Source organism: Aeromonas sp. R4-3, from assembly GCF_040908275.1.
Classification (GTDB): Bacteria; Pseudomonadota; Gammaproteobacteria; order Enterobacterales; family Aeromonadaceae; genus Aeromonas; species Aeromonas rivipollensis.
The window spans coordinates 113,362-210,747 of record NZ_JBFODK010000035.1 but is presented as its reverse complement, the minus strand read 5'-3'; the positions used below and the strand labels follow the sequence as shown (position 1 = coordinate 210,747).

At 62.7% G+C, this 97,386-nt stretch carries 89 protein-coding genes and 9 tRNA genes (1 of these 98 only partly in view); 50 read left to right on the top strand and 48 right to left on the bottom strand.

What is annotated here, in order from left to right:
* Window positions 1–56: 56 nt before the first annotated feature.
* Complete coding sequence (locus AB5Y91_RS12845; protein WP_106887518.1) at window positions 57–605, bottom strand: hemerythrin domain-containing protein; 549 nt, start codon at window positions 603–605, stop codon at window positions 57–59.
* Window positions 606–766: 161 nt separating this feature from the next.
* Complete coding sequence (gene ung / locus AB5Y91_RS12840; RefSeq protein WP_368169950.1) at window positions 767–1,453, bottom strand: uracil-DNA glycosylase; 687 nt, start codon at window positions 1,451–1,453, stop codon at window positions 767–769.
* A 598-nt stretch (window positions 1,454–2,051) separates the two neighbouring features.
* Here ung and grcA point away from each other — a divergent pair.
* Window positions 2,052–2,432: an autonomous glycyl radical cofactor GrcA gene (grcA, locus tag AB5Y91_RS12835; RefSeq protein WP_025326187.1), complete on the top strand. Its 381-nt coding sequence runs from the start codon at window positions 2,052–2,054 to the stop codon at window positions 2,430–2,432.
* Window positions 2,433–2,538: 106 nt separating this feature from the next.
* Here grcA and AB5Y91_RS12830 read toward each other — a convergent pair whose 3' ends face one another.
* The 7 genes from AB5Y91_RS12830 to hemA form a co-directional block, all read right to left on the bottom strand.
* Window positions 2,539–3,822, bottom strand: a complete 1,284-nt coding sequence (locus AB5Y91_RS12830) for a dicarboxylate/amino acid:cation symporter (RefSeq protein WP_111910312.1) — start codon at window positions 3,820–3,822, stop codon at window positions 2,539–2,541.
* Window positions 3,823–4,126: 304 nt separating this feature from the next.
* On the bottom strand, window positions 4,127–4,981 hold the full coding sequence (gene kdsA / locus AB5Y91_RS12825) for a 3-deoxy-8-phosphooctulonate synthase (RefSeq protein WP_106887521.1): 855 nt from the start codon (window positions 4,979–4,981) through the stop codon (window positions 4,127–4,129).
* 38 nt (window positions 4,982–5,019) lie between these two features.
* Window positions 5,020–5,820 carry a SirB1 family protein gene (locus tag AB5Y91_RS12820; protein ID WP_234678165.1) on the bottom strand — a complete coding sequence of 267 codons (801 nt, stop codon included), beginning with the start codon at window positions 5,818–5,820 and terminating at the stop codon, window positions 5,020–5,022.
* Between the two features lie 11 nt (window positions 5,821–5,831).
* Window positions 5,832–6,215: a SirB2 family protein gene (locus AB5Y91_RS12815; RefSeq protein WP_139435631.1), complete on the bottom strand. Its 384-nt coding sequence runs from the start codon at window positions 6,213–6,215 to the stop codon at window positions 5,832–5,834.
* A 42-nt stretch (window positions 6,216–6,257) separates the two neighbouring features.
* Window positions 6,258–7,091, bottom strand: coding sequence for a peptide chain release factor N(5)-glutamine methyltransferase (gene prmC / locus AB5Y91_RS12810; protein ID WP_368169952.1), 834 nt, complete (start codon window positions 7,089–7,091; stop codon window positions 6,258–6,260).
* A gap of 5 nt (window positions 7,092–7,096) precedes the next feature.
* Window positions 7,097–8,185, bottom strand: coding sequence for a peptide chain release factor 1 (gene prfA / locus AB5Y91_RS12805; RefSeq protein WP_163147793.1), 1,089 nt, complete (start codon window positions 8,183–8,185; stop codon window positions 7,097–7,099).
* Between the two features lie 51 nt (window positions 8,186–8,236).
* Window positions 8,237–9,496: a glutamyl-tRNA reductase gene (hemA, locus tag AB5Y91_RS12800; protein WP_106887525.1), complete on the bottom strand. Its 1,260-nt coding sequence runs from the start codon at window positions 9,494–9,496 to the stop codon at window positions 8,237–8,239.
* A gap of 125 nt (window positions 9,497–9,621) precedes the next feature.
* Here hemA and lolB point away from each other — a divergent pair, with 125 nt between their 5' ends.
* The 15 genes from lolB (at window position 9,622) to AB5Y91_RS12725 (ending at window position 17,492) form a co-directional block, all read left to right on the top strand.
* Complete coding sequence (gene lolB / locus AB5Y91_RS12795; RefSeq protein WP_162520188.1) at window positions 9,622–10,200, top strand: lipoprotein insertase outer membrane protein LolB; 579 nt, start codon at window positions 9,622–9,624, stop codon at window positions 10,198–10,200.
* The gene (gene ispE / locus AB5Y91_RS12790; protein WP_289976052.1) at window positions 10,197–11,087 is read left to right on the top strand and encodes a 4-(cytidine 5'-diphospho)-2-C-methyl-D-erythritol kinase; all 891 of its coding nucleotides are present in this window, start codon (window positions 10,197–10,199) and stop codon (window positions 11,085–11,087) included. Before lolB ends, ispE begins: the two co-directional genes overlap by 4 nt.
* Window positions 11,067–11,141, top strand: a tRNA-Gln gene (locus AB5Y91_RS12785). The genes ispE and AB5Y91_RS12785 overlap by 21 nt, the downstream gene beginning before the upstream one ends.
* A 172-nt stretch (window positions 11,142–11,313) precedes the next feature.
* Entirely contained in the window at window positions 11,314–12,261 is a 948-nt protein-coding gene (locus AB5Y91_RS12780) for a ribose-phosphate pyrophosphokinase (protein WP_025326177.1), read from the top strand.
* Window positions 12,262–12,357: 96 nt separating this feature from the next.
* Window positions 12,358–14,376 (top strand): bifunctional UDP-sugar hydrolase/5'-nucleotidase, encoded by a 2,019-nt coding sequence (locus tag AB5Y91_RS12775; RefSeq protein WP_368169949.1) that lies wholly within the window; start codon window positions 12,358–12,360, stop codon window positions 14,374–14,376.
* Between the two features lie 193 nt (window positions 14,377–14,569).
* The gene (pth, locus tag AB5Y91_RS12770; RefSeq protein ID WP_025326175.1) at window positions 14,570–15,166 is read left to right on the top strand and encodes an aminoacyl-tRNA hydrolase; all 597 of its coding nucleotides are present in this window, start codon (window positions 14,570–14,572) and stop codon (window positions 15,164–15,166) included.
* 92 nt (window positions 15,167–15,258) lie between these two features.
* Window positions 15,259–16,350 (top strand): redox-regulated ATPase YchF, encoded by a 1,092-nt coding sequence (ychF, locus tag AB5Y91_RS12765; RefSeq protein WP_042867752.1) that lies wholly within the window; start codon window positions 15,259–15,261, stop codon window positions 16,348–16,350.
* Between the two features lie 235 nt (window positions 16,351–16,585).
* Window positions 16,586–16,662, top strand: a tRNA-Met gene (locus tag AB5Y91_RS12760).
* Between the two features lie 13 nt (window positions 16,663–16,675).
* Window positions 16,676–16,750: transfer RNA gene (locus AB5Y91_RS12755), tRNA-Gln, on the top strand.
* Window positions 16,751–16,790: 40 nt separating this feature from the next.
* A tRNA-Gln gene (locus AB5Y91_RS12750) sits at window positions 16,791–16,865 on the top strand.
* 35 nt (window positions 16,866–16,900) lie between these two features.
* Window positions 16,901–16,977 (top strand) — tRNA-Met (locus tag AB5Y91_RS12745).
* A 17-nt stretch (window positions 16,978–16,994) separates the two neighbouring features.
* A tRNA-Gln gene (locus tag AB5Y91_RS12740) sits at window positions 16,995–17,069 on the top strand.
* A 47-nt stretch (window positions 17,070–17,116) separates the two neighbouring features.
* A tRNA-Gln gene (locus AB5Y91_RS12735) sits at window positions 17,117–17,191 on the top strand.
* Between the two features lie 132 nt (window positions 17,192–17,323).
* Window positions 17,324–17,400 (top strand) — tRNA-Met (locus AB5Y91_RS12730).
* Between the two features lie 8 nt (window positions 17,401–17,408).
* Window positions 17,409–17,492, top strand: a tRNA-Leu gene (locus tag AB5Y91_RS12725).
* A 197-nt stretch (window positions 17,493–17,689) separates the two neighbouring features.
* On the opposite strand, the gene AB5Y91_RS12720 is transcribed toward AB5Y91_RS12725, so the two are convergent.
* A complete protein-coding gene (locus AB5Y91_RS12720) occupies window positions 17,690–19,522 on the bottom strand; it encodes an SLC13 family permease (protein ID WP_368169948.1) in 1,833 nt (610 codons plus the stop codon).
* Window positions 19,523–19,803: 281 nt separating this feature from the next.
* Between AB5Y91_RS12720 and yqfB the strand changes: the two genes are divergently transcribed.
* From yqfB to AB5Y91_RS12690, 6 genes are all read left to right on the top strand, one after another.
* Window positions 19,804–20,136, top strand: a complete 333-nt coding sequence (gene yqfB / locus AB5Y91_RS12715; RefSeq protein WP_368169947.1) for a N(4)-acetylcytidine aminohydrolase — start codon at window positions 19,804–19,806, stop codon at window positions 20,134–20,136.
* A gap of 87 nt (window positions 20,137–20,223) precedes the next feature.
* Window positions 20,224–21,144, top strand: coding sequence for an alpha/beta hydrolase (locus tag AB5Y91_RS12710; RefSeq protein ID WP_368169946.1), 921 nt, complete (start codon window positions 20,224–20,226; stop codon window positions 21,142–21,144).
* 61 nt (window positions 21,145–21,205) lie between these two features.
* Window positions 21,206–21,586, top strand: a complete 381-nt coding sequence (locus tag AB5Y91_RS12705) for a DUF1622 domain-containing protein (RefSeq protein ID WP_234569260.1) — start codon at window positions 21,206–21,208, stop codon at window positions 21,584–21,586.
* Window positions 21,587–21,777: 191 nt separating this feature from the next.
* Complete coding sequence (locus tag AB5Y91_RS12700; RefSeq protein WP_368169945.1) at window positions 21,778–23,469, top strand: alpha-glucosidase; 1,692 nt, start codon at window positions 21,778–21,780, stop codon at window positions 23,467–23,469.
* A gap of 339 nt (window positions 23,470–23,808) precedes the next feature.
* A complete protein-coding gene (locus tag AB5Y91_RS12695) occupies window positions 23,809–25,368 on the top strand; it encodes an ABC-F family ATP-binding cassette domain-containing protein (RefSeq protein ID WP_368169944.1) in 1,560 nt (519 codons plus the stop codon).
* Between the two features lie 10 nt (window positions 25,369–25,378).
* Window positions 25,379–26,518 (top strand): MFS transporter, encoded by a 1,140-nt coding sequence (locus AB5Y91_RS12690; protein WP_368169943.1) that lies wholly within the window; start codon window positions 25,379–25,381, stop codon window positions 26,516–26,518.
* A 70-nt stretch (window positions 26,519–26,588) separates the two neighbouring features.
* On the opposite strand, the gene AB5Y91_RS12685 is transcribed toward AB5Y91_RS12690, so the two are convergent.
* Complete coding sequence (locus AB5Y91_RS12685; protein WP_368169942.1) at window positions 26,589–27,953, bottom strand: MDR family MFS transporter; 1,365 nt, start codon at window positions 27,951–27,953, stop codon at window positions 26,589–26,591.
* Window positions 27,954–28,124: 171 nt separating this feature from the next.
* Between AB5Y91_RS12685 and AB5Y91_RS12680 the strand changes: the two genes are divergently transcribed.
* Window positions 28,125–28,721 (top strand): HAD family hydrolase, encoded by a 597-nt coding sequence (locus tag AB5Y91_RS12680; protein ID WP_368169941.1) that lies wholly within the window; start codon window positions 28,125–28,127, stop codon window positions 28,719–28,721.
* 92 nt (window positions 28,722–28,813) lie between these two features.
* Here the strand turns inward: AB5Y91_RS12680 and AB5Y91_RS12675 are convergent, their stop codons facing one another.
* From AB5Y91_RS12675 to tapM, 18 genes are all read right to left on the bottom strand, one after another.
* Window positions 28,814–29,611: a DUF1338 domain-containing protein gene (locus AB5Y91_RS12675; RefSeq protein WP_368169940.1), complete on the bottom strand. Its 798-nt coding sequence runs from the start codon at window positions 29,609–29,611 to the stop codon at window positions 28,814–28,816.
* Window positions 29,612–29,810: 199 nt separating this feature from the next.
* The gene (astD, locus tag AB5Y91_RS12670) at window positions 29,811–31,280 is read right to left on the bottom strand and encodes a succinylglutamate-semialdehyde dehydrogenase (protein WP_368169939.1); all 1,470 of its coding nucleotides are present in this window, start codon (window positions 31,278–31,280) and stop codon (window positions 29,811–29,813) included.
* 65 nt (window positions 31,281–31,345) lie between these two features.
* Window positions 31,346–32,365: an arginine N-succinyltransferase gene (astA, locus tag AB5Y91_RS12665; RefSeq protein ID WP_025326162.1), complete on the bottom strand. Its 1,020-nt coding sequence runs from the start codon at window positions 32,363–32,365 to the stop codon at window positions 31,346–31,348.
* Window positions 32,366–32,440: 75 nt separating this feature from the next.
* Window positions 32,441–33,658 carry an aspartate aminotransferase family protein gene (locus AB5Y91_RS12660; protein WP_368169938.1) on the bottom strand — a complete coding sequence of 406 codons (1,218 nt, stop codon included), beginning with the start codon at window positions 33,656–33,658 and terminating at the stop codon, window positions 32,441–32,443.
* A 278-nt stretch (window positions 33,659–33,936) separates the two neighbouring features.
* The gene (locus tag AB5Y91_RS12655; protein ID WP_290030106.1) at window positions 33,937–34,518 is read right to left on the bottom strand and encodes an aminodeoxychorismate synthase component II; all 582 of its coding nucleotides are present in this window, start codon (window positions 34,516–34,518) and stop codon (window positions 33,937–33,939) included.
* A 353-nt stretch (window positions 34,519–34,871) separates the two neighbouring features.
* Complete coding sequence (locus tag AB5Y91_RS12650) at window positions 34,872–35,087, bottom strand: hypothetical protein (RefSeq protein ID WP_106887541.1); 216 nt, start codon at window positions 35,085–35,087, stop codon at window positions 34,872–34,874.
* A gap of 123 nt (window positions 35,088–35,210) precedes the next feature.
* Window positions 35,211–36,215: a tryptophan--tRNA ligase gene (gene trpS, locus AB5Y91_RS12645; protein ID WP_025326158.1), complete on the bottom strand. Its 1,005-nt coding sequence runs from the start codon at window positions 36,213–36,215 to the stop codon at window positions 35,211–35,213.
* A gap of 17 nt (window positions 36,216–36,232) precedes the next feature.
* The gene (locus AB5Y91_RS12640; protein ID WP_163136293.1) at window positions 36,233–36,898 is read right to left on the bottom strand and encodes a phosphoglycolate phosphatase; all 666 of its coding nucleotides are present in this window, start codon (window positions 36,896–36,898) and stop codon (window positions 36,233–36,235) included.
* Complete coding sequence (rpe, locus tag AB5Y91_RS12635; RefSeq protein WP_368169937.1) at window positions 36,888–37,559, bottom strand: ribulose-phosphate 3-epimerase; 672 nt, start codon at window positions 37,557–37,559, stop codon at window positions 36,888–36,890. Before rpe ends, AB5Y91_RS12640 begins: the two co-directional genes overlap by 11 nt.
* 189 nt (window positions 37,560–37,748) lie before the next feature.
* On the bottom strand, window positions 37,749–38,621 hold the full coding sequence (locus AB5Y91_RS12630; RefSeq protein ID WP_163147807.1) for a Dam family site-specific DNA-(adenine-N6)-methyltransferase: 873 nt from the start codon (window positions 38,619–38,621) through the stop codon (window positions 37,749–37,751).
* Between the two features lie 70 nt (window positions 38,622–38,691).
* Entirely contained in the window at window positions 38,692–40,221 is a 1,530-nt protein-coding gene (locus tag AB5Y91_RS12625) for an SPOR domain-containing protein (RefSeq protein WP_368169936.1), read from the bottom strand.
* On the bottom strand, window positions 40,211–41,293 hold the full coding sequence (aroB, locus tag AB5Y91_RS12620) for a 3-dehydroquinate synthase (RefSeq protein ID WP_234677971.1): 1,083 nt from the start codon (window positions 41,291–41,293) through the stop codon (window positions 40,211–40,213). Before aroB ends, AB5Y91_RS12625 begins: the two co-directional genes overlap by 11 nt.
* Window positions 41,294–41,309: 16 nt before the next feature.
* Complete coding sequence (aroK, locus tag AB5Y91_RS12615) at window positions 41,310–41,828, bottom strand: shikimate kinase AroK (protein WP_005329951.1); 519 nt, start codon at window positions 41,826–41,828, stop codon at window positions 41,310–41,312.
* A 191-nt stretch (window positions 41,829–42,019) separates the two neighbouring features.
* Window positions 42,020–44,239 (bottom strand): type IV pilus secretin PilQ, encoded by a 2,220-nt coding sequence (locus AB5Y91_RS12610; RefSeq protein ID WP_368169935.1) that lies wholly within the window; start codon window positions 44,237–44,239, stop codon window positions 42,020–42,022.
* A gap of 16 nt (window positions 44,240–44,255) precedes the next feature.
* Window positions 44,256–44,783, bottom strand: coding sequence for a pilus assembly protein PilP (locus AB5Y91_RS12605; RefSeq protein ID WP_025326151.1), 528 nt, complete (start codon window positions 44,781–44,783; stop codon window positions 44,256–44,258).
* A gap of 2 nt (window positions 44,784–44,785) precedes the next feature.
* Window positions 44,786–45,385, bottom strand: a complete 600-nt coding sequence (gene tapO, locus AB5Y91_RS12600; protein ID WP_368169934.1) for a PilO family type IV pilus biogenesis protein TapO — start codon at window positions 45,383–45,385, stop codon at window positions 44,786–44,788.
* Entirely contained in the window at window positions 45,382–45,951 is a 570-nt protein-coding gene (tapN, locus tag AB5Y91_RS12595; protein WP_106887549.1) for a PilN family type IV pilus biogenesis protein TapN, read from the bottom strand. The genes tapO and tapN overlap by 4 nt, the downstream gene beginning before the upstream one ends.
* Window positions 45,939–47,000, bottom strand: a complete 1,062-nt coding sequence (gene tapM, locus AB5Y91_RS12590; RefSeq protein WP_162627200.1) for a PilM family type IVa pilus assembly protein TapM — start codon at window positions 46,998–47,000, stop codon at window positions 45,939–45,941. The genes tapN and tapM overlap by 13 nt, the downstream gene beginning before the upstream one ends.
* Before the next feature lie 297 nt (window positions 47,001–47,297).
* On the opposite strand from tapM, the gene AB5Y91_RS12585 reads away from it, so the two are divergent.
* Window positions 47,298–49,787 (top strand): penicillin-binding protein 1A, encoded by a 2,490-nt coding sequence (locus AB5Y91_RS12585; protein WP_368169933.1) that lies wholly within the window; start codon window positions 47,298–47,300, stop codon window positions 49,785–49,787.
* 58 nt (window positions 49,788–49,845) lie between these two features.
* Here the strand turns inward: AB5Y91_RS12585 and oxyR are convergent, their stop codons facing one another.
* The 3 genes from oxyR to AB5Y91_RS12570 form a co-directional block, all read right to left on the bottom strand.
* Window positions 49,846–50,742, bottom strand: coding sequence for a DNA-binding transcriptional regulator OxyR (gene oxyR / locus AB5Y91_RS12580; protein WP_111910335.1), 897 nt, complete (start codon window positions 50,740–50,742; stop codon window positions 49,846–49,848).
* 166 nt (window positions 50,743–50,908) lie between these two features.
* Complete coding sequence (locus AB5Y91_RS12575; RefSeq protein WP_368169932.1) at window positions 50,909–51,544, bottom strand: DsbA family protein; 636 nt, start codon at window positions 51,542–51,544, stop codon at window positions 50,909–50,911.
* An 80-nt stretch (window positions 51,545–51,624) separates the two neighbouring features.
* Window positions 51,625–52,482, bottom strand: a complete 858-nt coding sequence (locus AB5Y91_RS12570; protein ID WP_368169931.1) for a Vmh family MBL fold metallo-hydrolase — start codon at window positions 52,480–52,482, stop codon at window positions 51,625–51,627.
* A gap of 121 nt (window positions 52,483–52,603) precedes the next feature.
* On the opposite strand from AB5Y91_RS12570, the gene AB5Y91_RS12565 reads away from it, so the two are divergent.
* Window positions 52,604–53,506, top strand: coding sequence for a LysR family transcriptional regulator (locus tag AB5Y91_RS12565; protein WP_368169930.1), 903 nt, complete (start codon window positions 52,604–52,606; stop codon window positions 53,504–53,506).
* A gap of 48 nt (window positions 53,507–53,554) precedes the next feature.
* Here AB5Y91_RS12565 and AB5Y91_RS12560 read toward each other — a convergent pair whose 3' ends face one another.
* The 6 genes from AB5Y91_RS12560 to AB5Y91_RS12535 form a co-directional block, all read right to left on the bottom strand.
* A complete protein-coding gene (locus AB5Y91_RS12560; RefSeq protein WP_290072158.1) occupies window positions 53,555–54,337 on the bottom strand; it encodes a BPSS1780 family membrane protein in 783 nt (260 codons plus the stop codon).
* Between the two features lie 39 nt (window positions 54,338–54,376).
* Window positions 54,377–55,411, bottom strand: a complete 1,035-nt coding sequence (locus AB5Y91_RS12555) for a fimbrial protein (protein WP_368169929.1) — start codon at window positions 55,409–55,411, stop codon at window positions 54,377–54,379.
* Window positions 55,404–56,171, bottom strand: coding sequence for a molecular chaperone (locus AB5Y91_RS12550; protein ID WP_368169928.1), 768 nt, complete (start codon window positions 56,169–56,171; stop codon window positions 55,404–55,406). Before AB5Y91_RS12550 ends, AB5Y91_RS12555 begins: the two co-directional genes overlap by 8 nt.
* Window positions 56,168–58,720: a fimbria/pilus outer membrane usher protein gene (locus AB5Y91_RS12545; RefSeq protein WP_368169927.1), complete on the bottom strand. Its 2,553-nt coding sequence runs from the start codon at window positions 58,718–58,720 to the stop codon at window positions 56,168–56,170. Before AB5Y91_RS12545 ends, AB5Y91_RS12550 begins: the two co-directional genes overlap by 4 nt.
* 76 nt (window positions 58,721–58,796) lie before the next feature.
* Window positions 58,797–59,495, bottom strand: coding sequence for a fimbria/pilus periplasmic chaperone (locus AB5Y91_RS12540; RefSeq protein ID WP_368169926.1), 699 nt, complete (start codon window positions 59,493–59,495; stop codon window positions 58,797–58,799).
* A 70-nt stretch (window positions 59,496–59,565) separates the two neighbouring features.
* Window positions 59,566–60,105, bottom strand: coding sequence for a fimbrial protein (locus tag AB5Y91_RS12535; protein ID WP_025326137.1), 540 nt, complete (start codon window positions 60,103–60,105; stop codon window positions 59,566–59,568).
* 248 nt (window positions 60,106–60,353) lie between these two features.
* On the opposite strand from AB5Y91_RS12535, the gene AB5Y91_RS12530 reads away from it, so the two are divergent.
* Entirely contained in the window at window positions 60,354–61,181 is an 828-nt protein-coding gene (locus AB5Y91_RS12530) for a peptidoglycan DD-metalloendopeptidase family protein (protein ID WP_368169925.1), read from the top strand.
* 67 nt (window positions 61,182–61,248) lie between these two features.
* On the opposite strand, the gene AB5Y91_RS12525 is transcribed toward AB5Y91_RS12530, so the two are convergent.
* Window positions 61,249–62,586, bottom strand: a complete 1,338-nt coding sequence (locus AB5Y91_RS12525) for an MATE family efflux transporter (protein ID WP_368169924.1) — start codon at window positions 62,584–62,586, stop codon at window positions 61,249–61,251.
* A gap of 153 nt (window positions 62,587–62,739) precedes the next feature.
* Here AB5Y91_RS12525 and mscM point away from each other — a divergent pair, with 153 nt between their 5' ends.
* From mscM to frdD, 7 genes are all read left to right on the top strand, one after another.
* The gene (gene mscM / locus AB5Y91_RS12520; protein ID WP_368169923.1) at window positions 62,740–66,015 is read left to right on the top strand and encodes a miniconductance mechanosensitive channel MscM; all 3,276 of its coding nucleotides are present in this window, start codon (window positions 62,740–62,742) and stop codon (window positions 66,013–66,015) included.
* A gap of 24 nt (window positions 66,016–66,039) precedes the next feature.
* Window positions 66,040–66,717, top strand: a complete 678-nt coding sequence (locus AB5Y91_RS12515) for a glycerophosphodiester phosphodiesterase family protein (protein ID WP_106887560.1) — start codon at window positions 66,040–66,042, stop codon at window positions 66,715–66,717.
* A 159-nt stretch (window positions 66,718–66,876) separates the two neighbouring features.
* Window positions 66,877–68,754, top strand: coding sequence for a methyl-accepting chemotaxis protein (locus AB5Y91_RS12510; RefSeq protein WP_368169922.1), 1,878 nt, complete (start codon window positions 66,877–66,879; stop codon window positions 68,752–68,754).
* Window positions 68,755–69,270: 516 nt separating this feature from the next.
* A complete protein-coding gene (gene frdA, locus AB5Y91_RS12505; protein WP_025326131.1) occupies window positions 69,271–71,055 on the top strand; it encodes a fumarate reductase (quinol) flavoprotein subunit in 1,785 nt (594 codons plus the stop codon).
* The gene (locus AB5Y91_RS12500; protein WP_025326130.1) at window positions 71,048–71,782 is read left to right on the top strand and encodes a succinate dehydrogenase/fumarate reductase iron-sulfur subunit; all 735 of its coding nucleotides are present in this window, start codon (window positions 71,048–71,050) and stop codon (window positions 71,780–71,782) included. The genes frdA and AB5Y91_RS12500 overlap by 8 nt, the downstream gene beginning before the upstream one ends.
* A gap of 16 nt (window positions 71,783–71,798) precedes the next feature.
* Complete coding sequence (locus tag AB5Y91_RS12495; RefSeq protein WP_106887562.1) at window positions 71,799–72,197, top strand: fumarate reductase subunit C; 399 nt, start codon at window positions 71,799–71,801, stop codon at window positions 72,195–72,197.
* Between the two features lie 11 nt (window positions 72,198–72,208).
* The gene (frdD, locus tag AB5Y91_RS12490) at window positions 72,209–72,565 is read left to right on the top strand and encodes a fumarate reductase subunit FrdD (protein WP_033130989.1); all 357 of its coding nucleotides are present in this window, start codon (window positions 72,209–72,211) and stop codon (window positions 72,563–72,565) included.
* A gap of 77 nt (window positions 72,566–72,642) precedes the next feature.
* On the opposite strand, the gene AB5Y91_RS12485 is transcribed toward frdD, so the two are convergent.
* Window positions 72,643–73,869: a winged helix-turn-helix domain-containing protein gene (locus AB5Y91_RS12485; protein ID WP_368169921.1), complete on the bottom strand. Its 1,227-nt coding sequence runs from the start codon at window positions 73,867–73,869 to the stop codon at window positions 72,643–72,645.
* A 74-nt stretch (window positions 73,870–73,943) separates the two neighbouring features.
* Window positions 73,944–74,585 carry a class I SAM-dependent methyltransferase gene (locus AB5Y91_RS12480; RefSeq protein ID WP_111910346.1) on the bottom strand — a complete coding sequence of 214 codons (642 nt, stop codon included), beginning with the start codon at window positions 74,583–74,585 and terminating at the stop codon, window positions 73,944–73,946.
* 130 nt (window positions 74,586–74,715) lie between these two features.
* Between AB5Y91_RS12480 and AB5Y91_RS12475 the strand changes: the two genes are divergently transcribed.
* The 7 genes from AB5Y91_RS12475 (at window position 74,716) to AB5Y91_RS12445 (ending at window position 81,231) form a co-directional block, all read left to right on the top strand.
* Window positions 74,716–75,381 (top strand): thermostable hemolysin, encoded by a 666-nt coding sequence (locus AB5Y91_RS12475; RefSeq protein ID WP_106887565.1) that lies wholly within the window; start codon window positions 74,716–74,718, stop codon window positions 75,379–75,381.
* Window positions 75,378–76,883: an AMP-dependent synthetase/ligase gene (locus tag AB5Y91_RS12470; protein ID WP_368169920.1), complete on the top strand. Its 1,506-nt coding sequence runs from the start codon at window positions 75,378–75,380 to the stop codon at window positions 76,881–76,883. The genes AB5Y91_RS12475 and AB5Y91_RS12470 overlap by 4 nt, the downstream gene beginning before the upstream one ends.
* Window positions 76,880–77,536: a TenA family transcriptional regulator gene (locus AB5Y91_RS12465; protein ID WP_139744263.1), complete on the top strand. Its 657-nt coding sequence runs from the start codon at window positions 76,880–76,882 to the stop codon at window positions 77,534–77,536. Before AB5Y91_RS12470 ends, AB5Y91_RS12465 begins: the two co-directional genes overlap by 4 nt.
* Window positions 77,533–78,381 carry an SDR family oxidoreductase gene (locus AB5Y91_RS12460; protein ID WP_368169919.1) on the top strand — a complete coding sequence of 283 codons (849 nt, stop codon included), beginning with the start codon at window positions 77,533–77,535 and terminating at the stop codon, window positions 78,379–78,381. The genes AB5Y91_RS12465 and AB5Y91_RS12460 overlap by 4 nt, the downstream gene beginning before the upstream one ends.
* Before the next feature lies 1 nt (window position 78,382).
* A complete protein-coding gene (locus AB5Y91_RS12455) occupies window positions 78,383–79,018 on the top strand; it encodes a tetratricopeptide repeat protein (protein ID WP_111910350.1) in 636 nt (211 codons plus the stop codon).
* An 81-nt stretch (window positions 79,019–79,099) separates the two neighbouring features.
* Window positions 79,100–79,792 (top strand): response regulator, encoded by a 693-nt coding sequence (locus tag AB5Y91_RS12450; RefSeq protein WP_368169918.1) that lies wholly within the window; start codon window positions 79,100–79,102, stop codon window positions 79,790–79,792.
* A complete protein-coding gene (locus tag AB5Y91_RS12445) occupies window positions 79,789–81,231 on the top strand; it encodes an ATP-binding protein (protein WP_234568868.1) in 1,443 nt (480 codons plus the stop codon). Before AB5Y91_RS12450 ends, AB5Y91_RS12445 begins: the two co-directional genes overlap by 4 nt.
* A gap of 77 nt (window positions 81,232–81,308) precedes the next feature.
* On the opposite strand, the gene AB5Y91_RS12440 is transcribed toward AB5Y91_RS12445, so the two are convergent.
* Entirely contained in the window at window positions 81,309–81,776 is a 468-nt protein-coding gene (locus tag AB5Y91_RS12440; protein WP_174218657.1) for an ATP-dependent zinc protease, read from the bottom strand.
* Window positions 81,777–82,207: 431 nt separating this feature from the next.
* On the opposite strand from AB5Y91_RS12440, the gene AB5Y91_RS12435 reads away from it, so the two are divergent.
* The 6 genes from AB5Y91_RS12435 (at window position 82,208) to AB5Y91_RS12410 (ending at window position 87,881) form a co-directional block, all read left to right on the top strand.
* Window positions 82,208–83,251: a GMP reductase gene (locus AB5Y91_RS12435; RefSeq protein ID WP_368169917.1), complete on the top strand. Its 1,044-nt coding sequence runs from the start codon at window positions 82,208–82,210 to the stop codon at window positions 83,249–83,251.
* Between the two features lie 96 nt (window positions 83,252–83,347).
* Window positions 83,348–84,523: an elongation factor P maturation arginine rhamnosyltransferase EarP gene (gene earP, locus AB5Y91_RS12430; RefSeq protein WP_368169916.1), complete on the top strand. Its 1,176-nt coding sequence runs from the start codon at window positions 83,348–83,350 to the stop codon at window positions 84,521–84,523.
* Between the two features lie 43 nt (window positions 84,524–84,566).
* The gene (efp, locus tag AB5Y91_RS12425) at window positions 84,567–85,133 is read left to right on the top strand and encodes an elongation factor P (RefSeq protein ID WP_011707002.1); all 567 of its coding nucleotides are present in this window, start codon (window positions 84,567–84,569) and stop codon (window positions 85,131–85,133) included.
* Window positions 85,134–85,331: 198 nt separating this feature from the next.
* Complete coding sequence (locus AB5Y91_RS12420) at window positions 85,332–85,943, top strand: DUF2238 domain-containing protein (RefSeq protein ID WP_111910353.1); 612 nt, start codon at window positions 85,332–85,334, stop codon at window positions 85,941–85,943.
* A 107-nt stretch (window positions 85,944–86,050) separates the two neighbouring features.
* Window positions 86,051–86,803 (top strand): DUF3530 family protein, encoded by a 753-nt coding sequence (locus AB5Y91_RS12415; protein ID WP_111910354.1) that lies wholly within the window; start codon window positions 86,051–86,053, stop codon window positions 86,801–86,803.
* Between the two features lie 121 nt (window positions 86,804–86,924).
* The gene (locus tag AB5Y91_RS12410) at window positions 86,925–87,881 is read left to right on the top strand and encodes a D-2-hydroxyacid dehydrogenase (protein ID WP_111910355.1); all 957 of its coding nucleotides are present in this window, start codon (window positions 86,925–86,927) and stop codon (window positions 87,879–87,881) included.
* 56 nt (window positions 87,882–87,937) lie between these two features.
* On the opposite strand, the gene AB5Y91_RS12405 is transcribed toward AB5Y91_RS12410, so the two are convergent.
* Window positions 87,938–88,432 carry a glycine zipper domain-containing protein gene (locus AB5Y91_RS12405; protein ID WP_111910356.1) on the bottom strand — a complete coding sequence of 165 codons (495 nt, stop codon included), beginning with the start codon at window positions 88,430–88,432 and terminating at the stop codon, window positions 87,938–87,940.
* Window positions 88,433–88,676: 244 nt separating this feature from the next.
* Complete coding sequence (locus AB5Y91_RS12400) at window positions 88,677–90,224, bottom strand: diguanylate cyclase (RefSeq protein WP_368169915.1); 1,548 nt, start codon at window positions 90,222–90,224, stop codon at window positions 88,677–88,679.
* 281 nt (window positions 90,225–90,505) lie between these two features.
* Between AB5Y91_RS12400 and AB5Y91_RS12395 the strand changes: the two genes are divergently transcribed.
* Complete coding sequence (locus tag AB5Y91_RS12395; protein ID WP_106887579.1) at window positions 90,506–91,108, top strand: nitroreductase family protein; 603 nt, start codon at window positions 90,506–90,508, stop codon at window positions 91,106–91,108.
* Here the strand turns inward: AB5Y91_RS12395 and AB5Y91_RS12390 are convergent.
* Both AB5Y91_RS12390 and AB5Y91_RS12385 read right to left on the bottom strand, forming a co-directional pair.
* Window positions 91,101–91,820, bottom strand: coding sequence for an HAD-IA family hydrolase (locus AB5Y91_RS12390; RefSeq protein WP_368169914.1), 720 nt, complete (start codon window positions 91,818–91,820; stop codon window positions 91,101–91,103). The two genes, AB5Y91_RS12395 and AB5Y91_RS12390, sit on opposite strands and share 8 nt — an antisense overlap.
* Window positions 91,817–92,041: a hypothetical protein gene (locus AB5Y91_RS12385; RefSeq protein ID WP_025326108.1), complete on the bottom strand. Its 225-nt coding sequence runs from the start codon at window positions 92,039–92,041 to the stop codon at window positions 91,817–91,819. The genes AB5Y91_RS12390 and AB5Y91_RS12385 overlap by 4 nt, the downstream gene beginning before the upstream one ends.
* Before the next feature lie 113 nt (window positions 92,042–92,154).
* Between AB5Y91_RS12385 and AB5Y91_RS12380 the strand changes: the two genes are divergently transcribed.
* Window positions 92,155–93,045 carry a LysR family transcriptional regulator gene (locus tag AB5Y91_RS12380; RefSeq protein WP_163136340.1) on the top strand — a complete coding sequence of 297 codons (891 nt, stop codon included), beginning with the start codon at window positions 92,155–92,157 and terminating at the stop codon, window positions 93,043–93,045.
* A 98-nt stretch (window positions 93,046–93,143) separates the two neighbouring features.
* Here the strand turns inward: AB5Y91_RS12380 and AB5Y91_RS12375 are convergent, their stop codons facing one another.
* Both AB5Y91_RS12375 and AB5Y91_RS12370 read right to left on the bottom strand, forming a co-directional pair.
* Window positions 93,144–93,722, bottom strand: coding sequence for a cysteine hydrolase family protein (locus AB5Y91_RS12375; protein ID WP_290030054.1), 579 nt, complete (start codon window positions 93,720–93,722; stop codon window positions 93,144–93,146).
* A gap of 33 nt (window positions 93,723–93,755) precedes the next feature.
* Complete coding sequence (locus AB5Y91_RS12370) at window positions 93,756–94,919, bottom strand: FAD-dependent monooxygenase (protein WP_368169913.1); 1,164 nt, start codon at window positions 94,917–94,919, stop codon at window positions 93,756–93,758.
* 225 nt (window positions 94,920–95,144) lie between these two features.
* Here AB5Y91_RS12370 and miaB point away from each other — a divergent pair, with 225 nt between their 5' ends.
* Entirely contained in the window at window positions 95,145–96,578 is a 1,434-nt protein-coding gene (gene miaB / locus AB5Y91_RS12365; protein WP_106887585.1) for a tRNA (N6-isopentenyl adenosine(37)-C2)-methylthiotransferase MiaB, read from the top strand.
* Window positions 96,579–96,627: 49 nt separating this feature from the next.
* Window positions 96,628–97,386, top strand: the 5' portion of a protein-coding gene (locus AB5Y91_RS12360) for a PhoH family protein (protein WP_234675944.1). The gene runs 300 nt beyond the window's last position; 759 of the gene's 1,059 nt are visible here — the first part of the coding sequence; its start codon is at window positions 96,628–96,630; its stop codon lies off the right edge, out of view.

The following is a 97,386-nucleotide window of genomic DNA, read 5'->3' as shown; positions in this document are numbered from 1 at the left end:
GTAAAACAAAACGCCCCGGCCAAGCCGGGGCGTCGTTTTTTGGCCCGCCTGCCATTTCAGGATGAGGGGGGCAACGAGAGCTGCTTGGCCAGCGCCTGGAAGTGCTGGCTCACCTCGGCCCCGAACAGGGGATCATTGATGGCCCTGTTCTGCCAGAGCTGCTCGAGCTGACGCCAGTCATCTTCGGTCAGGGAATCACGCAGATGAGGGAAGATCACCCCCTCCTCGTAGTTCATGTGGGCCTCCTGCTGCTCGATGAACTGCTCCAGCTTGGCGGTGAACTGCTCAAGCGGAATGACGGCGTCCATCAGTATCATCTCCACCATCTCCTTGAGCTCGGTGCCGGCCACCAGCAGGCGGGCGTGCTCCTCATGCAGCCGGTTGGCGACCTCCCCCTCCACCACCCTGTATTTCAGGTAGTAGTCATAGATCATGTCTTCCTTGGGGTGATGGAACTTGTCGGAGACCTCCCGCAAGTAGTCCACCACGTCCCGGAGCAGGAAATAGCTCACCGGCTGCTCATTGCGGATGGCTGCCAGCTTGTGCTTGAGCAGCGTCAGCAGCCTGGCGATGTTGAGGTGGTCCTTATGGAGACTGGATAACATGAGCACTCCTTGCGCTGAATTGAAAAAGAGACTGTCTCGAGTATACGGTCATTTATCACCCGAACTTTGCACTCAATCAAGTCAGTTGCAGACAATCCCCACCCCGGCGATGCAGACAAGCGAGCCTGCTCGCCCTTGCCTGCCCAGAGGCGGGAAGAGGGTCAGGCCGGCACCGGCTGGTGATGGCAGACCGAGAGCCAGTCGATGGGGTTCATCCCCTGCTGCACCAGCAGGCGGTTTGCCTCCGAGAAGTGGCCACAGCCGATGAAGCCGCGGTGAGCGGACAATGGGCTGGGATGGGGAGCCGTCAGCACATGGTGACGCGACCGGTCGATGAAGCGTCCCTTCTTCTGGGCATGGGCTCCCCACAGCAGGAAGACCACCCCCTGACAGTGGGAGTTGATCCGCTCTATGACCCTGTCGGTGAAGGTTTCCCAGCCCAGGTGGGCATGGGAGTGGGCCATGCCCGCCTGCACCGTCAGCACAGTATTGAGCAGCAGCACCCCCTGGGTGGCCCAGGACTCCAGGAAACCGTGACCGGGTGTGACAAAACCCGGCAGATCCCGCTGCATCTCCTTGTAGATGTTGACCAGGGAGGGTGGCGTGCGTACCCCGGGCAACACGGAGAAGCAGAGGCCGTGGGCCTGATCCGGCCCGTGATAGGGGTCTTGCCCCAGGATCACCACCTTGACACTGTCCAGCTCGGTCAACTTGAAGGCATTGAACACCTCGGTGGCCGGGGGGTAAATCACCTTGCCCGCTTCCCGCTCCTCCCTGACGGTCGCCAGGGTTGCCTTGAAATAGTCCTGCTCTTTCTCAGAACCGATCACATCCTTCCAGGTCAGCACGCCAGTCTCCTCTCTCTGTGAATCCGCTACCTCTGGCACCCCAATATCCTCGATGAATGCCGCAAGGGGCTCAGGATAGGGGGCCGGGCAGCAAGACGCAACCGCGACTCGGCTCTGGGGGATGGCCACCCCTGCACCACTGCGCCCGCCAAAACCCCTGGCACCCTGCCTATCGGGATGATGGTCGATGGCCGCAGCCATCAGCGCCTTGACGGCCGCGCACCTGGCCACCCAGCGAGGTCCTGCCCTGATCTTGTAAGACGCCCGACCCTGACCTTATAAAGAGAATAACGGCTAAAGATGTAGTTAAATTACTAGATATACCCAATAAAAAATGCATAATTCATATATCTTACAAAATCATAAAAATGATCTATTTTTGATTAATCTCAATGAATTAATCCCTTTCCTCGCGCGCAAAATGCGCTTTTATTGATTTAGATCAATTTTCGTATTATTACCATCGTGGTATATATGACCCCAACGAAGTAAAGGTGTAAGGCAAGGCCCCGTTAAATCATCCCGTCATCAAGGTGGTTTAAAAACATCAGGGTAATGTGCTTACCGTTGAATCCGCTTTCCTATGAGGAGTCATACCATGATCAAGGGCATCCAAATCACCCAGTCCGCCAACGCCGCACTGCTGAACTCTTTCTGGCTGCTGGATGAAGAGAAGCAGCAAGCTCGCTGCATCTGCGCCAAGGGCGACAGCTTCGTCGCCGATCAGGAAGTCGCACTGTCCGACCTGGGCCAGTTCGAATACCGTGAACTGCCGGTCCAGACCGAACCCGTGGTCGAGGGTGGTCAACACCTGAACGTCAACGTGCTGCGCCGCGAGACCCTGGAAGACGCCATCGCCAATCCGGAAAAGTACCCGCAGCTGACCATCCGCGTGTCTGGCTACGCAGTGCGTTTCAACGCCCTGACCCCGGAACAGCAGCGTGATGTGGTCACCCGCACCTTCACCCAGAGCCTGTAATTCCCTCTGCGGTCATCTGCACCATGAAAAACGGCCCACTCGGGCCGTTTTTTTATGGGCAAGCCACAGTGCCTGCCCATCTCTCCTTGCAGACCGCGCCTGCCGGCTATCCGTGCTGGTCGACCTTCTGCACGGCGACCGGGTTGGCAAGCACCTCGTTCATCTTCTGCTCGTCTAGCTGATCGCAATAACGCGCCACCACCAGAGTCGCCACGCCGTTGCCGATGAGGTTGGTCAGGGCCCGCGCCTCCGACATGAAACGATCTATCCCCAGGATCAGCGCCAGCCCGGCGAGTGGCAGGTGCCCCACCGCCGAGATGGTGGCCGCCAGCACGATGAAGCCGCTACCGGTGACCCCGGCCGCCCCCTTGGAGGAGATGAGCAACACCACCAGCAGGGTGAGCTGCTGGAACAGATCCAGCGGCGTATTGGTCGCCTGGGCGATGAAGACGGCCGCCATGGTCAGGTAGATGGAGGTGCCATCCAGGTTGAAGGAGTAACCGGTCGGGATCACCAGGCCCACCACCGACTTCTTGCAGCCGAGCGCCTCCATCTTCACCAGCATGCGCGGCAATACGGATTCGGAAGAGGAGGTGCCCAGCACGATCAGCAGCTCTTCACGGATGTAGGAAATAAAGCGCACTATGCTGAAGCCATTTGCCCTGGCAATGCTGCCCAGCACCATGAAGATGAATAGCAGGCAGGTCACATAGAAGCAGGCAATTAACTGGCCGAGTTGGACCAGCGAGCCGATCCCATATTTCCCTATGGTAAAGGCCATGGCACCAAAGGCGCCAACCGGTGCCAATTTCATGATCATATTGATGATGCCGAAAATAACCTGGGAGAAGCTGTCGATCATATTGAAGACCAATTTCCCCTTCTCGCCGATATGGTGCAGGGAGAAGCCAAACAGCACCGCAAACAGCAACACCTGAAGAATGTTGCCGCTGGCAAAGGCGCCGATCACGCTGCCCGGGATCACATCAAGCAGGAAGGCGATGATGCCCTGCGACTTGGCTTGCTCGGCATAGGCCGAGATGGAGCTGGCATCCAGCGTGGCGGGATCCACGTTCATGCCGACCCCGGGTTGCAGCAAGTTCACCACGCACAGCCCGATGACCAGGGCTATGGTGCTCACCACTTCAAAGTAGAGCAGCGCTATGGCACCGGTTTTCCCCACCGCTTTCATGCTCTCCATGCCGGCGATGCCGGTCACTACGGTGCAGAAAATAACGGGGGCAATGATCATCTTGATTAATTTCACGAAGCCATCACCCAATGGCTTCATATCAGCCCCGAGGTCGGGATAGACATGTCCCAGAAATACCCCCAGGGTGATCGCAAGCAGCACCTGGAAATAAAGGCTGCTGAATACTTTCTTGTGCATGATTAACGTCCTGTTAATTAATTGACATCTCATATGGCAGAAATAGGCATGCAGGGAGCCGTCACGAGAAAATATCCTTCTCTCGCCGGCGTCATGCTATTTCATCATCGCAACGGCGCCACTTTCACACGTTATAAGAAGCAATTAAGAGACATTAATCACACAACATATTTAACATCATTAACACCACGGCAACTGCGATATAGTTGGTCGACGATGCATTTAAGACCCTATTGAAAACATTTTGGATAAAAAAATGCCCCGCATGGCGGGGCAGCTAGCATCACTAAAGCGGCGTGCGGGATCAGGCGGAGGTATCCAGTGGCTCGAAGCCCTTGATGAGATCGTCGATGGCCTTCATCTGCTTGAGGAAGCCTTCCAACTTGTCCAGCGGCAGGGCACTCGGGCCGTCGCAGCGGGCCACTTTCGGGTCCGGGTGGGATTCGATAAACAGACCCGCCAAGCCGACCGCCATGCCGGCACGGGCCAGCTCGGTCACCTGATCCCGACGACCACCGGAGGCGGCCCCCAGGGGATCGCGACACTGCAATGAGTGGGTCACGTCGAAGATGACCGGATAGCCGCCGGTGCTCTTCTTCATCACCCCCAGGCCCAGCATGTCCACCACCAGGTTGTCGTAACCGAAGTTAGCGCCGCGCTCGCACAGGATCAGGCGATCGTTGCCGCACTCCTCGAACTTGTCGGTGATGTTCTTCATCTGGCTCGGGCTCAGGAACTGCGGCTTCTTGATGTTGATGACGTTGCCGGTACGGGCCATGGCCTCAACCAGATCGGTCTGGCGCGCCAGGAAGGCGGGCAACTGGATGACATCCACCACTTCCGCCACCGGCTTGGCCTGATGCACTTCATGCAGATCGGAGATGACCGGCATGCCGAAGGTCGCCTTGAGCTCCTGGAAGATCTTCATCCCCTCTTCCAGGCCCGGGCCGCGGTAGGAGTGGATGGAGGAGCGGTTCGCCTTGTCCCAGCTCGCCTTGAACACGAATGGTATGCCCAGCTTGCTGGTCACTTCCACGTACTTCTCGCACACCGCCATCGCCATGTCGCGGGATTCCAGCACGTTCATGCCGCCAAACAGCACGAAGGGCTTGTCGTTGGCGACGTCGATCGCGTTGATCTTGATATTCTTCTGTTCCATCTCAGCATCCTTAAGTGAAGAGGCTTCCCCAGACCCCCTCAATGGAGGGGCTTGGGGCTAAGATCCAGACTGGCCAGCTGGGTTTTCAGCACGTCGGCCACAGGATCGTCCGGGCATTGTTCAATAAAGTATTCAAAATCGTCGGCGGCGAAACGGGGGCAGTCGAGCTGCTCGTAGATGAAGCCCCTATCCCGCGTCTCCAGCGGATCTCCGGGCTTCATGCGCAGCAGCAGCTCGCTGCAGCGCAATGCTTCTGTCATGCGCTCCTCCCTCAGCAGGGCCCCCTTGCTGACGTTGAGCAGGCGTTCGATGATCTCCCACTGCCCGCAGGGCTGCAGATGGTCATCGCTTAAGGTCGCCAGGTTGCCGAGGGCACCGCGAAGCAGCAGCTCGATGCGGTGCAGGCTCAGTTCGTCACCGTTGAAGGGGTCCACATAGACCTCTCCCTCCAGGCCGGCGAAGCTCACCAGGAAATGGCCCGGGAAGCAGATCCCCTCCACATCCAGGCCAATCTTGCGACCCAGCTGGATGATGAGGATGCCAAGGCTCACCGGTATGCCCTTGCGTTGTACCAGCACCTGGTTCAGGTCGCAGTTGGCGGCAGAGAAATAATCCTGCCAGTCGCCCCGAAACCCTAAGGTCTGGTAGAACCCCTGCAACAGCTGACGACGCACCTCGTCACAGTCCCCTTCGACTATGGCCTCGTCCAGCCAGCTATCGAGACGGGCCAGCTCGGCCTCTCCCGCGCCGCCATGGCCCAGGATCTCATCGCTCACCGACAGTGCCAGTTCGGCCAGGTCGTGGGCCTCGAAGTCGGTCCACTCATCCACACGTATCATCGTCGTCATCCCTAACCGAACAGGTTGGCCTGCTTTTGCACCGCCAGCTTGGCGATAAAGAAGATCCACCCCAGGGCCCCCAGGAAGGCAAACCAGCGGATGCTGTTGCTGCGCGCCAGGCGCAGCGCCATCATGCCGAGGAAGGCCACCGCCAGCACGGCGCTCAGCTTCTCGCTGAGCCAGGGGATCCCGTTGTTGAGGGGATTGAGATCCAGCACCATGCACAGCAGCACGCCGGAGAGCACCACTAGGCCATTGAGCCAGCCGCTGGCCTGCAGCACCCGGCCGTTACGGGCATGAATGGAGCCGGTTTGGGCCCAGTAAAAGCGCAGCATGAACATCAGTACGGCCCCGACAATCAGGGTGAGGTGCAGATGTTTGAGAGCAACATACATATGGTTTCCTTGCACAGGGGCGGACAGTTCCGCCCGTCATCATCACGGCGCCAGACGACCCAGGGTCACCCGCTCGTTATCCCCATAATCCCGCACGGTTTCCACCTGGCAGTAGCCCTGTTGCAGCAGAAGCTGACGCACCATTGCCCCCTGCTCCCAACCGTGCTCCAGCAAGAGCCAGCCCCCCGGGCACAGATGGGCGGGGGCACCGGCGACTATCAGGCGAATGTCCGCCAGCCCCTGCTCGTCCGCCACCAGGGCGGAGCGGGGCTCGAAGCGCACGTCCCCCTCCTCCAGATGGGGATCCGCCCCGTCGATATAGGGCGGATTGGAGACGATCATCGCAAAACGTGGCGCATCCGACAGGGGCTCGAACCAGCTGCCGTCCCGCACTGCTATGGGCAACCCCAGGGCGGCGCTGTTGGCGCGGGCCAGGGCGGCAGCGTCCGGCATCCTGTCCACCGCCCATACATCGGCATCGGGCCGCTCGGACTTGAGCGCCAGCGCAATGGCGCCGGTGCCTGTGCCCAGATCCAGCAGGGCGCAGGGGCCGGCAGGCAGGCGTGCCAGCGCCTGCTCCACCAGCACCTCGGTGTCGGGGCGCGGGATCAGGGTGGCCGGGCTCACCTTGAGGGGCAGCGACCAGAACTCCCGCTCGCCGATGAGGTGGGCTATGGGCTCACCGGCCAGGCGGCGGTCAAGCCAGGCTTGCAGGGTGGCCTGCTGGGCGGCATCGAGCTCGCGCTCCGGCCAGGTCATCAGGTAACTGCGCCGGCAAGACAGCAGATGGCAGAGCAGCGCATCGGCGTCGGCACGGGGGGATTCCCCCTCGGCCAACGTCGCCATGATATGGGCACGAGCCTGCTGGATCTGCATGGGCATCAGTTGCTCTCGGCCAGGGAGGCGAGCTGATCCGCCTGATACTCCTGCACCAGGGGGGTGATGACGCAATCCAGATCCCCTTCGAGGATCTCCCCCAGCCGATAGAGGGTGAGGTTGATGCGGTGCTCGGAGAGGCGACCCTGGGGGTAGTTGTAGGTGCGGATACGCTCGGAGCGATCCCCGGAACCCACCAGGTTGCGGCGGGTGCTCTGCTCGGCGGCGCGGTGGCGCTCGTCCTCGGCGGCCTGCAGGCGGGCGGAGAGCACCGACATCGCCTTGGCACGGTTCTTGTGCTGAGAACGCTCATCCTGGCACTCCACCACCAAGCCGGTGGGCAGGTGGGTGATGCGGATGGCGGAGTCGGTCTTGTTGACGTGCTGACCACCGGCCCCGGAGGCGCGGAAGGTGTCGATCTTCAGCTCGGAGGGGTTGATCTCGATCTGTTCGGCTTCCGGCACTTCCGGCAGCACGGCCACGGTACAGGCGGAGGTGTGCACCCGACCCTGGGATTCGGTCTCGGGGACCCGCTGTACCCTGTGGCCGCCGGATTCAAACTTGAGGCGGCCGTAGACGTGCTCGCCGTCCACCTTGGCGATCACCTCCTTGTAGCCGCCGTGCTCGCCGTCGTTGCAGCTGACGATGGAGACGCGCCAGCCCTGGCGCTCGGCATAACGGGAGTACATGCGGAACAGATCCCCCGCGAAGATCGCCGCCTCGTCGCCACCGGCACCGGCGCGGATCTCCAGGTAGCAGTTGTTGTCATCCTTGGGGTCGCGCGGCAGCAGCATCACCTGCAACGCCTGCTCCTGCTCCTCTAAGGTCGCCTTGGCGAGCGGCAGCTCCTCCTGCGCCATCTCGCGCAGGTCGGCGTCGTCCTCTTCCAGCATCAGCTTGGTGGTCTCGAGGTTCTCCTCGGCCTGACGGAAGCGCTGGAAGGCGTGCACTATGTCTTCTAGCTGGGCATATTCCCGGGTCAGGGCACGGTATCTGTCCTGATCCGAGGCGACCCCGGGCTCGCCGAGCAGGGCCTGTACTTCTTCGTGGCGCTCGATGAGGCCTTCCAGCTTTCTGATCAATGACGGGTTCATAAATCTTGTGTTCTCGATGGAGGACGGGACAACCGGCAGGTTGCCCGAAAATTATGACTCTTGTGACAACCCCAGCACCTGACGCAGTTGGGACAGCTTGTGGGTGTCCCCCTGGGCTGCGGCCTGGCGCAGGGCCTGGGTCGGTGCGTGGATCAACTTGTTGGTGAGGCGGTGAGCCAGGGCCTTGAGGGCCTGCTCGGCATTCTCGCCCTGTTGCAGGGCCAGCAGGGCACGCTGCAACTCTTCATCCGCCACCTGTTGGGATTGGTGGCGATAATCGCGAATGAGGTCCACAGAGTGCTGGCTGCGGTACCAGCCCATGAAGTCGCCCTGCTCTTCCTGCACTATGAGCTCGGCCTCGGCGGCCGCCCGTTTGCGGGTCTCGAGGTTCTGCTCGATGATGCCCTGCAGGTCATCCACAGTGTAGAGATAGGCGTCAGAGAGCTCGTCCACCTCGGCTTCGATATCGCGGGGCACGGCTATGTCCACCAGGAACATGGGCCTGAAACGGCGGGCCTTGAGGGCGCGTTCCACCATGCCCTTGCCGATGATGGGCAGGGGGCTGGCGGTGGAGCTGATGACGATGTCCGCCTCGTGCAGGTAGTCCGGGATCTCTTCGAGCGTCATCACCTGGGCGCCGAACTCCTCGGCCAGCAGCTGGGCCCGCTGCAGGGTGCGGTTCGCCACCATCATCTGGGTGACGTTCTGCTCGCGCAGGTGACGGGCCACCAGTTCTATGGTTTCGCCGGCACCGACCAGCAGCACCTTGGTCTGGGAGAGATCGGAGAAGATGCGGCGGGCCAGGCTCACGGCGGCGAAGGCCACCGACACGGCGCTGGCGCCGATCTCGGTGTCGGTACGCACCCGTTTCGCCACCGAGAAGGATTTCTGGAACAGGCGCTCCAGGGAGCCCTTCACCGCTTCCGCCTGCTGGGCGTGGGCGTAGGACTGCTTGATCTGCCCCAGGATCTGCGGCTCTCCCAGCACCAGGGAGTCGAGCCCGCAGGCGACCCGCATCAGGTGGCGCACCGCCTCCTCATCCTGGTGCCGGTAGATGGCGGAGACCACCTCGCTCGCCTCCAGCTGGTGGAACCGCTGCAGCCAGCTCAGCACCTGCTCCCCCTGCCCTTGCTCCAGGCTGCAGTACAGCTCGGTTCGATTGCAGGTGGAGACGATCACCGCCTCGCTGACACCGGGCTGTTCCACCAGCTCACGCAAGGCGCGATCGATGCAGTCCGGGCCAAATGCGACCCGTTCCCGCAAGGCGACACTGGCGGTGTTGTGGTTGATTCCGAGGGCAAGCAGACTCATGGGTGGGTGATGATCGTTTCGTGCACAGGGTATGAAGGCCGACAATTGTACGAGAAAGGGTAAGTCTTTAAAAGCGATACGGCCGCCCCTTATACTGTGGCAAATCTCTTATCCGGAGCACGACCTTGTTCTTGCGTATCTTCTCCCTCGCCTGCCTGCTGGTGCTGGCCGGCTGTACCACCACTCAACCCCAGCGGGATCAGGTCAACTGGCAGCAGGAACGGGCCCGTCTCGAACAGCTGACCCACTGGGAGCTGTCGGGCAAGATGGCCATCATCACGGCCCGCCAGAAGGGCAGCGCCCGCCTCAACTGGCAGCAGAACGGCGACGACTATCGCCTCAACCTCACCAGCCTCATCGGCACCCATATCCTGGAGCTCTCCCGCAGCAAGGGGGAGATCACCCTGACCGACAACGAAGGCAAGGTGCACCAGAGCCAGGATGCCGAGGCCCTGGTCTATCAGCTCACCGGCTGGAATATTCCGGTCACCGGGCTGCCGGAGTGGATCAAGGGGCTGCCGGGTGAGGCCGAATTCGAGCTCAACCCCGACGCCAGCCTGGCCTCGGTGCGCGACGGCCAGTGGCAGATCGTCTATGGGGACTACCGGGATCAGGACAACTACCGGCTGCCGCACCTGCTGACCATGACGGGCCAGGGCAGCCGCCTCAAGTTGCAGATCAACCAATGGACCCTGGCGCCATGATGCAGGATACCATCCGGCAGGCGCCGATCCGCTGGCCGGCGCCAGCCAAGCTCAACCTCTTCCTGCACGTCAACGGCCGCCGCCCCGACGGCTATCACGAGCTGCAGACCCTGTTCATCTTCCTGGACCACGGCGACTGGCTGGAGTTTGACCCCCTGCCGGGAACCAGCCTGCTCACCCTGAGCCCGGCCATCCCCGGGGTGCCGGATGAACAGAACCTCATCATCCGTGCCGCCCGCCTGTTGCAGGGGAGGCTGCCAAGCCCGATGGGGGCCCATATCCGGTTGGAGAAGGTATTGCCCATGGGGGGCGGCATCGGCGGCGGCTCGTCTGACGCCGCCACCACCCTGGTGGCGCTGAATCATCTCTGGCAGGCAGGCTTGAGTGAAGACGAGCTGGCGGAACTCGGGGTGCAGCTGGGGGCCGACGTGCCCGTGTTCGTGCGCGGCCGGGCCGCCTTTGCGGAAGGGGTCGGCGAGAAGCTGCAACCGGTCGAGGTGCCGAGCGCCTGGTATCTGGTGCTAAAACCCGATTGTCATGTGGCAACGGCGGCGGTTTTTCAGGATCCCGAGCTGCCTCGCAACACCCCCAGGATGACATTGCACAACCTGCTGGAAGGGGTGTGGAAAAACGATTGCGAATTGCTGGTGAAAAAGCGCCACCCCGAGGTTGCCAATGCGCTCGGCTGGTTGCTAGAATACGCGCCGTCAAGAATGACGGGCACTGGCGCCTGCGTCTTTGCTCAATTTGAAGACGAAGTGGCTGCTCGGAAGGTGTTGGCAAGGGTGCCGGAAGGCTGGGATGGGTTTGTCGCCAAGGGCGAGAACATATCACCACTCTTCGCCACTTTGCAACAAGTCAGTGATTGGGGTATCGCCAAGCGGTAAGGCAGCGGGTTTTGATCTCGCCATTCCTAGGTTCGAATCCTAGTACCCCAGCCAATCTGGCATAATGGTGCCGAAGGTGACGGCTCTGCTGTCCACCCGGGTAATCTGGCGCCACCATGAACTTCCAGAGACCTTGTCCGTTCTCTTGATAAATCGTTTGCCCCCAAACGATACGGGTCTGAATCAGACTCCCCACATACTGGATGCAACCCCGAGGTTTCAAACCGTGCCTGACATGAAGCTGTTTGCTGGTAACGCAACGCCGGAACTAGCCCAGAAGATCGCAGATCGCCTGTTTATCAAACTCGGCAATGCTGCCGTAGGTCGCTTTAGCGACGGCGAGATCAGCGTACAGATCAATGAGAATGTACGCGGTGGCGATATCTTCATCATTCAATCCACCTGTGCCCCGACCAACGACAATTTGATGGAATTGATCGTTATGGTGGATGCACTGCGTCGTGCTTCAGCTGGCCGTATCACTGCCGTTATTCCTTACTTTGGTTATGCCCGTCAGGACCGCCGCGTCCGCTCCGCCCGTGTGCCCATCACCGCCAAGGTAGTCGCCGACTTCCTCTCCAGCGTGGGTGTGGATCGCGTGCTGACCGTTGACCTGCATGCCGAGCAAATCCAGGGCTTCTTCGATGTCCCCGTAGACAACGTGTTCGGCAGCCCTGTGCTGCTGGAAGACATGCTGTCCAAGAACCTCGAGTCTCCTGTTGTCGTATCGCCGGACATCGGCGGCGTGGTCCGTGCCCGTGCCATCGCCAAGCTGCTGGACGACACCGACATCGCCATCATCGACAAGCGTCGTCCCCGCCCGAACGTCTCCCAGGTCATGCACCTGATCGGCGACGTGGCCGGCCGTGACTGCGTCATCGTCGACGACATGATCGATACCGGCGGCACCCTGTGCAAGGCGGCCGAAGCGTTGAAAGAGCGTGGCGCCAAGCGCGTGTTCGCCTATGCGACCCACCCGGTCTTCTCCGGCACCGCCGTGGAAAACATCAAGAACTCGGTCATCGACGAGCTGATCATCACCGACTCCATCCCGCTCACCGCGGAGATGAAGGCGATCGGCAAGGTCAAGCAGCTGACGCTCTCCTCCGTGCTGGCCGAAGCCATCCGTCGTATCAGCAACGAAGAGTCCATCTCTGCCATGTTTGAGCATTGATAGACCCCGTTGTGACAAAAACCGCCAACTGGCGGTTTTTGTTTTTTCAAGCCTGGTCAAAGTAATGCCCTGCCCCCGCAGGTTAAGGATGTCCCCATGAAGTGCTTGCGTCTCCTCACTCTCCTCCCGCTGTGCGCCCTGCTCTCTGCCTGCCTGACCGGCCAGCAGGATCCGCCCTTCACCCTGACCCTGGCACACATGAACGACACCCACTCCCAGTTCGATCCGGTCAATGCCGAGCTGAAGGGGCCCCTCTTCGGCAAGCAGGGGGAAACCGACACCCTCTACACCCGCCTTGGCGGCTATCCCCGCCTGCTCACCATGACCAAAGCCTACCAGGCCGAGGCACTCGCCAAGAACCAGCCGCTGTTGCTGCTGCACGGCGGCGACGCCTGGCAGGGCAGCGGCTACTTCAAGCTCAACGAGGGGATGGCCAATGCCGAGCTGCTGAGCCAGTTCGGCTTCGATGCCATGGCCCTTGGCAACCACGAGTTCGATCTCGACAACCAGAAGCTGGCCCGCTTCATCCAGGGGGTGAACTTCCCGGTGCTGGCCGCCAACCTGGACAGCCGCGACGATCCGGATCTGAGCCAGGCCAGCAACCTCAAGCCCTTCGTGGTCTATGCCTTCGATGGCAACCAGAAGAGCCCGGTCACCGATCTCGCTCACCTTCCCGCAGACAAGCAGCTGGTCGCCGTCATCGGGCTGGTGCTGGAGGACATGGCCAACATCTCCCCCAACGTCGGCAAGCTGCGCTTTGCCAAGGAGGTGGCCTCGGCCCAGGCCACGGTCGACCTGCTGCAGGCCAGAGGGATCAACCGGATAGTGGCCCTCACCCACATCGGCAACGCCCGGGATCTGGCGCTGGCGGCCAAGGTGAACGGCCTCGATGCCATCGTCGGCGGCCACTCCCACAGCCTGCTCGGCGACTTTAGCAACGTCGGCTGGGGCAAGACGGGGGAATACGCAGCGCTGGTCACCAACCCGGACGGCGTGGGTCTGACCTGTGTGGTGCAGGCGGGATCCTACGCCCAGGCAATCGGTCTTGCCCGGGTCAGCTTCGACGCCCAGGGCCGGGTCATCGCCTGCAAGGGTCAGAACCAGCTGCTGGCCAGCCGCGACTTCTTCGCCGATCCGGCCCGCCAGCAGAGGCTGGACAAGACTCGCAGCCAGCAGGCAGGCAAGTTCATCGACGCCCAGCCCAACCTGGTGACGGTGGATGAAGATCCGCGCCTGCGCGGCATCATCGACAGCCACTACAAACCGGCGCTGGAGCAGGCCTACGGCCCCGTCATCGGCACCCTTCCCGCGCCATTGCAAAATGCCCGCCGCCCAGGCGACAACGGCAGCGACAGCCACGGCTCCGACGTCGCGCCCCTGGTGGCGGAAGGCCAATATTTTTGGGCCAACACCCCGCAGGTGCAGGCACTGACCGGCGGCCCGGTCGACTTCGCCCTGCTGGCGGTGGGGGGCGTGCGCGCCGACTTGCCCGCCGGTGAACTGCGACAGGGGGAGGCATCCCTCAGCCTGCTGCCGTTCAAGAACCCGCTCAGCGTGTTGACCCTCTCCGGCGCCGAGGTGCGGGCCCTGCTGACCGAGACCATCACGGCCACCCTGCCCGCCAGCGCTCATGCGGGCAAGTTCCCCTATGGCGGCCACCTGCGTTACACCTTCAAGGAGACCGAAGCAGGCAAGGCGGGTCACCTGACCCGGCTGCAATGGCAGACGGCCGAGGGTCAGTGGCAGGATCTGGCGAATGGACGGCGCTACCGGGTGGTGACCAACGCCTACAGCGCCAACGGCAACGACGGCTGGCAGGCCCTGGCACGGGCGCAGCGTCAGAGTGCCGAGAGCCAGGGTGCCGAGCGCGTGGATCTCGCCTGGGTGGCGGGCCAGCTGACCGCCTTCCCGGTGCTGGCAGTGGCAAAGCGCGGCGAGCAGCTCGGCGCCGTCTATGGGCCGGGCAAGGCCCTCGACTGCAAGGCTGCCAACGTGGATTGCGGCACAGACGCGGCCTCGTTCGTGGACTATGTGCGCTATGCCCGCCCCCTGGTGACCGCCCTGACCGAGGAGACGGTGACCCAGCTGCGTGCCGGTCAAGCCGACGCCCCTTGAGCCGCTGCGCCAAAACGGGCCGGACCTGGCTCGTTTTGGCGGCCGTTGGCACCCGGTTCCCGGGTTATTCCCCCCGGTTTGCCGAGCTTTGGTTGAGTGATCGCCAGTCGGCGGCTAGAATATTGCGTCCCATTGCCCTGGACCCTCTGTTTATGGCAACCAGTAGTGCAAGCAGCGAGTGAAGACATCAAGCGTGACGCATCAAATCAAACTGATTGTCGGGCTGGGTAATCCCGGCCCCGAATACGCCAAGACCCGCCACAACGCGGGGGCCTGGTATGTGGAGCAGCTAGCCCGCTGGCACAATGTCAGCCTGCGCGAAGAGCCCAAGTTCTTCGGCCACACCGCCCGCATCCTGGTGGAGGGGCAGGATGTGCGGCTGCTCATCCCGAACACCTATATGAACCTCTCCGGCAAGGCGGTGGCGGCCCTGGCACGCTTCTACCAGATAGTCCCCGAAGAGATACTGGTAGCCCACGACGAACTGGATCTGCCCCCCGGCATCGCCAAGTTCAAGCAGGGCGGTGGCCACGGCGGCCACAACGGCCTCAAGGACATCATCGCCAGGATGGGCAACAACAATAACTTCTTCCGGCTACGCCTCGGGATCGGTCATCCCGGTGCCAAGGAGCTGGTCGCCGGCTTCGTGCTGACCAAGGCGCCCAGCAGTGAACAGAGCCTGATCGAGGCCGCACTGGATGAGTCCTTGCGCGCCACCGACATCCTGTTCAAGCAGGACATGACCAAGGCCATGAACCGGCTGCACAGCTTCAAGGCCGAGAAAGTCTGAATACAGATGCCTGACCTGGGTCAGGCTCGCACAATATGACAGGGCTGCCCGCGTGGCCCCCTCACAGCATCCATCACGTAAGGTAACAATTCATGGGTTTTAAATGCGGTATCGTGGGCCTGCCCAATGTAGGCAAATCCACCCTGTTCAATGCGCTGACCAAGGCCGGCATCGAAGCCGCCAACTTCCCGTTCTGCACCATTGAGCCGAACACGGGTGTGGTCCCCATGCCGGATCCCCGCCTCGATCAGCTGGCGGCCATCATCAACCCCCAGCGCGTGGTGCCGACCACCATGGAGTTCGTGGACATCGCAGGCCTGGTGGCGGGCGCCTCCAAGGGTGAGGGTCTGGGCAACCAGTTCCTGGCCAACATCCGCGAGACCGAAGCCATAGGTCACGTGGTGCGCTGCTTCGAGGACGAGAACATCATCCACGTGGCGGGCAAGGTCTCCCCGGCCGATGACATCGAGGTGATCAATACCGAATTGGCCCTGTCGGATCTGGACGCCTGCGAGCGCGCCATCCACCGTCAGTCCAAGCGCGCCAAGGGCGGCGACAAGGATGCCAAGCTGGAAGTGGAAACCCTGGAAAAGATTCGGGTTGCCCTGGAAAACGGCCAGATGATCCGTGGCATGAAGCTGGACAAGGATGAGCTGGCCGCCGTCAGCCACCTCAACTTCCTGACCCTCAAGCCCACCATGTATATCGCCAACGTGGCGGAAGACGGTTTCGAGAACAATCCCTTCCTCGATAAGGTGCGTGAAATCGCCGCCGCCGAGAACGCGGTTGTGGTGGTGGTCTGCTGCGCCATCGAATCTGACATCGCCGAGCTGGATGACGACGATCGCGCCGAGTTCATGGCAGATCTTGGCATCGAAGAGCCAGGCCTGAACCGGGTGATCCGCTCAGGTTACGAGCTGCTCAAGCTGCAGACCTATTTCACCGCCGGCGTGAAGGAAGTGCGTGCCTGGACCATACCGGTCGGCGCCACAGCCCCGCAAGCGGCGGGCAAGATCCACACCGACTTTGAAAAAGGCTTTATTCGCGCTCAAACCATCGCCTTCGAAGACTTTATCACCTACAAGGGTGAGCAAGGCGCCAAGGAAGCGGGCAAGATGCGCGCCGAAGGGAAAGACTACATCGTCAAGGATGGCGATATCATGAACTTCCTGTTCAACGTCTAACCCCATGAGAGGCCAGCATTTGCTGGCCTCTTTGTTATGGGCACAGGTTGCGGATCTGCTGCCAAATGTCGCAAAAAAAACCAGATTGTTGGGCTTTTGCGCGACAGCGTCCAATAACTCGCCAAACGCACCCAAATTCGGTTTTTCTGGCAAAAAAAGGGTTGACGCCCCAGAGCCAGATACGCATAATTCCGGCCGCACAGTGACGAGGCAACGACTCACTGGAAGCACGGTTGGCTATGTAGCTCAGTTGGTTAGAGCATCGCACTCATAATGCGAGGGTCACAGGTTCGAATCCCGTCATAGCCACCATTAATCATTCAGTTGGGGTATCGCCAAGCGGTAAGGCAGCGGGTTTTGATCTCGCCATCCCTAGGTTCGAATCCTAGTACCCCAGCCATTTTTAAAGATGTTTGACAGTTTCTGTCAGTCATCGCTGTTGGGGTATCGCCAAGCGGTAAGGCAGCGGGTTTTGATCTCGCCATCCCTAGGTTCGAATCCTAGTACCCCAGCCATTTTTACTTGTACACGACAATCTCGGATACAAGACGGCTATGTAGCTCAGTTGGTTAGAGCATCGCACTCATAATGCGAGGGTCACAGGTTCGAATCCCGTCATAGCCACCATTTACAAGTTGTTCAGTTGGGGTATCGCCAAGCGGTAAGGCAGCGGGTTTTGATCTCGCCATCCCTAGGTTCGAATCCTAGTACCCCAGCCATTTTTAAAGTTCTTTGCCCGTCATTATTGACGGTTGAGGAGCGCTGTTGGGGTATCGCCAAGCGGTAAGGCAGCGGGTTTTGATCTCGCCATCCCTAGGTTCGAATCCTAGTACCCCAGCCATTATTGCCTTTCATCGACCTTGTCGGTGATAGCTGTGGTAAACGTGAGAGGTCTTGATCTCGTCAACGTGCCTAGGTCCAAACCCTAGTACCCAGCCATTTTACTTGTACACGACAACGTCGGATACAAGACGGCTATGTAGCTCAGTTGGTTAGAGCATCGCACTCATAATGCGGGGGTCACAGGTTCGAATCCCGTCATAGCCACCATTAATATTGCGGAAGTGGCGAAATTGGTAGACGCACCAGATTTAGGTTCTGGCGCCCTAGGCGTGAGAGTTCGAGTCTCTCCTTCCGCACCATTAATAGCAGTACCAAACAGACCAGCTCACGCTGGTTTTTTTGTGCCTGAATTTCAGCCTTTGTCCCCTCTCCTTCCCTGCCGTTCTCCCTGCTCACTGGCTTGTCAGCCCAATATTTCATCTCACAGCGTCGGGATATATGGCCAATAAAAAGCGGCCCGCAGGCCGCTTGCACTCCTTGTTCCCCTCGAGCGCGCTTAGAACGGGAAGAACCAGGGAATGGCGATGACGCTCACCACCATCACCAGCAGGGTGAAGGGCACCCCTATTCGCACGAAGTCCACGAACCTGTAGTTGCCGGGGCCCAGCACCAGGGTGTTGACCGGTGACGAGACCGGCGTCATGAAGGCCGCCGAGGCGGCGATGGCGATGGTCATGGCGAAGGGATAGGGAGAGACACCCATCTGCTGGGCCGTACCGAGCGCAATGGGCGCCATCAGCACGGCGGTGGCGGTGTTGGAGATAAAGAGCCCGATGGCCGCGCAGAGCACGAACAGGCTGGCCAGCATAACACGGGGCCCCATCTCCCCCACCGCCGAGATCAACCCGCCGACGATGAGATCCACCCCGCCGGTCTTCTGCAACGCCAGGGCAAAGGGCAGCATGCCGACGATCAGGATCAGGGTCGGCCAGTGGATGGACTTGTAGGCGCTCTCCATGTCGATGCAGCGGAACTTGCCCATCAGCAGGCAGGCGATGAGCGCCGCTATGACGTTGGGCACGGGCTCCGTCACCATCAGCCCTATCATGACTGCGAGGGCGATCAGGGCGTGAATGGCCTGGCTGCGAGCCGGCGCCATCTCGTCCACCTCGGCGGGCAGGCCGAGCAGCAGGAAGTCCCTGTGGTGGGTCTGCAACTGGCGAATGAGGCTCCAGTTGCCCACCACCAGCAGGCTGTCTCCCATCAGCAGCGGCTCATCCACCAGCTTGCCGGTGAGCGCCTCACCGCTGCGGCGGATCCCGACCACGCTCAGGCCGTAGCGGGAACGAAACGCCACCTCGCGGATGCTCTTGCCAAGCAGGCGGGATCCTGGAATGAGGGACACCTCGGCCATGCCCACCTCCCGCGCCTGATCCGAGAAGTACTCCCCGCGCAATATCATGGGTTCGAGCCGCGCCTCGCTGCAAAACTCCCGCACATCCACCTCGGGGTCGGACATGTCGATGAGCAGCACGTCTTTCGCCTGGAACTCGGTGACGCCGGAGACGGTGACCATCACCCGCCGAAACTTGCGCCAACGCTCCAGCCCGATGACGTTGGCCCCAAAGCGGGCACGCAGTTGCAGCTCGTCCAGGGTCTGGCCTATCAGGGGAGAATCGGGACGGATCGCCAGGCGGCGCGCCCGGCCGGCCAGGCGATAATCGCGGATGAGGTCGCGCATTGTGCTGCGCCCCGCCTGCTTGCCCTTGCCCTCTTCCCCCTCGCGCACCAGACGGTGACGCATCAGCAGCATGTAGATCACTCCCAGCCCGAGGATCAGCATCCCCATGGGGGTGAAACCGAAGAAGCCGAAGCCCTGGATGCCGTGGCGCATCAGCTCGCTGTTCACCACCATGTTGGGCGGCGTGGCCACCAGCGTCATCATGCCGCTGATGAGACCGGCAAAGCCGAGGGGCATCATCAGCCGTCCCGCCGGTATCCCCATCCGGTTCGCCACGCTCAGCACCACGGGGATAAAGATGGCCACCACCCCTGTGCTGCTCATCACGGCCCCCAGGGTCGCCACCGCCACCATCAGCAGCACCAGCAGCCGGGTCTCGCTGCTGCCTGCCACCTTCACCAGGGCATCCCCCACCTGATAGGCGATGCCGGTGCGCACCAGCCCCTCCCCCACCACGAACAGGGCGGCAATCAGGATGACGTTGGGATCGCTGAACCCCGCCAGCGCCTCCGGCAGAGTCAGGGTGCCGCTCAACACGAACAGGATGATGATCAACAAGGCCACCACATCCATACGTACCCTGTTGGTAATAAACAGGAAGATGGCGCCCACCAGCATGCTGAGCACCCAGATCAACTCGGAATTCACACTCGCTCCTTTCGTTCATGTCCGCCGGGCGGGGAACCGCGCCAGACGCCATCAGACCACAGCCAGTCCCCCTCCATTTTGTTACATATCAAGAAAGAGGAGCCCACATCATCGCACATTCGGGTTCACTTGCAGCCACTTTGCAGGGCAGAGCAAGCGCGTCAGTCCCCTGCCCCCGGCAGCCCGGACGAAAAGTGCTGCGCGCCCTCCCCGGCACTCCTAAAATGGGCCCGCTGCGGCGTGATCCGCCCCCTGCCCACCCCTTGCCCTTCGGAGAGAAAATGTCAGTTCACACCCCAACCTACCCGGAATTCACCTTCTTCGGCCGCTTCGTCGCCGACATCCAGTCCGGCCGCAAGACCATCACCATACGCGACGAGAGCGAAGCCAACTGGCAGCCCGGCCAGCGGCTCGCGCTCTTCACCAATCCGGAGCACCAGCCCTTTGGCGCCATGGAGGTGCTCTCGGTCACGCCCCTGACCTTCGATGACCTGACCGACGAGCACGCCCGCCAGGAGAACATGACCCTCGCCGAGCTCAAAGCCGTCATCCGGGACATCTACCCCGCACTGCCGCAGCTCTATGTGATTGAATTCAAACTGATTGAAGCCTGATTTTGTGAGCTGCCTCAACTAACGCCGGTTGCGCTCTCGGGCCAGAAGCGCACAATGCCTGTTTTTATATACAGTCAATGGTGCAGCATGAACACAGGACTCGAACCCGCAATCGCCGCCATGGTGGCGGAATTTGTTGCCGCTGGCAGACCCAGGGCGAGCGAGATGAGCTGGCAGGCGCGGCGGGAGGGCTACCTTGCCTCTGCCGCATTGGGCGGTGAACGGGAAGAGGTGGGCGCCATCGAAGAGTGGCAGGCCGATCACTACGCCATCCGCCGTTACCAACCCGTGGATATGCCGGACCCCGCTTATCCGGTGCTGATCTATTTCCACGGCGGCTGTTTCGTCAGCGGGGATTTCGAGACCCACGATCGCCAGATGCGGATGCTGTGCAACAGTGCCAAGGCCCTGGTGTTTGCCGTGCACACCCGCCTCGCCCCCGAGCATAGCTATCCTGCCGCCCATGACGATGCGCTGGCCGCGACCCTCGCCATCATGGCCGCGCTGCCGCAGTGGCGCGGCGATCCCGGGCGGGTCGCACTCGCAGGCGACAGCGCCGGTGGCCATCTTGCCCTGATCACCAGCTTGCGGCTCAAGGAGGCGGGAGCGGCACTGCCCGCCGCCCAGATCCTCATCTATCCCATGCTCGATGCCCTAGGAGAGAGCCAGAGCTATGGCGACCTTGGCGACGACTACCTCATCACCCGCGACATGCTGCTCAGCGGGTTTCAGACCTATCTGGGCAGGCTGCCCGCCAGCCATCCCGAGGCGAGCCCGCTGCACCATCCTGATCTTGCGGGGCTGCCGCCCACCCACATCCTCACGGCCGAGTACGATCCCCTGCGTGACGAGGGAGAAGCCCTCTATGGCAAACTGCTGCAAGCCGGTGTTGCCGCCAGCTGTCAGCGGCAGCTCGGGGTGATCCACGGCTTCTTCCAGCTGGCGGGCATAAGCCCTGCGGCCCGTCATGCCATCGCGCAGGTCGCCATGCTGCTCAAGGGGCTCTGAGTTGGATCCGGCCCCCATGCCGTGTTAAAAGTGTCTCTTTTGAATCAGGGAGGTGATCCTAGTGTTTGAGATAGCGAGCCTGAAAGAGGGCATGATGCACGGGGTCGAGCTGTTCCAGCTGCTGCTGGAGATCATCTCCATCGCCTGCGTGGTGATAGGGCTTGGCAAGACCCTCTGGCTGGCGGCGCGGGTGCGGGATCACGAGCCCGGCTTTCCGCGCATTCGCCTCTGCTTCGGCAGCTGGCTCATCCTGGCGCTGGAGTTCCAGCTCGCCGCCGATATCCTGGCCACCACGGTCGCGCCGAGCAAGGAGGAGCTGATCCGCCTCGCCATCATCGCGGTGATCCGCACCTTCCTGAACTACTTCCTCGGCAAGGAGCTGGACGCCCAGGCCGAACGCCAACAGGCACTCGGCGCCAAGCAGCCCGAGGCGACCCGATAGGGGCCACGCCGGCGGGTATGTGAGTACGCCGCCATCCCGACCGCCCCTGGTTCGGGATGGCGCCTTTGTGACCCTGCCCGCAGTTTTGGCAATCGGTCAACAATGGAACCCTTTTCAAGGCCCACCTCACCCTGTCGACCCCGGCGCCCTCTGCGTAACATGGCAGGACCACTTCGCCACCGGCCACGCGGATGCATCCTCACCCCGTTCTCACTCTCGATCAGTGCGTTATCTACCAGATCTACCCCATGAGCTTTCAGGACAGCGACGGCGATGGCATGGGGGACATCAAGGGCATCCGCCAGCGTCTCGACTACCTGGCGACACTCGGAGTCGACCTGCTCTGGCTCACCCCCGTCTACCGCTCCCCCAGACGGGACAACGGCTACGACGTGGCGGACTACAGCGCCATAGATCCCGCCTTCGGCACCCTGGCCGAGATGGACCTGCTGATAGCAGAGGCGGCCGCTCACGGCATGGGCATCATGATGGACATAGTCGCCAACCACACCTCCACCGAACATGCGTGGTTCAGGCAGGCGTTGGCCGGGGATCCCCGCTATCAGGCCTATTACGTCTTTCGGGACCAGACCTTCGTCGATGCCCACCCTCTGGACTCCATCTTCGGCGGCAGCGCCTGGGAATATGTGCCGACGCTTGGCAGCTACTACCTGCACAACTTCGATGCGAGCCAGGCCGATCTGGACTGGGACAACCCGGCGGTGCGCGCCGAGATGGCGGAGGTGATCAACTTCTGGTTGGCCAGGGGCATCAAGGGGCTTCGCTTCGATGTGATCGACATGGTGAGCAAGGAGTGGTCACCGCTTGCCATGAGCAACGGCCCCCGCCTGCACGACTATATCCGCGAGCTGAGTGGCGCCAGCTTCGGCGGCAAGGGGATCATCACTGTCGGTGAGACCTGGGGGGCAGATCTGGCCCAGATGCGGCACTATTCGAACCCGGATGACAGCGAGTTCAGCATGGTGTTCAACTTCGAGCACCTGGGGCTGGGGCGCGATAAATGGACCTCCCGCTTTGACCCCCTCACCTTCAAAGGCGCCATGGCCCGCCACCAGAGCGGGCTGCACGGCCAAGGCTGGAACAGCCTGTTTCTGGGTAACCACGACCTGCCCCGCGCCGTCTCCCGCTTCGGCGACGACAGCCCCGAGTGGCGCGAGCTGAGTGCCAAGCAGTGGGCCCTGGTGCTGCACATGATGCAGGGCACTCCCTTCATCTATCAGGGGGAGGAGCTTGGCATGACCAACCGCCGCTGGCAGCCAGAGGAGCTGCGCGATGTGGAGGCCATCAACTACAGCGCCAGCCACCCAGACCTGGCCCCCGCCGAGCTCGCCCGCCGCCTCGATGCCATCGGCCGCGACAACGCCCGCACGCCTATGCAGTGGGACTCGAGCCCCCGGGCCGGTTTCAGCACGGCAGAGCCCTGGATCGCGCTCAATGACAACTATATGGAGATCAACGCCGCCGAGCAGCTGGCCCGCCCCGACTCCCTGTTTCACTGCTATCGCCAGCTCATCGCCCTGCGCAAGGCCCACCCCGTCATTCGCCATGGCGACTTCGAACTGCTGGATGAGAACGATCCCCTGCGCATCAGCTACCGCCGCCGCTGGCGGGATCCGGCCACCGGCCAGACGCAGACTCTGCTGCTGCTCGCCAATCTCACCGCAGCCCCCCTGCCCATGCCCCATTTTGACAAGCTAGCCAGCGACGCCAGCTTGCTGATGGGCAACTACCCCGACCAGCCAGAGCCCTGCTTTGCCCCCTACCAGACGGCGGTCTGGCTTCTTGTGGAGCCCGCCATGGCGCTCGCGCCAGACACGCATAGAACCGACCGGAGCAGGCCAGTTCAGGGGCGAGCGGGTTGACTGTCCCCCGGAATCTGCGTATTTTGCGTCCAGATTTCATGTTGGACTGCTCTGCAATGTTGTACATCCTGTTCAAATGCTCTGTCAGGAGGCTGTGCTCCGTGCACTAACACGATGAAGTGTTGCCCGGAGCCACATCTCTTCTGAATCTTCATCAGATAGCGCTGGCGCCCTCCATAGAGGGAGGCGACCCCGCATCTGATGAGAACAGGAGAAAGGCCGGCGAGATGCTTCATCGCCGGCCTTTTTGTTTCTGATCTTCAGGACAAAGTTTCAATATTGCTTGAAACGGGGGCCGGTACGCCAAGTACCGCCCCCGTTTTTTATGGATATAGCACCATGAGTCTGCTCAGCATTCACCATCTGACCTGCCACCTCGGTGACAAGACACTGTACCAGGACGCCAGCTTCACCCTGCTTCCCCGCGAACATATCTGCATCACGGGCAGGAACGGCGTCGGCAAAAGTACCCTGCTCAAGCTGCTCCAGGGGGAGCGCCAGCCTGATGCCGGAGATATCCTCTGGCAGCCCGGTCTTGACCGGGGTTACCTCGACCAGCATGCCGAGCTGGACGGGCAACTGACGATACGGACATATCTGCAAACGGCCTTTGCCCCCCTCTATCGGGCAGAGGCGGAGATGATGGCCATCTATGCCAGCCCGGCGCGCTGTGCCCAGCCCCATCAGCTGGCCCTGGCCGCCAGTCTCCAGACCACCTTGGAGAGCCAGTCGTTTTACCAGATAGAGAGCCGGATCGACGAGGTGGCCGCCGGCCTTGGCCTCACCCAGCTTGGCATGCAGACCCGCCTGGCCAATCTGAGCGGCGGCCAGCGCCACAAGGTGATGCTGGCCGGCTTGCTGCTGCGCTCGCCGGATCTGCTGCTGCTCGATGAGCCGACCAACTACCTGGACAGCGCCCACGTGGCCTGGCTGGCAGACTACCTGGACGGCTTCGCGGGCGCCTTCCTGGTGGTCTCCCACGACAGGGATTTCGTGAACCGCATCGCCACCGGCATCTGTGATATCGATCGCCTGCGGCTTCGCAAATACCAGGGCAACCTCGACAAGGCCATGGCCCAGAAGGCCGCGAATGATGTCGCTCACGCCCGGCAATACCAGGCGCAGCAGAGGCAGATCGACAAGCTGGAGCTGTTCATCGCCAAGAACGGCGCCGGGGTCAACGCCAGCATAGCCAACGGCCGCAAGAAGCAGCTGGCGCGCATCGAGCGCCTGGCCAACCCGGAGCGGGACAAGGGGGTCTCCCTCGCGTTTCGCAGCGCCGGGGGCGGCGGCCAGCAGGTACTCGCCGCCTCTGAACTGGTCATAGGCCATGATAGCGCGCTGCTGGCGCCCCTGACCCTGACCCTGAGCCGGGGGGAGAAGGTGGTGATCGCCGGTTTCAACGGCGTCGGCAAGTCCACCCTGCTCAAGACACTGGCGGGCGAGCTGGCCCCCCTGCGCGGTCGGCTCAGCCTCTCCCCCGGGGTCAAGGCGGGCTACTTCGAACAGGCGCTGCACTGGCCCCATCCGGATGCCACCCCACTGGCCCTGGTGAAGGCCGCCTGCCCAGCCCTCGATGACAAGGGCGCCAGGCTGCATCTGGCCCGGATCGGCATCAGGGGCAAACTGGCACTGCAACCGATCGCCGCCCTGAGTGGCGGGGAGCAGACCAAGGTGAAACTGTGCCGACTGGCCCTGCAACCCAGCAACCTGCTGATCCTGGACGAACCGACCACCCACCTGGATGCCGCCATCAAGGCGGCCCTGCAACAGGCGTTGCAGGACTATGCCGGGACTGTGGTGGTGGTCTGCCACGAGCAGTCCTTCGTGGCCGGCTGGCCGGATCGGGTGCTGGACATTCACTCCCTCGCGGCCACAGGCTCGGTATCACATGTTTAAGGTGAACATCATGTTATTGAAAGTATTGCTTTTTTTTAGTGCATTTCTGGTGGGTGCCGATGAGCTGATGCTGGGCCCCCTGCTGACCCCCATAGGTCGGGAGCTGGGGGTCCAGCCCGAGCGGGTCACGCTGTTTATCACCGCCTACAGCCTGGCGCTGGCGCTGATCGCCCCCCTGCTCGGCAGCATCTCGGATCGCCTCGGCAGGATGAGGATCATGCTGCCCGCCGCCTTGCTGTTCGGGGCCGCCTCCATCGCCACGGGTCTGGTCGATAGCTTCGAGTGGGGGCTGGCAAGCCGGGTGCTCACCGGTCTCGCCAGTGCCGGCATGCTGCCCATCGCCTTTGCCATGGCGGCAGACGGCACGGGCAAAGATGCCATGAAGCGCATTGCCTGGGTGCAGTCCGGCCTGACGCTGGGCATGATAGCGAGCCCGGCCATGGGGGCTCTGCTCGCTCAGTGGCACTCCTGGCGCGCCGCCTTTATTCTGCTCGGCCTCTGTGCCTGGGGGGTGGCGGCGGCCCTGGCCCTGCTGCCCGCCGGCAGGTCTTTGGCAGATACATCGGCGGCGCAGCAGGAGGAGAAGGGCGTCCACCTGCTGGCCATCCCGGGTGCGGCCGGCGCCCTGCTGGCCATGTGCCTGGGCCTGGGGGGCGGCATTGGCCTCTTCAACCTGGTCGGCCAGCACCTGCGCGACACCCAGGGCCTGTCGATGGGCTCTGTGGGGCTCCTCTATGGGGCCCTCGGCATCATCAGCGTCATCGGCAACCTGCTGATGCCTCGCTTGTCTGGCCGGGTCGAGAGCGGGCGCATCCTGATGCGCCTGGCCCTGGTGGTCTGCGTGCCGGCCAGCGTCGGCTTCTATCTCTCTCCCGCCTCACTGCCTGCCCTGCTGCTGCCGCTCGGGCTGTGGGCGCTGGCGGGTGGCATAGGATCCCCCGCCCTGCAGGGCCACATTGCCGGGCTCTCGTCGGCCCACAGGGGCATGCTTATGTCGCTGGCGATGACCATGATGCACCTCGGGGTGGCGCTCTGGTCCGCCGTCGCCGGGTTTGCCTACAGTGCGGGGCCTGTGGCCCTGGCGCTGCTGGCCATGGCGCTCTTTGGCGGGGCTATCGCCGCCCTGCGCCCCGTCCGCCTCCGGATCTGATGGGCAGATCCCCACGCACACACGCAACAAGGGCTCCCTAGGGAGCCCTTTTTTGTGTCAAGGAAGCGCATCAGGCCGGGATGCTGGCCAGCTCGTGGCGCTTCAATGCCAGCAGCGTGATGAGGAAGGCGGCGCTGGCGATCATTGCCATGCCCACATAGGTGGCGCTGAAACCCGGGGCCAGCTCGGCGGGGCTCAGGCTCGCCAGGTTGTGGCTGGTCCCGGCCGGCAGGGCCCCGTGGAACAGCACCGCGCAGATGGCCACCCCGACCGCGCCCCCCAGCTCGCGGCCGAAGTTGAATAGCGACATGCCGATGCCGCGATCTTCCCGCGGCAGGGCGTTTTGCACCACCACAGAGAGGGCCGGCAGCACCAGCCCGAGCCCCAGACCGGCGAAGCCCAGCCCCAGATTGGCAAAGAGATCGAAGTGAATTTGCCACAGGGCCAGCGCCGCCAGGGCGAAGCCCGCCACCACGAAGCGCTTGTAGTGACCGGTGCGACCTATGAGCTTGCCGCCGACGAAGGCCCCCGCCGTGATGCAGACCATGAAGATCACCATGTAGAGGCCGCTCTCGCTGGCCCCCATCCCCTTCTGCCACTGCATCTGCAGCGGCAGGTAGACCAGCACGGCGAACATCAGCAACTGCGAGGCCAGCGCCAGCAGCACACTCACCAGATAACCGGGCAAGCGGGCCAGATGGGCCGGCAGTATGGGATCCTGGGCCCGCCGCTCCACCAGGATGAGCAGCAGCAGGGCAATCGCCAGCCCCGCAGCCAGCCAGATGGCAGGCAGGGCTGTCTCGGGCGAGAGCAGCAGCAAGCTCAGCGTGGTGACGGTAATGAGCAGCCCCGCCCCCTTCCAGTCGAAGCGGCTGTGGCGGCGCACATTGAGGTGGCCCAGGTTGCGGTTCACCAGCCAGAGCGCGAGCGCCCCGAGGGGCAGGTTGATCCAGAAGATCCAGCGCCAGCTCAACTGCTCGGTGAAGTAGCCACCGAGCAGGGGCCCGGCGATGCTGGAGACCGCATAGACAGCCGAGATGTAGCCCTGATACTTGCCCACCTCCCGCGGGGGAATGCAGTCGGCGATGACGGTGAAGGCCAGCGCGATCAGCCCCCCGCCCCCCAGTCCTTGCAGCACGCGGGCCGCCAGCAGGGTGGGCAGGTCCTGGGCCAGGGCGCAGGCCACGGATCCCGCCAGAAACAGGCCTATGCCGATGTTGAGCATCCGCACCCGGCCGAACATGTCGCTCAGCTTGCCGTAGATGGGCAGGGCCGCGGTGGCCGCCAGCAGGTAGGCGGTGACCACCCAGGTCAGGGTGGCGCCGGCGTTCAGCTCGGCGCCTATGATGGGCAAGGGGGTGGTGACTATGCTCTTTTCCAACGAGCCCAGGGCGATCACCAGGGCCACGCTTGAGAAGACGGTTTTTGGGGACATAAAGAGGCTCGCTACTGTGAGATGCCGGCACCCGAGGCGCAGAGCGCATTATTGTCTCATAAATCAGCAGCCCATGGTCAAACCCGCTGCCTGCCCCCACCATGACGGCGGTCGCGGCATGCGGGGAGCGGATCTGGTAGTGTGCTCTTTTAGCCGAGGAGGAAGTACCCCATGTCCGAGCAGTTCCAGTTTGAGCAATACGACGCCCTGATCTTCGATATGGACGGCACCCTGGTGGACTCCATGCCCCTGCACCTGGATGCCTGGGAGATCACCAGCGCCGAATTCGGCCTGCCGTTCGATCGGGTGCGGCTCAATGAGTACGGCGGCATTCCCACCCGCAAGATAGTGGCCATGCTGGCCGAGCAGCACGGGCTGGAGATCGATGTGGAGGCCTTCGCCCGCCGCAAGATAGCCCTCTATCTGGAGCGGATCGACAGCGTCAGCGTCTTCCCCGCCATGTGGGAGCTGGTCAAGCGCTGCCACGGCAAGGTGCCCATGGGCATAGGCACAGGCTCAACCCGGGATCATGCGACGCACATACTGAGAAATACCGGCCTCGATGCCTTCATCCCCGTGCTGGTGAGCGCCGACGATGTGACCAACCACAAGCCTCACCCCGACACCTTCCTCAAAGTGGCCGAGCTGCTCGGCGCCAATCCCGCCAACTGCCTGGTATTCGAAGATACCCAGATCGGCATTCAGGCAGGCAAGGCTGGCGGCATGGCGACTGTGCTCGCCACCGAGGGGACGCTGCAGCGGGTGTGATACTAGGCCAAGGCGCCGGGCCTACTACGCTTCACCCTGCTCCCTTAAAAAACAAAACGCCCCATCTGGGGCGTTTTTAGCAGGCGGGGCAATCACATGGCGTTGGTGGATTCGAAGATCTTGTCCGCCGAGGCCTCGACGAAGCCCGGGTAGAGCACGCCGTCGGCCTGCGGGTAGCGCAGGGCGAATTCGTAGAAGCAGCTCGGAATGGTGCGCACGCCGTCGCTGAAGGGCACCTCGGCCTTGTCGGCCATGGTGGAGGATTGCTCCAGCATCACCTGGGGATCCCCCTTCACCTCGCCGCCGACGGTATTGAGCACAAAGCCCGCCGCCTTGAGCGCGGCATTGACCTGCTCTATGGTCTCAAAATCGGCAAGCCGGTTGATATTGACAGTGAAGTGATTGGCACGATAGCCCCAGGCCGCCATCCAGGCTGCGTACTCACTCTCCGCCAGCAGGGTCTGGTAGTCGCTCCAGGATACCTGCCAGGGGGCGCCAGTGTAGAGGAAGGCCGGGGTGTCGGTCAGGTGATCAGGCACCTGATCCACCAGCTTGTGGATGATGGCCTGGGCGCCTTCCGAGAGCTCTTCCACCTTCAGCTCGCTGATGAACACCTTGGGGGCGTCCGGATCGGCATGCTCGAAGTGCTTGGCATAGAGCTTCTTGGCCTTGAACACATACTCGCCCTTCTCCTCATACCCCAGGGCACGGAAGTGAGCCGCCAGTTTCTCGAGACCGAGCTTGGGCAGGTTGTAGGTCCGAAACGCCACGTGATCGTTGGTGATGGGGGCGCCGCCCCCCAGCAGTTGATGAACCTTGTGGGCACTGGGGGTGACCTGAATGTAGTTGTCCCACAGATGGCCAAACAGGGTCTCGATATCCTTTTGCATCTCTCTTTCCTTTGATTGCGGGTACAGACAAGGGCACCTCTGAGTGCCCCTCTTTATTTTCTTGTTATCAGAAGGTCAGGCCAGGCGACAGCTGATCCGGCATGCTCGCCTTGCTGTCTTCGACCGAGGCGACCGGAGATATGACACAGTAGTCGTCGGCCTTGAGCCATCTCTTCTGCATCGATATCTCCATGAACGATTAAAACGTCAAACCCGGAGACAGCTGATCCGGCATGGCGGCCTTGCTGTCTTCCACCGAGGCGACCGGGTAGGCACAGTAGTCGGCGGCGTAGTAGGCGCTCGCCCTGTGGTTGCCGGAGGCACCTATGCCGCCGAAGGGCGCGGCGCTGGAGGCGCCCGTGATGGGCTTGTTCCAGTTGACTATGCCGGCGCGGATCCGCTTGAAGAAGTGCTGCCAGTCCGCCTCGTTGTCACCGAGCAGGCCGGCCGAGAGGCCGAAGCTGGTGGCATTGCCCTGATCGATGGCGGCATCGAAGTCGTCATAGCGGATGAGCTGCAGCAGCGGGCCGAAGTACTCTTCGTCCGGCAATGCCGCCACGGCAGTCACGTCTATGATGCCGGGGGAGACGAAGCCGGTGCCCGCTTCCAGATGCTTGAGAGCGAGCAGGCTCTCGCCACCCAGCCCTTGCAGGTTCGCCTGTGCGGCCACCATGCCCAGCGCAGCTCGCTCGCTTATCATGGCGCCCATAAAGGGTTGCTCGGCGGCGTCATAGAGGCCGACCTTGATCTGACCGACCACCTCCACCAGGCGCTTCACCAGGGCATCGCCACGCTCGCCACGCTCCACGAACAGGCGGCGCGAGCAGGTGCAGCGCTGGCCGGAGGTGATAAAGGCGGATTGCACTATCGCGTGCACCGCGCCATCGATGTCGCTCACGTCTTTCACGATCAGCGGGTTGTTGCCACCCATCTCGAGGGCCAGGATCTTGCCGGGCTGACCGGCAAACTGCTGGTGCAGGAAGTGGCCGGTGCGCGACGATCCGGTGAAGAAGAGGCCGTCGATGTCCGGATTGCCGGCCAGCGCCTTGCCGGTCTCCACTTCGCCTTGAACCAGGTTGAGCACGCCCTTGGGCAGCCCAGCCTCCTGCCAGATCTTCAGCATGGCCTCGGCCACCATGGGGGTCAGCTCTGAGGGCTTGAATACCACGGCGTTACCCGCGATAAGCGCAGGCACTATGTGACCGTTGGGCAGATGGCCCGGGAAGTTGTAGGGGCCGAACACGGCGACCACGCCGTGGGGCTTGTGGCGCACGAACGCCTTGGCGCCCGGCATGGGGTTCTCGACCATGCCGGTGCGCTCGTCATGGGCGCGGATGGAGATGGCGATCTTACCCTGCATGGCGGCCACTTCGGTGCGGGTCTCCCACAGCGGCTTGCCGGTTTCCCGGGCTATGGTCAGGGCCAGCGCCTCCTTGTGCTCGCCGAGCAGCTCGGCGTAGCGGCGCACTATGGCCAGACGATCCTCGAGGGCCAGATCGGACCAATGGTAGAAGGCCATGCGGGCCGCCTTGACGGCGGCATCCACCTGGGCTGCGCTCGCCGCCTCCCCCTGCCAGATCACTTCGTTCCTGGCCGGGTCCTTTGACTCGAACGGCTTGCCTTCACCGGCCAGCCACTGGCCATCGATAAACTGGACTAAAGACATCATCAATTCACTCCCTGTGGTGCACAGGCCGCCTCGGCAGCCTGCTTCAATGCGGTGATATGGACCCGTTATTCCAGATCGACGACCCGAACCATGTCGCCACTCTCCACCTTGAGGGCGGCCGCCATCTTGGGCGGAATGATGGCTTCGTGCTTGTCCAGATCGACCCGGATGTTGCCGTAGCAGGCGCGGTATTGCTCGAACCTGGCGTTGCAGACGAGGTAGGTGTGACCGCCGATGGGCTCACCCACCAGCACCGCCAGCTTCTGGCTGCGGCGCACGCTGCGGATGTGCTTCACGTCGCACTCGACTGTGGGGCCAGCATCGAAGATGTCGACATAGCCACGGTTCACGAAGCCCTCGTCCTGCAGCATCTTGATGGCCGGGCGGGTCTTCTCGTGGGTCTGGCCGATGACGGCGCGCGCCTCGTTGCTCAGCAGATTGACGTAAATCGGGTACTTGGGCATCAGCTCGGCGATGAAGCGCTTCTTACCGATGCCGGTGAGGTAGTCGACGGTGGGAAAGTCCATCGAGAAGAAATGCTTTTGCAGCCACTCGTAGAAGGGGCTGTGACCGTTCTCATCGGAGACGCCGCGCATCTCGGCGAAGACGGTCTTGTCAAACAGCTCGGGGTGCTCGGCCATGAACAGGAAGCGGTGCTTGGAAAGCAGACGGCCATTGAGCCCCTCGCGGGCACATTCGCGCAGAAACAGGGTGCAGAGCTCGGAGTTGCCTGTGTAGTCGTTGGAGAGCGTGAGCGTCTCGACCACGTTGTAGATGCCGAGCTTGGGGGAAGAGTGCACCACCTTGCCGATGTGGTAGTTGTAAAACGGCTGGGACAGACCGACCGCCGCGTCTATGGCGCAGGTACCGACCATCTCGCCGGTCTCCAGGTCTTCGGCCACGAAGAAGTAGAGGCAATCGCCCTTGCCGGCGGGCTTGTCCAGGAAGGTCTGGGTCGAGGCATCGATCTTGCGTTGCAGCAGTTCATCGTTGACCGGCAACGAAGTCATGCCGGTGCCGGATTCGATGGCACAGGTCTTGAGGCCGGCGAAGTCGCGCTGCTCGATAGGACGGATAACCAACATAAATGACAACTCCCTTTCATTGACGACAGGTGGGGTCCCGGCTCCTGCCGGGAGGGCTCCCCACCTCAACTTGGATCAGGCGTTAACCACCTGAGCGACCGCTTTTTCGAACCGTGCCAACCCTTCCTTGATGTCCGCTTCCGGAATAACCAGCGAGGGTGCGAAGCGCACCACGTTGGTGCCTGCCACCAGTGCCATCAGCCCCTGATCGATGGAGGCCAGCAGGAAGTCGCGGGAGCGCCCCTTGAAGTCATCGTTCAGCACGGCGCCCAGCAGCAGGCCCTGGCCACGCACTTCGCTGAAGCAGTGGTACTTGGCGTTGATGGCGGCGAGACCGTCGCGGAACAGCTGCTCGCGCTGCTTGATACCGCTCAGCACTTGTGGGGTGTTGACCACGTCCAGCACGGCTTCGGCCACGGCGCACGCCAGCGGGTTGCCACCGTAAGTGGAACCGTGAGTACCCACTTTCAGGTGGGAAGCTATCTCGGTGGTGGTCAGCATGGCGCCGATGGGGAAGCCGCCGCCGAGCGCCTTGGCGCTGGTGAGGATGTCCGGCGTGACGCCAAGGCCCATGTAGGCGAACAGCGCGCCGGTACGACCGACCCCGGATTGCACCTCGTCATAGACCAGCAGGGCATTGTGCTTGTCGCACAGCTCACGCACGCCCTTGGCAAACTCGTCGGTGGGGCTGATGATGCCACCCTCACCTTGCAGCGGCTCCATCACCACGGCGCAGGTATTGTCGGAGATGACGGAGGCCAGCTCGGCCAGATCGTTGTAGGTCACGTGAGTGATGTCGGCGGGCTTGGGACCGAAACCATCGGAGTAGGCCGCCTGGCCGCCGACGCTGACGGTGAAGAAGGTACGGCCGTGGAAGCCCTGGTGGAAGGCGATGATCTGGGTCTTGTGGGCACCGAACTTGTCGATGGCGTAACGACGGGCCAGCTTGAGGGCGGCTTCGTTCGCTTCGGCGCCGGAGTTGCAGAAATAGACCTTATCGGCAAAGGTGGCGGCGACCAGCTTCTTGGCCAGGCGCAGGGCCGGCTCGTTGGTCATCACGTTGGAGAGGTGCCACAGCTTCTCGCCCTGGGTTTTCAGGGCTTCGACCAGCTTGGGATGGCAATGGCCCAGACCATTGACCGCGATCCCGCCCGCGAAGTCGACATACTCGCGGCCTTCCTGATCCCAGACACGTGATCCCTCACCGCGTACCGGAATGATCTTGGCCGGCGCATAGTTGGGAACCATCACTTCATCAAACACTTCACGTGTCACTGCCAACAACTCTGACATATTGCTCTCCTGCTATATCGCGGCAGAATAATCCACCACCCAAAAGTTAAATCCGTGTAAACGTGGCGGAATTATCACAGAAAAAAAGTAAAAAGTCTGTAACTTAACCGCCAATGAGGAACAATGTTCGATTGCCTGTGAGATTTTAGGCAACCGCATTGCATAACGGCTCAGGGGGTGTTGGCAAGAGATAATTTGGGCAGGAAGCAGGGTGAATAAAGTGTCAGGGAAAATTTTTTTGGCCTCATTTCGATTATGAGACGAGGATCACGATTTTTTCAGGAAACGGCCAAAAAGTTGGCCAGCAACTGGTGCCCCTGCTCGCTCAAGATGCTTTCCGGGTGGAACTGAACCCCCTCCAGCGCCAGTGTTTTATGCCGCAGCCCCATGATCTCGTCCATGGAGCCATCGGCGTGCTCGCTCCAGGCGGTGATCTCGAAGCAGTCGGGCAGGGTCTCGCGCTCCACGATGAGCGAATGGTAGCGGGTGACCCGCAGCGGATCCTTGAGCCCCTTGAACACCCCCTCCCCCCGATGGCGGATGAGGGTGGTCTTGCCGTGCATCACCTGACGGGCACGGACCACACGGGCACCAAACGCCTGGGCCAGGGACTGATGGCCGAGGCAGACGCCGAGGATGGGGATCTCGCCGGCAAAACGGGAGATGGCAGCCAGCGAGATGCCCGCTTCATTGGGCGTGCAGGGGCCGGGGGAGATCACCAGATGGCGGGGGGCAAGCCTGACTATCTCGTCCAGGCTCAGCTCGTCGTTGCGCCTGACCTGCACCTCCTGACCCAGGGCGCCAAAATATTGCACCAGGTTCCAGGTAAAGGAGTCGTAGTTGTCGATGAGTAGCAGCATGAGAAAGCCCTGGGAATAGAACAGAGACGGTGATCGGACTGCCCATGCCGGCCGTCCACGGACAAACGCCGCGCATTCTGGCATGTCTGCCCCCGTTAATAAACCGCTGAGGGGCTATGCGCAGGTATGGATGGCAGCCTCATTTCTGCAAGACCAACTCTCTGCCAGCTCGATGGCATTGTCCCATGCAACTCATGCCCTTTAGCAGGGAAGCGGACGAGCGCAGGCAGAAGAGGCCGGATAGTCCATGACTGGGCAGGGGAACAGGGGAAAAAGACGGAGCAAGGCGCAAGGGCCGAAAGCGGGGTGTGAAATGGCGGCCCATCGGCAGATGGGCAGAGCCCGGGAGCGCTTCAGCGATCCAGATAACGCCCCTGCTCCAGCTCGCGCTCGCGCTGGCATTCGGCCAGATAGATGGCGGCGGCAATGGCCGGGGTCTTGTGGTGCTTGTCGATGGCATTGGAGACCATCAGCTGCAAGGTGTTGAGGTTCTTGGCCTTGCGGAACTTGCGCAGCCAGTGGCCCTTGTCACTCAGTTCTTCAATCACTGTATTTGATTCGACAGACATGCTTTCTCTTGGGGCAAGCGCCCGCGTTTGACATTGGAAGAGGAGATGACGAACCAGGGGTTGGGTAAAACAAAGAAAGCCAGGCAAATACCCAGCTCTCTACAACTACACCTTCCCAGTATGTCAGGCTCGAGGAACGAAGCCGACGACATCATATACGCTGATCAGGGTTTTTTCAGCCCTTTCCCGCGCCTTTTGTGCGCCAGCCGCCAAAATTGCCTGCAGATGAGTCTCATCCTGACGCAACTCGCGGAAGCGGGCCTGAATGGGCTCCAGCAGGGCGACCACGGCATCGGCCGTCTCGCTCTTGAGGTGGCCGTACATCTTGCCCTCGAAGTGCTGCTCGAGCTCCGGGATGGAGCGACCTGTCACACCGGACATCAGGGTCAGCAGGTTGGAGACCCCCGGCTTGTTCTCGGGATCGAAGCGCACCACGGCCGGCTCGTCCGAGTCGGTCATCGCCCGCTTGATCTTCTTGACGATCTGCTTGGGATCTTCCAGCAGGCCGATGAAGTTCGCCTCGTTGTCGTCGGACTTTGACATCTTCTTGGTGGGATCCTGCAGGCTCATCACCCGGGCACCGTCGGTCGGGATGAAAGGCTCAGGCAGGGTGAAGACCTCACCGTAGAGGTTGTTGAACCGGGTACAGATGTCGCGGGTCAGCTCCAGATGCTGCTTCTGGTCGTTGCCGACCGGCACCTGGTTGGCCTGATAGAGCAGGATGTCCGCCGCCATCAGCACCGGATAGCCGAACAGGCCGACGTTGACGTTGTTCTCGAAACGGGCGGACTTGTCCTTGAACTGGGTCATGCGCGACAGTTCGCCCATCTGGGTATAGCAGTTCAGGATCCAGCCGAGCTCGGCGTGCTGGGGCACGTGGGACTGGATGAAGACGGTGCTCTTGGCCGGATCTATGCCGACCGCCAGATAGAGGGCAGCGGCATCCAGGCAGGCCTTGCGCAGGGCGGCAGGCTCCTGGCGGGTGGTGATGGCATGCAGATCGACGATGCAGTAGAGGCAGTCGAAGTCATCCTGCATGTTGACCCACTGACGCAAGGCGCCCATGTAGTTGCCTATGGTCAGCTGGCCCGAGGGTTGGGCCCCGCTCAATACGATTGGTTTAGCCATGAATGTGTTGATCCTTGTTATTCAGCCAAGAGGGCATCGAGCTCTGCAAACTGCTCGCATACCCAGTCAGGGCGGGAATCTGCGATGGGACGGCCATAGTTGTAGCCGTAGGTGAGCCCCACCACCTTCATGCCGGCAGCCTGGGCGGCCAGCACATCATTTTCGGAGTCTCCCACCATAAGGGTACGGGACGGGCTGACCCCCAGCTCCTGGCAGGCGTGCAGCAACGGATCCGGGCTCGGCTTCTTGACGGGCACGCAGTTGCCCCCCAGCCAGAGCGCGAAGCAGTCGCCGATGCCGAGGGCATCCAGAATGGGCTGCACGAAGTGACTCGGCTTGTTGGTCACCACGGCTTGGCGGTAACCGAGCGCCTGCAGGCGGCGCAGGCTCTGCTCCACCCCGTCATACATGGCCAACCCTTGCAGCAGGCAGGCCTGATAGTGCTGGTCAAACAGGGGGCGGGCCTTGGCAAACAGTTCGGGCGCCTCGCGATAGTCCAGCGCGCGCTGGATCAGCTTGTCGGCGCCGTTGCCGACCCAGGTGCGCACCACGGCCTCGTCGGCCTCGGGCAGCCCCAGATCGGTCAGGGTGCGGTTGACCGCCAGCGCCAGCTGGGAGGCGCTGTCAATCAGGGTGCCATCCAGATCGAACAGCACCAGATCGAAGGGACGTTCAACGGACATGAGCCAGCTCCGCCCGCATCTGATCGATCACCGCCTTGTAATCCGGCTTGCCGAAGATGGCGGAGCCCGCCACGAACATGTCAGCCCCGGCGGCGGCGATCTCGCGGATGTTCTCCACCTTGACGCCACCGTCGATCTCGAGGCGAATGTCACGGCCGCTCTCGTCGATCAGGCGACGCACCTGACGCAGCTTGTCGAGGGTGCCAGGGATGAAGCTCTGACCACCAAAGCCCGGGTTGACCGACATCAGCAGGATCACGTCCAGCTTGTCCATCACGTACTCGAGGCAGGTGAGCGGCGTGGCCGGGTTCAGCACCAGACCGGCCTGGCACCCCTGCTCCTTGATGAGACCCAGGGTACGGTCCACGTGATCGGAGGCTTCCGGGTGGAAGGTGATCAGGTTGGCACCCGCCTTGGCAAAATCGGGGACGATGCGATCCACCGGCTTGACCATCAGGTGCACATCGATGAGCGCCTTGATGCCGTAGTCACGCAGGGCCTGACAGACCATGGGGCCTATGGTCAGGTTGGGGACATAGTGGTTGTCCATCACGTCGAAGTGCACCACGTCGGCCCCGGCGGCCAGCACCTTGGCCACATCCTCGCCCAGGCGGGCAAAGTCGGCGGAGAGGATAGAGGGGGCAATCAGAAAGTCTTTCATCAGCGTCATCCATTGGCAGCGTGGCAGAAAAAGCGGCGCAATTTTATCGCAAATGGGCGATGAAAACGACCCGCACGTACAGGGAATGCGGACCGCAGGTGCAGAAGACGCGGGCCTTGCACTTGCCCGACCAGACAGGTGACTGCCCGGGCAGAAACGACAACGGTCCCCGCAGGGACCGTTCTTGACTCAACCGACAGAGACCAGCTCGGCCTCGCCAGGGTAATGGCCCTGCTCGGGGGCTATGCCAGGCGGGTAGAGCGCCAGCAGCTCGGCCACCTTGTTGCGGCTGCCACCGTTGCGGCTGATGGTGCGCTTGACCAGGATCTCGTCCAGCCGGGCCCCGCGATAGAGTTCCCGGGTCAGCTCGATGTCGTGGTTGCTGATGAGCACGGGCACCCCCTTGTGGGCGGCAGTATGGCGTGCCAGCCTGGCCAGCAGGGCCTGATCATCCAGGGTGAAGCCACCGGCCGAATAGCTGGTGAAGCTCGCCGTGGTGGAGAGCGGCGCATAGGGGGGATCGCAGTAGATCACCCAATCTTCCTCCGCCCTGGCCATGGCATCGGCATAACTCTCGCAGATGAAGGTCGCCTTCTGTGCCTTCTCGGCGAAGGCCCACAGCTCCTTCTCCGGGAAATAGGGCTTCTTGTACGAGCCGAACGGCACGTTGAAGCCGCCCTTCTTGTTGTAGCGGCACAGGCCGTTGAACCCGTGGCGATTCAGAAACAGGAAAAGTTGAGCCCGCTCAAAGCCAGCCTCGGTCTGGTTGAACTGGGTACGCAGCCGATAATAGGCAGTCTTGTGGTTGTATTCGGCCACAAACAGCTTGCGCGCCTCGTGGATGAAGTTGTCCGGCTGTTGCTTGAGATGGTTGTAGAGACCGATCAGATCCGGATTAATGTCGTTGAGCACATAGGCATCGTAATCCGTGTTGAGAAACACTGAGCCCGCTCCGACGAAGGGCTCCAGCAACACACGCCCGGCCGGCAAGCGCTCGGCAATCTCTTCGACCAGGGAGTATTTTCCCCCGGCCCATTTTAAAAACGCGCGTGTTTTTTTCATGGAAGTCCGGTGTTAAGAAGGCAATGCCCAAAAAAGGGGGACGATTCTACCCCCTTCCCCGGGCGACTGGCTATTGCTTCAATTCTTTTTGTATCTGGGCAAACGACTTGGGCCAGGGTTGTCCCTTGAGCAAGGCGGGGGAGAGCTTGCGGATCGCCGCCTTGGCCTGGGTGCTGTTGGCATAGTCGCCCTGCACCACTACGTACCAGGGGCTGCCACGGAAGCGGGTCTTGTAGACCCAGACCTTGCCCGCCAGCCCATGCTCGGCCACGAAGCTGTCGACCGCCTGGGTGTTGCTCGCCCCCATCAGCTGGATGCTGTAGTGGTTCCTCGCCTTCTTGTTGAGGGTCGCCACCGGCGTCAGGGCCACCTTGGGCGCTGGCGCGGCGGCGGGCGCAGTCGCGGCAGGGGGGGGCGTCACCTTGGCAACAGGCGCCGCGCTCTGTGTCTGTGCCGCCGCCCCAGTCGGGGCCGCACGGGAACTCCCGCCGACCAGCTCGTCCACCACAGCCGTTGGCAGGGCACCGCTGACGTTGGGCTGTGTCATCAATTTCTCAACCACTTCGTCTGAGATGACGACCCGGCGCCCCTCATAATTGCTCGACTCGGTGGTGACCGTCTCGCTCTCGACCTTCTTGGGCAAGGTCTTGGCATCGGGTTGCCAATCCCGGGCAACCTGGTTGCTTGAAGAGCTGGCATCGGCGCCACTGCTCGCCTGGGCCCCGCTCGCCGCACCGACATTCAGCGGATCGGTGGCGACGGGGTCGGGCAATGCCATCCCCTGGGACGAGGTCTGGGGTTGCTCCTTGCCTGCCTCCTCGAACAGAGGGAGATAGCTCAGGGCCAGCAAACCTGCGGCCGCCAGGGCCAGCACGGTCGCAATCTTCTTGACGGGCCACTCGGCCTGACGTTTCTTGGGCCTTCTGTCGGTCATGACATCCTCCAATGACTGCATGATGGCGGACGGGTGTCCCCCCGCCCCCTTCAGGATCTCTTCCACTTTCGGCTTGGGCAAGAGGGCCGCCGGGATCTTCAGCTCCTTGGCCTTCTCATACAGGAAGATGCGTTGCTCAGGCGCGCTCAGTGGCGCGACTTCCAGCTCGAGCGCGGGCATGGCCCGCCCCTTGAGGGCACTCTTCTGATCGCGACACCAGACGTCACTGCCCGAGAGCAGGATGGCCAGTTTATGGGGAGAGGCCAGGGTATCGTTGTGGCGACAGAGCGCCCACAGCTCCCCCACCAGTTCGGCGGGCAGGGTGTCGGCGCGCTCGATCATGAGCAGCAGGGTGGAAGGCTTGCCCTCCAGCATGCGGAAGAAGCTGTCGGCCAGTGCATCCTGCGCATTGAACAGGGGGCGCGCCACCACCTGCTGAAGCAGCAACTGGCGCACGTCCGCCATCTTCATGGCCGGGCTGCCGATGAGGCTCACCACCCGAACAGTGTCAGGCAGTTGGGCAAGCAGGGATTCACACAGGGTGCCACGGCCGCTGCCGGGCTTGCCTGAGAGAAAAATATAGGGGTGATTGAACTCAATCAGGTGCAGCAGCCGGTCAACCAGCTGCCGCTGGGAAGGCAATTTCAGCAATTTGTTATTGGTCACGACCAGACTCGATCACCGCCATCAGCTGCGCATCCGTCACATCGGCCACCACCTGGGCCTGCCCAATCCCGACTGGCAACACCAGCCGCAGCTTGCCTTCCAGCACCTTCTTGTCACGGCGCATGTGGCGAATGAAGGCGGCAAAGTCCATCTCGGGCGGCGCCAGCACCGGCAGGTCCGCCGCCAGCAGCAGGTCGCGGACTCGTGCAACCTCTTGCACCGTCATGTCGCCACGGGCCAGGGCCGTTTCGGCCGCCAGCATCATGCCTGCCGCCACCGCTTCCCCATGGAGCCAGTTGCCATAGCCCTTCTCGGCCTCGATGGCATGGCCGAAGGTGTGACCCAGGTTCAGCAGGGCGCGCACGCCATGCTCGGTCTCGTCCTGACCGACCACGTCGGCCTTGATTTCACAGCAACGGCGAATGGCGTAAGAAAGGGCTTCGGCGTCAAGGCGTTGCAGCCGCGCCATGTTGACTTCGAGCCAGGAGAAGAAGGCCGCATCCCAGATGATGCCGTACTTGATCACCTCGGCCATGCCGGCGGCAAATTCCCGCGCAGGCAGGGTCTTGAGGCAGTCGGTGTCGATGATCACATGCTTGGGCTGATAAAAGGCGCCCACCATGTTTTTGCCAAGAGGGTGGTTGACGGCGGTCTTGCCGCCGACGGAGGAGTCAACCTGGGAAAGCAGTGTGGTAGGCACCTGAATGAACGGAATGCCTCGTTGATAGCTTGCCGCAGCAAAGCCGACAACGTCGCCTATCACGCCGCCCCCCAGGGCGATGAGGGTGGTGTCACGACCATGACTGGTTTCCAGCAGAGCAGACATGATCCGCTCGAAGGTAGCCAGGGTCTTGTAGGCCTCGCCATCCGGCAGTATCAGGTGTTCAACCTGAAAACCGGGAAGCAACTGAATGATCTGCTCAAGATACAAGGGGGCGACGACTGTGTTGGTCACTATCATGACCCGCTTGCCCTTGATCGTCTGCGCCAGCACCTCGGGGCGTTGCAACAGACCAGCAGCTATCTCAATCGGGTAGCTGCGCTCACCCAGTTCGACCTTCAACCTTTCCATGGACGTCCTCTATTGATTACATACCAATCAACTTAACGATTTGATTAGCTACAACTTTTGCACTTTGATCATCCGTCTGGATGACAAAGTCTGCGACTTCTTCATACAGGGCGTTGCGCTCGAGGGCCAGACGCTCCAGCACTTCGCGGGGCGGCTCTTCGGTTTGCAACAAGGGGCGACGCTTGTCTCTCTGGGTACGCGCCAGTTGCTTTTCAATGGTGGTTTCGAGGTAGACCACGATGCCGCGCGCAGAGAGTTTGTTGCGGGTTTCACGGCTCTTGATGGCGCCGCCGCCCGTTGCCAGCACGATACCCTGCTGCTCGGCGAGTTCACCGATCACCTTCTCTTCGCGGATCCGGAAACCCTCTTCGCCTTCAACATCGAACACCCAGCCGATATCGGCACCACTGCGGCGCTCAATCTCATGATCTGAGTCGAAAAACTCCATGTGCAGTTGTTCTGCCAGATGTCTACCTATGGTGCTCTTGCCCGCACCCATGGGACCTATCAGGAAAATATTGCGTTTCTCAGCCATGTCTTTTCGTTAGTAATTACAAACTGTATGGCCCCGGTAACTACTCGACCGGGGTACCTATGAACCTTATCTTGCGATGGATCAGGAGGGGGATTATCTCAATAGAAACCAGGACTGGCAACCGCAGCCCTTACGCCCCAGCCTCATCGGGGCGTAAGGTTATATGTGTTTTACCCTCACATGTAAAGTTTTCAGAGGGCGTCGGTGACTATCCTCGGGGTCACGAAGATCAGCAGTTCACGCTTCTTGTTCTCGCTGGTGGTTTTCTTGAACAGGTAACCCAGACCGGGAATATCCCCCAGCAGCGGCACCTTGCTGACGTCGCTCTTGATGGTCTGCTGATAGATGCCGCCCAGCACCAGGGTCTCGCCGTTGTTGACCAGCACCTGGGTGGTGATGGACTGGGCGTTGATGGAGACCGCATCCCCGGTACCAGTCGGGACGGTTTCCCCCTTGGTATCCTGGGTCACGGTCAAATCCAGAATGACCCTGTTGTCCGGGGTGATCTGTGGCGTGACCTTGAGACTCAGCACCGCCTTCTTGAAGGTGACCGAGGTCGCCCCACTGGACGAAGACTCCACATAGGGGATCTCTGTCCCCTGCTCGATCAGGGCTGGCTTCTGGTTCGCCGTGGTGACGCGAGGGCTCGCAATGATCTCGGCCTTGCTCTCCTTTTCAAGGGCGGAGAGTTCGAGATCCAGCAGAGTGCCATTGGCCAGACGAGCGACCTGGAAGGCCAGGGTACCGGCGGCATTGGTCACCGGCAGGTTGACGTTGAGCCTGTCTTCCACGCCGGGGCGAGTGATGGTGGAACTGCCATCATTATTGCCGGCGCCATCATTGCCCTCTATGGTGCCCGAGGTGCCGTTGCCATGGCCATCCGTCTTGGTCACCCCCCAACGCACCCCCAGGGCCTCATCGAAGCCGTCGTCTATGGTCACCATACGCGCCTCGATCACCACCTGCTTGACCGGGATATCGAGGATGTCCAGCATCCGCTTGACGTTGCCGATGACATCCGCCGTGTCCTTGACCACCAGCACGTTGGTGCGTTCATCCACGCTCACCGCCCCTCTGGGAGAGAGCAGCTTGGTGCTCTCGGAAGAGAGCAGGGCCGCAACTTCGGATGCCTTGGCATAGTTGATCTGCAGATACTCGGTGTAGAGCGGCGCGAGATCGGCTACCTGATTGCGGCTCTCCAGCTGCTGTTTCTCTCGTGCGGCAATCTCCTCTGCCGGGGCCACCAGCAGGATGTTGTTGTCCAGCCGCTTGTCGAGCCCTCTGACCTTGAGGATGATGTCGAGCGCCTGCTCCCAGGGCACACCATCGAGACGCAGCGTGATATTGCCGGAGACGGAATCCGTGGTCACCAGATTGAGATTATTGAAGTCGGCGATGATCTGCAGCACTGTCCGAACAGGAATATCCTGGAAGTTCAACGAGATTGGCTTGCCCTGATATTGTTTCGCTGTCGTGGTCGCGACCCGCTTCTTCACCTCTATGATGAACATCTTGTCGGCCTGGTCGTAGCGATAATCAAACTGGCCATTGACCGAGAGCTCAAACAGGGTGTCATTGCCCTGGCGGAACACCTCCACCTGGGAGACCGGGGTCGCAAAATCCTGCACATTGATGAGATTCAGTTGATCATCCGGGATCCGGGTACCGTGGAACTTGGCGAGCACCTTCTGGCCGCGGCTGCTCACATCCACTGCCGCCGAGCTGTTGTCCAGGGTCACCAGAAACTCCCCCTGTCCCTCCTTGCCACGGCGAAAATCCACCCCCTTGACCGAGTTGAAATAAGCACCGCCTGTATTCGCCTGCGAGACGGACAACACGGGTTTGCTGGCAGCAACAGGGGCGGGAGCCGCCACGGGAGAGGAGACAGCCGCGGGCTGGTACTGAGACTGGTTCTGGGCGACCCGCTGGGTATCAATCAGCGCAGACTGGGTAACAGGCTGGCTCCTGACAAGGGCCGACGGGCTGGCAGTTGGAGAGACCGTCGTCGCAGCCACCGGCTGGCCGGCCTTCTCTCCCAATGACACCAGCAATTTGTTGCCCTGTTGATGGACCTGATAAGGGGTCAGCTGATCGAGCGCTATCTTGATATCCAGCCCCTCTCCCTTGCCCTCCACCTTGAGGTTGTCCACCCCCTGCTGCTTGATGGGCAGCGGGTTGACCGTCAGCGCCCCTATGGCGCCCGGCACGTGCAACAGGAGCTGATTGGGTTCATACGACAGTCTGTCGGTAAATCCGCTCACTGGCTCGCTGAAGCTCAGCTCCAGCAAGAGTTGATCGGCCAGCAGCGGATTCACCTTGACCTCCTGCAACGCCGGCACCGCCCACACCTGAGTGCATACGCCCAGCCACAGCAGCGCCACCCCCCCCATCCTTCTTATTGTTGTTCTCATCTCTGCTCATCCCTGATCATAGTTTTGCGTCGAGATTGGCCATGGCCAGCTGAGTTTCTCGGGTGACCCAGCATCCTTTGCCATCCGGTACCGTTTCCATCAAGTCAACATGGGTATTCGTTATCTTGATGACTCTTCCCTGATCCAGCCCCATGTACTGATTGAGCCCCACACGCACGGCTTGCCCGTCCGGGGTCCTGATCAGTGCCCACAACTGTCCCTGTTTGCCGATGGATCCCTTCATGCTCAAACTGGCCAGCGAGTAGCGCTCCAGCACCTCCTTCTCCCGACTGGCCACTATCTGGGCACAGTCCGGCTTGGTCTTGGCATCCACCCTGGAGCTGGTCTCTGGTTGCGGTTCAATGAAGGGGCTACGTTGATCACTGCGCTGATAGGCCATGGGGGAGAATGGTTTTATCTCCGGCAAGGGCTCGATCGGGATGGGTTTCCTCGCCTTGGTTTGTTGTACGTACTCGTCCATGTCCTCCTGTCCGCCACAGGCCGTCAACAACAGCACCGGCAAGAGGAGTCCGATCACTCTCATGCTCATGGCTTCTGCTCCAGGGTTTTACCGTTGTACTTGTAAGTCTTGGCCTGCATGGACATGCCTATCAACTCGTCCTGGCCCCGGCCTTGATTGAGCTGAAACGACTCCAGGATCACGATGCGCGGCAACGCGGCCATGTCTGCCGTGAACTTGCCGAGCTCGTGATAGGTGCCCACCACCTCGATGCGCATGGGCAGTTCGGTCGAGAATTCGTGTTTGACCTCTGCCTCCCAGTTGATCCTGTTCAATTTGAGCCCGTTATCGGTGGCGATGAAGCTGATGTCATCCAGCAGCCCCGCCACCTCATGGGTATTGGGCAACTGCTTGAGCTGGGTATCCACCAAATGTTCAAGCTGCACCATCTGCTTCCTGTACGCCTCCAGGTTGGCGGCCAGCATGGCCTTGCTCTCGAATTGGGCCTTCAGCTCCTGTTCTTTAGCGGCTTCTTGCCGCAAGGCTGTCAGGGAGTTGGCAATCACATAGTAGTAAATGGCGCCACCCAGCAGGGCACAGCAAAACAGTATGAAGATCCCCTTGGCAACTTTCGGCCAACGCGCGATGTCATTGAGATCCAGGTCATTGAGCTGTTGCAGGTTCATTGTTGCCCCTTAGTCGCGACCGGAGCGACGCCGGCAATCTGGAACATCATGGAGAACTGGCTGAGGGCCACGGGCGCCACGTCTGCCGTGAAGATGGTGCTGAGCTGAGACTGTCCCAGCCAGCCAGACCCATCGATGCGTCTCATCATGCTGGCAACCCGGCCATAGGCTTCGGCCTTGCCGTTGACATCGATTCTGTTGGCCTGCAAGGCCAGGGTATTGAGATAGACCCCATTGGGCACCAGTACGGGTAACTGATTGAACAGGCGTACCGGTATGTTACGCCTTGTCTGCAACTGCTCGATAAGCTGCATCCGATCGATCAGCTCCTTGCGGCGCTCCTTGAGCAGCCGGATCTCGCCGAGCTGGGTATCGAGTGTGGCCATCTCCTGCTGCAGACGCTGGTTGCGCTGCTGCTGATACCCGATCTGCTGCTGCACCAGCCAGTCGACGGCAAAGGCTAGGGAGGCGGTGGCCGCCAGAAAAAGGCCGATCATGATGCCAAACTGCTTCTTCTGGCGCTGGGCCCTGGCCAGCCGCCAGGGCAGGAGGTTTATATTTGACATGGTGTGAAGCTCCGCAGTGCCAGACCGAATGCCGCCATGTATTTGGCCCCATGGATGAGGCCTCCTTCCCCCCTGGGCTTGCCAAACAAGGCGAAGGGGTCGGGATGCAGCACTTCACAGTTGAGCTCGCTGCCTAGCTGCCCGACGAGACCTGGCAGCAGACTGCCCCCTCCCGTCAGCACCAGTTTTGACAACTCCTTGTTGCCGGACGAGCTGCAAAAGAGCTGCACATTGCGCCTGACCTGCAACACCAACGTGCTGAGGTGGGGCAACAACACATCCACCTCATGGTCGGCAGGCAAGCTGCCCTGAACCTTGGCAAGCTCCGCCTCTTCCAGGCTCATGCTGTAAAAAGAGGCCAGGGCCTGGCTGTATTGATCGCCACCGAAGTTCTGCAGGCGGGAATAGACGACCTCCCCCCTGAGCAGGGCGGCAAAGGTCATGGCACTGGCGCCTATATCGACGATGCCGACCGGCTTGTCCCAGGTTTGCAGCTCGGGCAGACAGGCCAGCACGGCACGTCCCAGCGCATGGGCCCCCACGTCCACCACCATGGTATTCATGCCAGCCTCCGTCAGCGCACTGACCCGGCCGTTGACGCTCTCGGTGCGCGCCGCGCTCAGCAGCACTTCCTGGCGGCTCTCGTCGGCCGTCAGACCGAGGATCTCGAAATCCAGGCTGACCTCATCGAGGGGGAAGGGAATGAGCTGTTCTGCCTCCAGGTGAACCTGGTTCTCCAGCTCGTTCTCGTTGATGTTGGCATCAACCTGAATGACCTTGGTGATGACATTGGAGCCTGTCACGGCCGTGGCCACCTGCTGACAATCCCCTTGAATGAGCCGCTTGAGCGACTTGAGGGACTGGCTGACCCGTTCAATGTCCTGCAGTTGATAATCGACCAGGGTGCCCTTGGGCATGGGGATCTCGGCAACCGATTCGAGATGCACCTTGCCAGGACGTCCGCTGAGGGTGACGGCCTTGATGGTTTGACTGCCAAAATCAATGCCCGCCAAGGAGAGGAGGGATCCCTTACTTAATAGCCCAAACATATACACATCCATGCGTTATTGGGTTTTAGGACTTATTGTAGGACAGCGCATCACGAGGTGATGACTTAACTCAATATAATGCTCTAACTATCAATGTCATAAAGTTTATGTCAAAAGTTGACGCTGCTCTCCTTTCGGCCTTGATTGCGGCCCCCTTGGTAATTGCGTCCTGGAATGCTACCCTCCCGCCTCTTCTCGAGGTCGATGTCCCCGGACAGGAAAACCTCGAATCCGCGAGGGTAAAAAGGCTATACTCTGCGCCCGTTGGCTAATTTTAAGACGATTGGTAGTTCTTCCATGCTGAAATGGCTCGTTCGCCTGTTTATTGTCATGATGCTGGGTGCAGTGCTGGGTGTTGCCAGCCTCATCGGCATCTACTTCTACATCAAGCCCCAGTTGCCGGATGTGAGCGCCCTGCGCGATGTCAAACTGGCCACCCCGATGAAGGTGTACAGCCGGGATGGGGAGTTGATCTCCCAATTTGGCGAAATTCGTCGTATCCCGTTGCGGCTGGATGAAATTCCCCAGTCCATGATAGATGCCGTGCTCGCCACCGAAGATGCCCGCTTCTATGAGCACCCGGGCATAGACCCCATCGGCATCATCCGGGCCGCCACCGTCTGGGCCGTCTCCGGCCAGGCCCGCCAGGGCGCCAGTACCATCACCCAGCAGGTTGCGCGCAACTTCTTCCTGAGCAACGAGAAGACTCTGGTGCGCAAGATAAAGGAAGTCTTCCTGGCCTGGCGCATAGAGCAGAATCTCTCCAAGGATGAGATCCTCACCCTTTATCTCAACAAGATCCCCCTGGGTTACCGGGCATTCGGGGTCGGCGCCGCCGCCCAGGTCTACTTTGGCAAAGACGTCAAGGATCTGACCCTGGACGAGATAGCCATCATAGCCGGGCTGCCAAAGGCCCCCTCCATGCTGAACCCCATACGTTCGCCGGAGCGCGCCTTTGCACGCCGCAACGTGGTGCTGGGCCGCATGCTGGAGACCGGCAAGATCACCCAGGCCCAGTTTGACGAGGCCTCCAAGATGCCGGTCAAGGCCCGTTATCACGGTGCCGAGACGACCCTCAATGCACCTTACCTGAGCGAGATGGTGCGCCAGAAGATGGTGGAGCAGTTTGGTGAAGATGCCTACACCATGGGGCTGCACGTCTACACCACTGTCACCGCCAAGCGCCAGCGCGCCGCCCACCAGGCGCTGCTGGACGGCGTCTTTGACTATGACACCCGCCACGGCTATCGCGGCCCGACCGCCCTGCTGTGGAAGGCCGGTGAAGCGGCCTGGGACTACGACCAGATCATGGCCCACCTGGCCAAGCAACCGACCTACCAACCCCTGATGGCGGCCGTGGTCACCAAGGTCGGTGACAAGAGCGCCACCCTGGTGCTGAAGAATGGCAAGCAGGCCGAACTCGGCTGGAACGGCATCAAGTGGGCCCGAACCTTCATCACCGACGATCGCCAGACCTATCCGCCTAAATCGGCACGGGACGTGCTGAAAGTCGGCGCCCAGATCTGGGTGCGGGAGAAAGGGGAAGAGCTGCTGCTCTCCCAGATCCCTGACGTCAATGCCGCTCTAGTCGCCATGAACCCGCAGGACGGTGCCATCGAGGCCCTGGTCGGCGGCTTCAGCTTCGAGATCTCCAAGTTCAACCGGGTCGATCAGGCTCGCCGCCAGGTCGGCTCCAACATCAAGCCCTTCCTCTATGCCACCGCGCTGGAGCAGGGCTATACCCTGGCGTCCCTCATCAACGACGCCCCGATCAACCAGTGGGATCCCGCCAAGGGCCCCATGTGGCAGCCCAAGAACTCGCCGGCCATCTATGAGGGCCCGACCACACTGCGCCTTGGCCTCGCCAAGTCCAAGAACGTGATGTCGGTCCGGCTGATGCGCGCCATCGGGCTGGATACCTATATCGATGGCCTGACCCGCTTCGGCTTCGCCCGCGAGCACATCTCCGCCAACGAATCCCTGGCCCTGGGGGCCGCAGAGTTCACCCCGCTGGAAGTGGTACGCGGCTACTCGGTGCTTGCCAATGGCGGCTTCCAGGTGACCCCTTACTTCATCACCGAAGTGACCGACAGCTTTGGCACTCCCCTGTATCAGGCCAATCCGGCCGCCGCCTGCCGCGACTGCGGTGTGCTGGCCGCCGCCGGGCTCGACAGCGCCGATGCCTACGCCAACACTGTCCCTGACTGGAAGGCCCAGTGCCCAATTGACCCTGTCGTACCCAACAACATGGCGCCCCAGACCATCAGTGCCCAGAGCGCCTTCCTGATCACCGACACCCTGACCACCGCCATCTGGGGTGGCAATGGCTGGCGTGGTACCGGCTGGCGCGCGGCCCGTGACCTCAAGCGTCACGACATCTCGGGCAAGACGGGGACCACCAACGAATCGAGGGATGCCTGGTTCTCCGGTTACACCCCGAATCTGGTGGCCACCTCCTGGATAGGGTTTGACAACCACCAGCGCGGTCTCGGCCGAGCCGAATTCGGTGGCGGCGCCGCCCAGCCCATCTGGATCGACTTCATGAAGACGGCCCTGCAGCAAGTGCCCGAGCGCAAGATGCCGGTCCCCGAAGGGATCATGCAGGTACGCATCGATCGGGAGACGGGTCTGCTGACCAACCGTGCCGATGGCGCCAGCATGGAGGAGTTCTTCAAGGAAGGAACTGAACCGACCCGCTATGCGAGCCAGCTCTCCGATGGCAATGAGGTCTACGGCGGCGATGGCTCCAGCAGCGATGGCCCCGTCTCCACCGACGACATCTTCTAAGCTGCCCGTTGAGGCAAAAAAAAACCGGCGCCCTGGCGCCGGTTTTTTTATCTGCCCCTCAGCCGAGCAGCCCCTTCATCAGGGCAGAGATGCGGGAGGCCAGTTCATTGAAGCAGGGGCGGCGCACCGAGTAGTGGCGATAGAGCAGGGAGATGGTGCGCCCCGGCACAGGATCTATCACAGGACGATAGCTGACGCCCCCCTCCTCGGCGTTGGCGGGCACCGCCAGCCTGGGCACCAGCGTCATGCCGCTGCCGGCCGCCACCATGTTGCGCAAGGTCTCGAGACTGGTGCCCTTGAAGCGCTGATCCTCGCCTATACCGGCGGCAAAACAGAAGCCCATCGCCTGATCCCGCAGGCAGTGACCGTCGGCCAGCATCAGCAACTTCTTGCCCTTGAGATTGCCAAGCGGCACCGCCCTGGCACTGGCTTCCGGATGATGCTGGGGCACCGCCAGCCACATGGGCTCCTGATAGAGAGGGATGGAACCAAAGCCGTCCATGCCCTCCAGCTCGGCGAGCACCAGACAATCCAGCTCCCCCTCCTCCAGCCGCTTGAGCAGCACCTGGGTCTGCTCCTCGTAGAGATAGAACTCCAGCTTGGGGAAGTGCTCCCGCAGATCCTGAATGATGTGGGGCAAGAGATAGGGGCCCACTGTGGGAATGAAGCCGATGTGGATCTCGCCGGACATGGGCTCGGCGAAGTGCTGGCCTATGCTCTTGAGCTCGCGCACCTCTTTGAGCACCTTGCGGGCCTGCAGGGCCATGGCATCGCCGGCCGGGGTAAACAACACCTTGCGGGAGGTGCGCTCGATCAGGATCACCCCCAGCTCATCTTCCAGCTTGCGCAGCTGGCCGCTCAGGGTCGGCTGGCTGACGAAGCAGCGCTCCGCCGCCTTGCGAAAATGTTTCTCCTCTTCCAGCGCTACCAGGTACTCGAGATCGCGAAGGTTCATAGGTACTGCATCCTGCCAATCTAAAGAGGCCGTTAGCATGCCCAAGAACGGTGCGGGGGACAAGGGAAGCCCGAAACGGGGAGTTGTCTCCCCTGCCCCACCAACCCGGTCTGCCCCGCTGCCCTGACCCCAGGGGCCGATGCGGCAAACCCGGGCATGGCCAGGATCAGGCCGCCATCAGGGCGGCGAGATGGCTCGCGAAGGCTTGCGGCTCCCCCAAGAATGAGGAGACGGGTAGCGGGATGAGGCTTCCCCCCCGCATCAGCCCGAGGGTCGGGAATCCCTGTCCGCCGAGCCGGCGCAGCCAGCCCTGGCTTTGGGCCAGATGCCCGGCGAGATCCACCTTCTGGCAGGTCTGGGCGAACGCCTTCGCCGTGATGCCCTGCTCCTGCGCCAGCAGCGCGAGACGGGCCTGATCGCCTACCCACTGACCGTCAAGGTAATGGGACTGCTGAATACGATGCAGCAGGCTCAAACCATCGCCCCCCAGTTCGGTGACCGCCAAGATGGCCCGGATGGGGGGCTCGGAGTCGAGGAAGAGACCGTCGCTGAGCAAGAGCTCGTTGAAGTAGCGCTCACCGAAAGGCTGGCCGGTCAGGGCCTGGATCCGCTCGTCATGGGGGCGGACATGGTCCCGCAGGGCCTGGCCCATCTGCTGGCGGCGCTGGCCCAGCCAGAGGCCACCCGCATGCAGCGCTATCTGCAAATCCGGGATCCCGGCCGCGGCCTCGAGCAGGGGGGCGGCGCCATAGCACCAGCCACAGAGGGGGTCATAGACATAGTGCAGTGTGGTGTCGTTCATCTGCGTGCTCCTCGGCAATTGATCAAAAAACCGGGCAATGAATGCCCGGCAAAAAAACACAGGGAAAAGGACTCAGGCCATTACCACTTCATCTCGCCCATGTTGACCTTGGCACCTATGGCCAGGCCATCGTCCACCGGCAGGGACGGGAACGCCTTCTTCAGGCCGTCGATCAGCTGATCGCTGTGCTTGGCGCTGGCCAGCGCCTGCTCGAAGCGCTGGACGTAGTCACGGGTAAAGGTCACGGCCTGGGTGCCCTTGGGCTCTGTCCCCAGGAAATGCCCCGGAATGACCCGCTCAGGCTGGAGGGCCAGCATGCCGTCGAGGGCCTGCATCCACTGTGCCCGCGCCGCCTTGGTCTGGCTGTCCGCCATCCAGACGTGCACCCCGCTGTATACCGGCACGCCGCCAAACGCCGTCTTGATGGAAGGAGCCCAGAGATAGGCACTCGGCGTGTTCATCTCCTTGATCTCGATCTTCTCGCCATCCAGGGTCAGGTGGGAGGCCGTCATCACCTGCGGCACTATCAGGCTCTTGGGTGCCTGCTCGGCGAGGATGGGGCCCCAATAGGCCAGCTTGGCATCCTTGGTCTGCTTGATGTGATCGACCACGTGCTGGCTGGCCAGGATCTTGACGTCGGGGAAGGCTGCCTTGATGGGTTCCAGCCCGAAGTAGAAGTCGGGATCCCCGCCGCTGATGTAGACGGTGGTCAGTCGCTTGCCGCTCTGCTTGATCAGATCCACCAGCGCCTGGCCGTCATTGACCCCGAACTGGGCGTCGATGAGGATGGCCTCCTTGTCGCCTGTCACCAGCTCGGAGGAGACGGGGAAGATGGCCTTGTCGCCGGGGTTGTAGACGGTCACTGTCAGGGGGCTCGCCAGGGCGGCGCCACCGAGCAGGGTGGTGGCCAGGGTCAAGGTGCGAAGTACTGTGTTCATGGGTATGCCTCGTGGGTAAGTGGTCATCGAATGGACACAGTTTATTGCAAACTTTTCAGCGCAAATACCGCATAATAAGCACATCACTGTTGCACAAATCGAGCATATAGAGGTGCTGAGCATGGATCGACTGACCGCATTGCGGGTCTTCGTCTGCGTGGTCGAACAGGGCAGCCTGAGCGGCGCCGGAGAGAAACTGGAGATGTCCCGCGCCATGGTGTCGCGCTATCTGGCCGAGCTGGAGCGCTGGATGGGGGCCAGATTGCTGCACCGCACCACCCGTCGGCTGAGCCTGACCGGGCCGGGGGAAGAGGCACTGAACCGGGCCAGGGCCATGCTGGCACTGGGGGAAGAGATGGAGCACCTGGCCATCCGCAGTGACGAGGCCCCCAAGGGGCAACTGCGCATCACCAGCAGCTACTCCCTCTCCGAAGCCCTGCTGGTCCAGGCAGCGGACGACTACCTGGCTCGCTACCCCGGGACGGCCATCGATATCCTGCTGCTGGACAGGACCGTCAACCTGGTGGAGGAGCGCATCGATCTCGCGGTGCGCATCACCAACGATCTGGATCCCAACCTGGTGGCCCGCCGCCTTGGCACCTGCCACTCGGTGGTGTGTGCCAGCCCCGCCTACCTGGCCCGTCATGCGCCGCCGCAGCAAGTGCAGGATCTGGCCCTGCACAACTGCCTCACCTACACCTATTTCGGCAAGAGCCTGTGGGAATTTCAGGGGCCCGATGGCCCCGAATCCGTGCCGGTGAGCGGCAACCTCAGCGCCAACATCTCCAACCTGCTGCTGGCGGCGACCCTGGATGGGGCGGGGATCAGCCTGCAGCCAGCCTACTCGGTGCAGGCCCACCTGGAGAGTGGCGCCCTGGTGCCTCTGCTGACCCAATGGCAGCCCAAGCAGCTCGGCGTCCATGCCGTCTATGGCACCCGCAAGCAGATGTCCCCCCTGCTGCGCAGCTTCCTCGACTTCCTGATCGCGCGCATGGCGGACGATCCCCTGTGGCAGGCCCGCTGAAGGCCCATGAAAAAGGGGCCTGTCGGCCCCTGTCATTCCTGTGTCGGCTTATGCCTCGAAGCCAAACGCCTTGACCGGCGACTCGCCGTCGTCGGCAGCCTCCTCGTCCACATAGATGTCCCGATAGGCGGCGTAGATGGAGTAGTTGATGGCCGGCAGCACCACCAGCAGACCCACCAGCATCAAAAGCGCACCAAAGAAAATCAGCACTGCCCCCAGCAGCCCCCACCAGAGGAAGGGCCACATGTTGCACATACAGCCCTTGAAACTGAGCCGGGCCGCCTGCCAGGCTCCCACGCCATGGAAGAAGATAAGGGCGGGGGCGAAGGTGATGGCCATCAGCACGGGCACCAGCAAGGCCAGCCCAAGCAACAGGCAGAGCAGAAACCCCTGCGCCTGTTCGGGCGTCAGGGTCAGGGTCTCCGGATCCTGGGAGAGCAGGCCGGTCAGGCCCCACTGATGCAGCATGAAGGCGCAGATGAGCAGTATCCCCATGAACAGAGCGAGCACCATCAGCCCCCCCAGCATCAGCGGGGTCAGCCGATGACGAAAACCGGAGAAGAAGTCGGCAAACTGCAGGGGGTGACCCTCATAGCCCCGACGGGCCACCGCCACCCAACCGGCCCCCCACACCATGTAGAGCAGCTGGGAGATGAAGCCCCCCGCCGGCAGCTGTTCCAGCAACATGCCCACCAGGAACCAGATCACTATCATGGCCACGCTGGCGCCCATGCCCTTGTTGAAGATGTCGAACCCGGTGCGGATCCAGATCCAGCCCTGCCCTATGGTGTGGCGTCTGGGTTCGCGGCGCAGGGCGCTGTCACTGTTCATCATTGACCTCGTCGAAAATAGGGGCAGAAAACCCTGTCATCAGGGCACGCTCACCGTGACCATGATGGTGCCCGTGTAAGCACCGGGGCGCACCACCTGACCCGGCAACCGGGTCGGATACAGCCTCACCTGATATTGGGTGTTGTGGCTGGCCGCCGAGTAGGGTACCGCGATGGCAGTATCAAATGGAATAGGGGTCAGCGTATCCTGCTCGACCATGCCCACCCCGACCCCGGCCAGGCTGGTGGTGACGAAGCGATTCTGGCTGCTGAGCGCCCCACCGAAGCTGTATTGCAGCGGCACCAGGTAGTCACTCGGGATCTGGCTGCAGGTCACGCTCACATTGACGCTGCGCGGGGCATAGCCCCTCGGGATCTCCCCCTCGACGAAGGCACTCTGCGCCACGGCGCCGAGATCGATAGGGATGCTGGTGCCGGCGGGGAACTGGCAGGTCGGCGTCGAGGTGACGCTGATGTTCATCGCCAGGGTGCTGAAGGCATTGACCGGGCTGGTGTCCGGTGCATTGGCTCGGCGCACGAAGAGGTGGGCGACGGTGCCGCTGAAGGTCTGGGTACCCGTGACCCCCTTGAGCAGTTTCAGGGTATAACGGCCGCCGTTAACATCAATCCCGCCCAAGGCCAGATTCAACAGGTTACCGATGCAGACGGCCAGCAACCCGCTGCTGGTCGCGTTGAAGGGTATAGTCCGATAATTCCCTGCCGCATTGAACTCGACTTTGAGGCCGAAATAGGGGTTGAGCTTGATAAGGGTCCCCAGAGGATCGGAGAGGGTCGGCAGGCTGGTGGTTCCCTGGTAATAGACTGTCATCAGCAGCCCCACCGAGATCCCGGTGCAATCACAGGTGGCCGTGCCCGTGGTCGAGAAGGAGGTGGGACCGCTGGTTCCCCCGGGCTGATAGAGACCGCTATCGGCGGTGATGGCGCCGGTCGCCACGAAGGGACTGGTGCACTGGCCATTGACGGCCTGCACCTCGCCTGGCCATGAAGCCGCCACCAGCAGGAGTGCCGCCAACAGCAAGGAAGGCAGGCCCAGGTTTCCGACGCCGTCACTCATCCCGCTCTCCTCCATGCCTGCCCAGAACAAATTCCTGCTCATGATAATTGCCATCGTCGTCTATCCAGCGCAGCCGCCCGCGGGCCCTCGCCGGTACGGCGCCCGCCATGGGAAGAGAGAGGGAACCGTAAGGCGGCAGCACCCCGCCCTCGCGCCAGGCGAGGAGCTGCCCGCTCAGCAGCACCTCGCTCAGGCTGATGTGAAAGGGGCCAGGATTGCTGACCCTGAGTCCGCCCCCCGCCTGCCCCTGCCAACCAAGCCGGCTAACCGCCTCGGCCGGGGAGCCCGCCAATCCGGCCGGCCGGTAGAACAGCTTGATGCGGGTGCGATAAGCCAGTTGCACGCTCGCCTGCGAGGCTTGCGTCTTGGGGGGCAGTCCGAGGACATTGAGCCAGAACAGGGACTCCCTGTCCCGGGGGAGCCGGCTCAGATCCGCGCCAAGGATGCGCAGCACCTGCCCCCTCTGCGGCCCCAGCCGCATCATGGGCGGCACCACCAGAAAGGGGGTCGAGACATCGGCCGGTCCCTGCTGCTCATTGCCGCCATCGACCCAGGCCTGCAGCAGGCTGGGCTCGTGGCCGTCGTTGCGTACCATCAGCCTGGCCTCGGTGCTCCCCTCATAGATCACCCGGGTACGCATCAGGTTCAGGGCGGCCTCGCTGCTTGAGCACCACAACAGAGAGCCCAGCGCCAGCCATGACAGCACGGCGTACCCTTCCTGGGCCCAGCGCCAGCCATGGCAATCAATGTTGTCTCTCATGAATTTGCTCCCGGAGTGAGGCAGCGGGCGGCGACCTGCTGATAGGGCATGGCAGGATCCGGCCGAGGGACCCGATAATCGAGCCGGCACCGCTCATCCCACTCCTTGCCCCACTGGACATGGAGGGTCCCCTGCTCACCACGCACGAAGATGAGCCCCCCCTGGCCGACCACGGCCACGGCGTCGCCGCGACCATCGACCACCTCGGCACCAAAGGGCGGCGCACTGCCATCCTGACGCACGGCCTTGAGCAGCAAGGGCTGACCGACATGGGTCTCATACGCCAGCTTGACGATGGCCCCCCGACGCGGGGCCACCATCTGGGCGCTGCCATCTATCTCCACATCCAGCGGCAAGCCGCCGGGATCCAGGCCTATGATGTTGGTGCGATAGGGGTTGAGCCCGGCCAGCACGGCATAGCCATCCCCATCCACCTCGCTGCCGATCCCGTGGCTGACCCTGGCCCCCTGGGCTCCCTTGGCTTCCACCAGCGCCATCGTTTCCCCTTGCGTCTGCCCCAGCACCCAGCCCTCCTCATGGACCAGCAGGGTCCCCTTGGCCGAGGCCACATACTGGGCGTAACCCTCCCCCTGACTGGTGCTCAACCCCAGCTGGGTGGCCGCCGTCTGATACTGCAGGTTGGCACCATAGCTCAGGGCCGAGTTGTCACTTCCCCGGCTCTGATTGCCATAGACGCCGTAATAGAAGCGCCCATCCCGGGAGCCCCCGTTGAGATCCAGCCTGGCGCTGGCACCCTGCCCCTCCTGATAGGAGAGGGTGCTGCCAAGACGCGGCGCCCCCAGTTTGTCCCCTATGGGGATGCTGAGGCTCAGCACGTATTGATCCCCCACCCCCTCCTCCAGGGAGTGGCTGGCCGACAGGGTCAGGCTGCCCCAGTCGAACCCCCTGTTGTAACCGAGCTGGAAACTGCTGCTCTCCCCCTGGCCCCCCCAGAAGTCGCGGCGAATGCCGTTGAAGTAGAGATCCCCCCACTCCCCCACCGGCTGGTTGATGTTGAGCTGGAAGCGATTGCGCTCCCGCTGCAACCTGTCCAGCGCCTGGGTCTGTATCGCCGCCACGTCGTTGAGGTCGAGATAGCCTTCGCTGGAGAAGCGATAGGCGGCCAGGGTGAAGTAGGTCTGGGTCCTCTCCATTTGCTTGCTGTAAGTGAGGCGATAGCTCTGACCGGCGAGGGAATCAGGCACGTTCGCACTGGCGGGCAACGCCCGCGCCCAGGAGCCGGTCACATCCAGAGCCAGGGCGCCGTAGTCCGAGCCCATGGCCGCGCCCCCCAGCAGGGCGCCGTAATCCTCGGCGGCTATGGTTCCGCCATACAGGGTCAGGGCATCCGAGAAGCCACGCCTGTAGGTGCCTTGCAGAAAATTCGGGCCATCGGGCCCCGCATCATTGCGATAGCGTCCCAGGGTCAGGCTGAAGCGAGAAGTGTCGTCTCGCAACATCTGCACCACGGAGGAGAACGGCAGGGTGAAGCTGCGCTCGCTGCCATCCGCCTCCGTGATGGTCACATCCAGATCACCGGCAAAGCTGGTGGCATAGAGATCGTCGATGGCAAAGGCGCCGGGGGCGACCTGGGTCTCATAGATGAGGGCGCTGCCCTGCCGTATGGTGACCCTGGCATTGCTCTGGGCCACCCCGCGCACCACGGGGGCAAAGCCCCGCTCGAAATCCGGCAGCATGGCGTCATCGCTGGCGAGCTGCACGCCGGTGAAGGGCACGCTGTCGAAGCTGTCGCCCGGGGTGAAGTACTCCCCCAGGGTCAGCTGGGCTTTGCGGGAGGTGACATCCCGCTGCGCATAGCTGTTGAGGGGTTGATAGCCGCCCCCCTGGTTGCCCTGCCAGGAGCCGTTGTGGCGCAGGCGCCAGGCACCTAGGTTAATGCCGGTGTTGAGGTTGATGCTGCTGCTCAATGGCTCCCCTATGCTCTCCTGTTCGCTGTAATAAAGGTTGGCGTTATAGCCGACGAAGGCCGCATTGATCCCCTGCACCCACTGCTCAGGCCCCACATAGTCACGTCTGATCTGACCGAGATAAGCCTGGGGCAGGCTGAGTGCGCCGCTCAGGCTGGCCAGATCGAAGGTGAAGCTGGCCCCCGGCACCAGGGCTCCCACCTCGATGCAGTCGCCCTGGAGTTGCTGCCGCACCGACGCCTGATTGGGGAGCTTGTCGACCAAGAGCCCCCACTGCGTCAGCTGATCAGGATGAAAGCAGAACAGGGGCGTCCCGGGCTCCTGCCCCGCTCTCACCTCCACCTGCTGGCTTATTCTCTCCTTGCCATTGATGGTGATGTCGAGCTGGTAGCGCCCGGGGGGGATGAAGTCGGCACGGGAGAAGCGGGCCAGGTCGATGTTGACCCCCAGGCTGTCGAGCAGGCGGCTGTCAAACTCGATGTCAGCGGGTGGACTGACCGCTTGCCCGGCCACCTCGTCCCCCATGGCAAGGGGGCACCAGAGAAACAGGGAGAGACAGCAACCGGCGTACCAGAGGGCGGTGGCATGAAGGCAGCAAGAGAGGGGCATTCTGGCTGTCACTGTATAGCTCCCCCTCAGCGCCGGCCTGTGCACCGGGAGCGCCGAACCCAGAGTCCAGCTCCGGCATCTTCCGGAATCAATTGAAGACGAATTGGCCCACCTCGCGGGCACCATAGTCGTTGAGCCAATAGAAGGTCACGGCCTTGGCATCGACGGCCCCGGACAGTTGCTCAAGGGGAAAATCGAAGCTGCCCCCCGGCGCCACCATGCCACCACTTGAGTTGCTGTAGCGCTTCGACGCCGTCGCCTGCAGCTCCAGATTGCTGATGCTGACGTGATAGAGGCTGGGGTTGCTGGCGCGCAATGCGTAACCGCTTCCCTGCCGGATCAGGCGCCAGCTCAACTGCCGGGCGGAGCGCTCGACATTGCCAGGCAGCCCGGATGGCCGGTAGAACATCTTGATCCGGGAGCGGAAGGCGAGCTGCACCAGATTCTGACCCGCCTGGGTCGACTTCACGCTCGGCGGCACCTCCAGCACGTTCAGCCAGAACACCGATTCGCGATCCTGGGGCAACCCCTGCCCCACGTAGGCCAGACGCAGGGACTGGCCACGCTGGGCCTCGATGCGGGTGATCGGAGGGGTTACCAGGAAGGGGAGCGCCTCGGCGCCGGGCCGGATGCGGCGATCGCCCGCATCTATCCACACCTGTACCAGCGAGGGGGTACTCCCCTTGTTGGTCAGCTCCAGGGTGACCTCACGGGCGTTGGCCGGGTAGATGACCCGGGTACCCGAGATCTGGACATGGCCCCAGGCCAGCCAAGGCAGGAGCGGCACGCACCAGAGCATGAGGCTCAGCCCCGCCCTGCGGGGCCTATGGATACGAAGCGCCTTCATGACTGAGCGCTCAGTGGTAGTCCAGGGAGTAGATGAGATCCGCCGAGACCAGACCGGCGCCGACGGCACCTGTGGCTATGTACTGGGCGCTGTAGTAGAGGGTGGCCCCCCCGGTGGCACTGAAGTTGACCAGCACGTTGTTGCCTGTGTTGGTTCTCAGATCGATGGGGGTGCTGTTGGCCGAGAGGATCTGCACCTCCACGTTCTGGGCCGGGTTCTTGCCGCCCGAGGCGACGGCCTTGTTGCTGAGGTTGCCCGTGGTCTGCTCCACCCCGATGTTTTCGAAGTAGGCCCGCACCGACCCCGTGGTCGGGCAGCTGGTGAGGGCGAGGTTGAAGCCTGTCGCCCCCGCGGTCTGGCCTATGCTGCCGAGCGCATTGGTGCTGACGGTCGGCAGGGTCACGGTCGCCGACGCCGTACCGCCATTGACCGCGATGGCACAGGTCCCGGCGGTCACCTCACCATTGATGGTAATGACCCCGTTGAAGGCGGCAACGGGTGCCGACATCCCCATGGTGAGTCCGAGTATCAAGAGAGCCTTCGTCTTCATCACAACCTCCACCTGTCCCTGGATGTCGCTGGCGACTGCTTTTCTCCTGCCAGTGCCTTACTGCCTGCCGCCATAGGTGCCATTCAAAGACACCTTTAGTGACATATTAGTAAATAGCACAGGATTCTCAATCCCGCCGCCGTACGACTCCCTTTCCGGCGCCATGGCCCGAGGTGACGGACAGCCGGGCAAGAATGTGGCATCATTTTCCCCCTTTTGATCTCACCGCCTTATTCGATGGAGCCACCATGCGCCGCCTGTTCTTCCTCCTTCTGCTGCTCGGCAGCGCCTCCCTTCATGCCGAACCCGGCTTCATCAGCCGCCTGCTCAACCACCCGGTGCAGGGGGGCGTGGCCGTGGTGCCGCTGGGGGATGGGCCCAAGGCGCCCGCCGCTCGCTATCTGGACAAACCTGTGCTGGTGGTGCGCGAAGAGGGGCGGCACTGGATTGCCATCGTCGGCATTCCGCTCAAGAGCCAGGCGGGCCCCCATCAGCTGCAGGTGAGCGATGGCCGCACCCTGGGTTTCACCGTCGGCAACAAGCACTATCGCGAGCAGCACATCAAGCTGAAGAACAGCCGCCAGGTCAATCCGCTGGCCGAGGACATGGCGCGCATCAACCGTGAGCTGGCCGAACAAAACAAGGCCTACCAGACCTTCAGTCCTATTCAGCCCAGCAACCTGCTGTTCGACAAGCCGGTCAACGGCCCCCTCTCCAGCCCCTTCGGGCTGCGCCGCTTCTTCAACGGCGAGGAGCGCAACCCCCACTCCGGCCTCGACTTCGCGGTCGGTGCCGGCACCCCCATCAAGGCACCGGCCGCCGGCAAGGTGATCCTGATCGGCAACTACTTCTTCAACGGCAATACGGTGTTCGTCGACCACGGCCAGGGGCTCATCAGCATGTTCTGCCACATGTCCAAAATCGACGTGACCCTGGGCCAGAGCCTGCCCCGCGGTGGCATCGTCGGCCGGGTCGGCGCCACCGGCCGCGCCACAGGTCCCCACATGCACTGGAACGTCAGCCTCAACGATGCCCGCGTCGACCCCGCCATCTTCATCGGCACCTTCAAGCCCTGATCCGGGCAGCACGAAACGACAAAAGCAGCCTGGGCTGCCTTTGTCGTTCATGGAGAGAGGGCGCTAATCACGGGGCTGCGGCATGCTGCCCGGCCTCCTTGCCCATGGCCCGCCACATCACCAGCACCAGCAAGGTGCTGCAAGTAGGCAGCGCCAGCCAGACCCCGGCCACCCCCCACAGGGAGGAGAAGCCCCACAGGAAACCGCCTATCAGTACCAGCTTGCCCCCGGTGAGCAGGGAGGCGATGCGGGCCCGGTTGATGGCCTGGAAGTAGGTCGCTCCCACCAGCAGCAGCCCCTCCATGGGCAGACCCCAGAAGTAGAGCCAGATGCCGAGGCTGGCCACCGGCAAGAGGGCCGCATTGTCCCCTGCAAACAGATAAACCACTGCCTCTGGCCACAGATAGAGCGGGATCATGCCGCACAGTGCCACCACCATAGTCACTCCTAACGCCAGGTTGCGCACCCGCAACACCCGCTGCCAGTTGCCCGCCCCGGCGTTGAAGCTGGCGATGGGCTGGATGCCCATGGCGATCCCCTCGAAGATGAGATAGAAGAAGGCCTCGCTGTAGCTGATGACCCCGTAGGCGGCCACGTGCAGGGAGCTGCCGACCGACAGCAGCGCCTTGTTGTGCAGCGCCAGCACCACAGACAGATAGAGGTACATCAGGAAGCTCGACACCCCGAGTCGCAGGGTCTCCCGCATCAGCCGCCAGTCCGGCACCAGGGTATCCAGGCGGATGCGCAGCTGGCTGCGCGGGGTGAAGAAGTGCCACAGGCACAGGCCCCCGGTCACCGCCTGGGAGAGCATGGTGGCGATGGCCGCCCCCGCCAGCCCCCAGGGGATCACCGCCATCAAGAGGTAGTCGAGCAACACGTTAAGCACGCCGCCCCCCACCAGGATCCAGGTGGTGAGGCCGGGTCGCCCGTCGTTGCGCAGCAGGGCGGTGAACGCCATGGAGAGCACGGCAAAGACCCCGAGCCAGGCGTACCACTGCAGATAGGCGAAACCGGCGTCAAAGATGACCCCCTCGGCCCCCATCCAGGTCAGCATCTCCTTGCCATACCGGATGCCGATGAAGGCGAGCACGGCGGAGGCGATGAGTACCATCACCAGCGCATTGCCGACTATGTGACGCGCCTTTGCCTGCTCCCCCTTGCCCAGATAAAACGAGGCGAGCGACGAGGAGCCCATGCCGATCAGCGCCCCCACCGCATAGAGCACGGCGCAGATGGGGTAGGCCAGCATCATGCCCGCCAGGCCGTCCTGGCCCAGGATATGACCGACGAAGATGCCGTCTATGGTGACATAGACGCCGGTGACCAGCATGGCGGCCACCGTCGGGGTGACGTAACGCAGGAAGAGGCGAGAGAGGGGGGCCGTGCCCAGATCGACAGTGGACATAAATTGCTCAAGGGAGGGGAACGGCCAGAATAATAGCCAAACAAGACCCGGATCACCCGTTATTTATGTTGCAGATCATTAATGTGGAAGGCTTTACCCACCCCTGCCCCTGCTTTAGGCTAAGGCGACTTCTCATGAACGGAAACGTGCGCCATGTTGCAACGCCTGCTCTGCCTGATGCTCTGTCTCAGCCTGCTCCCCTTCTCCGCTGCCCAGGCCGATGATGCCGTCACTCAGGTGGAAGAGTTGCTGCAAAGCGTCCCCAAGACCGACAGCCCCGAGAACCAGCAACTGCGGGAGAGCTATCAGCAGGCGCTGCAGTATGCCCGGGATGCCCAGCGCTATCGGGAGCAGGGCAAGGCCTATCAGCAGATCCTCATCGACTACCCCAAGGAGTCGGCCCGCCTCAAGGAGAGCCTGCACAACTATCAGCCCCAGTCCCGCCCGCCCCTCTCCTCCCTCAAAGAAGAGGCACTGCGCCAGGCCATTGGCCTGAGCAGCAACCGCCAGATCAACCTGCGCAAGGAGCGTCAGGCGGTGACCGACAGCCTCAACCAGCTGGAGAGCACGGGCCAGGAGTACCATGTGCGGGTCGATGAGCTGCGCAAGCAGTTGCTGCAGACCCGCTCCCAGCTCGATCGCTTGAGCTTCAGCAACGAGTCGGATCGCCTGCAGGAGGCCCAGCAACTGGCCACCCGCCTCAAGGAGCAGAGCCTCTCTGACCGGATCCAGATGCTGGAGCTGGAGCAGCTCTCCGCCCAGCAGCGCAACGATCTCGGCAAACTCAGGCTGCAGGAGCTCAATCTCGCCATCACAGACGAAGATGAGTGGCAGAACAGCCTGCTCAACCAGCAAAACCAGCTGCGGCGGGAAAAAACGGAGCAGGCGCTGGCGGAAAGCGAGCGGCTGCGCCGGCAGCTCACCTCGGATCTGCCCCTGCTGCAGGAGCAGCAACAGCAGAACCAGGCGCTCTCCCTGCAACTCGGCGCCCTGGAAGATCAGATAGAACGGGTACAGGACGAGCAGCGCGGCATCGACACCTCACTGTCAGGACTGAACGATCTGGTCAACTCGGTGCGCGAGCAACTGGAATGGCTGCAGATAAGCAACGCCTACGGCGAAAACCTGCGCAGCAAGCTGGCCGATCTGCCGAACTACTTCCCCCTGGAGAAGCTGGAGTCCGACATCGTCAAGGCGCGCATGGCGAAGTACCAGTACGAGACAGAGCAGGATGCCTTGAAGGATACAGTGCAGATCCGCAACAACCTGCTCAGCGGGGATGAGATCACCCTGGACAGGGCCCAGCAGGCCGTGCTCGACAACCTGCTCAAGGCCAGACGACAACTGCTGACCCGGCTCAACGACGCCTCAGATACCCTCATTCAGGAGCAGACCCGGCTCAAGCTGCTCTACAGCCGTCAGAACAGCAAGATCGACGAGATCCGCGAGATCAGCGCCAGCCACCTGTTCTGGATGCCGGACGTGCGCCCGCTCACCCCGGCCGTCCTGCTCGGCGTGCCCACCGCGCTGAGCCTGCTGCTCGATCCCGTCAACTGGCTGCAACTGCCCAGGGCCATAGTGGAGAACAACCCCATGACCCTGACCCTGGCGGGGCTCGGTCTGCTGGTGCTGGCCTGGTGCTGGGCCAAGCTGGGGCGCCACCTGGTGCAGTACAGCCACTACATAGCCCCGCGCATCGGCAAGGTGACTCAGGACAAGTTCAGCCTCACCAGCCGGCTGCTGGTGCGCTCCCTGCTCGCGGCACTGCCGCTGCCCGCCATGGTGCTGATGATGCGCGGCCTGCTGGACGGCGCCTGGCAATACCCCTTCGCGGTGGCCGTGGCCCGGGGCCTTGGCGAGATCTGGTTCCTGCTGCTGGCGCTGCTGGTCGCCCGCCATCTGACCCTGGAGAAGGGGATCCTGATCCTCCATTTCCGCTGGCCGAAAGAGCCGGTGCAGCGGGTCTGGGGCCAGTTCCGCACCCTGCTGCTGGTGCTGATCCCCAGCTTCTTCGTGCAGGGCATGGCCAACAGCTATCAGGAGCACGCCTTCTACGACTCCCTGGGTCGCCTCGCCTTCATCGTCGGCGCCCTCTGGCTGCTGCTGTTCTTCGCCCGCCTCAACCGGGAGAAGCTGCCGCTCACCTGGGGCCAGGCGGACATGACCAAGCCCCACCTGCTGCACCACTTCATCTGGAACAGCCTGATGCTGGCCCCCCTGCTGGCGGTGCTGGGCTCCCTGTTTGGCTACTTCTACACCTCCCGCATCCTGCTGCGCCAGCTGGAGCTGAGCCTGCTGGCGGGACTCGGCTGCCTGCTGGTCTACTACCTGGCCCATCGCTGGATGCTGATTCAGCGCCGCCGCCTCGCCTTCGATCGCGCCAAGAGCAAGCGGGCCGAGATCCTGGCCCAACGGGAGCGTGACGAGGACGATCTCAGCTCCGAGATCCCGGACGTGGTGGAGGAGCCCGAGCTGGATCTGGACACCATCAGCGCCCAGTCGCTGGGGCTGGTGCGCACCCTGCTGATGCTGGGCTTCACCATGCTGGTGGTGGTGCAATGGTCGGATCTCAACTCGGCCTTCAGCTTCCTCAGCAGCATCGAGGTGTGGCAGGTGAGCAGCAAGGTGGCCGGCATAGAGCAGCTCTCCGCCATCACCTTGCAGGATCTGATGCTGACCGCCTTCGCCTTCATCCTGACCGTGGTCACCGCCCGCAACCTGCCGGGGCTGATGGAGCTCACCCTGCTCCAGCACCTGAGCCTCTCCCCCGGCACCGGCTTCGCCCTGACCACGGTCAGCAAGTATCTGGTGATCCTCATCGGCGCCCTCACCGGCTTCTCCATGCTCGGCATCGACTGGTCCAAGACCCAGTGGCTGGTGGCGGCGCTCTCGGTGGGTCTGGGCTTCGGTCTGCAGGAGATCTTCGCGAACTTCGTCTCCGGCCTCATCATACTGTTCGAGAAGCCGATCCGGCTCGGCGATACCGTCACCATTCGCGATCTGACCGGCACAGTCACCAAGATCAAGACCCGCGCCACCACTATCGTGGACTGGGACAGGAAGGAGATCATAGTCCCCAACAAGGCCTTCATCACCGAGCAGTTCATCAACTGGTCCCTGTCCGATGCCATCACCCGGGTCAAGCTGCGCATCCGCATCGGCCTGACTCAGGAGCCCAAGCGGGTACAGCAGCTGCTGGAGCAGTGCGTACAGGAGTCCACCCTGGTGCTGGATACCCCCACCCCCGAGGTGTTCCTGATCGAGTTCACCGACTCGGCCCTCATCTACGAGATCCGGCTCTATGTAAACAACATGGATCACCGTATGCCGATCACTCATGAAGTCCATTCGCTGATCCTGGAGAAACTCAACCAGCTCGGCATGCCTCTGCCCCACCAGCAGATCGATATCAGGATGAGTCGGGGCTAAACCCAGACAACACAGGAGCCAATCATGCAGATCATTGCCCATCGCGGTGCCAGCAAGCTGGCGCCGGAGAACACCCTCAAGGCGATGGAGATAGCCATCGCACTCGGAGTCGGCGCCATCGAGCTCGACGTGCAGCAGGCAGACGGCGAGCTCTGGGTCTTCCACGACCGGCGGCTGGAGCGTTGCACCGACGGCCACGGGGTGCTGACCGAGCAGTCACGGGACTATCTGGCGAGCCTGGATGCGGGTGACGGGGAGCGGATCCCGACCCTGTGGCAGGTAATGAGCCTGATTGCCGGGCGCTGCGAGCTGCATATAGAGCTCAAGGGGGCGCACACCGCCGAGCCGGTGGCGGCCCTGACCCGGCGGGCAGAGCGCGAGCTCGGCTTCACCCCGGCCCACTGGGTCGTCTCCTCCTTTCACCATCCCGAGCTGGCGCACTTCGCCCGGCTGCGGCCGGATCTGCGCCTCGGGGCCCTGACCGCCAGCCTGCCGCTGCACGGTGCCCGCTTCGCCGAAGAGCTGGGTGCCTGGTCGCTCAATTGCGACGTGGATTTTGTCGACGCCGGGCTGGTGGCGGATGCCCATAGTCGTGGGCTCAAGATCCTGGTCTACACGGTCGACGAGTTGAGTGATGGGGCTGCATTGGCGGCCATGGGTGTCGATGGCATCTTTACCAACCGACCAGATCGATTCAGCTGAGTATCGGCGCGGCCTGGCGGCCCATCAGGAGGTGAAAAAAGATCGAAAATTTCCTGTGCACCGGGATACATAAAGTCCACTTTCAGCCGATACAGAGTTGGCTCATAACAATAACAAACACCACACGGATCTCAGACTGACGCTCACAAGGATGTAAACATGAATCTATCCATCAAGAACAAGCTGGTCCTCGCCATCGGGGCCATTATCCTGGTCATCTCCAGCCTGCAGGTCTGGTACAACACCACCCAGCTGCGCAGCGAAACACAGCGGCTGATCTGGAGCTTCATCGACGACAGCTCCATCGCCAACGTCAAGGGCATCTCCCGCTGGCTCGATGCGCGCATCGGCCTGGTCACCGCCACCAAGGAAGCCTTCACCAAGGAGGATGAGCCCCTCAGCCACCTGGCCCAGTCCATGAACGCAGGCAACTTCGACCTCGTCTATGTGGGCACCAAGGATGGCCGGATGATCCAGAGCAAGCAGACCAACCTGCCCGCTGGCTATGATCCGCGCCAGCGTCCCTGGTACAAGGACGCCATGGCGGCCGGCAAGCTCGCCATCACGGCCCCCTATGCCGATGCCTCGTCTGGCAACCTCATCATCACCATCGCCGAGCCCTTCAGCCGTGGCAACACCGACGGTGTCATCGCCGGTGACGTCTCCATCGACGGCCTGGTGCGCGACGTGCTGGCCATCAATTCGGAAGGTACCTACGCCATCCTGGTGGACAGCAACGGCACCATCATAGCCCACCCGGACAAGGCACTGACCCTCAAGCCCGCCACCGCCCTCTCCTCCGAGCTGACGGCGGCCAAGGTCAACGAACTGGCCCATGACAACACCATCTCCGAGATGGATATCAGCGGCAAGGCGAGCGTGTTCGACCTCACCGAGATCCCCAACACCAACTGGTATTTCGGCATAGTGGTGGACAAGGCGGTCGCCTACCAGTCCGTCTCCCGCATGGTCACCTCAGCCCTGCTGCAAGGTCTGCTGACCATCCTCATAGTCGCCGGTTTCTCCTACGTGGCCATCAACAGCTCCCTGGCCCCGCTGAAGACCCTCGGCGAGGCGATTGCGGATCTCTCCCGCGGCAACGGCGATCTGACCCGCCGCATCAAGATCGAGCGGGAAGACGAGGTCGGCACAGTCGCCAAGCACGTCAACACCTTCATCGAACGCATCCACGTCATGGTGCAGGACATCTCCAACTCCTCCGGGCAGCTCAACCAGCAGGCCAGGTCCTCCCACGACATGGCGGAGAAATCCAACCAGGGTCTGGCGCGCCAGCAGAACGAGATCTCCCAGATAGCCACAGCGGTGCACGAGATGTCCGCCACCGCCGTCGAGGTCGCCAGCAATGCCGAGCAGACCGCAGAGGCAGCCCGCAGCTCCTCCAGCAGTTGCGAGCACGGCAAGCAGGTGATCGCCCGCAACCAGCGCTCCATCACGGATCTCGCCACCCAGGTCAAGCAGGCCTCCGGCATCATCCAGGAGCTGGAGAAGAACGCCCAGGAGATCAACACCATACTCTCCACCATCCAGGGCATCGCCGAGCAGACCAACCTGCTGGCACTCAACGCCGCCATCGAGGCCGCCCGGGCCGGTGAGCAGGGTCGCGGCTTTGCGGTGGTTGCCGACGAGGTGCGGGTGCTGTCACAACGAACCCACAGCTCCACCGTCGAGATCCGCAGCATGATAGAGACGCTGCAGCGCAACACCCAGGGAGCCGTCAGCACCATGCACGAGGGCCAGCTGCTGGCCCAGAACAGCGTGGAAGACGCGAACGATGCCACCCAGGCCCTGGAGCAGATCACCACCTCCATCAACCAGATCTCCGACATGGCGACCCAGATCTCCAGTGCCGCCGAGGAGCAGCGGGCGGTGACCGACGAGGTCAGCCGCAATATCCAGGCGGTCAAGGACGTCTCGGACGAGCTGGCGGTGGATGCGGACAGCTCCCGCAATCTCTCGGCTCAACTTAAAAATATTTCAGGTGAGCTCAACAATCAGGTCGGCATGTTCCGCATCTGATCGAGCCAATGAAAAGGGGCCGTCCAGGCCCCTTTTTTTCTATAAACCCTTTTCGTTTCAATGGTTATAATTCCCCTTCGACACCGGATACTCTGTGATCCGCCTCTCCATTCGAGTATCCTTCTGACGCAACTGATGCCTGCCCTGACTATATTCGCATTACTTTTTTCGATGTTTTTTCAGCAGTCCCCAAGGTGATAATAGTTATCACTAAACATTTCTGATAAAAAACTTAAAAACTTTATGGGTAATACCTAAAAAGAGAGGCATTTCTCATTTTTTTGAAAGAAAACTACGTACAATCTTGGGGTTAAAATCACCAGAGTAGCGAGTACGGCTGATCCAGATCACTGATGGATGGCGATAATGACGGCATTTTCATCCAAGGAATGGGGTGGTTGTAATAAAAACCACCGTTGCCAAGCACTAAAACAAAGCAGTTTGACTTGCATCAAGCCTGAATTTTTTTCATAGAGCAAAATCGTGCCCAGCAAATCTATCCCTAAGGAGGCAGATGTGGATATTATCAAGACCGATGTTGCCATCATCGGTGCCGGTGGCGGTGGCCTGCGTGCCGCAATCGCCATTGCAGAAGCCCACCCGGAGCTGGAAATCGCCCTGATTTCCAAGGTCTATCCGATGCGCAGCCACACAGTGGCCGCCGAAGGTGGCGCCGCAGGCGTCGTCCGTGATGACGACTCCCTCGAAAACCACTTCAACGACACCGTCTCCGGTGGCGACTGGTTGTGTGAGCAGGACGTGGTCGAGTACTTCGTCAACAACGCCACCAACGAGATGATCCAGCTGGAGCACTGGGGCTGCCCCTGGAGCCGCAAGCCGGATGGCAAGGCCAACGTCCGCCGTTTCGGCGGGATGAAGATCCCGCGTACCTGGTTCGCCGCAGACAAGTCCGGTTTCCACATTCTGCACACCCTGTTCCAGACCTCCATCAAGTACCCGACCATCAAGCGCTATGACGAGCACTTCTGTCTGGATCTCATCGTGGAAGATGGCCGCGTCCAGGGCGTACTGACCTTCGACATCCAGAACGGTATCACCCGTTTCATCCAGGCCAAATCAGTGGTGCTGGCCACCGGCGGTGCCGGTCGCGTTTACCGCTACAACACCAACGGCGGCATAGTCACCGGCGACGGCATGGCGCTGGCCTACCGTCACGGCGTGCCGCTGCGTGACATGGAGTTCGTCCAGTATCACCCGACCGGTCTGCCGGGCACCGGCATACTGATGACCGAAGGTTGTCGTGGTGAGGGTGGCATCCTGCTCAACAAGGATGGCTACCGCTACCTGCAAGACTACGGTCTGGGCCCGGAAACCCCGGTCGGCCAGCCGAAGAACAAGCACATGGAGCTGGGTCCCCGTGACCGTCTCTCCCAGGCATTCTGGCAAGAGCAGCAGAAAGGCCGCGTGATCCAGGGCCCCATGGGTGACGTGGTTCACCTCGACCTGCGTCACCTCGGCGAGAAGTACCTGAAAGAGCGTCTGCCCTTCATCTGCGAACTGGCCAAGGCCTACGTGGGTGTGGATCCGGTGAAAGAGCCGATCCCGGTCCGTCCGACTGCCCACTACACCATGGGCGGCATCGAAACTGACGGCAAGTGCGCCACCCGCATGCCAGGCCTCTACGCCGCTGGCGAGTGTGCCTCCGTCGGTCTGCACGGCGCCAACCGCCTGGGCTCCAACTCCCTGTCCGAGATAGTGGTCTTCGGCAAGGTGGCCGGTGAGCAGGCAGCCGAATTCGCGGCGACCCAGCAGCACGGCAACACCGAAGCACTGGCCGCCAAGGCAGAAGCACTGATCAAACAGCACCTCTCCCTGCTCGACATCGACGGCACCGAAAACCCGGCGGATATCCGCAACGAACTGGGCATGTCCATGGAAGCTGGCGTCGGTATCTACCGTACCGAAGAGCTGATGCAGGGCACCATCGACAAGATCAACGAGCTGAAGGCCCGTTACAAGAAGGTCAAGATCAACGACAAGTCCTCTGTCTTCAACACCGACCTGCTGTACGCCATCGAACTGGGCTACATGCTGGACGTGGCCGAAGCCATGGCCCATTCCGCCATCAACCGCAAAGAGTCTCGTGGTTCCCACCAGCGTCTGGACGGTTACGAAGAGCGGGATGACGTGAACTACCTCAAGCACTCCCTCTCCTTCTACAACCAGGAAGGCGCCCCGACCATCGATTACTCCGATGTGAAGATCACTAAATCCCAACCGGCAAAACGTGTGTACGGTTCCGAGGGTGAGAAACAAGACGAGGCTAAGAAGAATGGCTGAGATGATCGAAATTGAAATCCTGCGCTACCGTCCCGAGCAGGATAACGAGCCCTGGATGCAGACCTTCCAGGTGCCTTACCTGAAAGAGATGTCCCTGCTGGATGCCCTGCAATACATCAAGGATCAGCTCGACTCCACCCTGAGCTTCCGCTGGTCCTGCCGGATGGCGATCTGCGGCTCCTGCGGCATGATGGTCAACGGCATTCCGAAGCTGGGTTGCAAGACCTTCCTGCGGGATTACCTGCCGGGCAAGATGACCATAGAGCCCCTCAACAACTTCCCGATCGAACGCGACCTGGTGGTCGACATGTCCGATTTCATCGAGAAGCTGGAGAGCATCAAGCCCTACATCATCCCGTCCGAGCCGCGCAACCTGTGCGACGGCGAGTACACCCAGACCCCGGCTGACATGGCGAAGTATCACCAGTTCTCCATGTGCATCAACTGTGGCCTGTGCTACGCCGCCTGCCCGCAGTATGGCATCAACAAGAAGTTCACCGGTCCCGCGGCCCTGGCGCTGGCTTATCGCTACAACGCCGACAACCGCGACAGCGCGTCCAAGGAGCGGATGAAGATCATCAGCCAGGACGAAGGCGTCTGGGGCTGTACCTTCGTGGGTTACTGCTCTGACGTGTGCCCGAAAGGCGTAGACCCGGCCGCAGCCATCCAGCTTGGCAAGGTCGAGAGCGCCAAGGACTACATGATCGCCATGTTCAAGCCGGATTGAGACCAGGAGTGAGACCATGAACAACACCCAAAGCAAACGTAAGCCCTACGTGCGCGAGATGAAGAAAGACTGGTGGCTGAAGAATGCCTTCTACACCGGTTACATGATCCGCGAAGGCACCAGCATCTTCGTCTCCATCTATGCCGTGGTGCTGATGTGGGGTCTGCTGCGTCTGGTGCAGGGTCAGGAGGCGTTCAACGGCTGGCTGGAATCCCTGCAGAGCCCGGTTGCCATCCTGTTCCACGTCATAGCGCTGGCAGCCTGCCTGTTCCACGCCAAGACCTGGTTTGCCCTGGCCCCCAAGGCCATGCGCATCTTCCGTGGCGAAGACCTGGTGCCGGAGAAGCCGATCGTCATCGCTCAATATGTGGCGCTGGCGGCGGTATCCCTGCTGATCCTGATCATCGTGGCTTGAGGAGATTAATGATGAGACGTTCTGACGAACCCATTTACTGGGGACTCTTTGGTGCCGGTGGCATGGTGGTTGCCATGCTGCTGCCGGTGATTGTCCTCATTACCGGTCTGCTGGTGCCCATGGGCATCATGGACGTGGAGACCATGAGCTTTGAGCGCGTGCACGCCTTCGCCAGCTCCTGGTGGGGTGCCTGCATACTGCTGGTCATCATAGCCCTGCCCATCTGGCACGGCATGCACCGCATCTATCACGGCCTGCATGACCTTGGGATCCACACCACCAAGCTGCACCACTATGTGTTCTATGGCTTCGCCTTCCTGGTGTCCGCCATTACCGTCGGTCTGCTGATGGTGCTGGTCCTCCAGTAATCCTTAAGTTGCCAGCAACAGATGATAAAACCGGGCCCAGTGCCCGGTTTTTGTTTGGCTGTCGTTTAGCCTGCGGGCTAAGGACGCAGCGCTGGCTCCGGCCACAGGGCCTGCAGGGATGCCGGCATGGCGCCGAGGCGAAGCAGCGGGGTCTGGTGCCAGTCGGCCAGCTTTTGCAGCGCCTTCTCCAGATCCTGCGCCAGGCTGGCGCTCACCCTGACCCCCTGCTCCAGATAGAGGCTCTTGACCTCGAACACCCCCTCCTTGCGATGGGCCTTGGCATCCAGACGCCCCACCAGCTGGCCCCGGCGCAGCAGGGGCAACACGAAGTAGCCGTACTGGCGCTTGGGGGCCGGGGTGTAGCACTCGATGCGATAATCAAAGCCAAAGAGTTCGCTGGCCCGCTTGCGATCCCACACCAGGGGATCGAAGGGCGAGAGCACGGCTGTGTGGGTCGCCTTGAGGCTGCCGGCCTGGGCCCGGGCCAGCTCAGCGGCCAGGGAGGCGTGCACGAAGGCCCCGTGCTGCCAGCCCTCCACCCGCACCGGCAACAGCTCCCCCTCGTCCGCCAGCTGATGGAGCAGGGCGTCGTATTTGCCGCGCCGCAGGCGGTAGTAATCCGCCACCCAGCCGGTCTTGACCAGCCCCAGCGCCCGGCAGCTGGCCCGCACCATGTCGCGCTGGGCGAGCTCAGGGCTCGGCAGATCCCGCTCGTCGTTCCACTCCGGCATGACCCGCTCGGCGAGATCGTAGACCCGCTGGAAGTTGCGCCGCTCGCGCACCATCAGGCGCCCTGCGGTGAACAGCACCTCCAGATGGCGCTTCTCGGGCTTCCAGTCCCACCAGCCGTTGCCCTTGCCCTCCTTGCGCTCAAAGTCGGCGGCCCGCACCGGCCCATCCCGGCGAATACGCTCGACTATCTGCTCTATCTCGCCGCCGTGGGTCTTGAGCCACTGGGCGGAGAACTTCCAGCCCATGGCGGCGGGATCCAGCATGCGATGGCGCAGCAGCCGGTAATCCTCGCGAGGGACGAAGCAGGCCTCGTGGGCCCAGTATTCGAAGAGATCCCCCTCGGCCAGCAACTGCTCCAGCCAGCGCGGATCGTAGTGGCCGAGCCGGCTGAACAGCACCAGATAGGGGCTGCGGGCCACCACAGAGATGGTGTCTATCTGCAGCAGCGCCATGCGCCTTATGCAGGCCAGCAGATCGGAGGGAGCAGCCTTGGCGCGGCGCGGGGTCAGCAGCCCCTGGGCTGCGAGTTGCAGGTGGCGGGCGTCTTGCAATGACAAATGGGGGATCGACATGAAGATAAGGGCATCCGTTCCAGGGTGTCAGGCCACCAGCATGCCCAAGCCGCCGCCAAATGAAAACGCCCCGTTCAGGGTTTGGTGAACACGGCCACATCCGCATGGGGAAACTCGACCTGCGCCTGCCAGCGGGCCGCCAGGGCGCGAAACGAGGCCTCGGCGAAGAAGACGATGTGGGTCGGGTCGTGGCGGTAGCGCCACGTCTTGAAGCGCTCGTCACCCAGCACCCGCTGGGTCTGCAACACCAGCACCCCGCCGGGGTTGAGGCAGGCCCAGAGGCCGTCCAGCACGGCGCGGGGAGCGGCCAGGTGCTCGATCACCTCGGTGCTGGTGATGAAATCGTAGCGACGGGTGAGCAGCTCAGGCTCGTCGGCGTAGAACTTGTCGTAACCCGCCATCTCGAAGCCCGCCTCCCGCCCCATGGCGATGAGGGCGGGGCCGGGGCCGCAGCCGAAATCGAGGCCGCTGGCAGGAGGGCTCACCCGGGAGAGCACCTCGCCGAAGGCCCGCATCAGAAAGCCGCGGTAGCGGGGATCGTCCACCTGGTTGTCGTGCCCGTCATAGACCGCCTTCTCGGCCTGATCGTCCAGGTGATCCGCCTCATCCAGCCAGACCAGCTCGCACGCCAGGCAACGGTGATAGCGCTTGCCCGCCACCGGCAGGGGGTAGCTGTGACGAGCCGAGCAGAGGGGGCAGCTGGCGCTTGATGACATGACGGATCCTCCTGGGTGACAGCCGCGCAGATTGCCTGCCCGCCGCCTTGCTGACAACTTTTTTTACTCCTTAAGGGTTTCTTAAGTTTGCCCTTTTACTCTCAAGCCATCCCAAGAGAAGGAGCCAACCATGACCATAGAGATCCAAGCCCCCTACAGATTGCTGCTGGCACAGTCCCCGCAGCAGGTCATGGCGCTGCAAGCCTATATCCAGGCCGCCTACACCCTCGAATTCAATGCCCGCATTCCCCATTTTCTGCCCTGCCTGCTCGGGCTCTACCGTGCCGATGGGGTGCTGGTCGGCGCCTGTGGCCTCAACCACGCCAGCACAGGGGAGCGTGAGCAGCCCCTCTATCTGGAGCAGTATCTGGAGCAGCCCATCGAGGCCGCCATCGAAACCCGCCTCGGGGTACGTCCGGCCCGCAGCCGCATCATCGAAGTGGGCAACCTCGCCTGCAGCGAGCCGGGCAATGCCCGTCTGATGTTTGCCGCCCTGTGCCGGCTGCTGTGTGACAACGCCCTCGACTACGTGGTGTTCACCGGCACCGCCAAGCTGCGCAACAGCTTTGCCCGGCTGCGCCTCAACCCGGTGGAGCTGGCCCCTGCCCAGGCCCATCAGGTGGGGGAAGACGCCAGTGCCTGGGGGGAATACTACCGCTGCCAGCCCAAGGTGATGGCCGGGGACATCAACCAGGGGCGCGAGGTGCTCGCCCAGAGCAGCCTGCTGCTCAACCTGCTGGGGCCCATGCCCATGCTTTTTAACCATGCCGGCCATGACAAGAGGTGCGCCCAATGAGCCTGTTCGACGCCATCGCCCGCCACGCCAGCCTGACGCCGCAACGACCGGCACTGCAAGGCAGCCAGGGGGAGCTGGATTACCAGACCCTGTGGCATCAGATCCAGCACCTGGCCGACCGCTTGCAGCAAGCCGGCATTCGCCGCCTGGCCCTGCAGCTCGACAACGGTCTGCCCTGGGCGCTGATCGATCTGGCCTGCACCCGGGCCGGGATAGTGGTCATTCCCGTGCCCCACTTCTTCAGCCCGGCCCAGCAGGCGTGGCTGCTGGAGAGCAGCGGGGCCGATGCCCTGGTGGGCCCCGAGCATGAGGGCTGGCAGGCCGCCGCCCCCCTCATCCTGATGACGGGGGCCGCCGATGAACAGGCGCTGCCCCTGTGGCGGCGTACCCCGGTCGCCCCCCCGGCCCTGCCCCTGGGCACCGCCAAGATCACCTATACCTCGGGCACCACGGGCCAGCCCAAGGGGGTCTGCCTGTCCCTTGCCCAGATGACGGCGGTCTGCGAGTCTCTGGCCCTGCGGGTCGCGCCGGCCGGGGTCGAACAGCACCTGGCCCTGCTGCCCCTGGCCACCCTGCTGGAGAATCTGACCGGTCTGTACGTGCCGCTGCTCACCGGCGCCTGCAGCCGCATCCCCTCCCTCGGCGAGCTGGGCTTCACCGGCTCCAGCACCCTCAACCCGGCCATGCTGGGCCAGGCCCTGACACGCTGGCCCAGCCACAGCCTGGTGCTGGTGCCCGAACTGTTGCGCCTGCTGCTGGCGCTGTGCGCCAACACCCAGGCCCTGGCCGAACGGCTCAAGGGGCTGCGCTTCATCGCCGTCGGTGGCGGCAAGGTCGCCCCCGATCTCATCCGCCATGCCCGCGCCCTGGGGCTCCCTGTCTATGAGGGCTATGGCCTGTCGGAATGCGGCTCTGTCGTGGCGCTCAACGGCCCGGACGCCGACCTGATGGGCAGCGTCGGCCGCCCCCTGCCCCACTGCCAGGTCACCCTGGCCGCCGATGGCGAAGTCATGGTGAGCGGCAGCGCCATGCTCGGCTATCTGGGGGAAGAGAGCACCGCAGGCGAGCCTGCGGACCTGCAGATCGCCACCGGGGATCTGGGTCACCTGGACGCAGAGGGCTACCTGCATATCACGGGGCGCAAGAAGAACGTCCAGATCACCGCCTTTGGCCGCAACTTTTCACCGGAGTGGGTGGAAGCCCAGGCCCAGCTCTGCCCGGCCATCGCCCGCATAGTGATCTTCGGTGACGGCCAGCCCGCCAACGTCGCCCTGATCCAGCCGCTGCCGGACAGCCAGTCCCAATTACCCGAGCAGATTGCCCGGCTCAACCAGCAACTGCCCGATTACGCCCGCATCCATCACTGGCTGCCGGTGGCGCTGGATCAGCACCCCGGCCTGCTGACGGCCAACGGCCGCCCCCGTCGCAACGAGATTTATCACCATTTTTCCCGGCAGATCGACCAATGCCTGACCCAAGGCCTCACAGGAGAGACCTCATGAGCTTCTACCAGACCCTGCAACACGCCACCGCCTCCGAGCGCGAGCACCTGTTCAATGCCCCCATCATTGAGGCCTGCCGCCGCGGCGACATCAGCCGGGAGACCTACCTCGCCTTCCTGGCAGAGGCTTACTACCACGTGCGCCACACTGTGCCGCTCCTGATGGCTACCGGCGGCAAGCTGGGACAGGAGTATGAGTGGGTGCGCGGCGCCATCCGGGAGTACATAGACGAGGAGTACGGTCATCAGGAGTGGATCCTGAACGACATCCGCGCCTGCGGCGGTGACGCCGAGGCGGTGCGCCACGGCCAGCCGGGTCTGCCCATAGAGCTGATGGTGGCCTTCCTCTACGACCAGATCCAGCGCGGCAACCCCATGGGCTTCTTCGGCATGGTGCAGGTGCTGGAAGGCACCAGCGTCGCCATCGCCCTGACGGTGGCGGACCAGCTCAAGAGCGGTCTGGGCCTGCCGCCCCAGGCGATGAGCTACCTGAGCTCCCACGGCGCCCTGGATCAGGAGCACCTCAAGTTCTTCGAGTCCCTGATGAACCGGGTGGAAGACCCGGCGGATCAGGCCGCCATCATTCATTCGGCCAAGGTGGTCTACCGCCTCTATGGCGACATGCTCCATCAGCTCACGGGATCCTGTCAATGAAGCTTGAAGGGAAACGCATACTGCTCACCGGCGCCAGCGGCGGCATAGGGGAAGCCCTGGCCATGGAGCTGGCGGCCCAGGGGGCGCACCTGCTGCTGCACGGACGCCGGGCCAGCGCCCTGGAGCGCCTGCGCAAGGAGCTGCCTCATTCAGATCGCCACCAGACGGTGACCGCCGATCTGGGATCCCATCAGGAGCGGGCCAGGCTGTTGCAACACCCGGCGCTGGAGCAGGGGCTGGATGTGCTCATCAACAGCGCGGGCTGCAACCAGTTTGCCTGGCTGGAGGATCAGAGCGGCGAGCAGGTGACGCGCCAGCTGCTGCTCAACATAGAGGCGCCCATCCAGCTCACCCGCGCCCTGCTGCCCCGGCTGCGCAAGCCAGCCGTCATCATGAACATAGGCTCCAGCCTCGGGGCCATCGGCTATGCCGGTTACAGCGTCTATTGCGCCAGCAAGTTCGCCCTGCGGGGCTTTAGCGAGTCTCTGGGGCGGGAGCTGGAGGGCACCGGCATCAAGGTGCTGCACTTTGCCCCCCGCGCCACCCGCACTCACCTCAACTCCCAGGCGGCCTACGCCATGAATGCCGAGCTCGGCACCCGGACCGACAGCCCCCAGGACGTGGCAGAGGAGGCCGTCATCGCCCTGTGCAACGAGACGCGCCGCAGCTGGCTCGGCTGGCCGGAGAAGCTGTTCGTGCGGCTCAATGCCCTGCTGCCCGCCCTGGTCGACAAGGCGCTGGCCAGACAACTGCCCATCATAGAACGCCATGCCCGCCACCCTGTCCCCCTGGCCACAGATCACGGGGACAACCCCGCCTGTGCCACACACGAGAAGGAACATTGAGATGAAACACGCCACTTTCCGCCCCCGATTTGGTCACAGTCTCCTGCTGCTCGCCCTGGCAAGCAGCCTGGTTCAGGCCGCCGATGCCCTGCCCACCATTCAGCAGCAGTGGGCCCACTGCCAGTATCAAGAGACCGGCAAGGCCAAGGAGAGCTGTCTGGAGACTCTGAGCGCCCAGGCGGAGCAGGCCAGTGCCAAGGAGGCCTTTCGCACCGATCTGCTGATCTGGTCCGCCATCGTCAAGAGCACCTGGGCCGGCGCCAAGGGCGGCCTCGGGGCCCTCAGCCTGGTGAAGGAGGCCAAGGCCAAGCTGGAGATCGCCATCAAGCAGGATCCCAAGGCGCTGGAGGGCTCCGCCTACACCAGCCTGGGCTCCCTCTACTACCAGGTGCCGGGCTGGCCGGTCGGCTTCGGGGATGACGACAAGGCCGAGCAGTTGCTCAAGCAGGCGCTCGCCATCAACCCCACCGGCATAGATCCCAACTTCTTCTACGGCGACTTCCTGCTGGATCAGGGGGACAAGGCCCAGGCGAAGATCTATCTGGACAAGGCCCTGGCCGCCCCGGCCAGACCGGGCCGCGAGACGGCGGACGAAGGACGCAGGACGGAAATCCGCGAACGTCTCGCCAAGCTATAAACACAAGCAGATCAGTGCGCTATTTAAACTCTGCCCACCAACTTGCATACTGGTGGGCAGCGTCATTTGAGGGAGAGAACAATGCGAGTCCTGTTGGTAGAAGATGACATCATGCTGGGGGATGGCATGGTGGATGCCCTGCGCAGCAGCGGTTACACAGTAGACTGGCTGCAGCAGGGGTTGCCCGCCCTGTCGGCGCTCAAGAGCGAGGAGTTCGCCGCCCTCATCCTGGATCTCAATCTGCCGGACATCGACGGCATCAGCCTGCTGCGCAAGCTGCGCCGGGAGGGACAGACGCTGCCGGTGCTCATCCTCACCGCCCGGGATGCCCTGGACGATCGGGTGCTGGGGCTGGATGCGGGCTCCGATGACTACATGGTCAAGCCCTTCGCCCTGCAGGAGCTCAACGCCCGCCTGCGCGCCCTGGTGCGCCGCAGCAAGGGCCAGGCCCAGGCGGTGCTGGAGTATGGCGACATCCTCATCTACCCCGAATCCCAGCAGGTCACCTATCAGGGAGAGGCGGTCAGGCTGACCCCCCACGAGTACAAGCTGCTGCAGGAGCTCATCAGCCAGAGCGGCCGGGTGCTGAGCCGCGATCAACTGCAGCAGAGCCTCTATGGCTGGGACGAAGGGGCCGAGAGCAATGCGGTGGAGGTGCACATTCATCACCTGCGCAAGAAGTTCTTCCCCGAGCTCATCCGCAACATCCGCGGCGTCGGCTACATAGTGCCGCAGCCAGATACCCCGGGCAGCAGAGGGATGCCCGCCCGATGAGTCGCGTCCGCTCCATTCGCCGCTTCCTGCTCTCCGGCATCCTGGCCCTGGTCAGCCTCAGCCTGGCCGTCAGCGGCCTCATCGGCTACCTGGAAGCCAACCACGAGATGGAAGAGCTGTTCGATGCCCGTCTCGCCCAGTCCGCCCGCATCACCAACCAACTGCTCAGCCGTTATCTGAAGCAGCGCGGCGAGCTGCCCAGCAACGGGGCCGTCTACCAGGAGTGGGAGCAGGCCGTGCCCGCCGACCCCCATCAGGAGAAGCGCAGCTTCAGCCAGCTGGGGCGGGACAACGAGTTCACCCCCTACGGCCACGAGTTCGAACACAACCTCTACTTCCAGCTGCTCAACGAGCAAGGCACCATACTGCTGCGCTCGCCCAATGCGCCGGAGCAGCCCCTGACCACCCTGGAGCGCGGCTTCAACAGCGAGACCAAGGATCACCACGAGTGGCGCACCTTCACCCTCTACAACGAGGATGAACACACCTGGCTCATAGTCGCGGAGCGGGATGACGAGCGGGGGGAGCTGGCCAGCAAGATGGCCACCCTGACCATGCTGCCGCTCTTCATCACCCTGCCCTTCCTGCTCGGCCTGCTGTGGTGGCTGGTCACCCGGGGGCTGGCCCCGCTGAATCAACTCACCCAGGCCATCGGCGAGCGCCATCCCGCCAACCTGAGCCCGCTCAACCTGGCCATCAAGGCCGAGGAGCTGACGCCGCTGGTGTCGGAGATCAACCGCCTGATGCACACCCTGGCGGACACCATAGAGCGGGAGAAGCAGTTCACCAACGAGGCGGCCCACGAACTGCGCACCCCGCTGGCGGTGCTGCGCATCCACAGTGAAAATGCCCTGGCCGCCGAGGATGACGCCAGCCGCGAGCAGGCGCTGCGCAAGATGCTGCTGGCCCTCGATCGCAGCGACCGGCTGATCCGCCAGCTGCTGACCCAGGCCCGCATCGACAACCAGCAGGCCCCGGCACTCGGCAAGCTGGATCTGAGCCTGCTGTTGCAGGGCACCCTGGCTACCCTGGCCCCCATAGCCCTGAGGAAGGATCTGCAGCTCTCCCTGGAGGGGGACGAGCATCTGCAGGTGATGGGCCAGGCCATGTTGCTGGATCTGATGTTTGGCAACCTCATCGACAACGCGCTGCGCTACACCCAGGTGGGCGGCGAGGTCGCCGTGGTGATCACCCAGGAGGGCAACAGGGTCAGGGTGGATGTGCGGGACAACGGCCCCGGCATCCCCACCGCCGCCCTGTCGCGCCTGTGCGAGCGCTTCTTCCGGGTCAATCCCCAGCAGGGGGACGGGGTGGGCCTTGGCATGGCCATAGTGCAGCGCATAGTGCAGCTGCATGGCGCGGATCTCGACATCCACAACAGGCCCGAGGGGGGCCTTGAGGTGAGCGTGCTGCTGCCCGCCCCACCGCGCCCGGCATAGACGGTGCAGGCCTCAGGGGAAAAAAAGCGCGGGGGCCCAAGCCCCCGCGCACCATTTGTGATCCCAAAGAGGCCTTCCTAGCCACAGCTCGGCTGCACAGTGAAGGTGCGGGAAGAGTCCACCGGCCCCAGCTCCGCCAGCAGGCGACGACCGAGCAGCACGGGATAGATCATGTCGCTGCGATCCCGCAGGGTGAACCACTCCTTGTAGAGCTTGTCACCGACACAGACAGACATGGTCACAGTGGGACGCTCCTCCATGCCACCGGCGCCGCGCACCGTCACGCTGCGCTCCACCGGGCGCTCCAGGGTCTGGCGCACCTCCTTGTCGGTGTTGGCATCGGTCAGCACCAGGGTGAAGCGCACCCAGGGCTTGCCGTCACGCTTGAAGTGGTGCAGCTCTCGCGCATCGAGCGAGGACGTGAGGGCGCCGGTATCCAGCTTCATCTTGACCGCCACCCCACCCGGCATGAGCACGCCCTTCTCGATCCAGCCATAGACGGTGGGGGCGGCCCAGGCGCCCGATGAGAGGCAGAGGCTGGCCAGCAACAACCAGCCTGCTTTGTGTGATACGGACAATGTGTTCTCCTCGTCGAAGCGGGCCCACGCTGGCCCTCTGCGCCAGAGTGGGCAGCACACAGGCCACTGTCAACTGGCAAAAGGGGCGCAGGGGCCCCAAACCCCGGCCTATGGCGTTCACGGCATGGGGGATCCGACAGCAGTTGACCGTGATGCAAGGGGCAAAAAGAGGGAAGAGAGGGGCCGTGGCGAGGTGCTGGATGAAGCTGGTGGCCAACCTCAGGTTGTGACGCCAAAGGCTAACACAATGATGAGCGAATTATCAGTCTTGTTCTGGCGGGATTTTTGCCTAGACTGTTGTAAACCGGAGGCCTTGAAAACCTGCGGTTTTTTTGTGCCTGCCGAAAATTTTGCCCACTGCAACAGTGACTTTCACAAGGCTCAATAAGGAATTTGCAATGCGTATCGAAGAAGACTTGAAGCTCGGTTTCAAGGATGTACTGTTTCGTCCCAAGCGCTCTACCCTCAAGAGCCGCTCCCAAGTCAGCCTGACCCGTCAGTTCACCTTCAAGCACACCCAGACCCAGTGGCAGGGGGTGCCCGTCATCGCCGCCAACATGGACACCGTCGGCACCTTCGCCATGGCGCGTACCCTGGCGGGCTTCGAGATGATGACGGCTGTACACAAGCACTACAGCCTGGCCCAGTGGCAAACCTTCGTCAGCGAAACCGATCCGGCCCTGCTCGGCCATGTGATGGTCTCCACCGGCACCTCCGAAGAGGACTTCATCAAGACCCGCCAGATCCTCGCCATGTCAGAGGCCCTGCGCTTCATCTGCGTGGATGTGGCCAACGGCTACTCCCAGCACTTCGTCGAGTTCCTGCGCAAGACTCGTGAAGCCTGCCCCAACCACGTCATCCTGGCGGGCAACGTGGTCACCGGCGAGATGGTGGAGGAGCTGATCCTCTCCGGCGCCGACATCGTCAAGGTGGGCATAGGCCCGGGCTCGGTCTGCACCACAAGGGTCAAGACAGGGGTCGGCTATCCCCAGCTCTCCGCCATCATAGAGTGCGCCGATGCAGCCCACGGCCTCGGCGGCCAGATAGTCGGTGACGGCGGCTGCACCTGCCCGGGCGACGTGGCCAAGGCGTTTGGCGGCGGCGCCGACTTCGTGATGCTGGGAGGCATGCTGGCGGCCCACGAGGAGTGCGGCGGCGAGGTGGTGGATGTCGATGGCGCCCCCTTCATGAAGTTCTACGGCATGAGCTCATCGAGCGCCATGGACAAGCACGCCGGCGGCGTCGCCGAGTACCGTGCCTCCGAGGGCAAGACTGTGCTGCTGCCCTACCGCGGCCCGGTCGAGAATGCCGTGCGCGATATCCTGGGCGGCGTGCGCTCCACCTGCACCTACGTCGGCGCCAGCCAGCTCAAGGAGCTCACCAAGCGCACCACCTTTATCCGGGTTCGCGAGCAGGAGAATAACGTCTACGGCAAGGAGTAACTCGCCGCAGACCGCCGTCACTCGCTGACGGTTAGAAGCCAATCCACCGGTGTGCTACCCTGCGCACCGGTTTTTTTGCATCTGGAACCCCGAGCCATGACAAGCCCCCTGCCCCCCTTCGACTGGGACATCTTCTGCACCGTGGTGGACAACTTCGGCGACATAGGCGTCACCTGGCGGCTGGCCCGCCAGCTGGAGCGGGAGGGGCATGGTCAGGTGCGGCTCTGGGTGGATGACTTGGCGAGCTTCGCCCGCATCTGTCCGGGGCTGGATCCCGCGCGGGATGGCCAGTGGGTCGAGGGCATCTATATCCAGCACTGGCAGGGCCCCCTGCCAGCGGATGCCATTCCGGCTAGCGTGGTCATAGAGGCCTTTGCCTGCGAGCTGCCCGCCCCTTTTATTGAACGCATGGTCGAGCAGAGCCCGCCCCCCTGCTGGATCAATCTGGAATACCTCAGTGCCGAAGCCTGGGTCGAGGATTGTCACGGCCTCGCCTCCCCCCAGCGGGTGGGCAAGCTGAGCCTCAATAAATACTTCTTCTTCCCGGGCTTCACCCCCAGAACCGGTGGCCTGCTGTGCGAGCAGGGGCTGGTGGCAGAGCGGGATCGCTGGCAGCAAGACGAGGCTGGCCTTGCCGCCTACTGGGCCAGCCTGGGGCTGCCGCCCAAGGCGCAAGACGAGCTGCGGATAAGCCTCTTCACCTACGAGAGCGAGGCGCTGAAAAGCCTGGTCGCGAGCTGGAGCAAGGGCGCCACCCAGGTCACCCTGTTGCTGCCCATGGGGCGCGCCCTCCCCGACGTGCTCTGCGGCGCCGGCCTTGAGAGTGCCATCGGCACGGCCCGGGCGGGGGATCTGCTGCAGGCGGGCCAGCTCGCCATCAAGCTGCTGCCGATGACGAGCCAGGCGGGCTACGATCGGCTGCTGTGGAGCTGCGATCTCAACCTGGTGCGCGGCGAAGACTCCTTCGTGCGAGCCCAATGGGCGGCAAGGCCCTTCCTGTGGCACATCTATCAGCAGGAAGAGGAGGCCCACCTCGTCAAGCTGGCGCACTTCCTCGACCACTATCTGGAGGCCTTGCCCGCCAAGGACGGCCAGTGGCTGCGCGAGCTCAACCTGGCCCTCAACAGAGGGGAAGATTGCAGCGAACTCTGGGCCCAATGGCCGATCCACGGCACACTTTGGCAACAACATGCGCGAAGCTGGTCACAGAAGTTGCTGCGGGAAGGGGATCTCGTCACTCGGCTGGTGAAATTTTTAGAAAGCCGTATATAATCTGGCAGTTTTTATCTGCCCGTATACGAACAGGAATTTTTACATGAAAACCGCACAGGAAATCCGCGCTGGTAACGTCGTCATGATCGGTACCGAGCCGATGGTGGTCCAGAAAGCCGAATTCAACAAATCCGGCCGTAACTCCGCCGTGGTCAAGATGAAGCTGAAAGGCCTGCTGAACGGCAGCGCCACCGAGACCGTATTCAAGGCCGACGACAAGCTGGAAGTCGTTCAGCTGGAGCGTAAAGAGTGCACCTACTCTTACTTCTCCGACCCCCTGTATGTCTTCATGGACACCGAGTACAACCAGTACGACGTCGAGAAAGACAACCTGGGTGACGCCCTGAACTACATGGTTGACGGCATGGAAGACATCTGCGAAGTGACTTTCTACAACGAGAAAGCCATCTCCGTCGAACTGCCGACCACCATCGTTCGCGAAGTCGAGTACACCGAGCCGGCCGCCCGTGGCGACACCTCCGGTAAAGTGACCAAGCCGGCCCGCCTGAAGGGCACCACCTACGAGCTGGCCGTTGCCGCCTTCGTAGAGATCGGCGACAAGATCGAAATCGACACCCGCACCGGCGAGTTCAAGCGTCGCGTCAACTGATTTGACGGCTTCACGCCCGTGTTGAAAAAAGCGAGCCCCAGGCTCGCTTTTTCTTTATGGGGATCCGCCCTGCGATCATTCAGCCCCGGTCAGTGACAGCGGGCCGTCCATTGAGGGAGAATTCCCCTGCCCCCTTTCGTCTCGCGCCGATTGGGGCTACACCATGAAGTCAGGTTCCTCCTCCCTCACAGGCTCCCTATGACATCTCATCAAAAACTCCTGCTGTTGCTGCTCACCCTGGTACTGCTGGTGCTCTCCGGCTGGCAACCCTATGACAGGGTCACCTGGCTGCTGGAAGTCGCCCCCGTGCTGATCGTCGTGCCGTTGCTGCTGCTGAGCCAGCGCAGCTACCCCCTCACCAGCCTGCTCTATTTGTGCATCTTCCTGCACGGGGCCGTGCTGATGCTGGGGGGCGCTTACACCTATGCCCGGGTGCCGCTCGGTTTCGATCTGCAGCAGTGGTTCGATCTCAGTCGCAACCCCTATGACAAGATTGGCCACTTCTTCCAGGGCTTCGTGCCCGCCCTGGCCTGCCGCGAGATACTGCTGCGCGGCCACCATGTGCAGGGCAAGAAGATGCTGGTGTTTCTGGTGATCTGCGTGGTGCTCGCCGTCAGCGCCAGCTATGAGCTTATCGAATGGGGCGCCGCACTGGCACTGGGTCAGGGCGCCGACGAGTTCCTCGGCACCCAGGGGGATCCCTGGGATACCCAGTCCGACATCTTCTGTGCCCTGGTGGGGGCCGTCAGCGCCCTGTTGCTGCTCTCCCCCCTGCACGACCGCCAGCTCGGCAGGCTTGCCCGGCCCTGAGCCCGTCGAGGGAAGGGCTTGCCCCTTCCCTCTTTCTCCTGGGTCCTCCCGGCCCCCTTCAGAAATCCGGCACGCCGCCGCTAACCCAGTCAACCGGGGAGCGCATCATGGCCAGATTATCCTTACCACTGCTGTTTTTGACCCTGCTGGCGAGTACCACCTTGCCGGCCAACGAGATCTCGCCCCCAGCCCCCCTGGATCACTGGCAGGAGAGCGACTGGAAGGGGGTGCCTGACAGCACCCGGATCGACAAGCAGAGGGTGCTCTTTGCCAAGCACGACGGCGACAGCTACCTGGGGCTCGCCATACTGCTGCCGGACTGGCAGCGCAGCGGCCAGCTGTGGCAGCTGACCCGGGAGCTGGGGCGACTCGGCTTCGACACCCTGCTGCTGCTCCCCTCCCCCCAGCAAACCGAGCTGGATCCGGCCTCCGAGAAGAAGCAGGAGACCATAGAGGCGTTTCGCCAGCAATTTGCCGAGCGCATCGTCAAGCTAGGTGATGCCAAGCTGCAGGAGGGCGGCTTCAAGCTGCTGCTGGCGCAAGGCACCAGCGCGGCCTGGGCCGCCAACCTCATCACCAGCGAGCAGTTGCCTGCCCCCGATGCCCTGGTGCTGCTCGACGGTTTCTTTCCCAACCAGCTGAGTAACCAGACCCTGGCCAAGCAGGTGGCCCAGGCCAGCATTCCCACCCTGGATCTCTATCAGGAAGACGGGGGGCGCTGGCCCCTGCTGGCCGCCGAGGCGCGCAAGAGCGAGAGCCGCCGCAGCCACAAGCTCAACTACCGCCCCTACGCCCTGATGGAGCTGGACGAAACGCCGGGGCGCATCCAGGGCTGGCTGACCCATCTGGGCTGGATCTGACCCGAACGACTAGCAAGTATGGAATTGGGCCATTCGGCCTGTCTGCATCCGGGCTGGTCAGCCGCCCCCCATCTTTGGCATCATGGCGACTCCCACGCGGCAGCGAACGGCAGGAGGCTTCATGCAGCAAATCGTGTTTCTCGACAGTGACACCCTGGACGCCGGCATCAATCTGCGTCGCCCCGATTTCCCCCATCACTGGCAAAGCTATCCCGAGACGAAGCCGGAACAGGTGGTGGAGCGGCTCAGGTGCGCCAGCATCGCCATCATCAACAAGATCCGCATCGGCAAGGACGAGCTGGCCCAGTTGCCGGAGCTGCGCCTGATCGCCCTGGCGGCCACCGGCAGCGACAACCTGGATCTGGAAGCCTGCCGCGCCGCCAATGTCGCCGTGTGCAACATCCGCAACTATTCGGGCCCCTCGGTTCCCGAACACGCCATGGCACTGATGCTGGCCCTGTCACGCAACCTGTTCGCCTGGCGCCAGTCCCTGCAGGAGGGGCGCTGGCAGCAGAGCGGCCAGTTCTGTTTCTTCGATCACCCCATCATGGATCTGCACGGCAAGCGGCTCGGCATCATAGGCAAGGGCACCCTGGGTCAGGCCCTGGGGCAGAGAGCCGGCGCCATCGGCATGGAGGTCTTCTATGCCCAGAGCCAGGTCGGTGCCCCCGGGGATGAAGACAGATTGCCCCTGGAGGCCCTGCTGCAGAGTTCGGATGTGATCAGCCTGCACTGCCCGCTCACCCCCTACACCCGCCACCTCATCGGGGAGCGGGAGCTGGCCATGATGAAACCGGGGGCCCTGCTGATCAACGTGGGCCGCGGCGGCCTGGTGGACGAGCAGGCCCTGCTGGAGGCCCTCGGTAACGGTCGCCTCGGCGGCGCCGGGTTCGATGTGGCAAGCGTCGAGCCGCCGCCCCCCGACCACCCCCTGATGCAGGCGCTGCGTTACCCCAACTTCATCCTGACGCCCCATGTGGCCTGGGCCAGCGAGGAGTCGATGCAGCGTCTCGCGGATCAGCTTATCGACAACATCAACGCCTTCGCCCTCGGCAGGCGCCAGCACCGCCTGGTCTAAACGACGGAGACGAAAAAGGGGCCACCGGCCCCTTTTTCATTATGCTCGGGATGACATCAGTCATCGTCGTGCCATCTGCGCTTCTTGTACTTCTTGTGATGCTTGTGGTGGCCATTGTGATAGCCGTTGTCACCCCGGTAGCGGTGACCTCCCCGGTAGTCGTTGTTGGACTCGTGGCTATCGCCGGTTCTGGCCCCGATGGCAGAGCCACCGGCCCCGCCGATGCCGGCGCCGATCAGGCGACCGGTATCGCCACCCACGCTCTTGCCGATGGCGGCGCCACCCAGGGCACCGACGGCGCCACCCAGGGCAGCCTCATTCTTGTTGCCCCTGTCGGCCGTGGCCGCACCGCCTGCCGCACCGCCGACTGCGGCGCCCACCAGGGCGCCGGTGTCGCCCCCCAGCTGCTTGCCTATCATGGTGCCCGCGACGCCGCCGACGCCACCACCGAGTATGGTGTTGAGGGTCTCGGACGCCTGCGCCTGACCATTGCCCAACAGCAGCGCGCCCAGCAGCGCCACTGCGCTCATGCCGTATTTGTTCATCTCCATGGGGTACTCCTGTCAAACCTGATGTCTGATTGATTATTTTTCCCTGCACTATACAAAGCGCCCCGGACTCCGCTACCGGGATTACGGCGTCTTCGCCGACAGGCTGACTGTCTCTGCTTCGCGACATGGCTCAATCACATGGGCTAACCGACTGAAAATGAATTAAAAAAAAAGGTCACATGGGAAATTATCCCCACTGTGACCCCTTTCTCGGCCATTCAGGCCCTTTTTCTCCCGATGACGGTCAGACAGATACTGTCACGACAGCCCCTTTGGAGGGAGGCGAAGTGGCTGACAGATGCCAGCAGTCCCGTCCCTGCCGCTTGCTCTGGTACAGACACTCATCCGCCCGATCGAGCAGGGCAGCGGCGTCATCCGGGTAGCGAGCCCCGCCGGCACTCAGGGTGATGCACTCCTCAAACTCGCGCCACTTCAGCGCCCGCACCCGAGCCAGCAGATGGGTCAGGCGATCCTCGACCTCTTCCTGCTCCCAGGGCAGCAGGGCAGCAAACTCATCCCCCCCGATGCGGTAGACCTGGGCCTCTCCCAGGGTTCTTGCCATTATGGTGGCCACCCGGAACAGCACCCCATCCCCTACCCCGTGCCCCCAGCTGTCATTGACGCGCTTGAAGCTATCCACATCAAACAGCACCAGCCAGTGGGGCCTCTCCTCCTGCGCCAGCCTGGCCCTGTCCTGCTCGAAGGCCCGCCGGTTCATGATGCCGGTGAGGGGATCGTGCAGCAGGGCATCCTGCCCCTGCAGCAGGCTGTTTCTCACCTGATGGATCTCCCCCAGGCTGCCGTGCACGAACCAGGTGCGCTGGCGCAGCTGGATCTCCATCAGCGCCTCATCCTGAACGAGGCCACAGAGGGATCGCTGCACCAGGGTCTGCTCCTGGCGAAAGATCCGCACCAGAAACAGCAGGCTGCACAGCCAGATGGCGAGCAGCGCCAGCGCGGGCAGCACCACCATCAGCAGGGTATCTTGCAGGTTGCCGCGAAAGTGGGCGGGGGGCAGATAGATGTTGAGATCCCAGTCGATATCCGACAGCGGCAACCTCAGGTGACAGCCTTTGCGGATCACGCTCAGCCCGGCTCCCTGGCTAGAGGCACCGGAGACCGCCGGCAGCAGTGACAGGTTGTGTCCCACCACCAGCCGCCCATCCTTGCGCTCTGTGATGTAGAGGGCGGCCTGGTCGCTGCCCATCGCCCGTTGCAGCGCCGCCTGCAGCGAGTTGAACGACATGTCGACCATCAGCAGGCCCAGCAGTTGCCCCTCGTCATCCTTGACCCGCTTGATCAGGGTCAGGACCTCTGCGTCGCTGCCGAACTCCTGGTAGGGACCAAACCAGATGAGCTCGTCGCTGTCGCTGGCCAGGGCCTGATACCAGGGGCGCCTCTGCGCCTGATAGTCGGTCGGTACCGGCCAGTCGGGGTAGCTGTCGAGACGGTCGAAGCTGGCGTTGTAGAAGTAGAGGAAGTGGGCGTCGTGCTTGAACTGGTGGGCTATGGCCCAGATCCCGTTGATGGCCGAGTCGCCCCTCGCGATGGCCTGCTTGTCCAGGGAGGCCTCCAGCACGCCGAGCTGGCGCCGATTGGCCAGCACCATCTCGTGGATCAGGGTGGCGTCTATGGAGGTGAGCATGTGGTCATAGCCGGCCAGGGTCTTGTCTATGCTGCGCAGGTAGCTGGCCGCCGCCAGCAACAGGGTGGCGATCAGCACCAGGGCACCGAGCAGGAACGACAGCGGCGTCAGTATGTAGTAGCGTTCCTTGATGATAGTTGCAGGCATGCCACCCTCTATAAAATGTCACGTAACATGCATTTTATAGTGGAAAACACCGCCGTTATATTGATTGAAGTCATTAACACCCAAGGTTAATGACAATAAAGACATCAAGGGGCCATGCCCGGTTTCGTCATCTGAATATCCATAAAAAGTAGAAACAGTCATCACCCAGCGTTGACGGTTTCTTGCACAGAAGGTGTTATAGTCCATGACTCGAGAAATCGGAGCCAGATGACCTTTGTCGGCAACGCTGGCAGCAACGATTCATCAACCAAGGAGATGTTATGAGCAGTCCGTTTATCGAACAGATCAAAGTACGTCGTACCATCTATGCCCTGGGTGACCAGGTGACCCATTCCGAGGCCCAGCTGACGGCCCTCATCAAGGATGCCATCAAGCACAGCCCCTCCTCCTTCAACTCCCAGAGCTCCCGTGCCGTCATCCTGTTTGGCGAGCAGCACCACAAGCTGTGGGACATCGTCAAAGCTGAATTGAAAAAGATTGTGCCGCCAGAGGCCTATCCCCAGAGCGAAGCCAAGGTAAACGGCAGCTTCCGCGCCGGTTTCGGGACTGTGCTGTTCTTCGAGGACACCGCCGTCATCAAGGATCTGCAGCAGAAATTCGCCCTCTATGCCGACAACTTCCCCATCTGGTCCGAACATGCCACCGGGATCGCCCAGTTTGCGGTCTGGACCACCCTGGCCCAGGAAGGCATAGGCGCCTCCTTGCAGCACTACAACCCGCTGATCGACGAAGCGGTTCGCCAGGAGTGGGACCTGCCCGCCAGCTGGCTGCTGCGTGCCCAGATGCCCTTTGGCAGCATAGAGCAACCGGCCGGTGACAAGACCTTCATGGACGACGAGGTCCGCTTCCGGGTCTTCAAATAGTCTCGGGGTCTCGCCCGCTCAAGCCCTCGCTCGCCGGGGGCTTTTTGTTGCCCGCCTCTCGGGTCGGCAGCGTCACCAGCAAGGGGCCAGTTTCCTTCGCGACCACAGTCACCTGACTCCAATCGGGGATCACCGCCACGACCGCCGGGTCGAGCCGCCTGTCGCCCCCGATCTGCACCACGGGGCAGCCGGCCTGCAGGGCGCTGAGTATCCCCGCCGGGGCATCCTCGAACACCAGGCAGTCGGCGGGGGCAAGACCCAGCTGGCGCGCGGCAAGCAGATAAGGCTCGGGATCCGGCTTGCCCCGCTCCACCTCCTCTGCCCCGATCAATAGTTTGGGCAACGGCAATCCGGCACTGGCCAGGCGGTGCCGCGCCACCCGCTGGCTCGCGGAGGTCACCAGCGCCCAGCGATCCGGCGCCAAGGCCGCCAGCAGGGTGCGGGCCCCGGCGACAGCCTCGGCCACCCCCGCATGTTGGATCTCCAGCTCGTCGAGCAGCGCCACCTCCCGAGCCAGGTCCAGCTGTGGCGCCAGCGCGCGGATCACCTCCCGCGAGCGCACCCCGTGACACATGGCCAGCACAGGCGCGGGATCCAGCCGATGACCCTGGCACCAGAGCCGCCAGACGGTCTCCACCTCGGTGGTGGAGTGCACCAGGGTGCCGTCCATGTCCAGCAGCAGGGCCTCGGCCCTCAGGGTGAGCATGGTCATGCGGTTCTCCCCGCCAGCACGTCGACGAAGGCCTGCCGCTGGGCCGACTGCTCATAGCAGGCGAGCGCCTGTTCGGTATTGCTCGCCCACACCGGCAGGGGCCCGACGGCAAATCCCTGCTGCAACAGGCTGGTCAACAGCTCACCCGTCTCCGGCGCCGCCAGTGGCTGGGCCATTACCAGGCTTCCCTTGATCAAGAACAGATAACGTTCGCTCGACATGACATGACTCCTTGTGGCTGGTCAGAGGGCCAAAGGCCCGTTTCGAGACCATTAGAACAAGGCAGTTAGATAATTTATAATCAATAAATCGCCACATTGGATAACCAAATGGAATGAAATTCGACTTAAGGCAACTGCAGGCCTTCGTCATGCTGGCCGAGACCGCCAACTACCGGGAAGCCGCCAGCCGGCTCTTCATCACGCAACCGGCGCTGACCAAGCAGATCCAGGGGCTGGAGCTGGCGCTCGGCAGCACCCTGTTCAACCGGGGTCGCCACGGCGCCGAGCTGACCGCCATCGGCACCCAGTTGCTGCCCCAGGCCCGCGCCCTGGTGGAACACGGCAAGGGATTCGAGCACCACGCCCTGGCGCTGGCGAGTGGCGCCGCCGGGCGCCTCAAGATAGGGTTCGGGCTGTCGAGCTTCGCACTGGCCCCCTCCCTGGTGGCCCGCTTCAAGCAGCAGGCCCCCGATGTGATGGTGCACCTGCAGGACATGACCTCCGCCGTCCAGCACGATCTGCTGCTGGCGGGGCGGCTGCAGATAGGCTTTATGCGAAGGCCAGAGGCGCCACAGCTGAGGGAGCACAGGTTGCTGACCGACCGGCTGGTGCTGGCCGTGCCGAGCCAGATGACGGGGCCGGATCCGGCTGCGTTCGACGTGGAGCGGGCGCTGACCACGCAGCCGCTGTTGCAGATGGTGGGCCACCGCTGCCCCGGCCTCAGCCAGCAGATCGCCCGCTTCCTCGGTGCCAACCGGCTGACCGGCATGATCCAGGAGGCGGAAGACATCCAGACCCTGGTGGCCCTGGTGGCCGCCGGCATAGGCAACGCCATACTGCCCCGCAGCGTCGGCTTCATCGCGGGCAAGGACGTGACCCTCTACCCCCTGTCCGGCCCCTGGTCCGAGTGGGAGATAAGCCTGGTGTGGAACCCCGACTTTGCGGATCCTATTCGGGATCGCTTCCTGACCCTGGTCAGGGCCATGCACCCGGAGGCTGAATAAAACGGCGGAAAACCAAAGGGATGACCACGATCTCTCGTGCTAGCAGGAAGAGTGGGAGCAGGGACACGCACCCATCTGATGTGCGCGTCCTCAAGACCTCAGCCGGGATCTGACAGCAGCTGGGCCACCTTGATCACCTCGGCGATGCGACCGAGCTGGCGCAGGGATGCATGGTGCTCATTGGCATCGGCGGCGGCGCAGGCATCTTCCAGTATGGTGATGGCGTAGTCCCGATCGTGCCCATCCCGGGCGGCGGCCTGAATGGCCCAGCCGGTGCTCACCCCGCACAGATAGAGGTGATCGATCCGATTGGCCCGCAGTGCAGGCTCCAGCGCCGTGCCGTAGAAGGGGCTGACCCTGGGCTTGGTCAGCACCAGATCCCCGGGTGCGACATCCAGCTCGGGGTGGAAGTCGGTGCCGCTATCGTCCAGGGAGAGGGCGCCGAGCTGGTGAGCCCGGCCAAACATGGGGGAGCCCTTGGGTTGCAGCAGATAGCCGCCATCGAAGCCAACCTTGATGAGCACCACCAGCCAGCCCCTGGCACGGGCATGGGCCAGCGCCTGGTTGGCATGGAGGATGGCATCCTGCTCCTGCACATGGGCCGCCGAGGCGGCGATGCGCCCGTCCGGGTGGGCGATGTCGTTGATAAAGTCGATCACCAGCAATGCCTTGTTCATGCTTCTGCCTCCTCGTCGTCAATGTCCTGCTGCCTACACCAGCCCCAGAGCGTAGCGCAGCGCCATCTCCTTGAGCGGGCCCGCCTTGTCCGCCAGGGTCAGGGCCAGATTGCGGGTCAGGCGCAGCGGCCCTATGTCGTTGCTGAACACCCCGTAGAAGAGATCCATCCCCGACTGCATCAGCAGGTTGTCGGGGCGGCGACGGCGCTCGTAGCGGCTGGCCAGGGTGATGTCGTGCCAGTCAGCCCCCGCCTTGCCGAGCAGCTCGGCCCAGCAGGCCACGTCCTTGAAGCCGAGGTTGACCCCCTGCCCCGCCAGCGGGTTGATGGTGTGGGCGGCATCGCCGAGCAGCACCACCCGGCCGGCGTGGTAGTGGTTGGCGTGGCGGCGCACCAGGGGGAAGCTCCCCTTGCCGGTCACCTGGAAACCGCCGAGCCGGGCCGGGAAATGACGGCGCACCTCGGCGGCCAGGGCCTCATTGCCCATGGCGGCCAGGGCCCGGATGCGGGCCGGGCTGTCATACCACACCAGGGAGCCGTGCCGGCCCGGCAGCGGCAGGAAGGCGCGCGGGCCGCTCGGGGTGAACTGCTGCCAGGTGATGTCTTCCTGCTCGAAGTCGGTATCTATGTTGATCAGCATGCAGTGCTGGCGGTACTCGAAGCGCGACACCCCGATCCCGGCGAGGCGGCGGGTGAGCGACTCGGCGCCATCGCAGGCCAGCACCCAGCGCGCCTGCAGCTCGGTGCCGTCATCCAGCGTCAACACCGCCTCGTCCGCGCTCTGGCGCAGACTCTTGACCGCCGCCGGGGTGTGGGTCTGGATATTGGGAAAATCTTCCATTCGCCTCAGCAGGGCGAGCTGCACCAGCCGGTTCTCTATGATGTAGCCGAGCTGGGGCAGCCCCAGATCCGCCGAGTCGAAGCGGGTGGCGAAGCCGTCCAGCTCCCAGGTCTCCAGCCGGCGGTAGGGGCACAGCCGCATTTGCTGCAGGTGCGACCAGGCGCCGGCCTTGTCCAGCAGCGCCACCGAGGCCTGGCTGATGGCGGAGACCCGCAGATCCAGCGGCTGATCCGGGGCGTAATGTTCCGGCAACCGGGTCTCGATGACCCGCACGTTGAGACCCTCTGCCGCCAGCAGGCAGGCGGTGGCGGCGCCCACCATGCCGGCGCCGACGATGGCGATATCACACTGTTCCATAACTTGATTCCTGCAAGGGGCCGCCCCGGACAAGGAGAGAGGGGCGAACCGAATGGGGCATGATAACGCAAGGAGACCGGATAAACAGTGAGTCAGGCGGGCAATTGCCGCGACGGGCCAGGCCATCTGGCGGCGGCGCGGCCCCAGACTGGTCAGCACCGGGATTGCGGAGTAAAATGGCCGGTCCTTTGACCCTGCCGATCTTAAACACAGTCAAGAGTAGCAATGAGCAAGAAACTTCATATCAAGACCTGGGGCTGCCAGATGAACGAGTACGACTCGTCCAAGATGGCCGACCTGTTGGACGCCAGCAATGGCTACACGCTGACCGAAGAGCCCGAGGAGGCAGACGTCCTGCTGCTCAATACCTGCTCCATCCGTGAAAAGGCCCAGGAGAAGGTGTTCCACCAGCTCGGTCGCTGGAAGAAGCTCAAGCTGAAAAAACCGGGACTGGTAATAGGCGTGGGTGGCTGCGTCGCCTCCCAGGAAGGGGAAGCCCTGCGCCAACGTGCGCCCTATGTGGACATCGTCTTCGGCCCCCAGACCCTGCACCGCCTGCCCGCCATGATCAAGCAGGTCCAGGAGGGGCGCGGTGCTCAGGTGGACATCGCCTTCCCCGAGATCGAGAAGTTCGACAACCTGCCGGAGCCCCGTGCCGAGGGGGTCACCGCCTTCGTCTCCATCATGGAAGGCTGCTCCAAATATTGCTCCTTCTGCGTGGTGCCCTACACCCGCGGCGAGGAGGTGAGCCGACCGCTCGACGACGTGCTCTACGAAATCGCCCAGCTCGCCCAGCAGGGGGTGCGCGAAGTGAACCTGCTCGGTCAGAACGTCAACGCCTACCGCGGCCCGACCTTCGATGGCAATGACTGCACCTTCGCCGAGCTGCTGCGCCTGGTGGCCGCCATCGACGGCATCGATCGCATTCGCTACACCACCAGCCATCCCATCGAGTTCACCGACGACATCATCGAGGTCTACAAGGACACGCCGGAAGTGGTCAGCTTCCTGCACCTGCCGGTGCAGAGCGGCTCGGATCGCATCCTGACCATGATGAAGCGCCCCCACACTGTGCTGGAGTACAAGTCCAAGATCCGCCGCCTGCGCGCCGCCCGTCCCGACATCACCATGAGTTCCGACTTCATCGTCGGCTTCCCGAACGAGACGGACGAGGATTTCGAGGCCACCATGAAGCTCATCGAGGAGATCAACTTCGACATGAGCTTCAGCTTCATCTACAGCCCGCGCCCCGGCACCCCGGCCGCCGACCTGCCGGACGACGTCGACATGGAGGTGAAGAAGGCCCGCCTCACCCGGCTGCAAAACCAGATCAATCACCAGTCCATGCTCATCGGCCGCGCCATGCTGGGCTCGGTGCAGCGCATCCTGGTGGAAGGCCCCTCCAAGATGGATCCCATGCAGCTCAGTGGCCGTACCGAGAACAACCGGGTGGTCAACTTCGAGGGCCCGCACCGCCTCATCGGCGGCTTCGCCGACGTGGAGATCACCGACGTGCGCCCCTACTCCCTGCGTGGCCGCTTCATCCGCGGCGAGGACGAGATGAATCTGCGCATCGCCACGGCGCCGAGCGAAATCCTGGCTCGCCGTCCGGACAACGTCCCCGATGATCTCGGGGTGGCGGCCTTCAGACCCCATTAATTTTCTCCCCCCTCCCGAGGGCGGGGGGAACAGCCGATACGAGGACACCTTGAGCCGACACATCTCGACCCTGAACCTGCACCTGGAACCCGCCGACAACCTGCGTCTCGCCAGCCTGTGCGGCCCCTTTGACGACAACCTCAAGCAGCTGGAGCGCCGTCTCGGCATCGAGATCAGCTACCGTGACAACCACTTTCAGCTGCTCGGCAAGCAGGCCCAGATAGATGCGGCGGCCGCCATCCTCAAGCACCTCTATGTGGAAACCCAGCCCCTCAAGGGGGGCAAGGTGACCGACATCACCCCCGAGATGGTGCACCTGACGGTGCAGGAGTCCCGGGTGTTGGAGCAGGACGATGACGAGGCGCCGAGCCAGCCCTATGGCAAGGAGGTGACGGTCAAGACCAAGCGCGGTCTCATCAAGCCCCGCAGCCCGAACCAGGCCCAGTACATCAGCAACATAGTGCGCCACGACATCAGCTTCGGCATAGGCCCGGCCGGCACCGGCAAGACCTATCTGGCGGTGGCCGCCGCCGTGGATGCCCTGGAGCGTCAGGAGATCCGCCGCATCCTGCTGACCCGCCCGGCGGTGGAAGCCGGTGAGAAGCTCGGCTTCCTGCCCGGGGATCTCTCCCAGAAGGTGGATCCCTACCTGCGCCCCCTCTACGACGCCCTGTTCGAGATGCTGGGCTTCGAGCGCGTCGAGAAGCTGATGGAGCGCAACATCATAGAGGTGGCGCCCCTCGCCTATATGCGCGGAAGAACCTTGAATGACGCCTTTATCATCCTGGATGAGGCCCAGAACACCACC

Coding starts and splice junctions, on each gene's coding strand:
- AB5Y91_RS12845 (WP_106887518.1), bottom strand. CDS start 605: ATGTTATCCAGTCTCCATAAGGACCACCTCAACATCGCCAGGCTGCTG.
- grcA (WP_025326187.1), top strand. CDS start 2,052: ATGATCAAGGGCATCCAAATCACCCAGTCCGCCAACGCCGCACTGCTG.
- AB5Y91_RS12830 (WP_111910312.1), bottom strand. CDS start 3,822: ATGCACAAGAAAGTATTCAGCAGCCTTTATTTCCAGGTGCTGCTTGCG.
- kdsA (WP_106887521.1), bottom strand. CDS start 4,981: ATGGAACAGAAGAATATCAAGATCAACGCGATCGACGTCGCCAACGAC.
- AB5Y91_RS12820 (WP_234678165.1), bottom strand. CDS start 5,820: ATGATACGTGTGGATGAGTGGACCGACTTCGAGGCCCACGACCTGGCC.
- AB5Y91_RS12815 (WP_139435631.1), bottom strand. CDS start 6,215: ATGTATGTTGCTCTCAAACATCTGCACCTCACCCTGATTGTCGGGGCC.
- prmC (WP_368169952.1), bottom strand. CDS start 7,091: ATGCAGATCCAGCAGGCTCGTGCCCATATCATGGCGACGTTGGCCGAG.
- prfA (WP_163147793.1), bottom strand. CDS start 8,185: ATGAACCCGTCATTGATCAGAAAGCTGGAAGGCCTCATCGAGCGCCAC.
- hemA (WP_106887525.1), bottom strand. CDS start 9,496: ATGAGTCTGCTTGCCCTCGGAATCAACCACAACACCGCCAGTGTCGCC.
- ispE (WP_289976052.1), top strand. CDS start 10,197: ATGATGCAGGATACCATCCGGCAGGCGCCGATCCGCTGGCCGGCGCCA.
- AB5Y91_RS12775 (WP_368169949.1), top strand. CDS start 12,358: ATGAAGTGCTTGCGTCTCCTCACTCTCCTCCCGCTGTGCGCCCTGCTC.
- ychF (WP_042867752.1), top strand. CDS start 15,259: ATGGGTTTTAAATGCGGTATCGTGGGCCTGCCCAATGTAGGCAAATCC.
- yqfB (WP_368169947.1), top strand. CDS start 19,804: ATGTCAGTTCACACCCCAACCTACCCGGAATTCACCTTCTTCGGCCGC.
- AB5Y91_RS12710 (WP_368169946.1), top strand. CDS start 20,224: ATGAACACAGGACTCGAACCCGCAATCGCCGCCATGGTGGCGGAATTT.
- AB5Y91_RS12700 (WP_368169945.1), top strand. CDS start 21,778: ATGCATCCTCACCCCGTTCTCACTCTCGATCAGTGCGTTATCTACCAG.
- AB5Y91_RS12695 (WP_368169944.1), top strand. CDS start 23,809: ATGAGTCTGCTCAGCATTCACCATCTGACCTGCCACCTCGGTGACAAG.
- AB5Y91_RS12690 (WP_368169943.1), top strand. CDS start 25,379: ATGTTATTGAAAGTATTGCTTTTTTTTAGTGCATTTCTGGTGGGTGCC.
- AB5Y91_RS12685 (WP_368169942.1), bottom strand. CDS start 27,953: ATGTCCCCAAAAACCGTCTTCTCAAGCGTGGCCCTGGTGATCGCCCTG.
- AB5Y91_RS12680 (WP_368169941.1), top strand. CDS start 28,125: ATGTCCGAGCAGTTCCAGTTTGAGCAATACGACGCCCTGATCTTCGAT.
- AB5Y91_RS12675 (WP_368169940.1), bottom strand. CDS start 29,611: ATGCAAAAGGATATCGAGACCCTGTTTGGCCATCTGTGGGACAACTAC.
- astD (WP_368169939.1), bottom strand. CDS start 31,280: ATGATGTCTTTAGTCCAGTTTATCGATGGCCAGTGGCTGGCCGGTGAA.
- astA (WP_025326162.1), bottom strand. CDS start 32,365: ATGTTGGTTATCCGTCCTATCGAGCAGCGCGACTTCGCCGGCCTCAAG.
- AB5Y91_RS12660 (WP_368169938.1), bottom strand. CDS start 33,658: ATGTCAGAGTTGTTGGCAGTGACACGTGAAGTGTTTGATGAAGTGATG.
- AB5Y91_RS12655 (WP_290030106.1), bottom strand. CDS start 34,518: ATGCTGCTACTCATCGACAACTACGACTCCTTTACCTGGAACCTGGTG.
- AB5Y91_RS12650 (WP_106887541.1), bottom strand. CDS start 35,087: ATGTCTGTCGAATCAAATACAGTGATTGAAGAACTGAGTGACAAGGGC.
- trpS (WP_025326158.1), bottom strand. CDS start 36,215: ATGGCTAAACCAATCGTATTGAGCGGGGCCCAACCCTCGGGCCAGCTG.
- AB5Y91_RS12640 (WP_163136293.1), bottom strand. CDS start 36,898: ATGTCCGTTGAACGTCCCTTCGATCTGGTGCTGTTCGATCTGGATGGC.
- rpe (WP_368169937.1), bottom strand. CDS start 37,559: ATGAAAGACTTTCTGATTGCCCCCTCTATCCTCTCCGCCGACTTTGCC.
- AB5Y91_RS12630 (WP_163147807.1), bottom strand. CDS start 38,621: ATGAAAAAAACACGCGCGTTTTTAAAATGGGCCGGGGGAAAATACTCC.
- aroB (WP_234677971.1), bottom strand. CDS start 41,293: ATGGAAAGGTTGAAGGTCGAACTGGGTGAGCGCAGCTACCCGATTGAG.
- aroK (WP_005329951.1), bottom strand. CDS start 41,828: ATGGCTGAGAAACGCAATATTTTCCTGATAGGTCCCATGGGTGCGGGC.
- AB5Y91_RS12610 (WP_368169935.1), bottom strand. CDS start 44,239: ATGAGAACAACAATAAGAAGGATGGGGGGGGTGGCGCTGCTGTGGCTG.
- AB5Y91_RS12605 (WP_025326151.1), bottom strand. CDS start 44,783: ATGAGAGTGATCGGACTCCTCTTGCCGGTGCTGTTGTTGACGGCCTGT.
- tapO (WP_368169934.1), bottom strand. CDS start 45,385: ATGAACCTGCAACAGCTCAATGACCTGGATCTCAATGACATCGCGCGT.
- tapN (WP_106887549.1), bottom strand. CDS start 45,951: ATGTCAAATATAAACCTCCTGCCCTGGCGGCTGGCCAGGGCCCAGCGC.
- tapM (WP_162627200.1), bottom strand. CDS start 47,000: ATGTTTGGGCTATTAAGTAAGGGATCCCTCCTCTCCTTGGCGGGCATT.
- AB5Y91_RS12585 (WP_368169933.1), top strand. CDS start 47,298: ATGCTGAAATGGCTCGTTCGCCTGTTTATTGTCATGATGCTGGGTGCA.
- oxyR (WP_111910335.1), bottom strand. CDS start 50,742: ATGAACCTTCGCGATCTCGAGTACCTGGTAGCGCTGGAAGAGGAGAAA.
- AB5Y91_RS12575 (WP_368169932.1), bottom strand. CDS start 51,544: ATGAACGACACCACACTGCACTATGTCTATGACCCCCTCTGTGGCTGG.
- AB5Y91_RS12570 (WP_368169931.1), bottom strand. CDS start 52,482: ATGAACACAGTACTTCGCACCTTGACCCTGGCCACCACCCTGCTCGGT.
- AB5Y91_RS12565 (WP_368169930.1), top strand. CDS start 52,604: ATGGATCGACTGACCGCATTGCGGGTCTTCGTCTGCGTGGTCGAACAG.
- AB5Y91_RS12560 (WP_290072158.1), bottom strand. CDS start 54,337: ATGAACAGTGACAGCGCCCTGCGCCGCGAACCCAGACGCCACACCATA.
- AB5Y91_RS12555 (WP_368169929.1), bottom strand. CDS start 55,411: ATGAGTGACGGCGTCGGAAACCTGGGCCTGCCTTCCTTGCTGTTGGCG.
- AB5Y91_RS12550 (WP_368169928.1), bottom strand. CDS start 56,171: ATGAGAGACAACATTGATTGCCATGGCTGGCGCTGGGCCCAGGAAGGG.
- AB5Y91_RS12535 (WP_025326137.1), bottom strand. CDS start 60,105: ATGAAGACGAAGGCTCTCTTGATACTCGGACTCACCATGGGGATGTCG.
- AB5Y91_RS12530 (WP_368169925.1), top strand. CDS start 60,354: ATGCGCCGCCTGTTCTTCCTCCTTCTGCTGCTCGGCAGCGCCTCCCTT.
- AB5Y91_RS12525 (WP_368169924.1), bottom strand. CDS start 62,586: ATGTCCACTGTCGATCTGGGCACGGCCCCCCTCTCTCGCCTCTTCCTG.
- mscM (WP_368169923.1), top strand. CDS start 62,740: ATGTTGCAACGCCTGCTCTGCCTGATGCTCTGTCTCAGCCTGCTCCCC.
- AB5Y91_RS12515 (WP_106887560.1), top strand. CDS start 66,040: ATGCAGATCATTGCCCATCGCGGTGCCAGCAAGCTGGCGCCGGAGAAC.
- AB5Y91_RS12510 (WP_368169922.1), top strand. CDS start 66,877: ATGAATCTATCCATCAAGAACAAGCTGGTCCTCGCCATCGGGGCCATT.
- AB5Y91_RS12500 (WP_025326130.1), top strand. CDS start 71,048: ATGGCTGAGATGATCGAAATTGAAATCCTGCGCTACCGTCCCGAGCAG.
- AB5Y91_RS12495 (WP_106887562.1), top strand. CDS start 71,799: ATGAACAACACCCAAAGCAAACGTAAGCCCTACGTGCGCGAGATGAAG.
- frdD (WP_033130989.1), top strand. CDS start 72,209: ATGAGACGTTCTGACGAACCCATTTACTGGGGACTCTTTGGTGCCGGT.
- AB5Y91_RS12485 (WP_368169921.1), bottom strand. CDS start 73,869: ATGTCGATCCCCCATTTGTCATTGCAAGACGCCCGCCACCTGCAACTC.
- AB5Y91_RS12480 (WP_111910346.1), bottom strand. CDS start 74,585: ATGTCATCAAGCGCCAGCTGCCCCCTCTGCTCGGCTCGTCACAGCTAC.
- AB5Y91_RS12475 (WP_106887565.1), top strand. CDS start 74,716: ATGACCATAGAGATCCAAGCCCCCTACAGATTGCTGCTGGCACAGTCC.
- AB5Y91_RS12470 (WP_368169920.1), top strand. CDS start 75,378: ATGAGCCTGTTCGACGCCATCGCCCGCCACGCCAGCCTGACGCCGCAA.
- AB5Y91_RS12465 (WP_139744263.1), top strand. CDS start 76,880: ATGAGCTTCTACCAGACCCTGCAACACGCCACCGCCTCCGAGCGCGAG.
- AB5Y91_RS12460 (WP_368169919.1), top strand. CDS start 77,533: ATGAAGCTTGAAGGGAAACGCATACTGCTCACCGGCGCCAGCGGCGGC.
- AB5Y91_RS12455 (WP_111910350.1), top strand. CDS start 78,383: ATGAAACACGCCACTTTCCGCCCCCGATTTGGTCACAGTCTCCTGCTG.
- AB5Y91_RS12450 (WP_368169918.1), top strand. CDS start 79,100: ATGCGAGTCCTGTTGGTAGAAGATGACATCATGCTGGGGGATGGCATG.
- AB5Y91_RS12445 (WP_234568868.1), top strand. CDS start 79,789: ATGAGTCGCGTCCGCTCCATTCGCCGCTTCCTGCTCTCCGGCATCCTG.
- AB5Y91_RS12435 (WP_368169917.1), top strand. CDS start 82,208: ATGCGTATCGAAGAAGACTTGAAGCTCGGTTTCAAGGATGTACTGTTT.
- earP (WP_368169916.1), top strand. CDS start 83,348: ATGACAAGCCCCCTGCCCCCCTTCGACTGGGACATCTTCTGCACCGTG.
- efp (WP_011707002.1), top strand. CDS start 84,567: ATGAAAACCGCACAGGAAATCCGCGCTGGTAACGTCGTCATGATCGGT.
- AB5Y91_RS12420 (WP_111910353.1), top strand. CDS start 85,332: ATGACATCTCATCAAAAACTCCTGCTGTTGCTGCTCACCCTGGTACTG.
- AB5Y91_RS12415 (WP_111910354.1), top strand. CDS start 86,051: ATGGCCAGATTATCCTTACCACTGCTGTTTTTGACCCTGCTGGCGAGT.
- AB5Y91_RS12410 (WP_111910355.1), top strand. CDS start 86,925: ATGCAGCAAATCGTGTTTCTCGACAGTGACACCCTGGACGCCGGCATC.
- AB5Y91_RS12405 (WP_111910356.1), bottom strand. CDS start 88,432: ATGGAGATGAACAAATACGGCATGAGCGCAGTGGCGCTGCTGGGCGCG.
- AB5Y91_RS12400 (WP_368169915.1), bottom strand. CDS start 90,224: ATGCCTGCAACTATCATCAAGGAACGCTACTACATACTGACGCCGCTG.
- AB5Y91_RS12395 (WP_106887579.1), top strand. CDS start 90,506: ATGAGCAGTCCGTTTATCGAACAGATCAAAGTACGTCGTACCATCTAT.
- AB5Y91_RS12390 (WP_368169914.1), bottom strand. CDS start 91,820: ATGACCATGCTCACCCTGAGGGCCGAGGCCCTGCTGCTGGACATGGAC.
- AB5Y91_RS12385 (WP_025326108.1), bottom strand. CDS start 92,041: ATGTCGAGCGAACGTTATCTGTTCTTGATCAAGGGAAGCCTGGTAATG.
- AB5Y91_RS12380 (WP_163136340.1), top strand. CDS start 92,155: ATGAAATTCGACTTAAGGCAACTGCAGGCCTTCGTCATGCTGGCCGAG.
- AB5Y91_RS12375 (WP_290030054.1), bottom strand. CDS start 93,722: ATGAACAAGGCATTGCTGGTGATCGACTTTATCAACGACATCGCCCAC.
- AB5Y91_RS12370 (WP_368169913.1), bottom strand. CDS start 94,919: ATGGAACAGTGTGATATCGCCATCGTCGGCGCCGGCATGGTGGGCGCC.
- miaB (WP_106887585.1), top strand. CDS start 95,145: ATGAGCAAGAAACTTCATATCAAGACCTGGGGCTGCCAGATGAACGAG.